95 protein-coding genes, 2 pseudogenes and 2 riboswitches (1 of these 99 only partly in view) are annotated in these 115343 nt (G+C 64.9%); of the genes and pseudogenes, 59 read left to right on the top strand and 38 right to left on the bottom strand.

The window, feature by feature from the left end:
• Nucleotides 1-395: 395 nt before the first annotated feature.
• The 4 genes from ACTOXK_RS01745 to ACTOXK_RS01730 all read left to right on the top strand — a co-directional run bounded on the left by ACTOXK_RS01745 (nt 396) and on the right by ACTOXK_RS01730 (nt 4219).
• Nucleotides 396-1841, top strand: coding sequence for an FAD-binding protein (locus ACTOXK_RS01745; protein WP_482277252.1), 1446 nt, complete (start codon nt 396-398; stop codon nt 1839-1841).
• A 64-nt stretch (nt 1842-1905) separates the two neighbouring features.
• Nucleotides 1906-2271, top strand: coding sequence for a hypothetical protein (locus tag ACTOXK_RS01740; protein WP_482277251.1), 366 nt, complete (start codon nt 1906-1908; stop codon nt 2269-2271).
• Nucleotides 2272-2300: 29 nt separating this feature from the next.
• Nucleotides 2301-2828, top strand: coding sequence for a hypothetical protein (locus ACTOXK_RS01735; protein ID WP_482277250.1), 528 nt, complete (start codon nt 2301-2303; stop codon nt 2826-2828).
• A gap of 191 nt (nt 2829-3019) precedes the next feature.
• A complete protein-coding gene (locus ACTOXK_RS01730) occupies nt 3020-4219 on the top strand; it encodes a HipA domain-containing protein (protein ID WP_482277249.1) in 1200 nt (399 codons plus the stop codon).
• A 26-nt stretch (nt 4220-4245) separates the two neighbouring features.
• Here ACTOXK_RS01730 and ACTOXK_RS01725 read toward each other — a convergent pair whose 3' ends face one another.
• From ACTOXK_RS01725 to ACTOXK_RS01715, 3 genes are all read right to left on the bottom strand, one after another.
• Nucleotides 4246-5787 carry an APC family permease gene (locus tag ACTOXK_RS01725; protein WP_482277248.1) on the bottom strand — a complete coding sequence of 514 codons (1542 nt, stop codon included), beginning with the start codon at nt 5785-5787 and terminating at the stop codon, nt 4246-4248.
• Nucleotides 5788-5964: 177 nt separating this feature from the next.
• Complete coding sequence (locus ACTOXK_RS01720) at nt 5965-6540, bottom strand: hypothetical protein (RefSeq protein WP_482277247.1); 576 nt, start codon at nt 6538-6540, stop codon at nt 5965-5967.
• Between the two features lie 315 nt (nt 6541-6855).
• On the bottom strand, nt 6856-8814 hold the full coding sequence (locus tag ACTOXK_RS01715; protein ID WP_482277246.1) for a fructose-1,6-bisphosphatase: 1959 nt from the start codon (nt 8812-8814) through the stop codon (nt 6856-6858).
• Between the two features lie 527 nt (nt 8815-9341).
• Here ACTOXK_RS01715 and ACTOXK_RS01710 point away from each other — a divergent pair.
• Nucleotides 9342-10415 (top strand): hypothetical protein, encoded by a 1074-nt coding sequence (locus tag ACTOXK_RS01710; RefSeq protein WP_482277245.1) that lies wholly within the window; start codon nt 9342-9344, stop codon nt 10413-10415.
• Between the two features lie 410 nt (nt 10416-10825).
• Here the strand turns inward: ACTOXK_RS01710 and ACTOXK_RS01705 are convergent, their stop codons facing one another.
• The 3 genes from ACTOXK_RS01705 to ACTOXK_RS01695 all read right to left on the bottom strand — a co-directional run bounded on the left by ACTOXK_RS01705 (nt 10826) and on the right by ACTOXK_RS01695 (nt 13289).
• Complete coding sequence (locus ACTOXK_RS01705; protein WP_482277243.1) at nt 10826-11791, bottom strand: helix-turn-helix domain-containing protein; 966 nt, start codon at nt 11789-11791, stop codon at nt 10826-10828.
• Between the two features lie 143 nt (nt 11792-11934).
• Nucleotides 11935-12435, bottom strand: coding sequence for a hypothetical protein (locus ACTOXK_RS01700; RefSeq protein ID WP_482277242.1), 501 nt, complete (start codon nt 12433-12435; stop codon nt 11935-11937).
• Nucleotides 12436-12638: 203 nt separating this feature from the next.
• On the bottom strand, nt 12639-13289 hold the full coding sequence (locus ACTOXK_RS01695; RefSeq protein ID WP_482277241.1) for a putative ABC transporter permease: 651 nt from the start codon (nt 13287-13289) through the stop codon (nt 12639-12641).
• 541 nt (nt 13290-13830) lie between these two features.
• A riboswitch (ZMP/ZTP riboswitch) is annotated at nt 13831-13914 on the top strand.
• Between the two features lie 117 nt (nt 13915-14031).
• Here ACTOXK_RS01695 and ACTOXK_RS01690 point away from each other — a divergent pair.
• The 3 genes from ACTOXK_RS01690 to ACTOXK_RS01680 all read left to right on the top strand — a co-directional run bounded on the left by ACTOXK_RS01690 (nt 14032) and on the right by ACTOXK_RS01680 (nt 17320).
• A complete protein-coding gene (locus ACTOXK_RS01690; protein ID WP_482277240.1) occupies nt 14032-14667 on the top strand; it encodes an IMP cyclohydrolase in 636 nt (211 codons plus the stop codon).
• A gap of 189 nt (nt 14668-14856) precedes the next feature.
• Entirely contained in the window at nt 14857-16035 is a 1179-nt protein-coding gene (locus tag ACTOXK_RS01685; protein ID WP_482277239.1) for a phosphoribosylaminoimidazolecarboxamide formyltransferase, read from the top strand.
• Between the two features lie 241 nt (nt 16036-16276).
• Entirely contained in the window at nt 16277-17320 is a 1044-nt protein-coding gene (locus ACTOXK_RS01680) for a deoxyguanosinetriphosphate triphosphohydrolase (protein ID WP_482277238.1), read from the top strand.
• A 51-nt stretch (nt 17321-17371) separates the two neighbouring features.
• On the opposite strand, the gene ACTOXK_RS01675 is transcribed toward ACTOXK_RS01680, so the two are convergent.
• A complete protein-coding gene (locus tag ACTOXK_RS01675; protein WP_482277237.1) occupies nt 17372-17953 on the bottom strand; it encodes a phosphatase PAP2 family protein in 582 nt (193 codons plus the stop codon).
• A gap of 309 nt (nt 17954-18262) precedes the next feature.
• On the opposite strand from ACTOXK_RS01675, the gene ACTOXK_RS01670 reads away from it, so the two are divergent.
• A complete protein-coding gene (locus ACTOXK_RS01670; RefSeq protein ID WP_482277236.1) occupies nt 18263-19057 on the top strand; it encodes a ZIP family metal transporter in 795 nt (264 codons plus the stop codon).
• Between the two features lie 6 nt (nt 19058-19063).
• Here the strand turns inward: ACTOXK_RS01670 and ACTOXK_RS01665 are convergent, their stop codons facing one another.
• Nucleotides 19064-20578 (bottom strand): APC family permease, encoded by a 1515-nt coding sequence (locus ACTOXK_RS01665; protein ID WP_482277235.1) that lies wholly within the window; start codon nt 20576-20578, stop codon nt 19064-19066.
• Nucleotides 20579-20902: 324 nt separating this feature from the next.
• On the opposite strand from ACTOXK_RS01665, the gene ACTOXK_RS01660 reads away from it, so the two are divergent.
• Nucleotides 20903-22387: a S10 family peptidase gene (locus ACTOXK_RS01660; RefSeq protein WP_482277234.1), complete on the top strand. Its 1485-nt coding sequence runs from the start codon at nt 20903-20905 to the stop codon at nt 22385-22387.
• A gap of 230 nt (nt 22388-22617) precedes the next feature.
• Here ACTOXK_RS01660 and ACTOXK_RS01655 read toward each other — a convergent pair whose 3' ends face one another.
• Nucleotides 22618-23073: a hypothetical protein gene (locus ACTOXK_RS01655; protein WP_482277233.1), complete on the bottom strand. Its 456-nt coding sequence runs from the start codon at nt 23071-23073 to the stop codon at nt 22618-22620.
• 329 nt (nt 23074-23402) lie between these two features.
• Nucleotides 23403-25100: an FAD-binding protein gene (locus ACTOXK_RS01650; RefSeq protein WP_482277232.1), complete on the bottom strand. Its 1698-nt coding sequence runs from the start codon at nt 25098-25100 to the stop codon at nt 23403-23405.
• Between the two features lie 260 nt (nt 25101-25360).
• On the opposite strand from ACTOXK_RS01650, the gene ACTOXK_RS01645 reads away from it, so the two are divergent.
• Entirely contained in the window at nt 25361-26866 is a 1506-nt protein-coding gene (locus ACTOXK_RS01645; protein ID WP_482277231.1) for a response regulator transcription factor, read from the top strand.
• Nucleotides 26867-27039: 173 nt separating this feature from the next.
• Here ACTOXK_RS01645 and ACTOXK_RS01640 read toward each other — a convergent pair whose 3' ends face one another.
• The 5 genes from ACTOXK_RS01640 to crcB all read right to left on the bottom strand — a co-directional run bounded on the left by ACTOXK_RS01640 (nt 27040) and on the right by crcB (nt 32324).
• Complete coding sequence (locus tag ACTOXK_RS01640; RefSeq protein ID WP_482277230.1) at nt 27040-28371, bottom strand: helix-turn-helix domain-containing protein; 1332 nt, start codon at nt 28369-28371, stop codon at nt 27040-27042.
• Nucleotides 28372-28626: 255 nt separating this feature from the next.
• Nucleotides 28627-29058, bottom strand: a complete 432-nt coding sequence (locus ACTOXK_RS01635; RefSeq protein ID WP_482277229.1) for an MOSC domain-containing protein — start codon at nt 29056-29058, stop codon at nt 28627-28629.
• Nucleotides 29059-29315: 257 nt separating this feature from the next.
• Nucleotides 29316-30494, bottom strand: a complete 1179-nt coding sequence (locus tag ACTOXK_RS01630; RefSeq protein WP_482277228.1) for an SLC13 family permease — start codon at nt 30492-30494, stop codon at nt 29316-29318.
• Between the two features lie 539 nt (nt 30495-31033).
• Nucleotides 31034-31480, bottom strand: coding sequence for a flavodoxin (locus tag ACTOXK_RS01625; RefSeq protein ID WP_482277227.1), 447 nt, complete (start codon nt 31478-31480; stop codon nt 31034-31036).
• A 463-nt stretch (nt 31481-31943) separates the two neighbouring features.
• A complete protein-coding gene (gene crcB, locus ACTOXK_RS01620; protein WP_482277226.1) occupies nt 31944-32324 on the bottom strand; it encodes a fluoride efflux transporter CrcB in 381 nt (126 codons plus the stop codon).
• 163 nt (nt 32325-32487) lie between these two features.
• Between crcB and ACTOXK_RS01615 the strand changes: the two genes are divergently transcribed.
• From ACTOXK_RS01615 to ACTOXK_RS01600, 4 genes are all read left to right on the top strand, one after another.
• Nucleotides 32488-33156, top strand: a complete 669-nt coding sequence (locus ACTOXK_RS01615; RefSeq protein WP_482277225.1) for a helix-turn-helix domain-containing protein — start codon at nt 32488-32490, stop codon at nt 33154-33156.
• Between the two features lie 540 nt (nt 33157-33696).
• On the top strand, nt 33697-33984 hold the full coding sequence (locus ACTOXK_RS01610) for a type II toxin-antitoxin system prevent-host-death family antitoxin (protein ID WP_482277224.1): 288 nt from the start codon (nt 33697-33699) through the stop codon (nt 33982-33984).
• Nucleotides 33984-34313 (top strand): type II toxin-antitoxin system RelE/ParE family toxin, encoded by a 330-nt coding sequence (locus ACTOXK_RS01605; RefSeq protein WP_482277223.1) that lies wholly within the window; start codon nt 33984-33986, stop codon nt 34311-34313. The genes ACTOXK_RS01610 and ACTOXK_RS01605 overlap by 1 nt, the downstream gene beginning before the upstream one ends.
• Nucleotides 34314-34394: 81 nt before the next feature.
• Complete coding sequence (locus ACTOXK_RS01600; protein ID WP_482277222.1) at nt 34395-35909, top strand: DNA-deoxyinosine glycosylase; 1515 nt, start codon at nt 34395-34397, stop codon at nt 35907-35909.
• A 73-nt stretch (nt 35910-35982) separates the two neighbouring features.
• Here ACTOXK_RS01600 and ACTOXK_RS01595 read toward each other — a convergent pair whose 3' ends face one another.
• The gene (locus ACTOXK_RS01595) at nt 35983-36975 is read right to left on the bottom strand and encodes a CPBP family intramembrane glutamic endopeptidase (protein ID WP_482277221.1); all 993 of its coding nucleotides are present in this window, start codon (nt 36973-36975) and stop codon (nt 35983-35985) included.
• A 157-nt stretch (nt 36976-37132) separates the two neighbouring features.
• On the opposite strand from ACTOXK_RS01595, the gene ACTOXK_RS01590 reads away from it, so the two are divergent.
• Both ACTOXK_RS01590 and ACTOXK_RS01585 read left to right on the top strand, forming a co-directional pair.
• Nucleotides 37133-37606: a GntR family transcriptional regulator gene (locus tag ACTOXK_RS01590; RefSeq protein WP_482277220.1), complete on the top strand. Its 474-nt coding sequence runs from the start codon at nt 37133-37135 to the stop codon at nt 37604-37606.
• On the top strand, nt 37603-38721 hold the full coding sequence (locus ACTOXK_RS01585; protein ID WP_482277219.1) for a DUF1648 domain-containing protein: 1119 nt from the start codon (nt 37603-37605) through the stop codon (nt 38719-38721). Before ACTOXK_RS01590 ends, ACTOXK_RS01585 begins: the two co-directional genes overlap by 4 nt.
• On the opposite strand, the gene ACTOXK_RS01580 is transcribed toward ACTOXK_RS01585, so the two are convergent.
• A complete protein-coding gene (locus ACTOXK_RS01580; RefSeq protein ID WP_482277218.1) occupies nt 38722-39123 on the bottom strand; it encodes an MGMT family protein in 402 nt (133 codons plus the stop codon).
• A 136-nt stretch (nt 39124-39259) separates the two neighbouring features.
• Between ACTOXK_RS01580 and ACTOXK_RS01575 the strand changes: the two genes are divergently transcribed.
• Nucleotides 39260-39715, top strand: coding sequence for a hypothetical protein (locus ACTOXK_RS01575; RefSeq protein ID WP_482277217.1), 456 nt, complete (start codon nt 39260-39262; stop codon nt 39713-39715).
• A gap of 65 nt (nt 39716-39780) precedes the next feature.
• Here the strand turns inward: ACTOXK_RS01575 and ACTOXK_RS01570 are convergent, their stop codons facing one another.
• Nucleotides 39781-41460 (bottom strand): FAD-dependent oxidoreductase, encoded by a 1680-nt coding sequence (locus ACTOXK_RS01570; RefSeq protein ID WP_482277216.1) that lies wholly within the window; start codon nt 41458-41460, stop codon nt 39781-39783.
• Nucleotides 41461-41726: 266 nt separating this feature from the next.
• On the opposite strand from ACTOXK_RS01570, the gene ACTOXK_RS01565 reads away from it, so the two are divergent.
• The 3 genes from ACTOXK_RS01565 (at nt 41727) to ACTOXK_RS01555 (ending at nt 46320) form a co-directional block, all read left to right on the top strand.
• Nucleotides 41727-43217, top strand: coding sequence for a helix-turn-helix transcriptional regulator (locus ACTOXK_RS01565; protein ID WP_482279830.1), 1491 nt, complete (start codon nt 41727-41729; stop codon nt 43215-43217).
• Nucleotides 43218-43326: 109 nt separating this feature from the next.
• A complete protein-coding gene (locus ACTOXK_RS01560) occupies nt 43327-43785 on the top strand; it encodes a hypothetical protein (RefSeq protein ID WP_482277214.1) in 459 nt (152 codons plus the stop codon).
• A gap of 192 nt (nt 43786-43977) precedes the next feature.
• A complete protein-coding gene (locus ACTOXK_RS01555; RefSeq protein WP_482277213.1) occupies nt 43978-46320 on the top strand; it encodes an ATP-binding response regulator in 2343 nt (780 codons plus the stop codon).
• Nucleotides 46321-46453: 133 nt separating this feature from the next.
• Here the strand turns inward: ACTOXK_RS01555 and ACTOXK_RS01550 are convergent, their stop codons facing one another.
• The gene (locus ACTOXK_RS01550) at nt 46454-47716 is read right to left on the bottom strand and encodes a Rid family hydrolase (protein ID WP_482277212.1); all 1263 of its coding nucleotides are present in this window, start codon (nt 47714-47716) and stop codon (nt 46454-46456) included.
• A gap of 460 nt (nt 47717-48176) precedes the next feature.
• Between ACTOXK_RS01550 and ACTOXK_RS01545 the strand changes: the two genes are divergently transcribed.
• The 5 genes from ACTOXK_RS01545 (at nt 48177) to ACTOXK_RS01525 (ending at nt 54856) form a co-directional block, all read left to right on the top strand.
• Nucleotides 48177-49034 (top strand): MBL fold metallo-hydrolase, encoded by an 858-nt coding sequence (locus ACTOXK_RS01545; RefSeq protein ID WP_482277211.1) that lies wholly within the window; start codon nt 48177-48179, stop codon nt 49032-49034.
• A gap of 101 nt (nt 49035-49135) precedes the next feature.
• Nucleotides 49136-50158, top strand: a complete 1023-nt coding sequence (locus tag ACTOXK_RS01540; protein ID WP_482277210.1) for a hypothetical protein — start codon at nt 49136-49138, stop codon at nt 50156-50158.
• 224 nt (nt 50159-50382) lie between these two features.
• Nucleotides 50383-50802 carry a peptide deformylase gene (locus ACTOXK_RS01535; RefSeq protein WP_482277209.1) on the top strand — a complete coding sequence of 140 codons (420 nt, stop codon included), beginning with the start codon at nt 50383-50385 and terminating at the stop codon, nt 50800-50802.
• A gap of 122 nt (nt 50803-50924) precedes the next feature.
• Nucleotides 50925-53069, top strand: a complete 2145-nt coding sequence (locus ACTOXK_RS01530) for a HelD family protein (protein ID WP_482277208.1) — start codon at nt 50925-50927, stop codon at nt 53067-53069.
• 2 nt (nt 53070-53071) lie between these two features.
• The gene (locus tag ACTOXK_RS01525; protein WP_482277207.1) at nt 53072-54856 is read left to right on the top strand and encodes an ABC transporter ATP-binding protein; all 1785 of its coding nucleotides are present in this window, start codon (nt 53072-53074) and stop codon (nt 54854-54856) included.
• Nucleotides 54857-55057: 201 nt separating this feature from the next.
• On the opposite strand, the gene ACTOXK_RS01520 is transcribed toward ACTOXK_RS01525, so the two are convergent.
• Nucleotides 55058-55477, bottom strand: coding sequence for a YgdI/YgdR family lipoprotein (locus ACTOXK_RS01520; RefSeq protein ID WP_482277206.1), 420 nt, complete (start codon nt 55475-55477; stop codon nt 55058-55060).
• A gap of 268 nt (nt 55478-55745) precedes the next feature.
• On the opposite strand from ACTOXK_RS01520, the gene ACTOXK_RS01515 reads away from it, so the two are divergent.
• From ACTOXK_RS01515 to ACTOXK_RS01505, 3 genes are all read left to right on the top strand, one after another.
• Nucleotides 55746-59165 carry an SNF2-related protein gene (locus ACTOXK_RS01515; RefSeq protein WP_482277205.1) on the top strand — a complete coding sequence of 1140 codons (3420 nt, stop codon included), beginning with the start codon at nt 55746-55748 and terminating at the stop codon, nt 59163-59165.
• A gap of 296 nt (nt 59166-59461) precedes the next feature.
• Entirely contained in the window at nt 59462-59803 is a 342-nt protein-coding gene (locus ACTOXK_RS01510; protein WP_482277204.1) for a hypothetical protein, read from the top strand.
• Entirely contained in the window at nt 59800-60327 is a 528-nt protein-coding gene (locus ACTOXK_RS01505) for a type II TA system antitoxin MqsA family protein (RefSeq protein WP_482277203.1), read from the top strand. Before ACTOXK_RS01510 ends, ACTOXK_RS01505 begins: the two co-directional genes overlap by 4 nt.
• 238 nt (nt 60328-60565) lie before the next feature.
• Here the strand turns inward: ACTOXK_RS01505 and ACTOXK_RS01500 are convergent, their stop codons facing one another.
• Nucleotides 60566-62023 carry an alanine/glycine:cation symporter family protein gene (locus ACTOXK_RS01500; RefSeq protein WP_482277202.1) on the bottom strand — a complete coding sequence of 486 codons (1458 nt, stop codon included), beginning with the start codon at nt 62021-62023 and terminating at the stop codon, nt 60566-60568.
• 63 nt (nt 62024-62086) lie between these two features.
• A riboswitch (glycine riboswitch) is annotated at nt 62087-62204 on the bottom strand.
• Between the two features lie 173 nt (nt 62205-62377).
• Nucleotides 62378-65050, bottom strand: a complete 2673-nt coding sequence (locus ACTOXK_RS01495; protein WP_482277201.1) for a DEAD/DEAH box helicase — start codon at nt 65048-65050, stop codon at nt 62378-62380.
• A gap of 141 nt (nt 65051-65191) precedes the next feature.
• On the opposite strand from ACTOXK_RS01495, the gene ACTOXK_RS01490 reads away from it, so the two are divergent.
• Nucleotides 65192-66559 (top strand): Na+/H+ antiporter NhaC family protein, encoded by a 1368-nt coding sequence (locus ACTOXK_RS01490; RefSeq protein WP_482277200.1) that lies wholly within the window; start codon nt 65192-65194, stop codon nt 66557-66559.
• Nucleotides 66560-66742: 183 nt separating this feature from the next.
• Here the strand turns inward: ACTOXK_RS01490 and ACTOXK_RS01485 are convergent, their stop codons facing one another.
• Together ACTOXK_RS01485 and ACTOXK_RS01480 are read right to left on the bottom strand one after the other, a co-directional pair.
• Entirely contained in the window at nt 66743-67504 is a 762-nt protein-coding gene (locus tag ACTOXK_RS01485) for a DNA/RNA nuclease SfsA (RefSeq protein WP_482277199.1), read from the bottom strand.
• A 91-nt stretch (nt 67505-67595) separates the two neighbouring features.
• Entirely contained in the window at nt 67596-68537 is a 942-nt protein-coding gene (locus ACTOXK_RS01480; protein WP_482277198.1) for a gamma-glutamyl-gamma-aminobutyrate hydrolase family protein, read from the bottom strand.
• A 208-nt stretch (nt 68538-68745) separates the two neighbouring features.
• On the opposite strand from ACTOXK_RS01480, the gene dtd reads away from it, so the two are divergent.
• Complete coding sequence (gene dtd / locus ACTOXK_RS01475; RefSeq protein WP_482277197.1) at nt 68746-69192, top strand: D-aminoacyl-tRNA deacylase; 447 nt, start codon at nt 68746-68748, stop codon at nt 69190-69192.
• Between the two features lie 54 nt (nt 69193-69246).
• Here the strand turns inward: dtd and ade are convergent, their stop codons facing one another.
• Nucleotides 69247-71064, bottom strand: coding sequence for an adenine deaminase (ade, locus tag ACTOXK_RS01470; protein WP_482277196.1), 1818 nt, complete (start codon nt 71062-71064; stop codon nt 69247-69249).
• A 210-nt stretch (nt 71065-71274) separates the two neighbouring features.
• Here ade and ACTOXK_RS01465 point away from each other — a divergent pair, with 210 nt between their 5' ends.
• The 5 genes from ACTOXK_RS01465 (at nt 71275) to ACTOXK_RS01445 (ending at nt 75559) form a co-directional block, all read left to right on the top strand.
• On the top strand, nt 71275-72435 hold the full coding sequence (locus ACTOXK_RS01465) for an aldo/keto reductase (protein WP_482277195.1): 1161 nt from the start codon (nt 71275-71277) through the stop codon (nt 72433-72435).
• Nucleotides 72436-72465: 30 nt separating this feature from the next.
• Complete coding sequence (locus ACTOXK_RS01460) at nt 72466-72591, top strand: hypothetical protein (protein ID WP_482277194.1); 126 nt, start codon at nt 72466-72468, stop codon at nt 72589-72591.
• A gap of 225 nt (nt 72592-72816) precedes the next feature.
• The gene (locus tag ACTOXK_RS01455) at nt 72817-73239 is read left to right on the top strand and encodes a type II toxin-antitoxin system RelE/ParE family toxin (RefSeq protein WP_482277193.1); all 423 of its coding nucleotides are present in this window, start codon (nt 72817-72819) and stop codon (nt 73237-73239) included.
• The gene (locus ACTOXK_RS01450; protein ID WP_482277192.1) at nt 73239-73568 is read left to right on the top strand and encodes a helix-turn-helix domain-containing protein; all 330 of its coding nucleotides are present in this window, start codon (nt 73239-73241) and stop codon (nt 73566-73568) included. Before ACTOXK_RS01455 ends, ACTOXK_RS01450 begins: the two co-directional genes overlap by 1 nt.
• Before the next feature lie 281 nt (nt 73569-73849).
• Nucleotides 73850-75559 carry an FAD-dependent oxidoreductase gene (locus ACTOXK_RS01445; protein WP_482277191.1) on the top strand — a complete coding sequence of 570 codons (1710 nt, stop codon included), beginning with the start codon at nt 73850-73852 and terminating at the stop codon, nt 75557-75559.
• 374 nt (nt 75560-75933) lie between these two features.
• Here the strand turns inward: ACTOXK_RS01445 and ACTOXK_RS01440 are convergent, their stop codons facing one another.
• A complete protein-coding gene (locus tag ACTOXK_RS01440; RefSeq protein ID WP_482277190.1) occupies nt 75934-77478 on the bottom strand; it encodes a response regulator transcription factor in 1545 nt (514 codons plus the stop codon).
• A 299-nt stretch (nt 77479-77777) separates the two neighbouring features.
• Here ACTOXK_RS01440 and ACTOXK_RS01435 point away from each other — a divergent pair, with 299 nt between their 5' ends.
• Nucleotides 77778-78215 (top strand): hypothetical protein, encoded by a 438-nt coding sequence (locus tag ACTOXK_RS01435; protein WP_482277189.1) that lies wholly within the window; start codon nt 77778-77780, stop codon nt 78213-78215.
• A gap of 41 nt (nt 78216-78256) precedes the next feature.
• Nucleotides 78257-78886: a DapH/DapD/GlmU-related protein gene (locus ACTOXK_RS01430; protein ID WP_482277188.1), complete on the top strand. Its 630-nt coding sequence runs from the start codon at nt 78257-78259 to the stop codon at nt 78884-78886.
• 22 nt (nt 78887-78908) lie between these two features.
• On the opposite strand, the gene ACTOXK_RS01425 is transcribed toward ACTOXK_RS01430, so the two are convergent.
• From ACTOXK_RS01425 to ACTOXK_RS01415, 3 genes are all read right to left on the bottom strand, one after another.
• Nucleotides 78909-80210, bottom strand: coding sequence for an ATP-binding protein (locus ACTOXK_RS01425; protein ID WP_482277187.1), 1302 nt, complete (start codon nt 80208-80210; stop codon nt 78909-78911).
• Between the two features lie 180 nt (nt 80211-80390).
• On the bottom strand, nt 80391-80630 hold the full coding sequence (locus ACTOXK_RS01420) for a hypothetical protein (RefSeq protein ID WP_482277186.1): 240 nt from the start codon (nt 80628-80630) through the stop codon (nt 80391-80393).
• Nucleotides 80631-80675: 45 nt separating this feature from the next.
• Nucleotides 80676-80933 (bottom strand): DUF3791 domain-containing protein, encoded by a 258-nt coding sequence (locus ACTOXK_RS01415; protein WP_482277185.1) that lies wholly within the window; start codon nt 80931-80933, stop codon nt 80676-80678.
• Nucleotides 80934-81075: 142 nt separating this feature from the next.
• On the opposite strand from ACTOXK_RS01415, the gene ACTOXK_RS01410 reads away from it, so the two are divergent.
• Complete coding sequence (locus ACTOXK_RS01410; RefSeq protein ID WP_482277184.1) at nt 81076-81630, top strand: DJ-1 family glyoxalase III; 555 nt, start codon at nt 81076-81078, stop codon at nt 81628-81630.
• 124 nt (nt 81631-81754) lie between these two features.
• Here ACTOXK_RS01410 and ACTOXK_RS01405 read toward each other — a convergent pair whose 3' ends face one another.
• On the bottom strand, nt 81755-82867 hold the full coding sequence (locus tag ACTOXK_RS01405) for an endonuclease/exonuclease/phosphatase family protein (RefSeq protein WP_482277183.1): 1113 nt from the start codon (nt 82865-82867) through the stop codon (nt 81755-81757).
• 368 nt (nt 82868-83235) lie between these two features.
• Here ACTOXK_RS01405 and ACTOXK_RS01400 point away from each other — a divergent pair, with 368 nt between their 5' ends.
• From ACTOXK_RS01400 to ACTOXK_RS01385, 4 genes are all read left to right on the top strand, one after another.
• On the top strand, nt 83236-83856 hold the full coding sequence (locus ACTOXK_RS01400; RefSeq protein WP_482279829.1) for a TetR/AcrR family transcriptional regulator: 621 nt from the start codon (nt 83236-83238) through the stop codon (nt 83854-83856).
• A gap of 153 nt (nt 83857-84009) precedes the next feature.
• A complete protein-coding gene (locus tag ACTOXK_RS01395) occupies nt 84010-85941 on the top strand; it encodes a glycoside hydrolase family 2 protein (RefSeq protein WP_482277181.1) in 1932 nt (643 codons plus the stop codon).
• Nucleotides 85922-87301, top strand: coding sequence for a galactokinase (locus ACTOXK_RS01390; protein ID WP_482277180.1), 1380 nt, complete (start codon nt 85922-85924; stop codon nt 87299-87301). The genes ACTOXK_RS01395 and ACTOXK_RS01390 overlap by 20 nt, the downstream gene beginning before the upstream one ends.
• On the top strand, nt 87298-88506 hold the full coding sequence (locus ACTOXK_RS01385; protein WP_482277179.1) for a UDP-glucose--hexose-1-phosphate uridylyltransferase: 1209 nt from the start codon (nt 87298-87300) through the stop codon (nt 88504-88506). Before ACTOXK_RS01390 ends, ACTOXK_RS01385 begins: the two co-directional genes overlap by 4 nt.
• 32 nt (nt 88507-88538) lie before the next feature.
• Here the strand turns inward: ACTOXK_RS01385 and amrA are convergent, their stop codons facing one another.
• A complete protein-coding gene (amrA, locus tag ACTOXK_RS01380) occupies nt 88539-90257 on the bottom strand; it encodes an AmmeMemoRadiSam system protein A (RefSeq protein ID WP_482277178.1) in 1719 nt (572 codons plus the stop codon).
• 360 nt (nt 90258-90617) lie between these two features.
• On the opposite strand from amrA, the gene ACTOXK_RS01375 reads away from it, so the two are divergent.
• A complete protein-coding gene (locus tag ACTOXK_RS01375) occupies nt 90618-91745 on the top strand; it encodes an aldo/keto reductase (protein WP_482277177.1) in 1128 nt (375 codons plus the stop codon).
• A gap of 92 nt (nt 91746-91837) precedes the next feature.
• On the opposite strand, the gene ACTOXK_RS01370 is transcribed toward ACTOXK_RS01375, so the two are convergent.
• Together ACTOXK_RS01370 and ACTOXK_RS01365 are read right to left on the bottom strand one after the other, a co-directional pair.
• Nucleotides 91838-92512: a DUF3800 domain-containing protein gene (locus ACTOXK_RS01370; RefSeq protein ID WP_482277176.1), complete on the bottom strand. Its 675-nt coding sequence runs from the start codon at nt 92510-92512 to the stop codon at nt 91838-91840.
• A 158-nt stretch (nt 92513-92670) separates the two neighbouring features.
• On the bottom strand, nt 92671-93615 hold the full coding sequence (locus ACTOXK_RS01365; RefSeq protein WP_482277175.1) for an AEC family transporter: 945 nt from the start codon (nt 93613-93615) through the stop codon (nt 92671-92673).
• A gap of 109 nt (nt 93616-93724) precedes the next feature.
• Here ACTOXK_RS01365 and ACTOXK_RS01360 point away from each other — a divergent pair, with 109 nt between their 5' ends.
• Nucleotides 93725-94561, top strand: coding sequence for a deoxyribonuclease IV (locus ACTOXK_RS01360; RefSeq protein ID WP_482277174.1), 837 nt, complete (start codon nt 93725-93727; stop codon nt 94559-94561).
• A gap of 109 nt (nt 94562-94670) precedes the next feature.
• On the opposite strand, the gene trhA is transcribed toward ACTOXK_RS01360, so the two are convergent.
• The 3 genes from trhA to ACTOXK_RS01345 all read right to left on the bottom strand — a co-directional run bounded on the left by trhA (nt 94671) and on the right by ACTOXK_RS01345 (nt 97270).
• The gene (gene trhA / locus ACTOXK_RS01355) at nt 94671-95411 is read right to left on the bottom strand and encodes a PAQR family membrane homeostasis protein TrhA (protein WP_482277173.1); all 741 of its coding nucleotides are present in this window, start codon (nt 95409-95411) and stop codon (nt 94671-94673) included.
• 282 nt (nt 95412-95693) lie between these two features.
• A complete protein-coding gene (locus ACTOXK_RS01350; protein WP_482277172.1) occupies nt 95694-96668 on the bottom strand; it encodes an epoxyqueuosine reductase QueH in 975 nt (324 codons plus the stop codon).
• Between the two features lie 86 nt (nt 96669-96754).
• Nucleotides 96755-97270 (bottom strand): ferritin, encoded by a 516-nt coding sequence (locus tag ACTOXK_RS01345; protein WP_482277171.1) that lies wholly within the window; start codon nt 97268-97270, stop codon nt 96755-96757.
• 180 nt (nt 97271-97450) lie between these two features.
• Here ACTOXK_RS01345 and ACTOXK_RS01340 point away from each other — a divergent pair, with 180 nt between their 5' ends.
• On the top strand, nt 97451-100687 hold the full coding sequence (locus ACTOXK_RS01340; protein WP_482277170.1) for an ABC transporter ATP-binding protein/permease: 3237 nt from the start codon (nt 97451-97453) through the stop codon (nt 100685-100687).
• A 596-nt stretch (nt 100688-101283) separates the two neighbouring features.
• Here the strand turns inward: ACTOXK_RS01340 and ACTOXK_RS01335 are convergent.
• Complete coding sequence (locus tag ACTOXK_RS01335) at nt 101284-101655, bottom strand: phage holin family protein (protein WP_482277169.1); 372 nt, start codon at nt 101653-101655, stop codon at nt 101284-101286.
• A gap of 263 nt (nt 101656-101918) precedes the next feature.
• Here ACTOXK_RS01335 and rlmD point away from each other — a divergent pair, with 263 nt between their 5' ends.
• The 8 genes from rlmD to ACTOXK_RS01295 all read left to right on the top strand — a co-directional run bounded on the left by rlmD (nt 101919) and on the right by ACTOXK_RS01295 (nt 110334).
• On the top strand, nt 101919-103340 hold the full coding sequence (gene rlmD, locus ACTOXK_RS01330; RefSeq protein ID WP_482277168.1) for a 23S rRNA (uracil(1939)-C(5))-methyltransferase RlmD: 1422 nt from the start codon (nt 101919-101921) through the stop codon (nt 103338-103340).
• Entirely contained in the window at nt 103337-104464 is a 1128-nt protein-coding gene (gene tilS, locus ACTOXK_RS01325) for a tRNA lysidine(34) synthetase TilS (protein ID WP_482277167.1), read from the top strand. Before rlmD ends, tilS begins: the two co-directional genes overlap by 4 nt.
• A complete protein-coding gene (locus ACTOXK_RS01320; protein WP_482277166.1) occupies nt 104454-105101 on the top strand; it encodes a Maf family protein in 648 nt (215 codons plus the stop codon). Before tilS ends, ACTOXK_RS01320 begins: the two co-directional genes overlap by 11 nt.
• Before the next feature lie 216 nt (nt 105102-105317).
• On the top strand, nt 105318-105866 hold the full coding sequence (hpt, locus tag ACTOXK_RS01315; protein WP_482277165.1) for a hypoxanthine phosphoribosyltransferase: 549 nt from the start codon (nt 105318-105320) through the stop codon (nt 105864-105866).
• A 15-nt stretch (nt 105867-105881) separates the two neighbouring features.
• Nucleotides 105882-108203 (top strand): ATP-dependent zinc metalloprotease FtsH, encoded by a 2322-nt coding sequence (ftsH, locus tag ACTOXK_RS01310; RefSeq protein WP_482277164.1) that lies wholly within the window; start codon nt 105882-105884, stop codon nt 108201-108203.
• A gap of 267 nt (nt 108204-108470) precedes the next feature.
• The gene (locus ACTOXK_RS01305; RefSeq protein WP_482277163.1) at nt 108471-108812 is read left to right on the top strand and encodes a hypothetical protein; all 342 of its coding nucleotides are present in this window, start codon (nt 108471-108473) and stop codon (nt 108810-108812) included.
• 313 nt (nt 108813-109125) lie between these two features.
• On the top strand, nt 109126-109662 hold the full coding sequence (locus ACTOXK_RS01300) for a GntR family transcriptional regulator (RefSeq protein WP_482277162.1): 537 nt from the start codon (nt 109126-109128) through the stop codon (nt 109660-109662).
• 96 nt (nt 109663-109758) lie between these two features.
• The gene (locus tag ACTOXK_RS01295) at nt 109759-110334 is read left to right on the top strand and encodes an SPFH domain-containing protein (protein WP_482277161.1); all 576 of its coding nucleotides are present in this window, start codon (nt 109759-109761) and stop codon (nt 110332-110334) included.
• 443 nt (nt 110335-110777) lie between these two features.
• Here ACTOXK_RS01295 and ACTOXK_RS01290 read toward each other — a convergent pair whose 3' ends face one another.
• Complete coding sequence (locus ACTOXK_RS01290; RefSeq protein WP_482277160.1) at nt 110778-111323, bottom strand: hypothetical protein; 546 nt, start codon at nt 111321-111323, stop codon at nt 110778-110780.
• A 200-nt stretch (nt 111324-111523) separates the two neighbouring features.
• Between ACTOXK_RS01290 and ACTOXK_RS01285 the strand changes: the two are divergent.
• The 5 genes and pseudogenes from ACTOXK_RS01285 to nrfD all read left to right on the top strand — a co-directional run.
• Nucleotides 111524-112006 (top strand): annotated as a pseudogene (locus ACTOXK_RS01285) (twin-arginine translocation signal domain-containing protein); the annotation flags it as partial.
• Between the two features lie 71 nt (nt 112007-112077).
• Nucleotides 112078-113568: pseudogene (locus tag ACTOXK_RS01280) on the top strand (molybdopterin-dependent oxidoreductase); the annotation flags it as partial.
• A gap of 27 nt (nt 113569-113595) precedes the next feature.
• Nucleotides 113596-114219, top strand: a complete 624-nt coding sequence (locus ACTOXK_RS01275) for a molybdopterin dinucleotide binding domain-containing protein (RefSeq protein WP_482277159.1) — start codon at nt 113596-113598, stop codon at nt 114217-114219.
• Nucleotides 114220-114222: 3 nt separating this feature from the next.
• Complete coding sequence (locus ACTOXK_RS01270; protein WP_482277158.1) at nt 114223-114843, top strand: 4Fe-4S dicluster domain-containing protein; 621 nt, start codon at nt 114223-114225, stop codon at nt 114841-114843.
• A 113-nt stretch (nt 114844-114956) separates the two neighbouring features.
• Nucleotides 114957-115343 carry the 5' portion of an NrfD/PsrC family molybdoenzyme membrane anchor subunit gene (gene nrfD / locus ACTOXK_RS01265; protein WP_482277157.1) on the top strand. It continues 207 nt past the right edge of the window, so the window shows 387 of its 594 coding nt (coding positions 1-387); its start codon is at nt 114957-114959; the stop codon falls past the right edge of the window.

Raw genomic sequence — 115343 nt, 5'->3', positions numbered from 1 at the left:
GCACAAGATGTCCATGCATCTCCCTCCCTGAAGATGTTCGCTCGAGCCCATCTTACTGCAAAGGAGAGGGTTTCGGTGCGGCCCCGCCGAAAGAAGCTGCTCCTCCTTGTCATTTCTGATCAGGCAAAATGGTGAAATCACCAATTTCAGTGATACGTAGTGTCCCCATTGAGGACAAAACTCACCGCTCTCAGCGATACCGCCTTGGGGCCGGTTGCCCTAGGGTGATCCTGCGGCATGGCAGATCGGCGATGCCGCTCAGGGTTTGCCCCGGCAAAGACCTTCGGGACAACGGCTCGGCCGCCTGGCTCGCGACTCCCTCCCACGTGCGTCGCCGGCCGAACCGTGTTCGCGAGGGCGAGCGGGGGAGGGAATGCAATCGAAAGGAAGAAGCAATGACTGAAGATATGTCCCGTCGTAACTTTCTGAAGGGGGCCGCCGCCGGCACCATGGGCGTGGCCGCGCTCGGTGCACTGGCCGCTTGCTCGCCGGCAGCTCCTGCTGCCGATGCCGCTGCAGCTGGCGCAGCCCCTATGGCTGAGACCGGCGAAAGTTACGATGTGATGGCGCAGATGAGCGCGCTCAATCGCAATATGACCGAGGGGGCGGTGGCCGCCACCTCGCCGGAGGACTTCATCGTGAAGGCCGGCGACGGCGCACTGAAGTTCGCCCCCGGTGGCGACCCGCTGGGCATCACCCCGGCCGATTTCATGACCAACGTGCCCGCGTGGCTCGGCGAGGCGCCTGTCTTCGAGAACGTGACCGCCGCCGACAGCTGCGACGTGCTTGTCATTGGTGCGGGCAACGCCGGCTCCGTGGCCGCCCTGCGCGCCCAGGAGATGGGGGCGAGCGTCATCCTCGCCGAGTCCCAGACCTACGATGAGTACGAGGAATATGCCTGCGACATGGCCTGCTACAACTCGAAGCTGTTCCTGGAGAACGGGTCGGATCCAGTGGATCCCATCGAGGTCATGAACGAGTACATCCGCCTGGCGCTGGGCCACTGCAACAACAAGATTGTGCGCGATTACGCCTTCCGTTCCGGCGAGATGCTCGACTGGATGGTGGACAACTACATTCCCGCCGACATTACCGCGAAGCACGCTAAGAACCACAACGTGAAGGGCAATGCCAACTTCTCCGGCGAATGCGCGGGCAAAAAGTCGTTCCGTGGTATGACCCAGTGGCGTGATGAGGCCTCCAATGTGAACATGTGGCCCTATGTCATTCGCGAGTTGCACAAGGGTCTTGAAGGCAAGGGCGGCAAGATGGCGTGGGGCTACCAGGCGGTCTCGCTCGTGCAGGGCGCTGATGGCACCGTGACCGGCGCCATCTTCAAGGATATCGACGGCAACTACCAGCAGATCGACGCGAGGGCTGTCATCGTGTGCGCCGGTGGTTACGGCGGCAATCCCGACATGCGCCTCGATCTGAGCGACAGTATGCGGAACCTAGCGTGGGCCTATGGGGCCGACCGCACCGATGCCACGGCCATCGGCGGCATGGGCCGCGACGGATCAGGCATTCGCATGATCATGTGGGCCGGGGGCACTATGGAGGCGGGTCCGCGCGCCGGCATGTCCATCGGCAAGAACGGCGCCCCCGGCTTCGCCTTCGGCGGCGTGTGGCCGCTGTTCGGGCCCGAGGGCAAGCGCCTGTGCAACGAGTCCATGTACAAGTTCGGCACCAACGGGCACTTGGATACGCTGCCCGACGATCAGCTGCTGGTGAACGTCACCGATGCCAACTGGGAGGAATACCTGTCCTACCAGGGCTACGGCCATGAGACCATGGACCGCTCCGCAGGCGAACAGGGATGTGCTGCGCGTCCTGCCCAATAGGGAGCGGTGTCGTCTTGCGATGGCCCGCTCCCCTCGATGCTGACAACCCCGAGGGAGGATTATCATGCAAGATGTGGTGATGCAGCTGAATGTGCCGCTGTGCCTGCGTCGCGAGAAATGGGATGGCCGACCACTCGTAGAGGGCTGGAACAGCGCGCGGGCCCACGAGTACCTGGTTGCCCTTCAGCGGGAGCTGACGGCTAATGCCGAGGAATTCTCCGACTGCCGCATCGTCGCTGTGCGCTGGGGTGGCGGTTTGGCTTCCATGGCGAATGCGCAGGATGTTTCCGATACCATGCATCTTGTGCGCGAGCGATATACGACGGCCGATGATGTACCAGTTACCTTGGAGGCATCCACCAGCAATATCTCCGGAGCTTCGATGCCTTTTTCAAGCGGGCCGGCATCACTCGGTTCGACTTCGAGATGATGCAGCCGACTCCCATGGCGTTTTCCCGCGTGAACCGCACCGATCATTTGGGTGATCTGAACTTGGTGGCGGATTACTTCCTCAAGGCCTACGCCACCGACTTGCTCGGTATGGTGCTGCTCTATGGGTATGGGGCTGCCGATAGGCGCGCCTTCCGCCAGTCGATCACGGCTTTTCTTTGTGGCAATGCTTCCCATCTGCGCTTGGTTCGGGCCGCAGGCCCCGACGCCCTGGGTGAGAGAGGGGCGGCTACTCAGCTTGCTGCAGCGGTGGAGCGGTTGGAAGATGCGGGTTTTCACCAGTATGTGCCGCTTCACTTTGCTCGCTTAGACAAGGAGGATCGCTTCGCTCTTCTCACGGGAGGACGTTATAGCGACGGTGGCTTGATCGGGGCCGGGGAAGGAGGCTCCAAACTTCCAGTGCCCGTACTTGCCTTCGGACTGCGCGCCGAGACCGTCATAGATGGCGTAGTGGCACGCAATACAGGCGACTTTGGCCGCTACTGCGCCTGTGCGGGTGATTTCGCCGCCATCACCGAATCGGTAACGCAGATCTAGCGGCACCATACAGCCGCTTTCCGCGCCGCCTGCGGGCGGTGCCAGCCTACCGGTAACGCAAGTGAGAACCGGGTTGCCGCAACTCGCAACCTGCCCGAGCGGGGTCTCCGAGGTCGCGTCATCGTAAGGGGATATCCGAAGCCCGAGGCGGGAACCGCCGGCTGAAGGGCGGCTGTGGTAGAATCGCTTCCATGAGAGAACGGCGGACATACCACATCAAGCTGTACGATCGGCCTTTGGCTCAGTTCCAGTTCGCCCCCACGCTCACGGGCTTTCGCGCCGAATGCCTGGAAGTTGATTCCAGCGCTCTGTCTCTGCTTCCGCTCAATCTGGCTCAAGTTCAGAATGATATAGAGCTGGTCCGATTCCTGGAGAGCCGTCGCATTCCCAAGGGGCGAGCGTATTTGGAAGAGGTGCTGCGCCCCTACGGCCTGGCCCCCTCGGACACGAAGGGCATCATCGACCTATCCCGGGGCGTGTCGGTCAACGATGCCTATTCTGTGGTGCCTGCCGACGATGATATTCCCTACAGTCAGTATAACTTGTTCGACAATGCATTCGACGAGGTGTTGCAGGTCATTGCTTATACGGGCGTCATCCCGCGGGGTGTGGTGGGGGCGGGGCGTCCCTCTGACCTCACGCCATCGGGGGCCTTTCCCAAAACCTGGCGGCAAATCGACGGCTCGCTGGTGCTCTACAAGGCCGGCGCGGCCTCCGCCGCGCCTAACTACGGGCGCGAACCCTATGCCGAGCAGCTGGCCTGGCAGGTGGCGCGAGCGGGCGGTTTCAATGCCGTGGCCTATGAGCTTGCGGAATGGCAGGGCAAGGTTTGCTCTACCTGTGCATTGTTCAACAGTCCAGATGTGGCCTATGTTCCCTTCGAGCTGTGCCTGCCCTCCGACCTCATTCAGCTTTGCGATTTCGAGATGGCCCTGGCCTACTTTGCCGATCTAGGGGAGACGGCCGCGGAGAGCTTCCGATCCATGGCGGTGTTCGATTCGCTTGTGGCCAACACCGATCGCCATAGCGGCAATTTCGGCGTGCTGCGCGACAACCATACTGGAGAAGTGCTGGCCATGGCGCCCCTGTTCGACCACAATGTGTCGCTGTTCTCCCGTGACTTCGACGAGCAGCTCGTTGTGGCCGATCTGCTGGCGCGACTGGAGGAAAGCCCCGGCATCATGGACGCAACGCTGGCCTGGCAGGGGGCGGCCATGATGGGGGACGCTCAGCGCGCCCAGGTGGAGCGACTGGTCGATTTCGCCTTCGACGGCACCGACTTCATTGAGGCCTACCGTGCTAACCATCCCGAGGGAAAGACGGTCAGCGAGCGGCGGTTGGCCGCTTTGGGCGGCTTTGTGCGCGCTCGCGCCCTTCAGCTGCTGGGATAGGCGCGGCCCGTCTTCCCCGGCCTCCCTTAGCCCAAGAACAGCAGGTTCAGAGCCACGTTCAGGATGAACAGGCCGACGATGATGAGGGCGAACAGCCCGATGCGCCGGGTGTCTCCCACAGCCAGGCCCGTGCGCCGGTCAGTGGGGTAGCGCTCGGGGTTCTCCTTCGCCAGGCCGCCGTAGATCTTCTTGAAGACGATGTAGGCCGCCACGCCCGAGGCGAGGAACGCCACGGTGGCGAAGAAGTTCGCCACGGGGTTCAGGCACAGGGTGAAGGTGGCGATGCCGAAGGCCAAAGCCGAGTACAGGCGCACGCCCACCTTCCCGCCGCCGATGACGTACATGTCGGCCGGGCGCTTCTCCACCGGGTACATCTTGCGCAGGCGCAGCACGATGAAACCGAGGAACATGTAGCGGGCCAGGATGAAGATGATGTTCATCTCGATGATGGTGGTGAAGTCGAACTGCGAGAAGACGAGCGACGAGGCGGCGATGGTGAGCACGCCCACGTAGGGGCTGCGGCCGGCCTTGTCCACCTTGCGGATGAATTTGGGGAACAGGTTGTCCTCCGACAGCACCCAGAAGCTGCGTGAGCCGCTGGCCAGGTAGGTGTTGTAGATGGTGCACTGGCTCATGATGGCGATGACGAGGAACAGCACCACGCCCGAGTGGCCGAGCACCGTGGAGAAGATGGTGCCGTAGCCGAGCACGTCGGCCGAGAAGCCGCCGTCGATGCCCCATTCGGTCCAGGAGCCGGCCGGGTAGGCGGCCAGGCAGGCCAGGGTGGGCAGGATATAGGACAGGGCGATGAGCGGCAGGGCGATGCGGAACCCCTTGGCCACGTTGCGGGAGTCCTCGTATTCCCCGGACATAGCGGCGATGCACTCGTAGCCGCAGTACATCCAGATGCCGATGCTGAGGGATTCCACCAAACACCCCATGGGGGCCTCGGGGGTGGCGAAGATGGGGTCGAAGGGGTTGGTCTGCCAGTTGATGAGGCCGAAGACCACGGCCATGCCGAACACGATGAGGATGAGCACCGAGAAGAAGGCGCTGATGCGCTCCACCTCGATGAGGCCCACGAGGTTGACCACGGTGAAGCAGCCCACCACGAGCAGCTTCACCACGAAGGTGCCCTCGTCGTTGAGGGAGAGCAACTGGGAGGTGTAGCCGCCTACCATGGCGATGTAGGCACCCGAGGAGATGTAGGTGTCCATGGAGGTCCACCAGCCGGCCTGGAAGCCCCAGAACTCCCCGAAGGTCTCCTTAGCCCAGGCGTAGATGCCGCCCTCCCGGGGCAGGATGGCGTTGGCCTCGGCCACCAGCCGGCTGATGGGCCGTGCCCACACGAAGGGCAGCACCATGAGGATGATGAGGGTGAGGCCCGGGCCGGCGGCGGGGATGATCTCCTCGATGCCGAAGGCGCCGGCCGACACGAGGCAGAACAGCATGAAGGCGATGCCGATGGCGCTGATATTGGTCTTACGCAGATTGCCGATGGACCCGGCAGGCGGGGTCGGCGGGAAGAGATCCTGTTCTCCGGCAGGAAGCGAGTTGTTGGCGGCCAAGCGCGAACCACCCCCTTGAAGGCTCGGCAATAGATGCGGATTGCAGTGTAGTTCATTCCCCGCGGGCCCGTGGGCGCAGGGCCGCGGGGGCGGCAAGCGGATAAAGGGGGGCGGCATGCGCCGCCGTGGGGCGGTTCCCGTTGGGTGGTGATGACGGGAACGAGGACGGATTCTTCCCTAGGGAATGGTGACGAACATGGTGTCGTTGATGATGCAGGCGTCGCCGTCGGCGAGCTTCTCACGCTTGAGGGGCAGCCCGTCGTTGCCGAGGAAGCCCTCGTAGAAGAGCTCTTCGCCGGCGAAGAGATAGTCCACATCGATGTCCTCGATGCGGCGGCCGAGCAGGATGCTGCGGAAGTCCAGGGCGAGGAAGGCCCCGATGAGACCCTCGGCCTCGGCCAGCGCTTCGGGGGCAAAAGCGCCGAAGGGGAAGGGATCGCCGCCGGGTTGGCCGGCCCGCAGCAGGTACAGATCGTCGGCGGTGCAGGCGTAGTCGAGGCGCAGGGTGCTGTCGGTGGGGAAGCCGAGGGCCCGGCGCACGGCCACTTCGGCGGCGGAGGGGCTGTCCGGGTGCATGACGAGGGTGCCGAAGTAGACGGCGAGGCTGAAGCTGAGCTCGCCGGTGGCGGGGTCCTCGCCGGTCCATGCGGCCGCGGACACGCGATTGCCCACGCGGTCGAACAGGAGCTGCACCTGGGCGCACTCCGGCGGTACGACGAAGTAGGGGCGATTGAAGATATCGTTGTAGCTCATGGTGTCCTCCCGGGGGCGAGGGCTCGCGACCGCAGGGCGACGGCGCCCGACGGACGGGCGGGGTGCTCGGCGTGTTTCTCTGATGCTTCTACCATAGCGCAGCGCGGCGACGAAAGAAATAGTCGCAATAGTCCCATTTTCGGAATTTCGGACTGATTCAGGAAAAAGAGCGGCCCCGTCGGCATCGACGGGGCCGCAAGGGGCCGGGGATGGTGCGGGGCCGCGACACCGGATCGCCGGGGCCGAGCGACGCTGCGGGCGGCCTTGGCGCGGGCCCGCGATCGGGCGTCGCCGGGCTGCGCCGCTGGCTCCCGCCTACTCGTCCTCGGGGATGAGGCCGGCCTCGTAGGCTGCCTGGAGGCGGCGCAAATCGCCGATGCGCTGGCGGATAGCGGCGCCCTCGTCGGTGTCGGCCACGGTGCGCGGGGCGTCGTAGCGCTCGAGCACGCGGCGCGCGCCCACGATGTCGGCGTTCTCCTCGATGGCCGCGTTCCGCGAGGCCAGCGGCTCGTTCGCATCCAGGAACAGGCCCTCGGCGTTCGACACCAGGGTGTAGCCGGCCAGGCCCGTGGTCTTCTGATAGGCGCTCGAGAAGCCGCCGTCGATGGTGAGCACACGGCCCGCGGCCTTCACCGGGTCCTCGCCGTCCTTCGCCTTCACCGGCACGTGGCCGCAGATGATGCGCGAGGTGGTCGGGTCCATGCCGAAGTCGCGGAAGATGCCGTCCACCACGGCAGGGTCGTCCAACAGTGTGTAGAAGGGGTTCTTCACTTCCTTGCGGGCGGCCTTGTCGGCGATGAGGTACAGCTCGAAGGTGGCCATCTTGCTCTTGGCGAACAGGGGCGAGCCGGGGCCGAGCCACAGGTACCACAGCATGGCCAGGCCGCGCTCGCGCTCCTCCTCGTCGGTGGCGCGGAAGGCCGCGCGCACCGACGCGTCCACCATGTCGTAAAGGGCGCGACCGCGGTAGGTCTCGCCGAACAGGGTGACTTCCAGCAGCGACCCGTCGGGAGCCAGGGGCACGCAGGCGTGCAGCAGCAAGTTGCCGTTCTCGATCTTGTACAGGCTGCCGTGGTCGAGGAAGAAGGTCATATGGCGCTGGAGACGCTCGCAACGGGTGAAGGCGGCGCAGAGCTGCTCGATGACCGCTGCCTCGCCCTCGGTCAGGCGGTAGGGGTCGTCCCAGTCCACCGTGGGAAAGGCGGTGTCCAGCAGCTCGTATTCCACGCCGTCCACCACCACGGTGCCGCGCTCGCGGTCAATGCGGTGCAGCAGGTTGCGGTCGCCCAGGCCGAAGGAGGGGTTCGCGGCGATGAGGGCCGCCTCCACCTTAAACTGGATGACGGCCATGGCCTTCTGGATCTTCTCGGTCAGGGCGGTCTCGGCGGCCGAGAGGCCCGGGTTGCCCTTGGGGGCGAAGGCGGTGCAGGGGTCGTCGGCGTAGGCCTCGGCGGCGAAGCTGGCCAGGGGGCGCAGGTTGATGCCGTAGGCGTCCTCCAGGATGGACAGGTTGCCGTAGCGGGCGCAGATGCGCACCACGTTGGCCACGCTGCCGGGGCTGCCGGCGGCCGCGCCCATCCACAGGATGTCGTGGTTGCCCCATTGTACGTCCACGGCGGGGTAATTCAGCAGCTCGTCCATGATGAGGTGGGGGGCCGGGCCGCGGTCGTACACGTCGCCGATGAGGTGCAGCTGGTCAACCACGAGGTGCTGGGTCAGCTCGGCCAGGGTGATGGCCAGGTTGATGCCGTAGCCGCCCTCGATGGCGGCCTCGATGAGGGCCGTGGCGGCGCCGGCCTTGGCGGGTACGCCCTGGGCGGCCAGGAGCGCGGCGGCCGCGGCGCCGAAGTCGGCGGGAATGAGGGCGTCCACCTCGGCCAGGCCGTGGCGCCCGGCGGCGGCGTGGGCCAGGGCCGCCAGGCGGCTCAGGGTGGTGGCGAGCCAGGCGTCGGCGGCCTCGTCGCTGGCGGCGCGATCGAGGGCCCAGAGGGCCTTCTCTTCCGGATAGGCCACTACGGCGGCCACCTCGGCGGTCTCCCCGGCGGTCAGCGTGTCGCCGAAGGTGTCGGCGATGAGGGCGCGCACGGCGCCCGAGCCGTTGCGCAGCAGGTGGGAGAAGGCGTTGTGCTCGCCGTGAATGTCCGAGGCGAAGAGCTCCGTGCCCCGGGGCAGGGCCAGCACCCCTTCCAGCATCGCCGCCGCCTCGGCTGCCTCGCTGGCCGTGGGGTACAGCTCCGAGAGGGCTTCCAGATAGGTCGTTTCAAGCGCGTCCATAGATCATCCTCCTTGTTGGACCGCAGAGATTCTATGGCCCCATTGTATCCGACCCCGCCCGACCGCCGCCCCTCCCCGCAGAAACTGCGGAGAGGACGCAGGGCGTTCCGCTTGAGCGAATCTGTCCCTCGCCTCACCGCCTGCGCGGTCTTGTCCCTCTGCGAAGCCGGCCGCTGCCCCGCGAAGCCGGCCGCCCGGAGGCGCGAGGGCCGCAACGGGTTTTTCCAAGGCGCGGAGCCTCCAAACGACAAAAAGCACGTTTGAGCGAGGGTGCCCGTCTTCTGGAGCGACAAAAATAACGTTCGAGCGAGGTTTTTGCGCGAAGAAGCACCCTCTCGTCTCCGTCGCCCTCGCTCAAACGTCATTTTTGTCGTGCGCAGGGCGTTTCGATGTTCCGTGAAGGGCTCACGATCCAGAAGTGTTCCCGTCCCATTGTTTTTGCTGCGCTTGATAATCATGAATGGAAGTTCAGTCGAACTGGCCCGCGCGGAGTGTCGGCGGCTCGCCGCGCGGTATGGTGATGCGCCATGAATTTGTATCTCAGTCACATATCAGCCCTCCAGTTCTGGCGCAGGTGGTCTGCGATCCATGCCATCTCCCTACGCACTTTCCATGATTTACGCAAGGTCGATTGTTCGCTGTATCCCAGCCGCCAATACGGTACGACGAATGGGCTGAAATCGTGCATCAGCAGTGTCGATGAGGTACGAGATGTGCTAGGCGGCTGTAATTCCAACTCCGAGGTTCGCAGCTGGATACGGTCATGTGCGGAAGGTGGCGGCTTCCCCATTCACCTTTTGGTTGGGCGGCGTCAGGGAACGAGGAATTCGCAGAAGATTATCCGCCACCGTTCGGGGCTCAGCTACCCTCGCGATTCCTTCGTCAGAGTGGAATCCCACGTCTTCATTTGCTCGCCCGAGGTTGTGTTTGTCCAGATGGCGACGGAACTTTCTTTCGGCGAATTGCTTGCGCTGGGGTACGAACTCTGTGGCTGCTACCCTCTCAATCGCCCGGATAGCGCGGGGTGCGTGCGTCGGCCGCTGACTTCGCCTGCACGGCTCGTTGCCTTCTGCGCGCAGATGGAGAAAGCCCGGTGCGCAAAGATGGCGCGCACTGCCGCGCGGCAAGTGCTTGCCCAATCTGGATCGCCCATGGAAACGGAATTGGCCATAGCGGCATTCACCTCGGTGCGTCGTGGGGGCATGGGGGTTGCTCCGGGTCGTCTCAACGCGCCCATTGCGCTTTCCCAAACGGCGCATCGTGCCACAGGGCTTAATCGTGTGGTCGCCGATTGCTATTGGCGTGAGGCGCGTTTTGCCCTGGAATACGATGGCCGCGAGGCGCACTCCTCGGAGCATCAGAGGATTCACGATTCGCGGAAGCGCGATGCTCTCACGCTGGATGGCATCGAGGTGATGACGATCACTGCACCGCAGTTCCATAATGTGACCCAGAGTATCTCGCTGCTCGATACCGTGGCCCGGCGCATCGGGAAACCGAAGCGGAAGAGAAGTCGTGGGCATGGGCAGAGGCATCTGGCCTTGCGAGCGCAGGCTCGGAAATTCCATCGGGAACAACTCTCGGGGTGCTTCGGGATGTAATGCGCGAGAACGCAGCGGAGCGACGGAACGTGGCCGGTTTGGTGGCGCTTCTGGTGGAGCTGTGGTGCGGCTCCTGTGCGGGATGGGGTGGTGCCGAACTCTTGTGCGCGAAGGAGCAGTGGCAGGGCCTTTTCGGGCTGTAGAGCTCTCGAGCGACAAAAATCACGTTTGAGCGAGGGTGTTCGTCTTCTGGGGCGACAAAAATGACGTTCGAGCGAGGTTTTTGTGCGAAAAACCGCCCTCCCGCCTTCGCCGCCCTCGCTCAAACGTGATTTTTGTCGTTTTGGAATTGAATGAGAGCGGAATCGGTGGCGGAAGGGATGGGAAAGAAACATTGTGTGCCGGAGAGCGCAACGTCTTGGACTTCGATTCGCGATCGAGCAGGAGTGCTCCCTTATCTGAACTGGGGCTCAGGAAAGATACCACGCGGGAACCCAGGGAAGACCCCATGGGCCGCAGCCGGCGGTCCAGCCGATCATGAATATGAAAGCGCTGGCACAGAGAGCGATGGTGGCTAGGGCGACGAGGGCGATGCGTGTCTGGGTTTCCACGCCGACGGTAGAAGCCGCGTCGACCTTAGCGGCAGGGGAGTGGGCACCCATGCTGGTGCTACCGGGATAGTCGTTCGTGCCGGTAGGGGAGGCCGCCTCGGCGGCGAAGGAGCGGGCGCCCGCTTCGGTATTGTTGGGGCAGCCGCTTGCATTGGCGTGGGAAACAGCATTGGCGTGGGCGGCGTCTTTCTCCAAGGTGATGATTATCCAGCAGTACAGCGGAATGATGGGCAGCCACGTATAGGCCGCGTAGCCCATGGACATGACTGTGGCGGCGATCATCACGATGGCGAGCCATGCTGTCGAGAAGACGATCGGTTGCGGTAGCCGCGCCGACAGCGGGCGAGATGCGGAGGCCGCCGAGGGCGCTGCATGCCCTCGGATTTCGATTCGTCTGCCGGCTTCGGAGGATTCCCCATCACCAGCCTCCTCTTTCGGCAAGGAATCCACGGGCGTCGCCTGGAGAACCTCCAGCGCGTCTGCCGCATCCGCCATCGCTGGCAGTTCGGCAGATGCCGAGAGGAGCGCCGGGTCTTCTGCGCTTGCGGCTCCGCTGGCCGCCTCTTTGTTGTCCGTAACCTCGCGGCCGAGCAACTCGTCCACGCTAGTGCCATAAAGGCGCGCCAGGGCTAACAAGTTCACTGTATCGGGAAGGCAGTCGCCGCACTCCCACTTCGACACCGACTGGCGCGATAGGCCCAACCGCGCGGCCAGCTCTTCCTGATTCCAACCAGCGGCCTTGCGCCGTTGCATGAGCCGCTCCGCCACAACGGCACACAGCTCTTCATTAGTGGAGATGGAAAGATGATGTCCGTTCCGGTCCATGGGAAGCTCCTCTCGCTCGGGGGTGCCACCTTCACTCTAGGCTCTCGTCTTCTGTCATGCAACCAACCTCAGTTGGAATCTCGTATCAACCGCGCAACGGGAGGTTGCGGGAGCGCACCTGCGCAGGTGTTCTCGTGGGAGGGTTACCGGCCCGTGTTCTCCGATGTTGGGGGATGGTCGCTTATGGTGATGTGGGGGCGGTGGCGGCGCACGGTTTCGAGAAAAGCGGCCTCGTCTTCGATGGAGAGGGCCTCATCGCCGTAGCGCGTGTGAAGGAAGAGGTAGCGGCTGGCCGTCGGCTTCCACTGGATGGCCGTAAGGGAAGGAGCGCGGCGGGCAATCCAGAGAATGTCGCCGTAGCCTATGCGAGTGCGGTGGAGCCCGAGGCGAACGGTGATTCCGTCTTCGTCGGTGCTCACCTCGTGGATGAGGAGAAGGGGCACGGCGAGGACGTCCGCAACAAGAAGAACCAGCGCGAGCACCCCGATGCCGAGCCACTCGAGGCCCGGCGGCTTGGCTTCCACGAACCCGGCACCCAGCAAGATGATGAAAGGAATGACCACGGCATTCAGGGCAATGATCAGTCCGCGCGTTGCCCAGCTCACGGCAATGGGATGGCGAGACGGGCTCGGCGTGGTGGGCATCACGGCCTCCTTCGGCACGGCAAGGGATGCAGACCATGGTAGCGCAGAAAGGCGGCTTGCGGAATGGCAGAAAGGGTGGGGGTGGCGGCGCACGGTTTCGAGAAAAGCGGCCTCGTCTTCGATGGAGAGGGCCTCATCGCCGTAGCGCGTGTGAAGGAAGAGGTAGCGGCTGGTCGTCGGCGGGGGGGGGCGCCGCCGAAACTCTAGTACTTCTCCCAGAGGCGCAGCTCCAGGTAGGAGGCGGTGACGCAGGCGATGAAGCCGATGATGATGAGGGCGAAGACGACGTTGGCGGCCTTGGGGCTCAAGAGTGAGAAGCCCTCGCAGACCAAGGGGAAGATGACCCAGACGTAGATCATGGCGGCCAGGCCGATGAAGAAATCGTTCACGAGCCAGGCCTGGCCGAACACGTTGCCCGGCAGTTGGGAGTTGTCCCAGAAGGGGTACTCGCCGGTGACGGGGTCGGGCTGGTTGATGAGCCAGCCCATGACCAGCTCCAGCACCATGGCGATGATGATGGCCAGAACGAGGGATTCCAGAAACGCGCCCCAGAGCGTCTTGCGACGGAGGATCAGCCGCTCCTTCAGAGGCTCGATGAGCAGCGTCATGAATACGGCGCCGAAGCCGTAGACCCAGTAGGGATGGTACCACGGGTCGGTCCACACGGCGTAATCGTCGGCCACGATGCCGAAGTATTGGTCCATAAACCAGCAGTAAGGCATCTCCAGCCAATGGCCCACCAGGCAGCACAGGCAGAAGCACACGAGCAGCGCGCGCCAGAACTCCCAGGTGCGGGGAGCAAAGTAGCCGATCTCGTCGTGCTCGGTCAGCTTATGGAACGTGAGGATGGCCATAGGGGCTTCTTCTCTCGGGTGGTCGATGGGTTCAGGGTACTCCGTCGCCGGCCGTTTCGCGGCGCCATAGCCGAGCCTTTAACTCACCGTTGCCGCCATGTTGCCGAATGCGGCGAGGGGGCATGCGATGCCGCGTGCCGGCAGCCGGCACGAGATCAAGTGCGGGATCGGACGCGGAATCGGGCGCAACGCCCCGAACGAGACCAGGCGCGACACTGGGGGCGAGACCGGGTGCGAGGCCGCGGGCGAAACCGGACGCGGAATCGGGCGCGAGCGGTGCTGTGTTTCCGAAATTGCACTTTCCGTGCAGTAAACTCCGCGAAGTAGACACGCAGAGGGGACAAGAGGCCCGGGGCATGGGTTTCCGCTTAATGCGAAAGACGCTGAACAGGCGTTTTTCCCACGTCGCTTCGCGATTTCTCGTAGCAGCGAAACGAGGCATCTATTTCGCGGCGTTTGCTGCACAAAACCCGCTGGTTTGGGCGCACGGAATGTTTCCGCTCGCGGGATCCGTCAAATCGTGGTACGCTGCTCGGCGAAGCAAGCGTGCTGTGACTGACGGGTAATCGCGGGCAACCGCGGGGGAGCAGCGCGTTCATTTCCGCCGACCGTCTGGGCAAGCTCACCTGCAAGGGTGGCTTGCCCTTTTTCATGGGCGGAATGCGGAAGAGGGCGGAGGCCGCAAGCGCCGACCGCGCAATATGCAAGCGCCGACCGCGCAACGTGAGAGAAAGGGAAGCCTATGCAGAACCTCGTCGAGTTGCTGGAGAACAACCCCTACCCGGGCCGCGGCATCGTGGTGGGCAAGGACGCCGTGTACTACTTCATCATGGGGCGCAGCCAGAACAGCCGCAACCGCATCTTCGCCGTGGAGCCCGACGGCATCCGCACCGAGGCCCACGACCCGGCCCTGCTGGAGGATCCGAGCCTTATCATCTACCATCCCGTGCGCACCATGGGCGACGCGCTCGTGGTCACCAACGGCGATCAGACAGACACCATCGTGGAGGCGGGCGACTTCCGCGCCGGCTGCATGGCCCGCGCCTACGAGCCCGATGCGCCGAACTTCACCCCGCGCATCTCGGCCATCGTGAAGCCGGACGGCTCCTTCGAGATGTCCATCCTGAAGCACGGTGCCGACGACCGCTGCATCCGCGAGTTCTTTGCCTACGAGGGCGTCGACGAGGGGTGCGGCTACTTCATCAGCACCTACCAGGGCGACGGCAATCCGCTGCCCACCTTCGCCGGCGAGCCCATCCCCGTCGCGCTGCCGACCGCCGACGCGCTGTGGGCGGCCCTGAACGACGAGAACAAGGTGAGCCTCTACGCCAACGTGAACGGTAGCGTCACCCTCTACAACAAGAACCTCGGGGACTAAGCGGCGAATCCCGTTCGCCGCGTTTCAGCCAAGGTTGAGCGCAGAGGGGCGCGGGGTGGTGCTCACCAAGCGAGTTCCGCAGCGAACGAAACAGTCCAGTGGACTGTTTCGCCGAGCGAGGACTGTTTGAGCGACTGAGCATTACCCCGCGGCCCGACCCCGACGACTTACGACAACGAAGGAGAGATCATGAACGAACTGGAACTGAAGTACGGCTGCAATCCTAACCAGAAGCCGTCGCGCATCTTCATGAAGGATGGTAGCGACCTGCCCATTGAGGTGCTGAACGGCAAGCCCGGCTTCATCAACTTCCTCGACGCCTTCAACTCCTGGCAGCTCGTGAAGGAGCTGAAGGAGGCCACGGGGCTGCCCGCCGCCGCCTCGTTCAAGCACGTGTCTCCGGCCGGCGCTGCCGTGGGGCACCCGCTGTCCGACACCGACCGTGCCATGTACTTCGTGGAAGAGGAGGGCGAGCTGTCGCCCATCGCCTGCGCCTACATTCGCGCCCGCGGTGCTGACCGTCTGTGCTCCTATGGCGACTGGGCCGCGCTGTCCGATGTGTGCGACGCCGATGTGGCCCGCTACCTGGCCGGCGAGGTGTCCGACGGCATCATCGCCCCGGGCTACACCGATGAGGCTCTGGAGATTCTGAAGACCAAGCGCAAGGGCTCCTTCAACGTGGTGCAGATCGACCCGGACTACGTGCCGGCCGAGACCGAGCTGAAGGACGTGTTCGGCATCACTTTCGAGCAGGGCCACAACAACTTTGAGATCAACGAGGCGCTGCTGGAAAACGTGGTAACTGAGAACAAGGAGATTCCGGAGTCCGCGAAGATCGACATGATCGTGGCCCTCATCACGCTGAAGTACACCCAGTCCAATTCCGTGTGCTACGTGAAGGACGGCCAGGCCATCGGCGTGGGCGCGGGCCAGCAGAGCCGCATCCACTGCACCCGTCTGGCCGGCAACAAGGCCGACAACTGGTGGCTGCGCCAGCATCCGCGCGTGCTGGGACTGCCCTTCGTGGAGGGCATCCGCCGTCCCGACCGCGACAACGCCATCGACGTGTACATCTCCGACGAGTGGGAGGACGTGCTGGCCGACGGCGAGTGGCAGCGCGTGTTCACTGAGCGCCCCGAGCCGCTGACTCGCGAGGAGAAGAAGGCCTGGATCGCCGAGATGAGCGGCGTGACCGTGGGCTCGGACGCATTCTTCCCCTTTGGCGACAACGTGGAGCGCGCCCGCAAGTCCGGCGTGGCCTACATCGCCGAGCCCGGCGGCTCCATCCGCGACGACAACGTGATCGAGGTGGCGAACAAGTACGGCATCGCCATGGCCTTCACGGGCATGCGTCTGTTCCATCACTAGGATGTTCCGTCGTTGCGTCAGCAACGACGGGAGCGCCGATGCTGCGGCTCCGACCGGCACCCGGCCTTGCCATTCAGCGCTTTCCCTCGCAGCCGTAAGGCTGCTCGGTCGCGTTTCAGGGCAATGCCGGGCACTGGTCGGAGCCTCGCTGTCTTTTTGGGCGAACCTACGGGTCGGTAATCTCTCCCGATAAAGACATTTCTTCTGCTACACTGGGGAAACCTTGTGGAAGGGAGGCTCCATGCGCATTATCAGCCGCGAGGACCAGGAGCAGCGGGAGCGCGCCGTGCTGGCGGATGACGCCGCCTGCGCCGCCGACAGCGAGGGTCGGGCCCGGTCAAGCAGCCCCGATGCCCTGCGCACCGACTACCAGCGCGACCGTGACAAGATCCTGCACGCGAAGTCGTTCCGCCGCCTGTCCCATAAAACCCAGGTATTTCTCGCCTCCGAGGGCGATCATTTCCGCACGCGGCTCACTCACACGCTGGAAGTGGCCCAGATCGCCCGCACTATCACCCGCGCCCTCGGGCTGAACGAGGACCTGACCGAGGCCATCTCCCTCGGCCACGACTTGGGCCACACCCCCTTCGGCCACACCGGCGAAGCGGCGCTCTCAGCGGCCCTGGCGCGCCATAAGGGCATCGATCCGGAAAGCCCGGCGGCGGGGCGGCTCTATCGCCACAACGAGCAGTCGGTGCGCGTGGTGGAGCGCATCGAGAACGGTGGCGCGGGCCTGAACCTCACTTTCGAGGTGCGCGACGGCATCCTGAACCACACGGGGAACCTGCGAGCCGAAACCTTGGAAGGGCGCATCGTGGGCACGGCCGACCGCATCGCCTACGTGAACCACGACATCGACGACGCCATCCGCGCGGGCGTCCTGTGCGAGGCCGATCTGCCCGCCACCACCCACGCGGTGCTCGGGGCCGATCATTCCGCCCGCATCGAGACCCTGGTGCGCGACATGGTGGAGACCTCGGCGGCCACCGGCGACATCGCCATGAGCGAGCCGGTGTGGGACGCCATGATGGAGCTGCGGGCGTTTTTGTTCGCCCGTGTGTACACCGCCGAGCCCGTGATGGCCGAGGTGGAGAAGGCGACGCACCTGATCGGGAACTTATTCGACTACTACGCGGCCCATATCGAGGAAGTGCCCGAGGACTACCGCGCCATTTCCGAGGGCGACGATTTGCGGGCCGTGACCGACTACATCGCCGGCATGACCGACCGCTACGCTACGGCCACCTACCAGCGCCTGTTCATTCCCCACGCCCTGTCCTACTAGCCGGTGGAAAGGGCCGCGGGGTTCGCCAGCGGTCGCCGCAACGGCAGCGTCCTAGGAGCCGGATCCGGAATGACCCGGTCCGCGGGGAATATCGGGGGCTGGACGTCGCCGTCGGGCCAGGGCCCCCACGATGCGGGCGGCGGCCAGTCCGGCGAGAATGCCCACCGCCATGCCGGCCAGTACGTCGGTGGGGTAGTGCACGTAGCAGTACATGCGCGAGAGCCCCATGAGCACGGCGGCCGCGGTCACCCCGGCCACCAGGCCTGCGGGGGCCTTGGGATCGCGGGCGAACCAGAGGGCGGCCGCGGCGGCGAAGGCGGCCGTGGTGTGCCCCGAGGGGAACGACGAGCCGTGGGGCCGGGGGATGATGAGCTGCACGGCCGGGTTCACGTCGCAGGGCCGGGGGCGCATGAGCAGGGGCTTTATGGTGAGGTTCGTTATCACCGCTCCCAGGGCCACGGCCACGAGCACACCTGCGCCCGCCTTGCGGGTGCGGCGGAAGCACAGCAGCACGATGCCGAGCAGTATCCAGAGCTCCCCGGTATTGCTCGTGCTGGTGAAGGCCGCCACGATGGGGTCGAGCCAGGGGGTGTGCCAGGTCTGCATGGCATCTAAGATGGCGAGTTCGTTCACAAATCTCCCTTCGTTGTCGTTGAAATCCTAGCGGAAGCAGCGTTTGGGGGCAACCATCGGCGTTTCCGCGCTGTCCTCTGGCCCGCGCCAGACAATGGCCCGATGAAGGGCGGTAGGTCCATCGCCGGCAAGAATGCCGCCGGCTACGCGAAGTAGGCTCCCGCGGTAAAATATCGGTAACCAAGTTGGCGGGGCGTCCCCCTTGGGGCGCCCCGCTTTCGCGAATGCGCTATAGTGGGACAGCCTGCGGGGCGCGGTTTCTTTCCCTTGCGCCGTTTCCCCGGGCCTGGTCGTTTGGAAGGAGATGCCGTGGGCGATCCCGTTATCGCAGGCGTGCTCATCGCGCTTGCTGTGCCGTTTCTGGGGAATACTCTGGGAGCGGCCCTCGTGTTCCTCATGCGCCACGGTATGTCCGAGCGCTTCACTAAGGCACTTCTGGGCTTTGCGGCCGGCGTCATGATCGCTGCCAGCGTATGGAGCCTCATCACCCCGGCCCTGGAGGCGGCCGAGGGAGGGCCGGTGCCCGCCTGGGTGCCCGTGGCCGTGGGCTTTCTCGGTGGCATGGTGCTGCTGCTGGCCATCGACGAGGTCACGCCCCATCTGCACATTGGCGCCGAGGAGCCGGAGGGCCCGGCCTCCACGCTGAAGAAGCCCACCATGATGCTGGCGGCCCTGGCCATTCATAACCTGCCCGAGGGCATGGCCGTGGGCGTGGTGCTCGCGGGCTTTCTGGCGGGGGATCCCACCATCACCCTGGCCTCGGTGGCGGCCCTGTCCCTGGGCATCGCCATCCAGAACGTGCCCGAGGGGGCCATCGTGTCCCTGCCGCTCACAAGCAACGGCCTGTCGCGGCCCCGGGCGTTTCTGGCCGGTACCCTGTGCGGGGCCGTGGAGCCGCTGGGCGCCGTGCTCATGGTGGCCATCACGGGGCTCGTGACTCCGCTTCTGCCCTACGTGCTGGCCTTCGCCGCCGGGGCCATGATGTACGTGGTCACCGAGGAGCTGATCCCCCAGACCCAGCAGGGCCGCCACACCAACATCGGCACCATCGGCGTGGCCTTGGGCTTCGTGCTCATGATGGTGCTCGACGTGGCCCTCGGGTAGAGGCCCTTAACCCAGCAGCATCGGCACGAGGTACAGAAGGGCCACGATGGCGCAGGCGGCGGCCACGACGATCTTCCAGAGGCGGTACTCGCGGTCCATCTTCGCGGCTTCCTCGGCTCCGGGCACCTCATCGGCGCCGGGCAGGGCCTCGGCCACCGACACGGGGGCGGGCTTGCCGTAGCGGGCCTGGCAGATGAAGAACACGACGAGGCCGAGCACACACCAGGCAGCGCCCACCACGAGAGGCTCGGTACCCAGCTGGCTCATCATGATCGCGTAGATGACGATGGACACCGGCACGCCCACGGCCAGTCCCGGCACGCGGAAGGGACGGGCGAGGTCGGGCATGCGGCGGCGCAGTCCCCAGGCGGCGGCGATGCCGATGATGTAGTAGAACAAGTCGGCGAACAGCGACAGCGACGCGATGAAGTCCAGGGTGGAGGTGGCCACGAGCAGGATCGAGAGGGCGCCCAGGGCGATGATGGCCACGTAGGGGGTGCGGAAGCGCGGGTGCACCTTCGCGAACACGCGGGGCATGGCGCCGTCGCGGGCCATGGTGAACAGATAGCGCGGCGGCACGGCGATGGAGGCGTTCAGGGTGGAGAAGTCGCCGCCGAAGGCCACGCCGAGGGCTAGAAGCAGCAGCGGCAGCCCCAGAATGCCCGCCGAGATCATGGCTTCGGCATAGGGGGCGGCGGCCTCGGCCAGGCCGGGGATGGCGTCGAGGGGCGTGATGCCCACGAGGAACCACTGGAAGGCCCCGTTCACCGCGAAGATGATGAAGGGGGCGAGCTTCAAGGCCCGGGGGATGTTGATGGAGGGGTAGCGAATCTCCTCGCCCATGCCGCAGCAGGTCTCGAAGCCGGCGAAGCACCACCAGATCATGGCCACGGCGGCGATGAACCCGAAGGCGTCCATGGAGCCGAGGAACTCCGGCGTGGTCACGAACACCGGCAGGTTCACGGCGGGGATCATGGTGAAAAACCAGATGACGGCCACGCCCCAGAAGAAGAACATGAAGCCGTTCTGCAAGCGGCCGGTAATCTGCACGCCGCGCACGTTGGTGACGATGAACAGCGCGAGCGCGATGCAGGCCAGCACGACGTCGGGCACGGGCAGCTCGATGCCGATGGCGAGGAAGATGGTTTTGAAATAGTAGGCGAAGGCCAGCGACTCGCCGCCGGTCACCGCCACGAGCGAGATGATGAAGTTCCAGCCGGCGAGCATGCCGAGGGGCCGGCCGAGTCCCAAGCCCGCGTACTGGTAAGTGCCGCCGGCGTAGGGGAGGGCGGCGCCCATTTCCGCGTACAGCAGGGCCGGGTACACCGACACGAGCATAGCTACCAAAGTGGCGATGATGACCGCCGGGCCCATGAGGCCCACGATGTTGCCGCCGGTGGTGAACAGGCCCACGCCGATGACGGTGCCCACGGTGATGGTGATGGCCTCGCGCAGGCCGAATTGGCGGCGCAGGGTAGGGGGCGTGGCAGAGGGGTTATTGTCGTCGTAGGGTGCGCTCATGGCGGGCTCCTCTCGCGAGCGGGCGAAGCGCGTTGCCGGGGCGTGCGACGGGCGCTCCGGCAACGCGGCACCGACGGTTCGTCAATGCGTCCGATACTATAGTACTCTACTGTAATAAAGTAAAGGAAGGAGCTGAGGTTTAATCGGGGGGAAACAAAGCAAGGTTGCCTCGCCGCCCAGTTCACGGTCAGGCTACGGCTTTCCCCATGTTCCGTGACAAGGGGGCGCTGCACCGCGCGGGGTCGTGCGCCAGCGCGTAGGCTCCTTCTTGTGCCTCGTGCGCGTCCGTGCGCGGGGAAATTCCACGCGACTAAGGAGCCCACCATGGCAGAGACAACTCCGTCCTTTACCGTAACCATGAACGACGGCGCGAAGCCCGCGGCCGCCCAGCCGGTGCCCGAGCCGGCCAGCAAGGCGATGACCTGGACCAACGGCAAGCAGACCGTCAAGTACACCACCACCGCCGAGCTGCTGCCGCTGCATACCGACGACGGCACCCTCATCGGGCACATGTTCGCCCTGTCCTACGTCAGCGATGCGAAGGACAAGACCGACCGTCCCGTCACCTTCTGCTGGAATGGCGGCCCGGGCGGCTCGTCGGCCATGGTGAACATCGGCGGCCTCGGCCCGCGCCGCGTGCCCATCAACACCTTGAAGCAGCTGCCGTGCCCCACCGTGCCCGAGGATAACCCCTATTCGCTGCTGCCCACCACCGACCTGGTGTACCTGGACGCCATGGGCACCGGCTACTCCCAGGTGGCCAAGGACTACGACCCGAAGAAGGTCTGGGGCGTCGACGGTGACGCGGACGCCTTCATGCGCGGCATCGCCCAGTGGCTCACCACCCACGAGCGCTGGAACACCCCCCTGTACCTGTATGGCGAGTCCTACGGCACCATGCGCAACTCGGTGCTCATGCGCGTGCTCGGCGAGCGCGGCATCGCGCTGACCGGCGTCATCGAGCAGTCCTCCATCCTGGACTACGCGCCCACCCTGGCCGGTAACGACCTGTACTACATGGGCATGCTGCCGGTGTACGCCGCCACGGCCAACTACTTCGGGAAGGCCGGCGCCGGCGTGGACCAGTTCGAGTGGTTTAACAAGGCGTGGAAGTTCGTGGACGAGAAGTACGGCCGCGCCCTCATCGCGAGCGACTCCATCACCCCGGCCGAGGAGCATGAGCTGGCTGTGGAGATGAGCGAGCTCATCGGCCTGCCCGTGGAGTTCATCGAGAAGCGCCATCTGCGCATCGAGCTGGACACCTTCCGCAAGAACATCATGGCCGACGAGGGCCTGTTCACGGGTCGCTACGACACCCGCTTCACCGAGCCGGCCTACATGGACGTGCAGGGCGACAACGAGTTCTTCGCCGGCGAGGATCCCTCGGGCGACGCCATCATGACTCCCGATCAGTCCGCGTGGATGAAGCTCGTGCAGGAAACCGGCTTTAAGGGCTCGTCCATTAACATGCTGCTGTCCATGAAGGTGAACGAGGAGTGGAACTGGACCCATCAGGCCCCTGGCACCATGGGCAGCCCCGTGTGTCCGAACACCGCCTACGACATGGGCACGGCCCTGCGCCGCAACCCGTTCTGCCGCGTGCTGTTCTTCGGCGGCATCCACGATGCGGCCACGCCGTTCTGGAACGTGAAGCACTCCATCTCGAAGATGTTCATGCCCGCCTCCATCACCGACCGCATCGAGTACAAGGTGCACGAGAACGGGCACATGGCCTACGAGGACCTGCCCACCCTGGAGAAGATGATCCCCGAGCTGGAGGCCTTCTACGAGAAGCGCCACGAGGCCTAAAGTATCCGCATCGCCTCGTGCGCCGCGCATCGTCGCAGGCGTGAGGCGGCGCCTGAGCATAGCTGCATGAGAAGGGCCGCCGACCGGTGAAAAGGTCGGCGGCCCTTGTGCGTGCGGGTGGAGGCATGGGGGATGCGAGTGCGCGGGTTCCGCCGCGGGGCCGCTGGGCTGCCTCGCGCCGCCTCGTGCGTGCCCTTAGCTCCCCAGTCTTGCCGTGCCCGTGGCCGGCCCTAGCGCTCGCGGGCCCAGCGCTCACTCTCGTCGTACCACATGAACAGCTCGTAGACGCGCAGGCTCGGGGCCATGATGTAGGTTTCGGGGGAGAAGCCGAAGGCGGGGCTCGTGCCTTTCATCACGCTGGTGCCGAGGAGCATCTCGGCCGTGGCCTGGCTGCGGCGGCAATCGGCGGCGATGCGAGCCGCCTCGTCGGGATGTTCCTCGAGCCACATCTCAGCCTGGGCCTCCACGAAGGGCATTTCCCCGAGCAGGGCCTCGCGGCGCAGTTCACGCAGCTCGTCGATGCGGTCGTAGTAGTCGATGCGTACGCGTGGGGTGCGCACCCCCTCGGTTACGTAGAGGCGCACCAGCTCCATGGGCATGCGCTGGGCCAGATCGTGCAGGGCCGTGTTGAATTCGCGGGATTTCCGCCAGGTGGAACGGGCGAAGGCAACTTCCGTCGTCGTCATGAGGGCTCCTCGGGGTCGTTTGAGCTGCGTCTGAAGCCAACGTGCCCACTATAGCACGCTCGAAACGCGTATTCTGGCTTGAAAAACACGACTTTGGGACGGAAAGCGGCACAAAAGAGGTGTCTCCGTATTACAGCGGCGGCATTTTCCCAGGTAGCGTATGACAAGGAAGCGTAAAGGGCGCTCGTGTGGTACCAAGGTCGTGCTTTCCAAGCCAAAAAACCGAAATCCAGCACGCGATGGCTGGATTTCGGCAGGGAGGGCTGGGAAGTTAATCGCAGGGGGCGCGTTTTCGAGAGCGCCCTTTGCGGCGAGGCGGCCAGTCTGTCTTAGGCGGCACCAGCCAGCAGCTTGGCCACGTGACGGCCCTCAACGGAGCTGCGACCGCAGGCCACGCCCACGATGTACTCGGGGTAGTTGCCCGAGAAGAAGCTGCCGGACACGTCGCCGGCCGCATAGAGGCCCTCGATGACGTTCAGTCCTTCGTCGAGCACCTGGCAGTTCTCGTTGATGCGCAGGCCGTCGATGGTGGTGAGCAGGCTTCCGCCGAACCAGCAGCCGTAGAACGGCGCCTGGCGAATGGCGGACAGACGGTAGGCCTCTTTGCCGAAGTCCTCGTCTTCTTGCTTATCGAAGAAGCCGTTGTAGCGCTCCACCTCGGCGAGGAAGTTGTCCTTGTCCTGATCGGCGAAACCGAGCATGTCGGCCAGTTCCTCCAAGGTGTCGGCCTTCATGAGGATGCCGGACTCCTGGGAGGCGGCGGTGTACTCGTCGAAGGTCATGCCCATCTCGATGTAGGGCACCACGCGCGAGCAACCCACGGTTTCAAAGCGCACCATGTCGTCCATCATGTTGCTGTCGTACACCTGGCACCACACGCCGCCGGGCTGGTAGGTGGCGGCGAAGCAGACGAAGTCGTAGGGGGTGGACTCGTTGGCGAAGCGCTGGCCGTGGCGGTTCACCTTCATGAAGGGCTGGCTGCCGATGTTCTCCTGGAAGATGTTGCCACGGAACACCGCCGACTCGTCGGTGCCCTCGTAACCGGCATCTACGCCGGGGGCCACGGCACCGCGGTCGAAGACCATGGGGGCGGCGTCCTTGTCCTTGGAGGCACCGGCCCACAGCCCCGCCTTAATGCCGTCTCCGGTGCAGGTGGGGTTGAAGCTGGAAGCGGTGCAGCAGGCCACGGCGGAGGGTTGGAGCGCCTGCATCATTACCGGATTGGCCGCATAGCCGCCGGTGGCGAGCAGAGTGTTCTTGGCGTTGACCTGCTTCATGCCCTCGGCGGTCTCGAAGATGGCACCGGTCACCTTGCCATCGCCATGGAGCAGCTTCACCATCTTGTGCTCAAAGAGGATCTCGTGCCCTTGGCCGGCCAGGCGCTCGGCAATGACGTCGTTGCGGGTCGGCGGCACGTAGGAGGGCTCCCACAGGTGCTGCACGTAGGGTACGTAGTAATCGGTGCCGCCGGTGGCGTGGGCGGGCGGCATATCCAGCATGACCTCCTTGCCGGCGTCCTTCATGACCTCGGTCACCCAGTCCACGTACTCGGCGGAATCGTCGATCCAGCGCTTGATGAGCTTCTGGTTGCACTTGCCCGAGGCGTAACGGGTCAGCTCGTTCAAGAGCTTCGGGCGGTCGATGGTCACGTTGTTGGCCTTGGCGTAGGCGGTGTCCACGCCGCCCAGGTACTCGCGGGTCTCGGGAACTTGATTGCTCTTATCGCAGACGATGAAATTGAGCCCCAGGTCGGCCGCAGCGCCGGCCGCGGCCAGCCCCGCCGTGCCCGCGCCGATGATAAGAAAGTCGGTGTCCAGGGTCTCCACGATATCGCCCTCGGCAACCTCCGGCTCAACGCCGAGCCAGTCGGCGGCGGTGGGGGCATCGGTTGCGGCGCCCGTCTCGCCGAGGTTCTTCTCGGGAGCGGTTTGGGGCGCGCAGCCCGCCAGGCCCATGGCGCCGACGGCCGCTACGGCACCCAGGCCGAGGAAGTCGCGGCGGTTCAGTTGCATAGATGTGTTGCTCATTGATCCCTCCTGTGATCGGATATGCTTAGGGCCTTGCTGCGGTGCGACAGCGCCCATGGAGGGCATGCTAGGTGCTTGCTCGGATTCGCGCCCATCGCCTCGGGGCGGCGATTTGCAAAATCACCTCTCTGAGGTGATGCCGCTACCAGGGCCTTTCCCGAGATGACATTGCTCGAGTTGCTATACTTTTCCCATCGAGGGAGCCCTTCTTTTCGCTGGCTTGTACGGCGGAGGGCGGGGCGAGAACTATGGGAGGAATTGTGGGTAAGGGCATAATGAGGGATGGTTTGCTGGCGGCTCTGGGACGGGTCGAAGCTGCTTTCAAGCTGCGCTATATGGGTATCGGCTTGGTGTGGGCATGGCTCTACGGCACCTATACGACATCGGCGGTCTTTCCCGATCGCCAAGGGCAGTCCATCAATGCTGACGAGTCCTGGCTTGCTTCCGCCGTGGCAGTCGTGCTCACCTTCTTCGTGGGCGGTCTGCTGCTGAGCCGAACGACGGCGGCGGAGGGGCGGCTGGATCGTTTGAGTGCGGTCGCGGCGTTGCTGCTGTCGGTGGGCACCGTAGCCTCGGCCTTCGGGGGCAACGCTGTGGTCCTCTTCTGGGGCGGCGGGACGCTGACGGGCATCGGCTACGCGTTGCTCAGCATGCTGTGGGCCCAAGCGCTCGTGGCCCTTGATGTGGAGGAACTGGAAGTGGCGGTTCCCCTCGCATCGCTTCTGATAGTTCCCTGCGTGGTGCTGTTCCCCTTTCTCGAGGGCGCCGTCGGGGTAGCGGCCGCTGCGGCTCTGCCCCTTCTGTCGGGCGGCCTGCTGTTGCTGTGCCGCCACGACGGCAACATTCGAGAGGGTGCAACAAGAAGTGGGGAAAGGAGCGCCCGGGGATGCGAGAGTCGCTGGACGAATGCCGCTGATGATGGGCGCGGGTCCGCGGTCGTGGCCCGCGGATGGGGCACGTACCTGGGCCGCGTCGCAGGGGTGTTGGCAGTGCTGTACGTCGCTATCGGATGGCAGGCGGCCTTGGCCGGCATGAGCGATGGCGTCCACGCCCTCGTCGGTGTCGATGTCGCCATGCTCATGGCCAGTCTTGCCAGCGTGGCTCTGGGCGTAGCCATCGTTTTCTTCTCGAAGAAGGTGAGCTTCTCAGGGCTGTTCCGTTGGGCCGTTCCGTTCACGGTGGTGACGCTCGTGCTGCGGGGAGTGTCGGGCCTGTGGGCCGGGTTCGTCGGCAACGCCGTGGGCGATACGCTCGACTCCTTGGTGCAGGTGCTCGTGTACCTGCTCGTCATCACCCTTGCCAAGCAGGGCAAGGTTTCGGCGCCGCTGGGCGTCGGGCTTCTGAATGGGGCCGTGCAGCTCGGTGTTCTGCTGGGCAATCTCGGCGGTGCGCTCTGCCTTGAGCCGATGGTCGGTCTGAGCCCTTCGCTGGCCGCCGCCGCGCTCATCTGCCTGGTGGCGCTTTCCGGCATCGTGATGCCCCAGCGCGAACCAGTCGATGGGGAGCCGGCGCTCGTGGGAGCCGATGCCCTCGAACGTTCGCTGTTAGAGGGCTGTCGGCGCCTGCAAGAACGCAGCGGTCTGTCCGATCGCGAGACCGAGATCGCCTTCCTCATCGCCCGCGGGTACAGCCGCCCCTATATTCGTGAGAAGCTGTTCATTTCCAAGAACACCGTGGCCACCCACATCCGCCACATCTACGGCAAGCTCGCGATCCATTCCAAAGAGGAGCTTATCGACCTCGTCTCCGAAGCGGCGAAGGAATAATGCCGCGCGGTCTTTATCCAGGTGCGAGCACCGGGCAATCGAGTGCGATGACCCCGCCCGATTCATTTTCCCCATAGCGTCGTCCCCTATGCGCAACGTGCATAGGGAGGCAGCAACCTAGAGGCTGGCGAGAAGATTCGGGTGGGGGATGGACGATCGATCGAACCCTGGAGCTATCCGAATACTGCGCGCAAATGATCGATGCGCGACTGGATGCCCTCGAAAATGAAATCGGTGCGACCGTAGAGCGCGGGGTTCTCGTCAAGGAAATCAGCGGCCCATTCGGGGAAGCCGGCGAGTTTATCCAGATCGAGCCACGAAGCGTCATCTACGAGACGCAGCTGTCGGTCGGCATCCTCGAAAAAGGGCTTGGTGTCGAAGGCGAAGGGAGCCCAGGCCAGTTCACGGGTGGGGATGCGGCACCACAGGCTCGATCCCGTGTCAAAAAGAGGCGCGACGCGGTATTCGAGGGTTTCCACATCGCGTATAAGACCGAAGTTGCGCCAATGGCGATCGGTGTTCGCCATGACGTCATCGCAGACGATCATCTTGCCCAAAGCCTTTTCGATATCGGGGACGCCCAGTTCAAGGCAGCACTCCACATAGTGCCGATAGTCGTTGCGCCGATCGGAGCGCGGCAGAATGTCGTTGACGTAGTAGGCGGGGATGAGCTCTTCGGTGGGGCCCACGAAATTGGGACAGGAGCTCACCCAGCCGCCGCCCCACTCCTCCAGCCGGTAGGGGACGAAGTCACTCTTGCTGAGCAGGCGAGAAAACAGTTCGGTGGCGATGACCTCGTTATAAGGCTCCTGTTCCAGCAGGGTGCCTCCCTTGAGCAGGATCCGCTGGCCATCGCGGCATACCCAGCGTTTGGAAAGGACGCCATCGGATGTGTTGTCCGGGGAATCGAGGCCCACATCGGCCATCCAGTCAGCCACTTCAGTCTCATCGAAGTCATTCTCGAAGAAGTTGATGTCCTCCCAGCGGATATCGGCATCGTAGGGTCTCACCCAGTATTGGTCGGACAGGGAAAGCCCCATGCTGCGGAACGGAAGATCGTAGGTCTCGCTCACGCCAAGTTCGGCCAGCTTTGCCTCGATGCCGTGGCGCGCTCGCGGAATGGCGCGGTGCGACCACCAATAGGACAGGGCCACCTGCGATGCGCTTTTTCCTCGAGGGGACATGATGGAGAGCGGCGCGCGGCGTGCGTCGATGATCTCGTCGGCATCGAAGAACTCGCCGGTAGCGGAATCGAAGCGGAACGAGAGCACCTCGTGGCCGCGATTCATGAGCATAAAGCGCGATGCGCTCTTGCGATGGAGGCTCATGGGGGGCCTGCCCGCCTTGGGCGGGTTCTTGAGGCGGGCTTCGATGCTTCCACCGTCGATGAGCCAGATGCCCGCGACCTGCTCAGCTGCCAGGGTGCCGCTTTGGATAAGCTGGTGGATGCGGGGCACGCTCACGCCGAGTCGCTTGCTTGCTTCGGAGACAGTCGTGTTGAACATGGGGCCTCCTTAATACTTGAAATGTTTCTAGTATTAAGAATACTTTCATTTTTGAAGAAATACTAGAAGCATTTCAAGTATTTAGAGGAATTGAGAAGCGCAACGCAGGGTTGGGTATTGTTGTATCTGCCGAAAGCACGGCAGATCGGTAAAAAATTACTGCGTACGCCGAAAAACTTCATGGAATGGAGACAATTCGTGCGTACGCAGTAATGAGGGGTGGCGTATTTTCACCAGGGGAAATAGCTCAGGCGGCTACGAGATGACCTCGATAGGGTCGCCGGGGGCGATGGTGCCGCCGGCGATGACCTTGCAGAAGATGCCTTCGCGGGGCATGATGCAGTCACCCATCTGATGGTAGATGGCGCAGCGGCTGTGGCACCCCTTGCCGATCTGGGTCAGTTCCAGCACCACATCGCCGCAGGCGAAGCGGGTGCCAATCGGGAGGCTCTTCAGATCGAAACCCTCCACGACGAGGTTCTCGCCAAAGGCACCGTGGCCCACCTCGGCGCCGCGCTTGCGGAACTCCTCCACCGATTCGAAGGACAGCAGGCTCACCTGGCGGTGCCACGGCCCGCCATGGGCATCGCCTTCAACGCCCCAGTCGGTCTTAAGCTCCACGGCATGCTGCTCGGATTTCTGGATGCCCTTGACAGTGCTCGTGCATACGGCCTTGATCACGCCCATGATGCACCTTTCTCGCTGGCGATGGGCCGTGCGCCACCTTCGACCCACCCGGTGCATTGGACACATCCCCGGCCCGCTGCACGACGAGAGGGGGAAACTTCGGCGCGGGAAAATTCTAGCGAATTCCTAGACTATCCGCAAGAGAGGATAATTGGAAGGGTCGGGAGCGCCGGAGAAGGCCGGCTGGGCGTGTTGGGAGAGGGCGGCGATCCGCAGAGGTGCCCGTGTGCGGAAAGGGCGGCGACGCCAGGGGAGTGTCACCAAGGGAAGGTGATCGTGCAGATGAGGAGCAATCCCGCGAGGAAGATCATGTTCACGGCGCTGAACAAGCCGATGAAGCGGCCGGTGGACAAGGCGGGCAGGTCGCGCGTTGCGGGAAACACCTTGCGCACACTGGTGAAGTGCTGAAGGGTGATGAGGCTGGCGAGCGAGCCCACAAGCGTGCCCGCGCCGCCGATGTTCACGCCGACGAGCAGCGGTTGCCAGGCGCCGGTGAAATGCGACAGCAGCACGGCAGCGGGCACGTTGCTGATGATCTGGCTCGCCCCGGCGCTCACGAGCAGGCCATGGTCGTCCATGAGCGGGCCGAGGATGGCGGCCAGCTCGGGAATGCGGGCCAGGTTCCCTGCGAACACGAAGAAGCAGGCGAAGGTGGCGAGCAGCGACCAATCCACGGCGGCAAGGGCCCGGCGGTCGAGCACGGCGAGGGTCGCCGCCACCGCCGCGACGGCGAGGGCGATGGGCAGTACGCGGAACACGGCCAGCAGGGTGAGGGCCAGCAGCACGCTGTAAGCGCCGAGACGACGGCGGCTGAGCGGCATGACGGGAGCGGTTGCGGCCGGCGCTGAAGCGTCCGCGTTCTTCCTGCTCGTAAGCCCTGCGAGCCACCAAGTGGCGACAATGATCCCGATGGCGGATACGGTAAAGGGAAGCGTCATGGCGCGCAGAAAGTCGCCAAGGCGAAGCCCGTAGTACGAGTACAGGTACAGGTTCTGCGGATTGCCGAAGGGCACGATCATGCCGCAGAGGTTCGCCGCCAGGCTCTGCAGCACGAAGACGGCCGGTATCAGTCGCGCCTGCCCCGCGCCCACGAAGGTGGCGGCCGACAGCGGCAGCATCATGATGAGGGCCATGTCGTTGGTGGCCACGCACGAGAGTGCCGCTGTGGTGAGTACGAGCGCAAGCGCAAGGGATCGCGGGCTCCCGAATCGCGCGATGACGGTTCGGGCCGCGCGGTCGAAGGCGCCCATGAGCCGCAGGGCGCTCGCTACGGCCAGCACGCAGAACAGGCAGCCGAGCGTCTTCCAGTCGAAGTATCCCAGATAGGCTCCGTCGGGCGGCACCGCCACCATGGAGGCCACCGCCGCCACGACCGACACCGCAAGCACGGCGTGCTCGCGCAGAAAGGCGATGGGGGCGAAGGCGGTGGCGTGCACTGGGGGTCTTTCTCGAAATCGGCAGTGCCCGTAGTGTACCCCAACGTTCCATGAATGCCGGGCGTCACTGCTGGGAGGACCCGGCGTTCGCGAGCGGAACCCCGGAAGGGGGCTGAAAACAAAAGTTTCCGGTCCCCCTTCCGGGGTTCAGTTCATTGAGTAGGCCTCTTCTGCATGAGATTTCGAGTTATGAGCGTCTGACTCTTGCGTCGCGTTCGATGTTCAGAAAGAGCTTTCGAAAAACACCTGGTCGGAGTTTTGTTGACAGTTGGACTTCTTCGATTTTCCGAAGAGGCTACCGCTGGAGACGCTCATAACTCGAAATCTCATGCATGTTCGGGGCGGTTCGATAACCGAGAGGCGGCAAGACGCTCGTAACTCGAAATCTCCTGCATGCGCCGCTCCTTCGCGGGGGCGATCTCATGCTGCCCGCGCGCCATTGGCTGCACCTGCACGTGCCCCTCTGCACGGGCAGCGCTGGAGCATCGGCTAGGACCGCGGACAGCGCTAGATCGTCGGTTGGAACGGTGGGCGCGATATTATGAAAGTGCGGCGTACTCCTCGCACACGACCGGCTCGCACCACTCGTTCGCGCAGCCGACGCCCGGGGCCTCGAAGGCCACGTGGCTCATCCAGCTATCGGCCGCCGCGCCGTGCCAGTGCTTCACGTTGGCGGGGAGGGTCACCACGTCGCCGGGCAGAAGCTTGCAGACCGGCTGGCCCCACTCCTGGTACCAGCCCTCGCCATCGGTGACGAGCAGGATCTGGCCGCCGCCCTCGTCGGCGCGGTGGGCCAGTGCCGGGCGAACGGAGGGGTCGTCCTGCTGCTCGCGGTTGGCGCGGCAGTCGCTGTTGTAGTCGATGTCGGCGGAAGTGTAGGGCTCGGCCGGAGTAATGGCCTGGGCCGCGATCCCGAGAAGCGATGCGAGGCGTTCGGCGACGCCTTCGGTATTGCCGGTTTGGGAGAAGGAGATGATGGCTTCCATAGGGGTCTCCCTTTCTCGGTTGGACGGAGCTTCGGGCTCGTTGTCGGCGGCTGTCTCGGGGGCGGGCGTTTCGGATGCGGTGTCGGTCGGCGGCGTTTGGGGCGGCTGCTGCCTGCTGGTACCGGGCGCTTCGGGCGCGGAGCTGTTGCCCTCGGTGCTGCAACCGACTAGTGCCGGAGCGATCATGCCGGCTGCGGTGATGCCGAGAAGCCCTGTGAAGGCTCGGCGGGTCAGGGGGATTCCCGGGGTGTCGGACGTAGCGATCCTTTCCAAGTATGAGGTTCTAAATCACCCTAAACCTTAAAGCTAACTCGAAGTCAAGAATGTGTTGCGACCATGCGGCTCTAGGATCCCGTATGCGGAATATGGTTTCAACAATGCCCTGATGGCACCATGTGTATGAGATTCTGGAGGACGGCGCCGAGGTGGGCCTTGGCGCCGAAGGAGAGGGGGGCTGGCGCTCTCACGCAGTCGGCACAAGCGCACGGGCGATCAGCTTGCCGGCCAGGGCGCCGGCTACGCAGAGGACGACGCTGGCCAGGGCGTAGGTGCCGCCGACAAGCCATTGGCCGCCCTCAATGAGCTCGAGCGTTTCCAGGGAGAAGGTGGAGAAGGTGGTGAAGCCGCCGCAGAGGCCCACCTTCAGGAAGAGCACCGCCTCGCGGGGCAGGGCGTTCGGGGCGAGGGACGCCGCTTCCACGACCGCGCCGATGATGACGGAACCGACGAAGTTGATGAGCAGGGTCATGAGCGGCAGCTCGGACCCCAGGGGAATGAGACCGAGGCCATAGCGGCTCACTGCGCCCACGAAACCGCCCGCCCCCACGCACAGCACGCTCATCATGATGTCGCCTTTCCCCGTTCGTTTCCATTTCCGCCAGTATAGGCGATGGACGGCCGCGAGGACGCCTGCGGGCGGTTGGCGGGGTCTACGGAGCGTAGGTTGCCAGGGCGGTCGCGAGCGCCCATAATCGGCGACGTTCAACATTCAGAAGGAGGAGCACCCCATGACCTCATATATCAGCGGCGCGTCCATCCGCGCCCTGCGCGAGCGGGCCGGAATGACCCAGCGCCAACTGGCCGATCAGCTCGGCATTACCGACAAGGCGGTGTCGAAGTGGGAGACGGATCGCGGCCTGCCCGACATCACCCTGGTGGAGCCTTTGGCCTGCGCCCTCGGCGTGTCGGTGGCCGAGCTTCTGTCCGGCGAGCAGATCGTGAACGCCAACCGCGCGGGCAACCTGCTGCGGGCGAAGTTCTACGTGTGCCCGCTGTGCGGCAATGTCATCCACGCCACGGGGGAGGCCTCCATCAGCTGCTGCGGCATCGCGCTGCCAGTGCTGGAAGTGGAGAACGCCGTCGACGGGAAGATCCCTGCGGCTCCCGAGAGCACGGAGGCAGCCGACCTGTCCGTCCATCTGCCCCAGGTGGACGTGGCCGATGGCGAGGTGTATCTCGCGATGGATCATCCCATGGACAAGGATCATTTCATCAGCTTCGTGGCCTATGTGACCACCGACCAGGTGTTCTTCCGCAAGCTGTATCCCGAGCAGACGGCCGACGCGCGCTTCCCCTACCGCGGTCCCGGCACCATGTTCGCCTACTGCAACCGCCACGGCCTGTTCGCCTGCCGCACCCCGCGCGTCCAGCGCAAGAGCGCCGTGCGCCTGATGTAGAAAGGGGCGCCGCCGATCGAGCACGCGGCCCGATACATGATATGAAATGCGACCGTCTCGTCTGGCGGCGCCCTTCACCGATCATACGCGCTCGCTCAAGGAAAGAAAACTCTTGAATATACGGCCCCCTTCAGCCGCACGGTCGAAGGGGGCCGTATATTGCCGTTACGGGAGAAGGATCGCGGCCCTAGGCGCCGATGGCGTAGCGGTTCCGGCGGATGAATGCTCTCATGGCTGCCCCCTTTCTCTCCGATATGACGCCGGGGCGTCCTTTAATGGGGATAGCGTAGCGCGGCCGTGCCCGGCCCGGCGCGGCGACGACCCAAGATTAAGGTTCCGCTCAGCAAAACTTAAAGCTCGTTAAGCAATGGCCGCGATCTCTTTGGCGGCTTTCTGGGTCGGGGGCGTTTGCAGTAGCCGTCCGAAAATCTGAGATGTTGCCAACGCCGCACCATCAGCGCGAGAGAACGATTTGCTTGCGACCCTTTTTTGTGATATAAACCTCTATAAATAAGTTACTTATTTATAGAGGTGGTTCCCATGTCTGCTGCTCTTCCGCTCATTCGACCCATCAGCGACCTGCGCACCGATCTCAACGATGTGTGCGTTCAGGCCCAGGAAACCCGGCAGCCTATCTTTATGACGAAGAACGGGAAGGCGAGCCTCGTCGTCATCGACTGCGCCGCCTATGAGGAACAGCGCCAACACGAGCGCTACGTCCACAAGTTGCGTGAAGCGGAGATCGAGGCCAAGTACCGCAGCGAGACGGTCAGCCAAGCTGCCCTCGACGAGACCATGGAGCGTGTCTTCGCGGTCTGGGGCGTCTGATGCGCGAGGCAGTCTATCGTCCGCGAGCGGCCTTCGATCTGGAGTCCATCGTCATCTATATGGGGGAAGTTTGTCGCAATCCGGTGGCAGCTCGGCAGACCTATGAGAGCATCAAGGCGGCCGTGGCCGATCTTTGCGGGATGCCGACGCTAGGCCGCCCCTTTGTTGATGAAACGTTGGGGCGGCGACCCTTCCGGTCGTGGCTGGTTGGGAATTACCGGGTGTTCTACACCTTCGACGACGAAGCGGTCACGGTGTGGCGCGTCATTCACACCCGGCGGGATATCGATGATTTCGCGCTCATCGATTGGGAAGAAGACAGCGAATAGCCAAGTTTCCCGCCGTCGCACTGGCTGAACGGTCGAGCGATTGCGGTGCGGCGCAGGGATCAACTAGCGAGGGAGGATGCCATGGCGAAGGCTTCGACGGAAACGGCCGAAGCAAAAGGCGACGGTCACAGGCGATCCAGCGCAAAGTCTGCGGCTTCGCAACCGCAGCCGGTGGAGCATGGGATCGAGCCGGTGTTCGATGGGCGGTCGGAGGTGCTCGTGCTGGGTACGATGCCCTCGCCGAAATCGCGGGAGGCGGGGTTCTTCTACGGCCATCCTCAGAATCGGTTCTGGCGCGTGCTGGCGGCGCTGTTCGACGAGCCGGTGCCCGAGGACAACGCCGAGCGCGCCGATCTGCTGCTTCGGCACCACATCGCCCTGTGGGACGTGCTGGCCTCCTGCGATATCGTGGGCGCCTCCGATGCCTCCATCGCCAACGGCCGGCCCAACGATCTGTCCCGCATTCTGAACGGAGCCCCGGTGCGGTCGGTGTTCTGCACGGGGGCCACGGCGACGCGCCTCTACGGGAAGCTGTGCGAGGCTGCCTGCGGGCTGCCGGCGGCGCCGCTGCCCTCGCCGAGCCCCGCCAACGCCAGCTGGTCGCTGCCGCGGCTCGTGGAGGCCTACCGTCCTCTGGCCGCGGCCGTCACGCCCTTCGATCCGCCGGTGCTGGATGTAGCCGCCGTGGTGGCCCTCGAACGAGCCATCGCGACTGTGGGCACTCCCTTGGACGCACTGATGCGCCGTGCCGGTCGCTTTCTCGCCTTCGAGGTGCGGAAACTGCTGGAGGAACCGGGGAGGGGAGCGGTCGCTGGGATGGTGCCGTGCGATGGCGGGACAATGGCGCCGTGCCAGAGCGGCGCGGTGGCCGTGCCGGGCAGCGGCGAGACCGATCCGCGTCCCGTGGTCATCCTCTGCGGGAACGGCAACAACGGGGGTGACGGTTGGGTGGCCGGGGAATACCTGGACCGTTGGGGCATTCCCGTGCGCCTTGTGACGGCGGTGCCTCCCGAGGCCCTGACCGCCGAGCCGGCCCGCACGGCGGCGGTGCGCGCCGCAGCCGCATTGGGGCCGGCGAGCCAGGTGATCGTCGCTCCGACCGATGAGGAGGTGGCCCGTCGGCTCGCTGGGGCATCGGTGGCCATCGACGCACTACTCGGGACGGGCTTTTCCCACGAACGGGTGCGGCCGCCCTTCGACGGATGGATCCGGGCCCTGAACGAGGCCCATGCCCGGGGTGCCGTAGTGGTCGCAGCCGACGTGCCGAGCGGGCTTTCGGCCCAAACGGGCGCGACCGCCGTCGATACGGTGGTGGCCGATCTCACGGTTACCATGATCGTTCCCAAACCGGGCCTGTACATTTCCCGTGATCGAGGCACCGACGGGCAGGGTGCTACCGAAGGCGAGCCGTCCGCTGCGGGGACGGTCGAGGGGGGAGTGGCCGCGGCCGGCGCGGCAGACGCAACAGGCGCGGCCGTCGCGGCAGGCACCGCGGGCGCGACGGGCGCCCCGCTCGTTCCCGCGTCCTGCTGCGGTCGCATTCGCGTGGCGCCTCTTGCCTATATCGAGCCGCTTCTCGACGGCCCCGCAGACTGACTGTGGGGTGCCCTGGCACGGTGCCGGCCGATTCGCTCTGGGCCGGCCTGTTCGCTCTGGTCCGTTGCGGCTCCTACCGGCGCTCTTTCCGCACCCCGTCGGGAAGGCCTGCCTCGGGCACGGCCAGGGTGCCGGCCTTCTCGCGGCGGCGCAGATCCCACAGCATGAGCGCCGCCACCGCCAGCAGGGGCAAACCGGCCACGATGCCGGTGCAGGTGGGCCCTATGAAGGGGTTGCCGCCGGTGAGCGAGAAGAGGATGGCGCCGTTGGCGGCCCCGTTCAGCGCGCCGTGGCCGAAGGCGGCTGCCAGGGTGGAGCCGGTGCGGATAGTCACATAGCTGAGGAACACGGCCAGCAGGATGCACCACAGGCACATAGCGACGATGCCGCCGAAGGGCGCCGTGGGGTAGCCCGTGCCGTAGTTGTGGCCGAGGGCGACGAGGGGCGCGTGCCACAACCCCCAGACTACACCCGTGATCAGCAGGGTGGGCACGATGGGCAGGCGGCGGGCCATCTTCGGTAGCAGATAGCCGCGCCAGCCCCATTCCTCGCCGAAGGTGGCCACGATATTGAGCGCCGGCGCGATGGCGCAGGCTCCCAGCAGGGGGAGCACCAGCAGGAGGGGGTTGGCGACGATCCCATCGAGGGCGGCCAAAGACGCGCCGTCGATGCCAGCCTGCTCGGCCGCTGCGCGCTGAGCCTCCACGAACGCCGAGGCTGTGGGGTCGAAGTCGCCCGGAAACAGGAGGAAGTACACGACGGCACCGGCGATCACGAGCAGCGTGGGCCCGAACCAGGCCACGGCGAACCAGGGCAGCGACTGACGCACCGGCTTGGGCTTCATCACGCAGTTCGCGAAGCCCTCGCCAGTGACGAGGCGCGTGATGACCACACCGAGGGCGGGGAAGAGCATGGTGACGGCCACAGCCGCCGTATAGGTCAACTCAGCGGAGACGAAGGCGCTGGCGTAGGGCGCCTCTCCCAGGGCAATGGGATACACTACGAGGAAATCGTAGAGGTACGTGATGGCGAAGGTGACGGCGAGGAAGATGAGCGCGCGTTTCATAGTCACTCCTTTCGGTTGATTTGTTCTATTGCAACTATAACACAATTTGTTATAATGTGACTAGAACAAAATGTCAACGCGGGATGGTGCACGCCGTGCTGGCTTCGCCCGGCGGCCGCGCTGCATCCCGCGCAACCAGTTCGGAAAGGAGGCATCCATGCTCATGACTATCGACGGGTCGTCACCCGAGCCGTTGTACGTGCAGATTCGCAATCAGATTGTCGCCGGCATCGCCACTGGCGCCCTGGAACCGGGCCAGTCGCTTCCCTCGGTGCGGGCTCTGGCGAGTGACCTGGGCATCAACCTGCACACGGTGAACAAGGCCTATGCCGTGCTGCGTGATGAGGGCTATGTGACCATGCGCGGCCGCGCCGGCGCCGTCATAGCCGACCCTGCGGCCGAGGGAACTCTCGGCACCGAGGCTGCCCAGGCGAAGATGGGCGACGACTTGTTCCGCCTGGCCCTGGCCTTCCGTGCCCGCGGGGGCACGCGTGCGGCCTTCCTGGAGGCGGCTGCCGCCCAAGCGGACCGCGCCTACGGGGCTGCCGACCGTCCCGCAGCCACCGCCGACGCCACGGCCGACCATTCCGCAACTGCTTCTGATTCCCCTGAAAGGAAGGCCTGCTCATGACTGCTGCGCCCACTGCTTCGCTCCTGCTGGGAATGCTCGGGCTCGTGCTGCCCGTTACCGGCATTCTCATGGCGCTGACGCCCTATCTCATGCCGAAGCGCGAATGCTTCGCCGTTACGGTGCCCGACGCTGCCGTTAACGATCCTCATCTGCGGAAACTCAAGCGAATCTACCTGGCGGCGATGTTGGCGCTCACGGCGCTGGCCACCACGGCCACGGTGGCGGCGTGCCTGATCGATCCGCAGCACGCCGCCTTGCCGGTGTTCATCGTGGGCATCTTCGCCCTGTGCGTTATCGGCTACGGCCTCATGCTGTATTTTCGCCGTCGCGTGCAAGCTTACAAGCGCGTCCAAGGCTGGCAGGCCGAAGGCGCCCGGGCGGTGGGCTTCGTCGGCAATGAGCCGTTTCCGCGGCCGCTCTCGCTGAAGTGGGGCCTGCTGTACCTGCCCGTCATCGCCGTGACCATCGCCATCGGCGTGGCCGGTTACGCTACCATGCCCGATCAGATTCCCATGCAGATCAATCTCTCCGGCGGGGTATCCCGCTGGGCTGAAAAATCACCGGGTGTCGTGGCCTTTCCCGTGCTGTTCACGGTGTTCATGGCCGTCTGCTTCTTGTTGTCCCAATGGATGATTCTGCGTTCGAAGAAGGGCAGCGACCCGGCCGCGCCGGCGGCAAGTGCGTGGGCCTACGCCATGTTCGCCCGGGCTCAGAGCATCATGCTCGTTGCCATGGGGCTCATGATCAGCTTTATCGGCCCGCTCATGGAGCTCGTCTTCGTCGGCGTGCTCACGTTGGAGCAGATGATCGTACCCATCGTCCTCATCGTGATCATCGTGGTGGTGGCCAGCTTGGCTGTGAGCCTCATCTACGGCCAGAACGGCAGCCGGCTCATCGCGCGGGTGGGCCAAAGCGCCACGATGCCCCGCGACGACGACCGCTTCTGGAAGCTCGGCATCTTCTATGTGAACCGCGATGACGCGAGTCTCTTTCTGCCCGAGCGCTTCGGCATCGGCTGGACCATCAACTGGGGCCGCCCCGCCGCCTGGGCGCTCGTCGCCGGCTTCGTGCTCGTGGTCGCAGGCTTCGTGGCCGCGGCGATCTTGTTCACCTAGTTATTGGAAGTCGCCCAACTCGGCTTCCCAATCGAAATCGGGCGGCGGTCCTGCGGGGCCGTCGCCCTCTTCGTTGCCGCTGTGGCCGTCCCATTGGTAGACGTCCATGAGCACGCGGCCCTCCTCGTCGAAGGCCACCCCTTCCGCGGCCAGCATCTTGCGCTGCTCGTCGGGGCCGCCGAAGGCGAAGCCCGTGGCCATGCGCCCGTCCTTGAACACCACGCGGTGACAGGGGATGCAACCGGGATCGGTGCCCGGCTCGGGGTTGCCGTGCAGGGCATAGCCCACGTAGCGGGCCGCCCGCGGCGCCCCGATCATGCGCCCCACCTGGCCGTAGGTGGCCACCTTCCCCGCGGGGATGCGTCGCACCACCGCAAATACCCGATTGGCGAAATCTCCCATGACCGACCTTCCGTGGACGCCCGTTGAAGTTTTGCTGTCAGCATAGCGCAGTTTCTGGCTCCCGAGGGCGCGCGGTGGTATCGTGCGCTGAGAAAACCACGCGGTGCTCGGTGCCGCTTTCCCCGAAAGGTCCGTTATGTTCAAAGTTCGTTCCAAGTACCTGCTGCTCATCGCGGCGGCGGTGTGGCTCATCGCCGGAAGCCAGGTGGCCCGCATGGGCATCGAGGCCATCGCCGCCGGCCAGGGCAATCTGTGGCTGCTGCTCATCGGCATTCCCGCCACGTTCCTCGTCTTCCATAGAATGTTCTCGAAGCTGGTGGGCAAGCATGCGGCCCGCATTCGCGGCTATGGGGAGGAGAAGATGCACGTGCTGCGGTTCTTCGATGTGAAGGGCTACATCATCATGGCCGTCATGATGGGCGGCGGCATCGCCCTGCGCTCCTTCCACCTGGTGCCCGGCTGGTTCATCGCGTTCTTCTACACGGGACTCGGCATCGCCCTGGCCCTGGCCGGCATCGGGTTCATCGTGCACTACGTACACCGGGACGGCCTCATCACCTGCCCGGTCACGGGGAAGGTGCGCGAGGGGTAGGGGCGAACGAAAAAGGCCAGGCGGGTCGCCTGGCCTTTGAGGGGAGGGTATAGTGCGGGGAGGGGCTACTTGCCCTTCTTCTCCCAGTAATGCTTGCAATCCTCGTATTTCATGGGACTCTTCGGCTCCATGGCACCGGTGAGGGCGTGAATGGCGGCGTAGCGGCCCATGGTCATGTAGATGCCGCAGCACAGACCGCCCTGGGCGAGGTTCCACTCGAGGCCGCCGCATACGCTGCCCGCGCCCGAGCCCACGGAGTACAGGCCCGGAATCGGCTCCCTGTTCTCGTCGACCACCTGGCAGTTCCCGTTGACCTCGATGCCGGAATTGATGGCCGAGCAGCGAATCCACTGGCGCGTGCCCCAGTACGGCGGCGTGTCGATGGGCTTCATGAGCTCGGAGCTCAGGCCGAACTCCAGATCCTCGCCAGTCTCGCACATCGCGTTCCAGTCCTCGACGCTCTTTTTCAGGGCGTCGGCGGGAATGCCGAGCTGCTCGGCCAACTCGTCAAGGGTGTCGGCGCGATAGGTATCGGTGAGATCGGGATACACGTTCTCGGGGTCTTCCTTGAGCCCGGGGACGTAGTTCTCCAGCGTCTTTACGCCCATCGACGGCGGCAATTCGTATTTCGCCTGGTAGTCGTTGTCGAAAATGCGCACGAAGCGGCCCGGATCCTCGACGTCCAGAGACCGTTCGCGTAGGGCCAAGTCCCAGCTCTCCATGGGAATGTCCTCGTTCATGAAGCGCTTGCCGCTCTCGTCGAGGGCCATGAAGGGCTTGCGGGTGAGGAGCATGGGCTGGGCGTCCATGTCGTGCATGGTCTTCGCATGGTTCACTGGGCAAATGCGGCCTCCCGCCAAAACGGCCATGAGGATACCGTCGCCGGTGCGGCCGGACTGCTTGCGGCCAAAGCGCACGACGTCGGGAGATAGCGTCTCGACCATGGACTCGTTGTTCTGGTAGTCGCCGGCGGCAATGATGACGGCTTTGTTCGCGATGAGCTTGACATAGCCGTCGGAATTCTTGCCGATGGCGGCGACTACGCGGCCCGACTCGTCTTTCTGAAGCTGCACACACGGAGTGCTGTAGTAGAAGACGGCCCCTTCCTTCTCGGCGCGCTGGGCGAGGGTGCGCATGAGGGTGCCGTGGTTGTCCGGCTTCGGGCCGTAGGACTTCAAGACCGCCGTGCAGGTGCCCTTGTCGCCCTCGTACTTGTTGGCGGTGGCGGAAACGTTGTAGGACGGGAATCCCTCTTCGTCCGAGCGTGTGAGGATCCACATGGCGGTTTCGCCGGAATGGTCCATGAACAGCTGAAGAAGATCGCTCTGCATGCGGTAGCCGCCCGACTTGCGCCATGCCTGGAAGTACTGCTTCATGCCCAGGGGATTCGACTCTTCGAGGATGATGCCCGACGAGCCATTGCCATTGGCCTGGGCGCTGTCCTCGCGCTGGAGGCAGGCAACGGTGGCACCCTCCTCCAAGGCGGTTAAAATGGCGGGCACGCCGGCTGTTCCCGCGCCGATGACCACGATATCGTAGGTCTCCTCCTTGGCAAATTCGGGGATCTCGTCCACTTCGATCATGGACTCTTCCACGAAGGCGTCGGTCACGCCCTCGGGCAAAGTGCTCTCAGAGCCTCCGTCCTTGCCGCCCTGGGCAGCGGGTGCGCAGCCCACGGCGGCAAGCATGGCTGCGCCGCCCATGAGCGCCCCGCCTCTCAGAAAGTTTCGACGGTCGATGTTCATTGTCTCCTCCTTGCTTTGTCCTCACACAGCGCGTATCCACGGGTTCGCAGGCCCGTTGCCCAGCATCGCCTCGCAGTGCCGATAGGGCCACGGCGTTATGGAACGGGGGATTCCGGCTGCCCTTCACACCTCGGCATTGTAGGGGGAGCCCACCCCTTCTGACTTCCCATAAACGGCGATAAATCAGCTGGTCGGGGCTCCCATAAACCATGGGATTACAAGATCGCGGCCCCGTCTCGTAGCGTTCCCTCCGAAAAACACGTATCATGGGCACCATGAAAAGACTCCTTGATAAAGAACGGCTGCTCGTCATCGTGGGGATGACGTTTTTCTGGGCATTGTTCCGCCATCAAACGGTCATGCAGCGCATGTTCCCCGTGGAGGGCACCGTTGCGCTGGGGGATATAGAGGCCTCTCAATTCGCGGTATTTCTCGCGGTGCTCTTCGGGTTCGGCGCGCTGGCGTTCCTTCTCGCCCGCAGAATCGAGCGTTTCCTCGTCGAGCATAAAGTGGGCACGCTCGCATGCTCGGCTCTGGGTACGCTCGGAATCGTCATGGGCACCACGGAGGAGTTCTCCTCGCCGGTCGCGTTTTGGGTCTGCACGCTTCTCTTCACCGTGGGGTTTCTCGCGCTGTACCTTAGCTGGGCTTCCTATTTCTCGCGCCATTATTCGCTCGAGACCATTTTCGTGCTCTCGATCTCGTATCTGCTGAGCCTGCTCCTGTTTACGGTCGCAAAAAGCCTCTTTCCCGCGCTGCTTGTGTTCTTGGTCGAGCTTTTGCCGCTCGCCTGCGGGCTCTGCCTCTACCTGCTGCCTCAGGCGGAGGGCGGCTTCGAGGAGCGATCCGCCAAGGCCATCCCGCGCTACAAGCTGCTCTACGTCGTTCTCTTCATCGCGTTTTTGCTGGTGGGAAGCGTTACGCGCGGCATCGTCGACGGCATGAACGGCTTCTCGACCGCCTCGATGCCCTACAGCATGCGTCGGGCGATTTCCCTGCTGCTGGCCGTGGCCATTTGCCTCATATGCGCCTATCGCTACTATAAGTTCACCAAGGGCATTGCCGGGGCCGGCGTTCTGAAGGGCGCGGGCCTCCAAAAGCGCGAATATGCCGAAGGCGAGCGCCTCACGCTCCTGTGCTGGATTTTCTTCGTCCTGCTCTTCTTCGTCGGCATGGCGGTCATCGTTGCGAGCCAGTCCTACGCGCTCGGCGGCCATATCGTCGTCGTTGCTCGGAGCGGGCTGGACTTCCTGCTGTGGATCCTGTTGTGCGGCATTGCCGCGAGCGAGCGCGTGCGCACCTGCCGGCTCTTTCTGGTGTGCGGCGTGCTTACCGAAATCGCCTCCTGGACCATAAGCTATCTCATCGTTCCCCTGGCGGCTACGGAAAGTCAGGAGTTCTTCTCCTCGCTCGGCGGCCGCAGCATCTTGCTGAGTCTGTTCTTCTTGCTCGCCCTGCTCACGCTCACGTTCGGCGCGTTGTCCCTCAACCGCGAGTCGGTGGCGGCAAGCGAGACGGTGCCCGATGCGAAAAGGGAGTGGCCCGATGCCATTGCCCCCGAGGTCGTCGGCCGATACGGCCTCTCGAAGCGCGAGGCGGAGGTGGCGTGGCTCTATGGGCAGGGCTACAGTCTTTCGAAGGTTGCGAGCCGTCTGTACATCTCGACGGGAACGGCGCAAACCCACATCAAGAGCATTTACCGAAAGCTCGATATCCACAGTCGCAACGAGCTCATTGAAATTGTCCTGCCCCGCTGAGCGAACCCGCGTGTCAGCTGCTTATTGCCGATCATTCCGATAAGCATTATCATGATTAAGTTGGCCGCAAAGGGGTCGACAGGATTATCAACCGATTGAAGGAGCGGGAATGAAACTGAAGGCAAAGATCTTCGCTGTGGCAGCTTGCGCGATTGCCCTGACCGTGGCTCTCACGGGCTGCGGCGGCGGTGGCAATTCCGCCGACAATGCCGCGAACTTCCAGGGCAACTGGGTGCTCACCAGCGGCAACGTGGACGGTCAGGAAGTGACCCCCGAGATCATGGACCAGGCTGCCGAGCTCGGCATGTCCATCTACATGCAGTTCAACGAGGACGGCTCCTGCGTGTTGAACGTGCTGGGCAGCGAGATGCAGGGCACCTGGGAGGCCAAGGACGCCACCACCGTGTCCTTCACCTTCGAGGGCTCGACGGAGCAGGCCAAGCTGGAGGGTGACGAGCTCGTCATGAGCTATGGCGACGACAACATGCACTTCAAGCGCGGCGACATTCCCGCCGCCGCCAGCGAGACTGAGCAGGGCGCCGAGCAGGAGGCCACCCCGGAGGCCTAAAGACCTGCGAAAACGCTTCCCTACGCGGAAATGGAGAGCCCGTCGCGCTATGCGGCGGGCTCTTTTTGTGCAACCGCATAAGAGAATGAGAGATATTGAATCTAGGCATTATACGGGTATGATAGGCGGTCAGATGACCCTTTTAATCAGAAAGTGCTACACTGTAATAGTGCACCAGCGGAGGATTTTCGGATGATCTGTCAATGGGAGCGTACCATGGATGAGATGTTGCAGGTTTGGGCGACGACGTTCGACCGGAGCCCGCTGCCCTTCGGCGTCGCCGAGGTGCTGGTGGACGGCGAGGGCCGTCCCTACGACGCGGTCTATCGCTACCTGAACCCCGCTATGGCCGCCATCACCGATCATAGGGCGGAAGACCTCGTTGGCATGGGCATGTACACCATCTGGGGCGGCGACCCCGCTTGGCTCGACCACTTCTACGAGGCTGCCTACAAGGGCAAGTCCGTGGAGTTCGAGACGCTCTCCGATATGCTGCGGCAGTTCTTTCGCGCCCAGGTGTTTCCCGTGGCGGGCGAGGGGTTGTTCGCCTTCACCCTGCAGGATGTGACGAGCTGGATCGTGCCGGCCCAGCGCTCTCTCGACAAGGCCGCCGCCGGCCTGTTCTTCTTCGATATGCGTTATCGTCAGATGCTGCTCACCGATTCGGCTCGCGAGCAGAGCGGCGTTGATACCGACTACATCAGCCTGGCGGAGTTCATCGAGCGCACGTTCGGCCCGGCCGCGGGCGATGATTTGCGCCACCAGATGGAGAATTTCCTCGGCGACCGCACGAGCCTTTACCAGGAGGGTCAGCTCGCCGACGGCCGGTGGCTGCGCATCAGCCTCGATCACACGGGCCATTCCGAGCGCTTCGCCTACGGCTTCCTGGAAGATTTCTCCCGCACCAAGCAAGCCGAGCAGCGCAGCGAGCAGTACGTGGAGATCATCGATAGCTTAGGTGCCGAGAACTTCGCTCTGTACCTGGTCGATTTGGAGACTAACGATCTGGAGGTGTATCGCCACGGCGAGGGCGACGAGATCCAATTCGCCCTGGCAAGCGAGTCGGAGGGCGATTATCCCGCTGCCATGGAGCGCTATATCGACACCTACGTAGTGGAGGAGGATCGCGCGCGCGTGCGCGCCGAGGTGGGCCCCGATGCCCTGTGGAAGCGCTTGGAGGATGGGGAGAGCGATTTCTCGGTGGGCTACCGCCGTCTGTTCGGTGACGAAGAGCAGTATGTGGAGCTGCGCATCATCCGGCTGCCGCGGCCGCGTTCCAAGGTGATTCTGGCCGCGCGCAATGTCACGGGCGAGATGCGGGAGCAGTTGGGCCAGAAGCTGGCCCTGCAGAACGCCCTGGATCTGGCCGAGCATGCCAGCCAGGCGAAGTCCACCTTCCTCACCAACATGTCCCACGACTTCCGCACGCCCATGAACTCCATCTCGGGCTTCGCCTCCATCGCGCTGGACCACCTGAACGACACCGATCGCGTGCGCGATTGCCTACGCAAGATCATGCGATCGAGCGATCATTTGCTGAGCCTGGTGAACGACATCCTGGATGTGAGCCGCATCGAGAGCGGCAAGATGTCCTTCAACGAGGATATCCTCGATTTGTCCGAGGCCCTGGCCGAGGTGGAGGCCATGTTCAGCGAGAAGGCCGCGGCCTCCGACGTGGATCTTACGGTGGACGTGGGAAGGCTCGCCCACGGTCAGGTGGTCACCGACCCCCTGCGCCTGAACCAGATACTCGTGAACACCGTGGGCAATGCGGTGAAGTTCACGCCGGCGGGCGGCCTTGTGACGGTGACGCTTTCCGAGGGCGACGACGCCCCGCGCGGCTTCGGCACCTATGCCATCACCGTGTCCGATACCGGTTGCGGCATGACGCCGGAGTTCATCGACCGCCTCTTTATGCCCTTCGAGCGCGACGGGCTCGGCTATGCCAACAAGGTGGAGGGCACCGGCCTCGGCATGACCATCACCAAGAGCCTCGTGGATCTCATGGGCGGTACCATCGAGGTACAGTCGGTCGTGGGCCGCGGCACGCGGTTCACCATCACGCTGCCGTTGCGCCTGGCCGACCCCGACGAGGTGGCCGAGGCCCGCGAGGCCGCCGAGGCGATGGAGGGATGCCGTCGCGACTTCACCGGCTGCAAGGTGCTCGTGGTGGACGATGACGATCTGTCCCGGGAGATTCTCGTGGAAATTCTGAAAGGCTACGGCTTCACGGTGGAGGAGGCCCGCGACGGCGATGCGGCGGTGCGCAAGGTGGCCTCGGTGGCGCCGTTCTACTACGATGCCGTGCTCATGGACATGCGCATGCCCCGCATGGATGGCGACGAGGCCACGCGCGAGATTCGCGCTCTCGACCGCCCCGATGCGACCACGCTGCCCATCATCGCCGAGACGGCCGATGCCTTCGAGGAAGGCCAGCGCCGCGCTCGGGAAGCCGGCATGACCGCCCTTACCACCAAGCCCCTGAACACCCAGGCGCTCGTCGCGCTGCTGGCCGAGCATATTCCCGAGAAGTAGGGATTGCCGTTTCTCGGCGCAGGCGCGAGGGGGCTGTTCCGGTCGCCGCCGCGCCTCGGCCGCATCGTTTCAGCAGAGCAAAAAGGGCTCGGGAGCAATCCCGAGCCCTTGGCGTTTCAGCGATGGGCGAAACTTAGGCGATGGGCGGGGTGCCCTCCCAGTTGCCGGCGATGGCGTCGATCATGACGCGGGCGCCGAAGGGCAGCTCGCCGCAGCCGACGACCTTGCGGGCCGGCTTGTGGTCGCCGAAGAAGGCGGCGTAGGCTTCGTTCATGGCGTCCAGGTCAGCCATGTCGGCCAAAAACACGTTCACCTTCACGATGTCGTTCACCTCGTGGTCCACCGACTCGATGATGGCCTTCACGTAGGCGAGACACTGGGCGGTCTGCTCGGCCACGCCGCCGGCGATCAGCTTACCGTCAGCACCGAAGGGCAGCTGGGCGGAGATGTTGTTGTAGTGCGAGAAGGCCACGGTCTGGGTGGCGAAGGGGCACTTCGGGGCGGCGTCGGTGTTGTTCGCCTCGATGATGAGGCCGTGACGGTCCTCGATGGCCTGGGGCGGGGTACCGTCGCCATGGGAGACCACGGCCTCCACGGCCACGTCGCAGTGGAAGGGCAGGTCCTTCACGGGCACTACGGTGCGGGCCGGCAGGTAGTTCACGGCGCGGGCGATGCCGGAATCGGGGAAGAAGGTCTTGTACACCTCGTCCACGGCCTCCATATCGGCCAGGTTCTTCACGAAGATGGTCACCTTCACGATGTCGTCCAGCGGCACGTCCACGGACTCCAGGATGGCCTTCACATTGCGCAGGCACTGGGCGGTCTGGGCGGCCACGTCGCCGAGGATCGGACGGCCCGACTTCGGGCACAGCGGCAGCTGCATGGTGATGTTGTTGTAGTGGGAGAACGCCACGGTCTGGGTGGAGGCGGCGTCATAGGGAGCGTTGTGGGTGTTGTTGGTGAGCTTTACCAGGTCGCCGGCCTGGGGCACGGACTGGGTGCCCTCGCCGTTATCCACAAGAGCCTCGATGAACACGAGGGCGTCCTGGGGCAGGCCGTCCACGGCCACCACGGTGCGGGCGGGCTGGTAGGTGGGGAAGAAGGAGGCCTGCACCTTCTCCACGGCGTTCAGATCCATGATGTCGGCCAGATAGATGGACACGCGGATGATGTCGTTCATGTCGTGGCCGATGCTCTCCACGATGGCCTGCAGGTTCTTGAAGCACTGCTCGGCCTGCTCAGCGGCGCCGCCGGCCACGATGGTGCCCGTCGCCGGGTCGATGGGCAGCTGGGCCGAGAGGTTGTTGTAGTGGGAGAACGCCACGGTCTGAGAATAGAGGTCGCTCACGGGCGCCTTCTCGGTGTTGCGGGCCACTACCACGTTCGGATCGGTCATTGGTACCCCCTTCAAGGTAGAATATGCACCGTTTTGTGCAAGTGCATTAAACTTTACGGGAAGGGTCATTGTCAATGCCGTTGGCCGATAAAGGGCCCATACGCAGGTATTTGACGGACTGTCAGGCATCAAGCGGAAAAGAAACCACAGGTCATCACCAACAAATAGTGCACTTGAACAAAAATATTCCTTTTGTGTGCGCCGTCTCTCGCGCTGCGGTGTTGACGGGATCGGCCGGTCGGGCAGCTCGCGGTTGCGTCTGGGAGCGGTGTGCGAGGGCGACTTGCGAGTGCGGCCGACTGCGGCGTGCGGTGTGGGCGGCTGCAGCCTGCGAGCGAGGTCGATGGCGGCCTGCGGTGCGGTTGGGGAGCGCGGGGGCTGTGGGGATACCTTGGAGGCGGCGCGCCTTGCGGCCCCGACGCGTTAGGATGGCCTCTCGATCGAGAGGAGCGACGGCGGAATGATGAAGTTGCACGTGCTGGCCAGCGGGAGCCGCGGCAACGCGGCCATTGTGGAGAACGGGCGCACTGGGCAGGGCGTGCTCGTGGATTGCGGTATCTGCAAGCGGGAGTTCCTCGAGCGAACCGCCGCCTGCGGCTTCGACCTGTCGGGTCTGGCCGCCGTCGTCATCACCCACGACCACGGCGATCATGTGAAGGGCCTCGGCGTGGTGCTGCGGGGCCTGGCGAAGGCCGGCGTGCGCCCGGCGGTGTACGCGAGCGAGGCGGTGCTGGCGGCCTCGGCGCCCCTGTGCGATGCCGTGGCCAGCGTGGGCGCTTCCTGCCGGGTCTTCGCCGCTGGCGACCGACTGTCCCTGGCGGGTCTGGTCGTGCGTCCCTTCGCCACCTCCCACGATGCGGCCGCCTCCTTCGGCTTCCGCTTCGACGAGCCGGCGCCGTCGGCGGGGGAGGGCGGGGCGCTTGCTCCCGAGATCGCGTCCGATGCCCTCGGCTTCGTGACCGACACGGGCTTTCTGACCGACGGGGCCGCCCGGGCCCTGGCGGGGGTGCGCCTTCTGGCCCTGGAGAGCAACCACGACGAGCGGATGCTGCGGGAGGGGCCCTATCCCTATCCGGTCAAGCAGCGGATCGCCTCGGATCGGGGCCATCTTTCCAACGAACAGGCCGCCCGGGCCCTGGCGGCGTTGGCCCACGAGGGGCTTGAGGCCGTCGTGGCCATGCACGTGTCTCAAGAGAACAACACCTATCGCCTGCCCCGCGAGACGCTGGAGCGGACTCTTGCCGAAGCGGCTCCGGCTCTGGCACCGCAGGTGCGCGTGACGGTAGCCTTCCAGGACCGTCCCATTACCGTGGCGTGACAGATCGGCCCGCACCGCCCTTCCCGAGGCGACGGTGCCCTATGCTGGGCCCATAGCGTGAGGCACGGGGTTGCGCGGCGGCCCTGGGAAAGGAGCTTCCTGTGGCTGAGAGCGCAGTGCGCCCCGCGTCGGGCATCGGACGGAACCGGGTGCTCAAGATCGTCGGCATCGTCTTGGCCTCGGTGGCCGCCCTGGCGCTGGCGGCGGTCATCGGGCTCAACTTGTACGTGCGCGTGACCTTCGGGTCCTTCTACAACCAAGCTGAGCGGGAATTCTCCATACCCGGGGTGGACAGCGGCTTCGTCTGCCAGGACCTCGATCACCTCCAGGGGAGCGATGCGTGGCTGTTCAGCGGCTACATGGCCGACCACGGTCCCTCGCCGCTCTATCGCCGGGCCGCCGATGGCGCCATCGTGCGGCTGCTCGTGCAGACGCCGGACGGCGAGCTGTACCAGGGCCACGGCTCGGCCATCACGAGCACCGACCAGTATGCCTACCTGGCCTGCGATGGGGGCTATCTCGTGCTCGATGCCGAGGAGGTGGCCACGGCCGCCGACGGTGCCACGGTACGGGCCTTAGCCCGGGCCGAGCTCGATTTCTCCCCGGCCTTCATGAATATCGAGGGCGACACGCTGCTCACGGGCGAGTTCTACTACCCCGGCGACTACGAGACACCGGAAAGCCACCACATCGCCACTCCTGACGGCACGGAGAACCCGGCGGTCATGTACGCCTATCCGCTGGATCCCAACGCCCCCTTCGGCGTGGCCGCCCTGCCCGAGCGGGTCTATTCCATTCCCGGCATGATTCAGGGAGTCTGTACGGCAGGGGAGAACCGCCTCGTGCTGTCCCAGTCCTACGGCATCGCCCCCTCGCACCTTCTGGCCTACGACATCGCGCGTCTGGCCCCCACGGGCACGTTTGCGGCCGATGGCGTCGAGGTGCCGCTCTACTGCCTGGACGGTCGCAGTTTGGGAGCCGATGTGGCGGCGCCGCCCATGGCCGAGGGCATCGAGTCTTACGATGGCCGGGTGTACGTGTCCGACGAGTCGGCGAGCAATAAGTACTTCTTCGGCAAACTCTACGGCGCCGGCGTGGTATATTCCCTGGCCATGGAGGGGTAGAAGACCATGGAAAAAGCCCCGGGATGGGGCTTGCATCTTTATTATAGTGCCTCTCGTCGCCAACGGGGTGCCCGGCGTGGCGATACCCGATAAACTGCGGGGCAATACCTTGAAAATGCCACGGTCGCGCGGGGGTGCGCGGGGCGCCGGTGGTGTATACTCGATAGTCGCATTTTTCCAGAAGACGCGGTGGCCCGAGCCGCCGCCGACGCAAAGGAGCCCCTGTGATTAAAGAGATCATCACCGACGAGGACATCCTGTCGAAGCCCTGCGAGCCGGCCACGGCCGAGGACGCTTCCATCGGCACCGACCTGGTGGAGACGCTGCTGGCCAGCGACGAGGCGGTGTGCCTGGCTGCCAATCAGATCGGCGAGACGAAGTGCATCGTCGCCTATCTGAACGAGGCGGGGCGCCCGGTGGTCATGTACAACCCGAAGGTGGCCCAGAAGCTGAAGCCCTACACGGCGGTGGAGGCCTGCCTGTCCCGCGAGGAGCCCACGGCGGTGCAGCGCTACGACTGGATTCGCGTGAGCTACGACCGCTTCCAGGACGGCAAGCTCGTGCCGGCCAAGAAGAAGCTCGAGGGCAACGCCGCCCAGGCCGTCCAGCACATGATCGACCATTGCGAGGGCATTCTCGTCTAATAGCTCCGGCCGTAAGTCTCAAGGCCCCATCGGGCCAGAGGCAACGGGCGAATTTTGCAGGCCCCGCATGGCGGGGCCTGGCATCGTGCATCTGAGGGAGCGTAATCGAGGAGGACAGCGTATTGAATAGAATCGCCGCACCGGGCACTGAGGCCGCCGACCCCGTCTTCGCCGCCGAGCAGGCGCACCTGACCGAGGTGCATGGCAAGCTTAAGGGCATTGCCCGCGATGCCGTGGCCGCCATGGAGGCGGTAGCCGCCCAGGCGGCCCAGGACAAGAAGTCCATGGCCGAGGAGCTGGCCGTGAACTTCGCCACCTGGGACGACATGCTGGAGACCCATGCCGACATCGTGGCCATGAACAACATCATCGAGGCCCACGATATGGCCAACTCGGTGCAGGCCGAGCGGCTGCGGGCGGCCGAGGTGCTGCTGCGGGAGCCCTACTTCGCGAAGATAGAGCTTCAGTTCAAGGAAGGCCAGCCGGCCAAGGAGCTCTACATCGGCTCGGCGGGCATCTCGGACGAGAACTATCGGCGGCTCGTGGTGGATTGGCGCAGCCCCGTGGCCGAGGTGTACTACAACCAGGTCATGGGCCCCACCTCCTATGTGGCCGACGGGCGCACCATCGCCGTGGACTTGAAGCGCCGTCGTCAGTTCGACATTCAGGGGGATCGCCTGCTCAGCTACTTCGACTCCGATGTGGCCATCGAGGACAAGCTGCTGCTGGCCTCGCTCTCCCGCGGCCGTTCCGCCCACATGCAGGCCATCACGGCCACTATTCAGCGGGAGCAGAACGCCGTGGTGCGCCACGAGGACGTGCCGGTGCTCCAAGTGGCCGGCGTGGCGGGCTCGGGGAAGACCTCGGTGCTCATGCAGCGCATCGCCTACCTGTTCTACCAGCATCGCGGCGCGCTGGATCCCGCGCAGGTCTTTCTCATCTCGCCGAACCCGGTGTTCGGCCGCTACATCGACCGGGTGCTGCCCGACTTGGGCGAGCGCAACCCCGAGATCCTCACCTGGGCGCAGTTTTTGGCCCCGCTGCTGCCGGCCGGCCGCGGCGCAGGGGAGGGCGAGGTGTCCTACGAGCGCCTTGCGGCCATCGACGCGGCCCTCGCGGGCTTCGAGTTCGATCGCAGCGACTTTCGCGACATCGTGAGCGCGGGGGTGCGCCTGCTGGGCGGTGACGCCGTCGAGAAGGTGTCGATGAAGTTCGCCGCCGTGCCGGCCGGCCCCCATCGCGCGACGCTCATGGGCGAGGAGCTGGAGGTGCGCCTGGGGGCGCGGCTGAAGTCCCTCGCCGCTTTGGAATCCACCCACGACGAGGTGGCCGACCTGTCCATCGAAGAGCAGCTGCGCCTGTTCGGCGAGACCTTCGATCCTCAGACCGAGGAGGAGGCTCGCCGGCTTTCCCTCGTGTATCTGGAGGACAAGCACGCCGATGCCATCGAGGCCGTGAGCACCATGGGCTGGCTCGATGTGGACCGGGTGGGGCGGCGCCTTCTGGGCAGCGACGGGCTCACCTCGGTGGAGTGGGTGTACCTGAAGATGGCGCTCACGGGCATGGGCAACCCCGATGCGAAGTACGTGATGATCGACGAGGTGCAGGACTACTCCGAAGGGCAGCTGGCCGTGATGGCCCGCTACTTCCGCCGGGCGAACTTCCTGCTGCTGGGCGACCCGAACCAGGCCATCGCCGAGGGCACCGCCGCCTGGGACGGCATTCGTGCGGTGTTCGAGGCTGAGCGCGGGCCGGTAAGCGCGTGCCGTCTCATGACGAGCTACCGCTCCACCCCGGCTATCACCGATCTGTTCGCGCGGCTCTTGCCCGCCGGCGAGGCCATGGAGGTGTCCTCGGTGCAGAGGGAGGCGCCCGCGCCGGAGATCGTTGCGTGTCCGGACGAGGCAGCCTGGCGCACGGCTCTGACCGATGCCGTGGCGGCTGCGGGGGAGGCAGGCGGCCTGACGGCTGTGGTGGTGCCGTGGAAGAGCGAGGCGCGCCGCCTGGCGAAGCTGCTGACGGCCGAGGACGCCTCGTCGGCCGCCGTGCTCGGCGAGGGTGACAGCCTGCCGGCCGAGGGCGTGGTGATCGTGCCGCTCAAGCTGGCGAAGGGACTGGAATTCGACCGCGTCATCGTCCCCGACGCAAGCGCTCGCGTCTTTCCGGCCAGCGACATCGCCCGACGGCGCCTGTACACCACCATCAGCCGCGCCACCCGCCACCTGACCATTCTCAGCTGCGGTCCTCTGACGGAATTGTTGAGGTAATTATGGTAAAGAAGCAATCGCTTACGATGCGGAGCTTGCACTACTATTGGCTGGCGACGCGCAACCATCTGGGGCTGTTCGTGGCGCTTATCGTCTCGACCATCGGCTTCTGCGGGTTTCTCACCTACGGCAACCCCTACGTGATGAGCCTCATCGTGGACCGCATCAGCGCGGCGCCTGTGGCCGCCGACGAGGTGTTCACGGTGTTCGGGCCCTATATCGCCGCGCTCATCGGTATCAACTTCGCTGGCCAGGCCTGTTCCAAATTGCAGGACTACACCCTGTGGAAGCTGCAGATCGCCGTGAACTACGACCTGGCCACCATGGCCTTTGATTGCCTGTGCAACCAGTCGCTGTCGTTCCACTCCAACCGCTTCGGTGGCACGCTCGTGAGCCAGACAACGAAGTTCATGGCCGGCTATTCCCAACTGCTTCAGATCATGAACTTCCCGTTTCTGCCGATTCTCTGTTCCATCACCTTCACGTGCCTCATCCTGTTTCCTGTGGTGCCGGCCTACGGGGCGGTGCTCATGGCGATGCTCGCGGTGTACGCGGTGGTGTCCTACCTCATGTACAAGCGCATTCTGCACCTGAACGAGAAGGCTGCCAGCGCCCAAAACCAGCTGTCGGGCGAGTTGTCCGATGCGGTTACGAACATCCTGGCCGTGAAGACCTATGGGCGCGAGGACTACGAGCGCGGGCTGTTCGACACGGCGAACCGCGAGGTGGTGGCCCGCGATTCCAAGCGCATGCGGGCCTCTCTAGCCCGCGGCATCACCACGGCGGCCATCACCGTGGTCATCATGAGTGTGGTGACTGTGTTCATATCCGGCGGCAACGCCTGGTTCGGCATCACGCCGGGCACGGTCATCCTCATGTTCACCTATACGAACACGGTGACGAACCAGTTCAACTTCATCAACACGGGGCTCCAGCGCATCAACCAGGCCTTTGGCGACGCGAGCGGCATGACGGCGGTGCTCGACGAGCCGCGGCTCGTGGCCGATAAGCCCGGGGCGCGTCCGCTTTCCGTGGAATTGGGCGACATCGATTTTACGGACATCAACTTCTGGTACACCGACGGCGATGTGAAGACGCAGGTGTTTAGCGACTTCAACCTGCGCATTCCCGCCGGTCAGCGAGTGGGTCTCGTGGGCGTGAGCGGTTCGGGGAAGACCACGCTCACGAAGCTTCTGCTGCGCTTGGCCGACATTCAGGAGGGCGAGATTTTGGTGGACGGCCAGAACGTGGCCGACATCACCCAGCAGTCGCTGCGCCGCCAGATCGCCTATGTGCCCCAGGAGGCGCTGCTGTTCCATCGCTCCATCGCCGAGAACATCGCCTATGGGCGGCCCGATGCCACCCTGGAGGAGATTCGGGCGGCGGCTGCGGCGGCCAACGCCCTGGAATTCATCGAGAAGCTGCCCCAGGGCTTTGACACCATCACCGGCGAGCGGGGCATCAAGCTGTCGGGCGGCCAGCGCCAGCGCATCGCCATTGCCCGGGCCATGCTGGCCGACTGTCCCATCCTGGTGCTCGACGAGGCCACGAGTGCGCTCGATTCCGAGAGCGAGGCCGCGGTGCAGGAGGCCCTCGCGCGCCTCATGGAGGGCCGCACGGCCATCGTCGTGGCCCACCGGCTTTCCACCGTGGCGAGCCTCGATCGCATCGTGGTGCTGTCCGAGGGGCGCATCGTGGAGGACGGCCCCCACGCCGAGCTGGTGGCCAAGGGCGGTGACTACGCCCGCCTCTGGAACCGCCAAACCGGCGCCTACGGGGAAGAGTAGGGTTGGTGGCGGCCCTGCCTTCTTCGCACCACGCTGGGTTTGCCGATCTTGTTGCTTTTTGGCTCCGAACTTTCCCACTTTGTGGGTGAAGTTCGGAGCCATGTCGTTTTGCCAACTTGGAATTTCAGGGCGCATGGGGGAGGGGCACGGGGCGTGACGCCCCGCGCCGCAAGGTGCCTGTCGATATAACGACTTTCTTCCCTACAGCTTCACGACGGCGTCAGCGGGGCCGGATTCGGTGGCGTTGACGAGGGTGATCGAGGCGGGGCTGGAGATCTCGCCGGTGCAGAGGGCGTAGGCGCCCGGCTCGCTCACGGTAACAGCACCGAGCTCATCGGCGGAAAGCGCGCGCATCTGGGCGGGCACGATGGTGCCGCCATCGGCGATGGCTGCCGTGCACAGGTACACCTTGTCGGCACCGCTTTCCACGGCGAAGGTAAGGCCCGTCTCCGTCGCGTTGCCGAGTGCCGCGTCGGCGGCTTGCCCCTGTACCGCCTCGCGCCCGTCGCTGTGACAGGAGGCGCAGGCCTCGCCGGCCTTGGTGATGGGATGGTTCGATGAGCAGCCAGCCAGGGCGGCCAGGCTGACGGCAAGGCAGAGGGCAAGAAGCATACGGCGCATGGGTGTCTCCTCGATTCTCGGGGCGCGATGGGATTGCGGGAGAATTCTAGCATGATGGGCACCGTAACCATCATCCGCGCGACCGTATTTTCGCACACGGTGCCGCCGGGCGCGGCGTTTCGGGCGGCCGCGGGGTTCGCGCGCGGTGAAGTGGCCCGGCGGTGTCAGTCTCCCTTCCTCCTCTGCGGGAAGCCGGATGTGCCTGTTGCGAGGCGCGCGGTTGTGGTAACCTCAAGTGTTCGCAATTCGCTGTGGGAAGGAGGATGCTGTGGGCGTCGGAGGCATCAAGCTGGCCGATTATGCCGATTCGCGCGCCGTGTCGCGGGGCGTGGGCATTGCGGCTAGCGCGAAGTCCATCGCGGGGCGCATTGTGCGCCGCGATGGGGACGTGACGGTGATCTCCGCCCGCGTGGCCTCGGCCTCGGGCATCGCCGACTACTTCGATGTCTCGGTGATGTTCGGCGACTACGAGTCGCGCATCGTCGACTACGAGTGCACCTGCCCGGCCATCGCCCGCTTCGACGGGCTGTGCAAGCACTGCGTGGCCCTGGTGACCGCCTACTTCGCCCAGCCCCGCAGCTTCGAGGAAGGTGCCGCGCGCGTTGCGGTTCCGGTAGCGCGGCGCACGAGCGAGGCCCTGGGCCGGTTGCTGGCCGAGGGGAAGGGGAGTGCGGCGGGGTTGCCCGCCCTCGGCTCGCGCAGTGCGGAAGGGGCGGCCCTGGGCGTGGCGCCCGGCAGCGTGCGCCTGGACGTGGAGCTCATCTACGACGGGCGCCTCTGGTCGCTGCATCTGGCAGTAGCTGGCGTGCGCGGCACCTACCAGGTGCGCGACATCGAGGCCTTCGCGCACCACGTGCAGCACGGCGCGTTGCACGCCTACGGCAAGAAGCTCGCCTTCGCCCATCGCCTCGAGGCGTTTGACGAGCGCTCCCGTGCAGTAGTGCGGGTGGTGTCCGAGCTGTTTCCCGACGAGCGAATCTTCGGCGGCTCCACGTTCCGCACCGCCGGCGCGGGCAAGCGCGAGGTGCGGGTGCGCGAGGCGGAGGTGGTGGCCCTGCTGGACGCCCTCGGCGAGGGAGCCTTCACGCTTGTGCGCCGTAGGGGGAATGCCGGCGCGGTCGAAGGGGCGGTGGCCGAGTCGTGGCGCGTGGGCGCCGACGCGCCGCTTGAGGCTTTGCTGTTCGACGCCGTCGATGGCGGCTACGATGTGCGCCTGACGGAGCCGGTGCTGGTAGTGCGCGGCTTGGAGCGGGCCTACGTGCTCGCCGACGGCGTAGCGGTGCGGGTGGAGGGCGCCGAGGCGGCGGCCTTTGCGTTTCTGCGGGAAGCGGGCCTTGCCGATGGAGGCGCGGCCTTCGTAGCCGAGAGCGACGGGGCGGCGTTCTGCCGGCGGGCGCTCCCGGTGCTGGAGGCCGCGGTGGACGTGCGCCTGCCCGAGCCGTGGGAGGCCCTGCGGCCGGTGGCCGGCACGCTCGCCTTCTACTTCGATAAGACCGGGAGGAAGGAGGCGGCCCTCATTCGCCTGACGGTGAAGGCGTTCTATGGCGAGCGCGAGGTGGTGCTGGCGAGCCCCGCCGACTCGGGCGAGAAGCCCGAACTGCGCCCCGCCTCGCAGCAGCCTTTCCGCGATCAGGCGCTGGAGGACGCCGGCATCATGCTGGCCGCCCAGTTCTTCGACGGCTCCATGACGCTGCCGCTGCGTCAGGCCGATCTGGCCGGCGAGCTGCTCTACGGGGGCCTCGCGCAGTTCCGCGCCGCGGGTGAGGTGTTCACCACCCCGGCCTTCGACCGGCTCGTGGTGGAGCGGCCGCCGCGGGTGCAGATTGGCCTGTCTTTGCGTGCGAACCTCATTCAGATGGACGTGCGCGAGAGCGACGTGTCCCGCGACGAGCTGGCGGCGATGTTCTCCTCGCTGCGCCGCCGCAAGCGCTTCCACCGCATGAGCGACGGGCGCATCGTGGCGCTTGCCGAGGGCGATGTGGCGCACCTCGGCGAGATGGTGCGCGATCTGGGGGTGTCGGCCGACGAGCTTTTGGACGGCACGGCGCAGATTCCCACCTACCAGGCGTTCTACCTCGATCGGGAATACGCCGACGCGGTGCGCGATGCGTCCTTCGAGGACTATCTGCGCCGGGTGGGGGAGCCGGCGCGTCCCGTGGCGCCCCCGGCGGATCTGACCGCCACGCTGCGCCCCTACCAGCTGGAGGGCTTCCGCTGGCTTGCGCGGCTCGCCTCCCTCGGCTTCGGCGGCATCCTCGCCGACGAGATGGGCCTCGGCAAGACGCTCCAGACCATTGCGCTCGTGCAGAGCCTGCGGAATGCGGGGCAGCTGGACGGTCCGGTGCTCATCGCGTGTCCGGCCTCCCTCGTGTTCAACTGGGCCGACGAGTTCGCCCGCTTCGCACCCGATATGCCCGTGGCGGCATTGGAGGGCACGCGCGTCCAGCGCGAGATGCTTGTGGCCCGGGCGGCTGGGGAAGGGGAGGGGCGCGTGATCGGGCGCGGCGCGGAGGCGGCCGGCGACGGCGCCCCTGCGGGCGAGGTTCCCGCTGTCATCGTGGCCTCCTACGACCGCGTGCGCATCGACGGTCCCTTTCTGCAGCCGGTCGGCTGGGGCATGGTGGTGCTCGACGAGGCCCAGCGCATCAAGAACCACGCCACCAAGACGACCCGTGCGGTGAAGCGCCTGCGCGCTCCGCTGCGCTTCGCGCTGACGGGCACGCCCATCGAGAACCGCCTCTCGGAGCTGTGGAGCATCTTCGACTTCCTCATGCCCGGGCTCCTCGGCAGCTACGAGCGCTTCCGCGAGCGCTATGAACTGGGTATCTTGGGGGAAGACGAGGAAGCGGCCGCCCGCCTGCGGGCGCTCGTGGAGCCGTTTTTGCTGCGCCGCCGCAAGGCCGACGTGCTCACCGATCTGCCGCCGAAGACCGAACTGGTGCGCTATGTGCCTCTAAGCGCCGAGCAGCGACGGCTCTACGACGGGGCCGAGCAGCGGCTGCGCGAGGACCTGAACGCCCAGAAGCGCCAAAACGCCTCGCGGGCGAACCGGCGCGGGCATATGGCTGAGGCCGAGAAGAGCTCGGTTGAGGTGCTTGCCGAGCTCACGCGTCTGCGGCAGATCGCGCTGGACCCGGCTCTCGTGTTCGAGAACTACCGGGGCGGTGCCGAGAAGCTCGGCGCCATCATGGAGCTGGTGGCCGAGGCTCAGGAGGCCGACCGCAAGGTATTGGTGTTCTCCCAGTTCACCGGCTATCTTTCCCTGTTGGCCGACGAACTTGACCGACGGGGGCTCGCGCACTTCACCATCACCGGCGCCACGCCCAAGCGCGAGCGGGTGGAACTGGTGAAGCGCTTCAACGTCGACGATACGCCGGTGTTCCTCGTGTCGCTGAAGGCCGGCGGCACGGGGCTTAACCTCACGGGTGCCTCGGTGGTGGTGCACGCCGACCCGTGGTGGAACGCCGCGGCCACCGACCAGGCCACCGACCGCGCCCACCGCATCGGCCAGGAGCGGGAGGTGGACGTGTACAAGGTGGTGGCCAAGGGCACCATCGAGGAGCGCATCGTGGCGCTGCAAGAGGCCAAGCGCGACCTGGCCGACTCCGTGGTGGCCGCCACCGGCGCCGACGCCCTGGCCGGCCTGACGCGCGAGCGGTTGGCGGCATTGCTGGGCCTGGACGACTAAAGGTACCAATACCCTGGCCGGCCTCACCCGTGATCGCTCGGCCGAGCTTTTGGGATGAGGGCTAATGGGTTTCGTGCTGGATTTTTCGGCAGGGAGAGTCTGCTCGTCCGTCTTGCTCCCCGGCCAACGCGTGCTTTCCTAACTGGCTGCATGGCTTTCTGCATTTCGAATGGTCGCTAGCTTAAGTCCCCTCAAAAGAAAACAAATGTTTGTGATATTAAGCGTACAAATGTTTGCTATAATAGTAGAGAGATCTTGACTTTTGTAATTATGTGATTACAATTGGGGGCGATGGAATGAAATCGAAGGCGCAGGTCAAACTTTTTCTCCAAGAGGCTAAGCGTATTATTCGGAAGAACGGGTTCATTCTCGTGCCGCGTGCTGCTACGGAGCGCTTCATGGCAGAGCGGGGTGTCGATGTTGAGACTGTCGAGGAGATTATCTTGGCGCTGTCACCCGAAGACTGCTTCGACGGCCCCGAACCCGATCGCGATGCGCGCTACGCGCAGCAATGGACGGTTGCCGAGTTCTCGCCCGAGCATCCTCAGGGAAAGCTCTACCTTAAGATTTCAATTTCCATGAGAGTTGACAGGTGCAAGTGCCTGTCGGTGAAGCTGTACAGTGAGGAGCCGAAATGAACTGCATCGACACGTTCTGCCCTATCTGCGATGAACCTGTGACGGCCCAAATTGTGGCAAGGAGGGAGACGCTTCCCGTGCGGGGGGCGCCGACGACGTTCGATGCTCAGGTTGCCGTCTGCCCTCTTTGCGGCGAGGACATCGGGGACTCGCGAGTCGAGAAGGGGAATTTCGAAGCCGCCTTTGCCGCTTACCGCGCCCAGCAGGGGATTATCACGCCTGAGGAAATCAAGGCAATCCGGAAGACCTTGGGCCTCTCTTTGCGCGAGTTCAGCCTCTTCTTGGGTTTCGGGGAGCAGACGGTTACGAAGTACGAAGCAGGTACTTTGCCTGACGAGCTGCACAGCAATACGATGCGCATGGCCTCCACGAAGGAAGGCGCCGAGATTCTGTTCAGCCTCAATGGCGACAGGCTCTCGAAGGCATCGCGAGCGAAGGTGCGAAAGTGCCTCGACTTGAAGGATGATCGCCCTGCGCGGCTCGCGTTCCACCCGATCGCTGCGTCCGTTCCGCTGCTTCTCTGAGGCATTCTCCGGGCTAGCGACTCATCTCCTGAGAAGCAACGCCCCACCGTAAAAAGAGAGGGGCGGGAATGCCTCGCCCCAACGGCGATCTCATCTGCGTGCTGAGGACGCTCTCGTCGGTTTATTGCTGGGAGAGGGTGAATCCCTCGGATCGCGGAGTGCGTCTTGGGTCCTTCCAAAAAGAAGCGGGCCACCCGAAGGCAGCCCGCTTGCAAAAACCGATGAGGCGATCGCGTGCTTACTTGTTGCGGTTGGCGGCAGCGCGTTCCTGGTCTTCCAAGCGCTCCTCGGCCACGTCGGTGGCGAACTTGTCGTGCTTGGCGTTGGCGATGGCCAGCACCGCCCCGGAAAGGGCAAACAGTGCGATGGCATTGGGGATGACCATGAGCTGGTTGAACATGTCAGCGAGCTCCCACACCAGGTCGTTGGACAGCAGCGAGCCCAGGAAGATGAACACCAGCGCGATGACGGTGAAGGGCAGCACGGCGCGCTTTCCGAAGAGCCATTCCACGTTCAGCTTCGCGAACAGGTTCCACGAGAGGATGGTGGAGAAGGCGAAGAACAGCAGGCAGATGGCCACGAACCAGGCGCCTGCGCCCTCGCCGAAGAACTGCCCGAAGGCCATCTGGGCGATGTTGGTCTTGGTGATGGTCTCGGCGGTCAGCGCGGCGTAGTCGCCCGTGGCCAGTATGCCGTCGCCCACGTACAGGGTGGACAGCACCACAAGGGCGGTCATGGTGACCACCACGATGGTGTCAACGAACACACCGATCATGGCCACAACGCCCTGCTCGTGGGGGTTCTTCACCTCGGCCAGGGCGTGAGCGTGGGGGGTGGAGCCCATGCCGGCCTCGTTGGAGAACAGGCCGCGCTTGGCACCCTGGCTGATGGCGGCGATGATGCCAAAGGTGGCGCCGCCCACGGTGGCGGCGGGGTTGAAGGCGCACTCGAAGATGAGGGCGAAGGTGGCCGGGATGTTCGCCGCGTTCATGATGAGCACCACGAGCGAGCCCAGGATGTAGAGCAGGGCCATGATGGGCACGATCTTCTCGGTGACCGCGGCCAGGCGGGACACGCCGCCGATGAACACGATGCCCGCGAGGATGACCACGGCCAGGCCGATGACCCAGGTGGGAATGCCGAAGGCGGTGTTCATGGTCTCGGCGATGGAGTTGGACTGCACCATGCAGCCCATGAAGCCCAGGGCCAAGATGATGGCCACCGCGAAGAACCCGGCAAGGAACTTGCCCAGACCGCCCTTGAAGGCTGTGGTGATGTAGTACACCGGGCCGCCGTGCACGGTGCCGTCGGCATCGACCACGCGGGTCTTCTGGGCCATGACGGCCTCAGCGTAGTTGGTGGCCATACCCAACAGGGCGATGATCCACATCCAGAAGATGGCGCCCGGGCCGCCCACGATGATGGCACCGCACGCGCCCACGATGTTGCCGGTGCCCACTTGGGCCGCGATGGCGGTGGACAAGGCCTGGAACGAGGTCATGCCGCCGCCCTGGTTGCCGCCGCGCAGGCTGAAGTCGCCGAACACGCGGCGCCAGCCCTCGCCGAAGCAGCGGAACTGGATGGCGCGCGTGCGCACAGTAAACCAGATACCCATGCCGAGCAGCAAAATGATGAGGATGTAGTTGGAAAGATAGTTGTTGATGGTGGTAACGATACCAAGTAGTGCCTCTTCCACGGCGTTCCCTCCTCTCAGCGAGAAAACTCGGGGGAACTTATGCGTGGCCGGCCGAAAAGGTCGCGTCATCGCTCTGTCCGTTTGCCTGAGAGATTCGGCCCGCTTCCCGGGGGAAGCCGTCCCCGCAGGGTGGGGCCTTGCACCTTCGGCACTCACTTAAGAGTTCTCCAGAGTTTTCTCCGCCTCCGGTTTGCCGGCTGCGCCCGCGTCGCGCCTCTCGGCTTGCGGTCGCTCGGGCATCCCGAAGACATCACAGAAATATTGACGCAGGCCACTATACGCTTCGACGGCCCGTCAATCAACAACTATTTTGCTCAACGTTGCGCCCCGCCCCGCATTGTCCGCGAAAGGTCGCTATTCCGCCAAGTCCTCCACGAAGCCGACGCGGTAGTTCTTGAAGATGACCTCGCCTTGCTCCTGGGTGGCGTCCAGGTCCACGTCGGCCTCGATACGGAAGTCGCCGGCGTCGTCCTCGTCCAGGAAGATCTGACGGACGTGCCACAGGTGCGCCTCGGCCTCCGGGCTCTCGTCGATGACCAGGTAGGCGGCGCTTCGGGCATCGCCGTCGATGCGAATCTCGTTGTGCTCGGCGAAGTAGTCGTCCAGGGCCGCGTCCCAGGCCCGCTCTCCGTGGCCCCATTCCTCGTCCAGGTTGCCCAGCTCGCGGGTGCGATCCAGCGAGGCCAGGCGCACGCGGGCGAAGAGCGCATTGCGCACCATGACCTCAAGCCCATGACGGTCGGCCACCACGGCGTCGGCGGCCTGCGGGGGCGCTCCGGCCTCGGGCAGCGCACCGGCGCTCTCCCAGGCGTCCACGAGCGACGAGTCGGTGGTGCGCACCATGAAGCCGAGCCAGGCGATGATGTCGCGCAAACGGTCGTCCAGCACGTCGGGCGGCAGAGTGCGCACGAGCACGCGGAAGGCGTCGGACAGGTAGCGCAGCAGCGTCCCTTCTGACTTCGCGATGCCGTAGCGGCCGATGTAGGTCTTGAAGTCGCTCGCCGTCTCCACCATGTCGCGCAGCACGCTCTTGGGCAAAAGCTCGTAATCGCGGGCCCAGGGCACGCTCTGGCAGTACAGCTCGAAGGCGTGGGCGAGCAGCTCTTCCAAGGGCTTCGGATAGGTGATCTCCGCGAGGCGCTCCAGGCGCTCCTCGTATTCCACGCCGTCGGCCTTCATGGCGGCCATGGCGGCGTCCCGCGCCTTGCGCTCCTGGGCCCGCAGCACCTTGGCGGGGTTTTCCAGGGTGGCCTCCACGAGCGAGATCACGTCCAGGGCGTAGTCGGGGCTTTCCGGGTCAAGCAGGTCAAGCGCCGCCAGCAGGAAGGGCGACAGGGGCTGGTCCAGGGCGAAGTCCTCGGGCAGCTCCACGGTCAGCTCGTAGGCGGGGCTGCCGTCCTCGGCGGTGCCGCGCACCACCACGCCCGCCTCCAGCAGGGTGGCGAAGATCTCGTCGGCCCGGGCGTTCAGCTTGATCTTCTCCTCGGCGCTCTGGGCCGAGTCGGCGATGAGCCCGTGGACGTTGGCCCAGGCGTCGCCCCCGCGGCTCACCACCGAGAGCACCATGGAATGGGTGATGCGCATGCGGGGCGTGAGCTTCTCAGGCGGCTTCTCGATGAGGTGCTCGAAGGTCTGCTTGTTCCAGCTGACGAAGCCCTCGGGCGGCTGCTTCTTCTTCACGCGGCGCTGTTTCTTCGGGTCGTCGCCGGCCTTGATCATGGCTTTGTGGTTCTCGATCTCGTGCTCGGGGGCCAGGGCCGCCACCATGCCCTCGGTGTCGAACCCGGCTCGGCCCGCCCGGCCCACGATCTGGTGGAACTCGCGCGAGCGCAGGCGCCGCATCTTCTGCCCGTCGAATTTCGTGAGCTGGGTGAGCACTACGGTGTGGATGGGTACGTTGATCCCGACACCGAGCGTGTCGGTGCCGCAGATGACCGGCAGCAGCCCCTGCTGGGCCAACCGCTCCACGAGCAGGCGGTAGCGCGGCAGCATGCCCGCGTGGTGCACGCCCACGCCGGCGGCCAGGAGGCGCTGGAGGATCTTGCCGAAGGGGGTGGTGAACTTCGTGCCCCTCATGGCCTGCTTGATCTCCTCGCGCTGGGCCTTGTCCGACACGCCGTAGCTGGCGAGCGACCGGGCGTTCTTCAGCGCCTCGTCCTGGGAGAAGTGCACGATGTACATGGGTGCCTCACCGGCCCGCAGGCCCAGCTCCACCGTGGCCTCCAAGGTCTCGAAGGTGTAGTCATAGGACAGGGGCACGGGCCTCGGCGCGTCCGTGACGAGATCCACGGGCCGTCCCGTGCGCTCTTCCAGCATGGCGGCGATGTCGCTCACGTCGCCCAGGGTGGCGCTCATGAGCAGGAACTGGGCGTTCGTCAGCGTGAGCAGGGGCACCTGCCAGGCCCAGCCGCGGTCGGGGTCGGCGTAGAAGTGGAACTCGTCCATCACCACGCAGGCCACCTTCGACGCCGCGCCCTCGCGCAGGGCCTGGTTCGCGAGGATCTCCGCGGTGCAGCAGATGACCGGGGCCTCGGTGTTGATGGTGCTGTCGCCGGTGATCATGCCCACGTTGTCGCGGCCGAGCACGTCCACCATGTCGAAGAACTTCTCGGACACGAGCGCCTTGATGGGGGCCGTGTAGTAGGCGGTGCGCCCCGTGGCGATGGCCATGAAGCACAGCCCCAGGGCCACCATGGACTTGCCCGAGCCGGTGGGCGTGCCCAGGATGACCGAATCGCCCACGGCCAGGTCCATGAGCGCGTCCTCCTGGTGCGGCCACAGCTCAAGCCCGCGAGATTCCACCCATTCCAAGAACACTTCCAGGGCCTCATCGGGGGAAAGCACGTCGCCCTCGCCCGTTTCAGCCCAGGGCAACAGCCAGCCGAGCGAGCCCGGCTCGAAGGGGTCGACGGGCGCGATGGGGTTGTCGGCGTCCGTGCGGGCGTCGGCTTCGGCAGCCGCGGCGGCTCTGTCGTCGGGGGTCTCGTAGACGCCTTCCTCGGCGCGGTTCTCGGCGGGGTTGTCCATGGGATGTCCGTTCTGATGGGGCGATGTTTCGCCATCTATTATAAGTAAGGGCCGCGTGAAGAAGATGACGCATCGGCAGCGGTTTTTGTGGTGTACTATAGGCGGGCTGTTTTTTCAGAGACGAAGAAGGTGAAGTTCGACGTGAAAAAGGGAAATGTGGCGGCGCTGCTGCCAATCGGGGTCTTCCTCGTGCTGTATCTGGGGCTCGGCATTCTGTTCGAGTACGGCATGGGCATTTCCATGGGATTCTACAACATCCCCATCGTGGTGATCTTCCTCATCGCGCTGCTGGTGGCCTGCTTCCAGAACCGCAAGCTGCCCTTCGATGACAAACTGGTGATTATGGGCCGCGGCATCGGCGACAAGACCATCGTGACCATGATCCTCATCTTCATGGCCGCCGGCGTGTTCGTGGGCACCGTGGGCCGCGATTCGGCCGAGTCGGTGGCCTACCTCATGCTGTCCATCATTCCGGCGGAGTTCTCCGTGGCCGTGCTGTTCGTGGTCAGCTGCTTCGTGTCCATCTCCATGGGCACCTCGGTGGGCACCATCACGCTCATCACCCCCATCGCCGTGGCCGTGTCGGCCGCTTCCGGCTTCAGCCTGCCGCTGTGCGTGGGCTCGGTCATGGGCGGTGCCATGTTCGGCGATAACCTGTCGTTCATCTCCGACACCACCATCGCCGCCTGCCAGGGCCAGGGCTGCCAGATGAAGGACAAGTTCCGCGAGAACTTCAAGATCGCCCTGCCCGCGGCCATCGTGACCCTTGTGCTCATCCTGGCGCTGTCGCTGGGTTCCGACATCTCGGGCACGGTGCACAACGACTACAACCTCATCGAGCTTATCCCGTACCTCATCGTGCTGGTGGGCGGCATTCTGGGCATCAACGTGTTCGTGGTGCTGCTGCTCGGCATTCTGTCCGGCTCCATCATCGTGGTGGCCGAGGGTGCGGTGGCGGCCACCGATCTTTTGGGGAATATGGGCACCGGGGCCGCCGGCATGTTCGAGACCACCATGGTGGCCGTGCTCGTGAGCGCCATCTGCGCGCTTATTCGCGAGAACGGCGGCTTCGTGGCCCTGCTCAACGGTATCAAGCGCGTGTTCAAGGGCCGCAAGGGAGGCCAGCTGGGCATGGGCCTGCTCGTGGGCGCCATGGACATCGCCACGGCCAACAACACCGTGGCCATCGTGATGGCGAATCCCATCGCCCACGAGATGTCCGAGACCTACGACATCTCCCGGCGCAAGACCGCGTCCATCCTGGATACGTTCTCCTGCGTGTTCCAGGGCGTGATTCCCTACGGCGCCCAGATGCTCGTGGCCATCTCAGCCTGCGCCGAGCTGGGCTTCTCGGTATCGGCCTTCCAGGTCATGCCCTATCTGTTTTACCCGTTCTTCCTGCTGTTGAGCTCGCTCGTGTTCATCTTCCTCGTGCCGGACAACCGCGGCTACGAGCCCGATCACACGGCCTTCGAGGAAGAGGTCCTGGAAGTAGCCGAAGAGGCTTAGGACCTCTGGGCACACTGGGGAACCCGATGATGCAGGGGCGGTCGCGAGGCCGCCTCTTTTCTTGTGCGTACAGGGGTGGCCGTTGGGGCTGGCTATCTGCCGGGGGCCATTGGCCGGCGCGCTCGGCTGCCTGCCAGGGGGCGGCTATCGGTCGGGGAGCATTCGTGCGATGCTCGGCGTTCGCTACCACTCTTCCAGCGGGTGGTAGCTGGCGAGGGCCACGGCCTCGGGCGTGATGGTGAAGTCGGCTTGCCAGAGTTCCACGCCGGCGGTGCGCACCGCATCCACGCAGGCGAGCATCTCTTCGTAGGTGGTGCCGTGGTAATAGCGGAAGCCGTCGTTGGCGTAGTAGAGGCAGTACAGGATGACGGCCCGCTCGTTGTGCTGGAGGGAGGCGGCCAGCTCGCGCAGATGGCGCTGGACGCGCTCGGTGGAGTTGAAGGGGGCCGGCGGCACCGTGGGCACCCAAGGCGGAATGGCGGTCTGGATCTGCACGAGGGGCGTCTTCACTTCCAGGTACTGGTTTTCGTTCACGAGGAAGTCGAGGCGCGAGGAGTCCAGGGGCACCTCGCGGCGCAGCTGATGCACGGGCCCGGTGATGGCCTTGAAGGCGCCCTCGCGCAGGAAGTGCTCCACGTAGCGGTTCGAGGCGTTCTGGTTGATGCCGATCCAGCGTTTGGCTGGGTCTTCCGGTCGCTGCAGCGAGAAGGCCTCCACGGTTAAGGGCAGCTTGCGCCGGGGGTTGTGGGAATCGGACACCAGGCAGGGGCGCCCCGTCAGATCCAGGTCGCCGATGCGCGAGACGGCCGGGCAGTGGCAGCGCACGGGAATGCCGTCGTCGAAGTCCACATCCATGATGAAGCGGTTCGGTCGCGCGAGGACGACCCCTTCCCGCAGGGGCTCGGGGAAGCGAAGGGGCGCCGCCGTTGATTCATAGAGGGCCACGGAGAATCCTTCCGTCGCGGTTGCTTTCCGGAATCAGGGTAGCGCACCGCCGGCGCGGGAGGAGGCGGGGCAGCGGTCGGCCGCTGAGCCGTTACGCAACGGCGAGCCTCGAGCGGGCCGCGTCGACCAGGGCGGCGAACAGGCCGCGGTGACGGTCGAGGTACTCGGGGTGCCACTGCACGCCCAGGTAGAAGCGACGGCGGGGGTCTTCCACGGCCTCCACCACGCCATCGCCCGAGCGGGCCGCCACCGTGAGGCCCTCGGCCACGTGATCGATGCCCTGGTGGTGCATGGAGTTCACGGCGAAGGGGCCCTCGGCTTCGAGGGAGGCCGCCAGCAGGGTGTTCGGGGCGATGGTCACCGTATCAGTGGTGCGGTCGTAAGGCGGTTCCTGGCGATGGCCCCGCTCGGTGACGCCGCAGTTGTACAGGTCGCGGTAGAGGCTACCGCCCAGGGCCACGTTCATCACCTGCATGCCGCGGCAGATGCCGAGGCAGGGAAGCTGCCGCTCATGGGCCAGCCGGGCCAGTTCCAGCTCGAAGCCGTCCCGATCCTCGCTGACGGCGAGCAGGTCGGACAGGCAGGGCACAGCCGGGCGCTCCGGGTCGGTGAGCACGTTGCGTCCGTCGAGGGCGCATACCTCATCGGGACCCGGAGGGCCGCCCATGGCCTGGCGGAAGGCCTCCTCCGAGGCGTTGTGGCCGCAGAAGGGCACTCGGGCTCCCGTCGAGCGGCAATGGGATGCCGATCCGCAGCCGAGGGCCGCCACATCGTCCATGTTCAGGGCATCGCGGCTCTTGGCCGGGTCGGGCACGTAGTAGCGGGGGTGCACGTCGCCGCCGCCGGTGATGACCAGGGCGTCCACCGCATCGATGACCCGTCGCGCCAGGGCGCGGTTCGCCTCGGCCCCGCCGCGCACGGGCGTGAGCAGCAGCGGCGCGGCCCCGGTGGCGGCCACGCGGTTGATGTACTCCACGTTGACACGCTGGAAGCCGTCGGCCTCGTTGAGCGTGGTGGTGATGCCGATAATCACAGGGTCCCCCTCGGTCGCATTGGTCGGACAAGAACATACCACCGACGGGCCCCGGCGGCAACGGCCCCGCCCCGTCTCGTGCCATTGGCGCAGGTAAAGGGCTACAATGGGGAAGACGAGAGGGCCTCGGCGCCCAGCGGCCGGCCCGGGGCTTCCCGGAAGCGGGCCTGCGGAGCGCGAATGGGGGCCATAGACGAAGGAGGTGCCCATGCGGGCGGTGGTGCAGTGCGTGAGCGAGGCGAGCGTGACGGTGGAGGGGCGAGAGGTGGGCGCCATCGGCAAGGGGTTTCTGATCCTGCTCGGTGTGGGACACGGGGACACCGAGGCCGAGGCCGATCGGCTCTGGCGCAAGATCGCCAAGATGCGCGTGTTCGACGATGCGGCGGGTAAGACGAACCTGAGCCTGGCTGACGTGGACGGGGAAGTACTCGTGGTGAGCCAGTTCACGCTGTACGCCAACTGCAAGAAGGGCAACCGTCCCTCGTTCACCGAGGCGGGCGACCCGGCCATTGCCCGACGGCTCTACGAGTACTTCGCCGATTTGGCCCGCGCCGACGGCTTTACCGTGGCCACGGGCGAGTTCGGCGCCATGATGGACGTGGCCCTGGTGAACCGGGGCCCCTTCACCCTGGTGCTCGATACCGACACGTTGTAGGGCAGGGAAGCGGGCCCCGGCTTCGGTCGGGGCCCGCTCGGCATTCGGAAGGGGCTATTCCCCGTCCACCGCCAGATCGGTGAACTGGAAGGTGGTGCAGTCCACGAGTCCCCGGTTGGTGAGGCGCAGTTCGGGCAGGCAGGCGAGCGGAATGAGGGCCATGGTCATGAAGGGGGAGGGCATGGTGCAGCCGATCTCGGCCCAAGTGTCCTCCAGGTGATGCACCTTCGCGCTCATTTCCTCGGCGCTCAGCGCGCCCATAAGCCCGGCGATGGGCAGCTCCACGAGCCCCAGCACCTCGCCGTCGGCCACGACGACCAGGCCGCCGCCCACTTCGGCGAGGGTGTTGGCAGCCAGGGCCATGTCCTCGTCGTTGGTGCCCACCACGAGCAGGTTGTGGGCGTCGTGGGCCACGGTGGAGGCCATGGCGCCGCGCTTGATGCCGAAGCCCTTGGTGAAGCCCGCGCCGTGGGTGCCCGTCTCGTGGTGGCGCTCGAAGACGAAGGTCTTCAGCACGTCCTGGTCAAGGTCGCTTTCCAGGGCACCGTTGCGCACGGTGAGGGCTACGTGGGCCTCGCGGTCGGGCACCGATCCGGGCAGAAGCTCGATGGCCCGCACGGTGACGGCCTCGCCGTCGGATGCACCCGCTGGCGCTTCCACGCGGAAGGTGTCGGGGGTGATGGTGCGCCCCAGGTGCATGGAATGGGTGACCCAATCCGGATAGTCGAAGGGCGCCAGATCGAAGGTGCAGGCGCCGTTCTCGGCCACCACATCGCCGTCGATGAGCACGCGGGTGACGTTCAGATCCTCCAGGTTGTCCAGAAACACGATGTCGGCGCACTTGCCCGGCGCGATGGAGCCCAGCTCGTGTTCCATGCGGAAGCAGGTGGCGGTGTTGATGGTCATCATCTGGATGGCGGTGATCACATCGATGCCGCAGGCCACGGCCATGCGCAGGATGTAGTCGAGGTGCCCGTGGGCCACCAGGGTGTGCGGGTGGGTGTCGTCGGAGATGAGGTTCGCGAAGCGGGTGTCGATGCCGGTCTCGGTGACGGCGGCGGCCAGCTGGGGCAGGTCGAGCCAGGCCGAGCCGTAGCGCAGCTGGGCGTATTGCCCCAGGCGCATCTTGGCCAGGGCGTCCTCGGCGCGGGTGGACTCGTGGCAGCAGCGCACGCCGCAGGCGATGTAGGCGTTCAGCCCCTGGTCGGTCTCGGGGATGGAATAGTGGCCCGTGATGACCTTGTCGGCCTTCAGCGTCTCGGCCAGCTCGCCGTGGGCATGATCGGTGCCGGCCAGCACGCCGGGGAAGTTCATCATCTCGCCAAGGCCCACCACGCCGTCCCAGGTCATGGACTCGGCGATTTCCTCAGGCCCCACGAAGGAACCCGTGTCCTCGAAACCGGGCACGGCCGGCACGCAGGAGGGGGTGGTGACCATGGCCTTCAAAGGGGTGCGGGCGGCGTCGTCCATCATCACCTTCACGCCCTCAAGTCCCAGCACGTTGCACACCTCGTGGGGGTCCCAGTAGATGCCCACGGTGCCGTGGGGCACCACCGCGCGGGCGTACTCGCCGGCGCCGAGCATGGAAGATTCCACGTGGATGTGTCCGTCGAGGAAGCCCGGGGCGATAAAGGTGCCCGCAGCATCGATCACGAGGGTGTCCGCGCCGATGCAGTGCTCGGCACTCGGCCCCACGTAGGCGATGCGCCCGCAGGCGATGGCCACGGCGATGTCGTCCTGAATCTCGGCGGTGCACACGTTCACGAGCCGCGCGTTGGTGATGACGGTGTCGGCCGGCACCTGGCCTTGGGCCACGGCGGCCAGGGTGCGGGTGCACTCCCAGAGCGGTTGCTTGCAGAAATGGTTCAGCATGGCGCCTCCTTAGCGCTCGCGGGCCGGCGGATGAGGGGCCGCATCGGTGGCAGCCCGCGCTTGTCCGATGGTGCCAGTGTACGCTCGCCCGTAGGCGACGGGACGTCAATGATGGATAATGCAGAAGGGCTTCACGCTATAATCGTTGACCTGGAGTTAACTCTACATGGTTGAATGGGAAAGACGGGGAATTCGTTCGAGAGGAGCACCATGGAATACCGCAAGCTGGGCCGCACGGGCCTTGAGGCGAGCGTCATCGGGTTCGGCGCCGAGTGGATCGGCCAGATGGAACAGGCTGAGGTGAATGCCATGGCCGCCCGGGGCGCGGCGGCGGGTGTGAACATCGTGGACTGCTGGATGAGCGACCCGGTTGTGCGCTCGGCCCTGGGCGAGGCGCTCGCGCCCACGCGCGACGGGTGGATCATCCAGGGGCACATCGGCAGCACCTGGCAGGACGACCAGTACGTGCGCACCCGCGACATGGCCCAGGTGCGCCCCGCCTTCGAGGACCTGCTTGCGCGTCTGCGCACCGATCATGTGGAAATCGGCATGATCCACTACGTGGATGCCTGCGATGAGTTCCGCGCCATCATGGACGGTCCCTTCATCGAATACGTGCGCGAGCTTTTGGCCGCCGGGCGCATTCGCCACATCGGCCTTTCCACTCACAACCCCGAAGTGGCGCTTCTGGCCTGCGACGATCCGGAGATCGAGGTCGTCATGTTCTCACTGAATCCGGCCTTCGACATGATGCCGGCCTCGGAGAATCTGGAAGATTTGTTTGGCGATTACGAGAACGTGGGCGGCGACGGTATCGAGCCGGTGCGCGCTGCCCTGTACGCTCGGGCCGAGGCGACCGAGACCGCCCTCACGGTGATGAAGGGCTACGCGGGCGGACGGCTGCTTTCCGCCGATGCGTCGCCCTTCGGCGTGGCCCTCACGCCGGTGCAGTGCATCCACTACGCGCTCACGCGCCCGGCCGTGGCCAGCATCATGGTGGGCGTGGAAACCGTGGAGCAGCTTGACGAGGCCTTGGGCTACGAGACGGCCACAGCCGCCGAGCGCGACTACGCCAGCGTGCTGGCCGGCGCCCCCAAGCACGCCTATATGGGCCAGTGCACCTACTGCGGCCACTGCGCCCCTTGTACCGTGGGCATCAACATCGCGCTCGCGAACAAGTTCTACGACCTGGCCGAGATGGCCGTCGGGGACGGCGCGGCTTCGGCGCCCGCCTCGGTGCGGGCCCACTACGAGGCCATGGCCGTGACCGCCGAGGCCTGCACGGCCTGCGGCCAGTGCGAGCCCCGCTGCCCCTTCGGCGTGTCCATCCCCGAGCGCATGGAGAAGGCCGCCGCGCTGTTCGGCTGCTAGGGGGCGCCCGAGGCGCGCGAGGAGAAGCGCGTGTTTCGCGAGATCATCGAGCCCTCTGCGAACTATTTCGTACCGCGCCGCGGCTACCGGGAGACCTTCGCGAATTGGGAGACCAAGGAGCGCGGCGCCGATGCGCGTGGGGATGCGGCCGGCTGAGGCACCTCCCATCCGAAAGAGCCGATTCCTGCCCAAAGTGGGAATGACTTCCATCGGGAATAAGGTGTTTCCGCAAAGCGGTGCGGAGACCCTCGCTGGCGATTGCGCCACAGGGCTCTTCCAGAATGAAAGTATGCATGCTATAATAGAACAAATGTTTCTATATGGCTGGGCATTGCCCTAACTTCTTCTCGGAAGGACAGCCTTCGTCCGGGAGGGGGTACTATGGGCAACGTAAAGTCTCAGACAAATAATATACCTGTTGACTTCTATACTGAAAACCGTATAATCAAGTGGAACGTGGATGCAAGCCGTATCCGAAAATGGTACGGAACGCTTGACCGGCCAACTCGGGAATCGGTGGCTGCGGCTATTGAGCTTCTCTCAGAGCGAGGTCCGAACTTGAAACGGCCTTTTGTGGGCGAGGTGCAAAGTTCCCGATTTCCTAACATGAAGGAATTGCGCCCGGCGTCTCCGAGAGGTACGGAATTGCGTATTCTGTTTGCATTCGATCCGCTGCGTCATGCCATCCTGCTGCTGGCTGGCGACAAGCAGGGGCGGTGGCGCAAATGGTATCAACGGGCGGTGCCTCAGGCGGATCGCTTATACCAAGAGCATTTGGACTCGCTGAACAAGGAGGTGCGCTGATGTATACCCTTGACGATCTTATTGAAGAGTACAACGTTGATCGTGCTGGCATTGAGCGCGAGAAGCAGAAGCTGCTGGCGCAGATAGAGGCCTACGAGTTGGCGGAGATACGCAAGCAGGCGGGTCTTACGCAGGTGCAGCTGGCCGAGAGCATGGGGGTGAGTCAGAAGCGCATCTCCGAGATAGAGCATGGGCGGGCCGGGGCCATCAAGCTCAGCACGCTCGAGCGCTATGCGGCGGCCCTCGGCGGAAGGCTCAAGGTGGAGATCGAATGTCCCACGGCCGACGGCACGGTGAAGTCGCTGCCCGTTCCGCTGGTGGCTTGTTAGAGGCCGCGCGTCCCGCCGCTTCGAGCGCGCTCATCCGCGCTCGCGCGCGTCGGCTGCTGGGCCAGATCGCGTTTCAATCGGGTTGAATTTATCTCACCCGTTCTCGGGTATATTTGGCGTTTTCCCAGGTGGCGTCTGGGTGAATACCCGAATGCGGGCGATGTGCGCCCTCGGGTTCCTTCGCTAAGATGCGTGTCGTTCGGTTCGCTTGTGGGAGGGCCGGATGCGCACCGTTCCCCGTGGGAGGGGCGGGCGCGAACCGATTCTTAGAGGAGGACACCATGGAGACCAATCTTTCCCGTCGTGGATTTCTGACCGGCGCGGCTGCGGCCGGTGCTCTGGCGGCCATGGGCCTGGCGGGCTGCGCGCCCCAGGTCTCGGCCGAGGGCAACGCGAAGACGGCTGACACCGGCAAGGCGACCAGCTGGCGCGATAAGCCGGAGATGCCCACCGAGTTCATCGAGACCGTGGATGCCGACATCGTCGTGGTGGGCGCGGGCAACGGCGGTCTGGTGGCGGCCACCACGGCGGCCCAGAACGGCGCGAAGGTGGTCGTGCTGGAGAAGATCGGCACCATCGCCATGGCCCGCGAGGCCATCGGCGCACTGAATTCCAAGCTGGCGCCCGACCACAAGGTGGATGTGCCCACGCTGCTGAACCACGCCAACATGACCCAGTCCGGCGATGCGAATATGCTCATGTACAAGACCTGGGCCGAGAAGTCCGGCGAGATGATCGAGTGGATGGCCGACACCCTGGGTCCCAAGGGCATGCTGTTCCCCTTCGAGTGGCACGCGCCCGACGACCCGCATGCCTACTATCCGGCCATGTGCTACAACCCCTGCATCGGCGAGTACAACCCCGACGGCCCGAACTACAACGCCTATGCGCACCTGGAGGTCATGGCCGACGTGTTCACCAACGATCTCGGCGGCGAGATTCGCTTCGAGTGCCCGGCCCAGCAGCTCGTCGTGGACGAGGCGGGCAAGGTCACCGGCGTTGTCGCTGAGACTGAGGAGGGCTTCATCCAGGTGAACGCCGCCAAGGGCGTCATCGTGTGCACCGGCGGCTACGGCGCCAACAACGAGATGCTGGCCGACCTGGCCCCGGGCAATTCCGCCTGGTGCGCCCTGCGCGACTCCGTGACCGAGACCGGCGACGGCATCCGCATGGCTCTCTGGGCCGGGGCCGAGCTGGAGGCCGGCGGCGCCTGCATGATCTGGAACCGCGCCATCCTGCCCGACGGCTTCGAGTTCAACGAGGACCGCATGGGCGGCGACATCTTCCTGCCCGGCAGCCAGCCCTTCCTGCACGTGAACGTGAACGGCGAGCGCTTCATGAACGAGGACCAGTGCTATCCCATGAGCTACGCCGCCGGCGCCAACCAGCCGCGTCACTACAGCTGGATCGTGTGGGACGGCAACTACTGGGAGGACATCGCCCAGTTCGACACCTGCGGCTGCTCGCGTCTGTACCCGGCGCCCTCCGGTACTGCCTTCAACGCCGACGTGTACGACTGCGAGGCCATGAGCAAGGAGCATCTGGACGAGTTCTGGCTGAACCCGCGTCTGGAGGCCGGCACGCTGAAGAAGGCCGACACCTTGGAGGAGTTGGCCGACCTAATGGAGTTCGACGCCGATCAGAAGACCACGTTCCTGGCCACGGTGGAGCGCTACAACGGCCTGGTGGCCGCCGGCGAGGACACCGATTTCGGCAAGCCGGCCTACCGCCTGTCCGATGTGGAGACCGCGCCCTTCTATGCGGCCCGTATCGGCGGCGAGCTCCTGGTGACCATCCACGGCGTCATCACCGATGTGAACTCCCAGCCGCTGAAGGGCGACGGCACGGTCATCGAGGGTCTGTACGTGTGCGGCAACGACCAGGGCGGCTTCTACCCGCACAACTATCCGAGTAACTTCACGGGAATCAACGCCGGCCGTGTGGCCACCTTCGCCCGCATCGCCGCCAAGCACGCTCTCGGCGTGGCATAGGGCGAACCGCTGCGACGAGCGCCGGGCAAAGGCGGCACGGGGTCATCTTCGCGCCCTTCCGCCCGGCGGTGTTGCGGCGCAATCAGTCGATCGTGCGCCTGCTCTCCCTCCCCGCAGGCGATCGTTCTGGGGCTTCCCTTCGGGGAAGCCCCTTTGTGTTCGAGGCTGTCGGTCAAACGTCCTCCGCTTCCGTTACGGGGAGGACTTTCGGAAAGTGAGGGCGCTGAACTGCAAAGAAAACGACGGTTCTCGTAGTCGCCGGATGTCGAGGAGTCTGTTTGAAAACACGCGACCTGGGAAAACGAGCACGCCTATCGCAATGAGCCCTTGGGAGACGGCTTCGAAACTACGAGAACCGTCATTTTCGTTGCAGTTCAGCGTTGGGTGAGATCGATGAGCTCCTGGCGGGAGTGCACGCCGAGCTTCGCGTAGATGTGCTTGGCGTGGGTGGCCGCCGTCTCGCGGCTGATGATGAGCTCGTCGCGGATGTAGGGGATGGAGCGGCCCTGGGCGAGCAGGGCGAGCACCTCGGTCTCGCGCGGTGTGAGGCCGCCGGCGCGGGCGAGCTCGGCGACGCGCTCGGCGCCTCCGGTCTCGGGGGCGGTACGGGCCGAATTGTCGGAAGGGAGCGGGGCGGAAGCTGCATCGTCGCTCGAGTCGGGCGTCGGGGCCTTGTCGAGGTCGTCTTTCTGTTCTTCCGGAACCCGGAGGAAAGTGGCGGTGTCGCCCATGACGAGCATGGTGACGGTGACGAGGGCGACGATGCACCCCACGGCCGTAGCCGCTATGCCCCCCGGCAGCAGAGTGACCACGGGTTCGAGGGCGACCCACAGCATGGCGCCCAGCAGGTCGCCGCCGTGAACGAACAGCCAGCCGAGGCTCGAGGACTGGGCCGGGGTGGCGCGCCCCGCGGCGGCGTAGTTCGCGAAATAGACCTGGGCGATGAGGCAGAACGTGAAGCGGCCGCCCAGGGAGGCGGCCACCGCCGCAATGGCCCCCGCCTCGCCCCAGAGGATGACGGCCGAAAGCCCGATGACAAGGGTGGGGCACATCCAGCGGTAGAGGAAGAACAGGGACATGCGGCGCGGGCCCGATACGGCTATGAGCGCCACCACGGCCATCATGGCCGCGCAGAACAACAAAATGATTTGCAGCGGCAGGCTCGTTATGCGCTCGGGATGCAGCATGCCCGCGATACTGATGACGGCGAACACTCCGAGAATGCCCGCTCCCGTGCGGCCGAGCCCGGCCAGGGGCGCGGGGTTTGGACTGGTGGCAGCGCCCCGCGCCCGGGCGAGCCGACGTTCGGCGCGTTCGGCCTCGGGGGTCCAGACGAGGTAGAAGCAAAGCCCCGACAGGAGGGGCAGCGCTGCCGCCACGGCGATGGAGACCCAGCCGTCCATGGCCGATACGAGCAGCACGATGAGGGCCGCCGACACGGCCGACGTCGGGGCCAGCAGCTCCGATTTTTCCCGCGGCAGCACGGCGTAGTACGCGCCCCACATGACCCACAGCAGGGCGCTTCCGATGCCCGTGGCCACCGATCCCGCGCCGAAGAGCAGAGCGTTGGCCAGCGGGTCGGGGGCGGCCACGAACATGAGCGGCGTGCTGACCGCCGTGAGCAGGGGCGCGGCGACGATGAGGCGCCGATGGTCGGTGGGCGAGCCGAAGCGGGGCTCGGCGATGACGATGGCGATGAGGGTGGCCACCGAGGCGGCCAGGGGCATGGTGACGTAGAACAGCGTTCCGGCGACCGAGCTTGCGACGGCGCTATCGTTGCCCTGCACCGCCGCGCCGCCGGTCCCATCGCACAACACTCCTGCGGCATTGGTGTAGAACACGCAGAACACCCAGGCGAGCAGGAACGCCCATCCCAGCTGCCGCAGCGGCACCCATTCCCGGGGCTCGTCCTTGACCATCCCATCACCCTTCCTCGTAAAAGTCCCCCTATTGTACCTGAAGCGGCGCGGAGTGCTCGATCTGGGGGTCCGTGGCAACCGGGAAGGAGCGCTTCCCGTGGCATTCTCACTCATTCTCGGTGCACGCTTCGCGTAGGGCCTCGAGGAAGGCTTGGGCCTGACGGGCGACCATCGTCTTGCGCTAGACGAGGCCCCGGGCCGATTCCAGAGTGGGGGGCAGGGCGTGCGAGTCTACGGGGCTGCGTACCTCGCTTAAATCGTAGAAGCCGCGCACGAAGATGTCCATGGGACCGGCTGAGGTGTTCGCCGCCCTGGCGACCCTTGTTCGTCTGCGCCCCTTCGGCTTCGACAACGCGGGCGGCGAGCCGGGCATCATGGGCACCAACGACCGTCTGAGCATGCTGGAGAGCGATCTCATCGTTCTGCACGGCAACAACCCCGTGCACGCGGCCGCCGGCTCGCTTGCGCTGCTCGATTGCCTGAATGCGGGCCAGCTCGATTTCGTACTCGAAGTCGAGCATAGTGCGCGCCCCAGCTACGAGGGCTTGGTCTTCCCCGGTGCGGATGTTTGGGGCGTCTATCCTCTGCCTGACACGCCGCTTGGGGAAAAGAGCTCCGAAGGATCGTGGGCGGCGAGTGAGGGGTATGCCCTGCAGGTATGGAAAAGTATGAGAAGAGGGTATTGGCGCTTGTGCGACAGGATGCAGCATAATGGGGGTGACCCTTCCTCCCCTTGAGCCGGCCTTCGGATCGCCCTGTTTCGTTGAAGGGATGCCTTATGGATATGCAAGGTTATCTCGACCACCTCAATGGGGGTCTCGTCGTGGTCGGCGGCTCCGGGGAACACCAGATCATGCACCAGGTGAGCCAGGAGGTCATTCGCATCTGCATGGAGATCAGCAATCGCTACCATACGCCCGAAGAGCTGCGTGGGCTCATGGCCGAGCTGACCGGCCGGCCCGTGCCCGAGGGCTTTGCGCTCTTCCCGCCATTCAACAGCGACTGCGGCAAGAACATCCACCTGGGCCGGGACGTGTTCATCAACGTCGGTTGCAAGTTTCAGGACCAGGGCGGCATCTACCTGGGAGATCGGATGCTCGTGGGCCAGAACGTGGTGCTGGCCACGTTGAACCACGGCATGGATCCGGCCCATCGCGCCGACTTACACCCCGCGCCGATCCGCATCGGCGATGACGTGTGGATCGGCGCGAACGCCACGGTGCTGCCGGGCGTGGCCATCGGTCATGGCGCCGTGGTGGCCGCCGGCGCCGTCGTCACCCGGGACGTGCCGGCCATGACCGTCGTGGGTGGTGTGCCGGCCCGCGTCATCAAACGGATTGAGGTGGAAAACCCGAAGGATTTAGCCGCAACGGTGGGATCTGGTTTCGTCGACATCCGATTCGAATAGATCGGCTTCGGAAAGCTCTTCGCTACAACCAGAGGGCTGTGTTCCCCATGAGGTAGAGGGGCACATTAGTGAGCCAATCCTGCGCGCGATAGTCGGAAAGCGAGAAGCGCCGGGCTTGAATATCGGGGTACTTCTCCTTGAAGCTGCGAAGGCTCTTAGCGCGCAGGTTCTCCTCGGCCTTCACCTCGATGCCGTAGACGGTACCTGCTGATTGCACGAGGAAGTCCAGCTCCCCTCGGGAGTTCTCGGCAGACCAGTAATAGGGGGCAAGCCCGCAGTTCGCTATGAGCTCTTGGCACGCGTACTGCTCGGTGAGGGCTCCCTTGAATTCCTCGAACAGCGTATTGCCTTCGATGATGCTCGCGCTGTCGAGGTCGCTCATGGCACCGAGCAGGCCCACGTCCAGCAGGAACACCTTGAATGCGCCCGGATCGCGATAAGCCTTGAGGGGTATGCCCGGCTTGGCCACACGCGGAACCCGGTAGATAAGACCGGCTTGCCGAAGCCACGTGAGGGCGCTTTCGAATTCCTTCGCCCGCGCGCCTTTCGCGAGGCGTCCGAAGATGAACTTCTTGTTTTCCTGGGACAGATGGGTGACGACCGAGTCCCAGACAGCGAAAACCCGCTCGGCTTCGCGAGGGGGGATATGCTTGGAGAAATCGCGCTCGTAGTCCGCGATGATTCGCTTTTGGACAGCGCGCGCGGCATCGTAGTCTCGACGATCGAGAAATACGCTGACCGCCTCGGGCATTCCCCCGACGAAATAGTATGTTTTCAAAAGGGCAATCGCTCGCGATTTGAACGCCTGGATGAGGGCCGGGTTTGGGCTCTGCAGTGAAGCGAGGAATTCCCTTCCCTCGACAGCCAAGGCGAATTCCTTGAAGCTGAGGGGGAAGAGGTCGAGCGTCTCCACCTTTCCCACGGGGAAACCCGTTCCGCTTTGGAGGAGGATCCCCAGCAGAGAACCTGCGGCTACGACTGAGAAACCGCGCGGATCCTCGTCGAAGTACTTGAGGGCTGTAAGCGCCTTAGGGTTTTCCTGAACCTCGTCGAACACGATGAGGGTCGAGTCGGGGTCGATGGCGACGCCGGTTTGCAATTGGAGCCCGGCGATGAGGGTATCGACGTCGTACCCCGCCTCGAACAGATCACGCATGGCCGAGTTGTTGTCCATGTTCACGTAGGCGACGCTTCTGTAATGGCGTTTTCCGAACTCCTTGATGAGCCACGTTTTTCCCACTTGGCGCGCCCCGTTGATGATAAGGGGCTTCCTGCGGGGGTTCTCGCGCCATGCTTCGAGGTCACGCATGAGAAAACGTTCCATCGACATCCTCCTCATCCAGTTTTTTGGTAAGTATACAAAAACAAGGACGTAAAAATGAATAAATTCACAATAACAAGGACGTAAAAGTGTTAAAACTCACACAAATCAGGGCGTAATGGGAGATAGTGCTGTGGTGATCCGTCGGCCTCGGCGAGAGGGCTCCGGGCGAGGCCAAGCGGATCAGCTAGCTGTTTTCCGCTCCCGCTCCCATACAAAGCGGAGGTTGTCGGGGCCTTCGGCCCATTGACGGGAGGAGAAATCGAACAACAGCTCGTAGGTGCGCGACGAGGCGAAAGCATCAAGGGCCTCGTCGAAGGACGCGCCCGTGTCGTCGCACCAGTCTTCCAGCATGGTGCGCATGACCTCCACCGCGCAGGCTTCGCGCTGTGCGTCAGTTACCAGCTCCTCGTCAAATCCCATAGGGTTCGCTCCCTTTGAATTCCAGACATGCTATGGCCGCCGGCGTCAGAAAACAGTACTGGTCTTCAAGTCGGTCCGGCGGCATGGTGAGCATCCTTTTGCGGCGAGGTAGTTTTCGACGTCATCAAGCGCTCGATCATAGCTGCTCAGATGCAACAGGTCATAAAGCTCGGAGATGTAGGCGTACACGCCGGCGTGACGGAAGATTCGTGCGATCTCGGCGGCTGGCAGGTTCCAGCGCTTCTGGGCCAGGCGCAAGAGCCAGCACTTCATATCGGCAATGTCGGGCTGTCGTGGCGACATGGGGTCTCCCCTTGAGAATTGCAGTTGGACTAGCATCTATTGTAACGGCTGCCTCGACAGTCGGCTTTTGCGATCGGACGGAAAGTTTCCTTGCCCTACAATAGGAGCCGTGCAATGTTCGGTTCTCGAAAGGGAGGTTCCCATGGATGCGAGCGTGGTGGTGTTTCTGGCCGATGGTTGCGAGCCGTTGGAAGTGGTGGCTCCCACCGACGTGCTCCGGCGCGGCGGTGTGGAGGTGGTGCTCGCGAGCATCGAGGACGATCTGACGATTCGCGCGGCCCACGGGGTGACGCTTGTGGCCGATGCGCCGCTTTCCGCCCTTGACCTGACGGACTTTGCCATGGCCGTGGTGCCCGGCGGCTTGGTGGGTGTGGACAATCTGGGAAAGAACGCCCGGGTCATGGCCGAGCTGACGCGCCGTATGGAAGCGGCCGAGCTCGTGGCCGCCATCTGCGCCGGCCCCATGCTGCTGGCCCGCGCCGGGTTGCTGAACGGCCGCAAGGCCACCTGCTACCCGAGCTGCGAGGAGGGCTGGCCGGCCGGCGTGTACCAGGCTGATGCGGCCGTGTGCGTCGACGGCAATCTCATCACCGCTACGGGCCCCGGCACCGCGCTGCCCTTCGGCATTCAGCTGCTGCGCACCCTCGCTGGCGATGAGGCCGCCGACACTGTAGCCGCCGGGATGCTGGTGCGGTAGGAAACGCAGCCCAAACCATTGCGGCGCTCCGCTGGGCGGATCCAGCGGAGCGCCGGTATTCTTTGCGGACCGACCTTGAGCCGCGGAGGCTCTGCGCGGTTCTCCGCCGCCCCGCTTCGCGTTCTTAGGCACCCAGTTTGAAGCGCATCATCACGGGGTTGTGGTCGGAGTAAGCGAAGTCCAAGTCCACGGTGGCGTACTCCAGGCATTCCACGTTGTCGGAGTAGATGAAAGTGTCCATGACCCAGCGGTCGTTGGTGCCGTCGTAGGGGCGCCCGGCGTCGCGGCAGGTGGCGGCATCGGGGAAGGCCTCGGTGCCGTACTCGTCCAACTTCGCCTTGGCGGCCACGGTGAAGCCGGCGGGAACGCCCTCGAAGTCGTAGGGCTTCGCCCAGCTCTCCACCGCATCCACGGCGTTGCCGTACACCTCGCCCGACGCGCCGATCATGTCGTGGTTGAAGTCGCCCCCGGCGATGACGTAGTTGCCCGCTTCCCGCTCGCGCACCATAACGTCGTACAGGCGTTCCTGCTGGGCCGCCATGATGGCGGCATCGGTCCCGTAGGCCGACAGGTGCACGTTGAGCAGCACCAGGTCGCGCCCGTCGCTTGCCGGCACGCGGGTCGCCGAGAAGCAGCGGTCCAGATCGAGGAACTTGCCGAATCCTTCCGAGATGGGCAGCTGGTAGCGTACGGCATCAGTTGCGGGAAAGGCCGAGAAGGTGGCGAGTCCCGCCCGGTTTGCCCCGTGGGGTGCGTAGAGGGGCCAGGCCAGGAAGGCCGAATCGTAGTTCTGGCAGAACACGGCTGTATCGGTGGGGAACTGCTCGCGCAGGAGGGCGTACTCGTCCACATGGTGGCTGCGGGTGCCGTCCACGTCAACTTCCTGGAACAGCACGAAGTCGGTGCCGAGATCCCGGACGGCCTCGGCCGTGCCGATGACGTCCTCGCGCACCACCTCGGCGCTGGCGGCCACCGAGCCGGTGCCGCCGTCCATGAAGAAGTCGAAGTCGCGGTTGTAGGCCCCGAAACCGATGTTCGCCGCCACAACGGCGAGCTCGGCGCCAGTCTCCACGGCGCCGGGGGCGGCGTCTTCGGCGGCCAGCGGCGCCTCGACCGCAAGGGACAGCTCGTCGCCGAGGCGCTCGTAGCTCAGCACGACGTAGGCGATGTAGGCGGCCACGACCAGCAGCAGGGCGCCCAGGGCGATGGCCACGGCCTTGAGAATCTTTTGAGCCACGGGATGCTCCCTTCTTGAGCAGTTGCACAACGACGCGCTCGGTGAGCAATCGTTATGGTAGGGAATCCCATTCTAACCCCTGGGAGCCATTGCGGCGCTGAAAAGGAGTCAAGTACAGGGGGTGATTCAGCCCGATGTGACGGCATGGCCCCTGAACGCGGATTCTTGAACCTTGATCTAAGGTGATCGGGGAAAAGTTCTTGCCTTTTATGGATGTTTCTGCACAGTCTGTCAACAGTTAATGACAGTGCGGTAACAGAGAACTTACGAAGCGGTGGCATAAATTTGTGCAGACGTATAGTCGTTTCACAGCTAAGACTCAATGAGCCCGGTCGGTTTCGGCGGGGCATGCGGGCGGAGGAGGATCCATGCAATCGGTACGGAAGAACAGGCGCGCCGGCGCCACCCGCGAGGTCCTCCGCAGCAACGACACCGCCAAGCGCTCGGCCGAGATCGTCGTGGCCGCCCGCGAGCTCTATGAGGAGAAGGGCCTGGCCCACACCTCCATCCAGGACATCACCAACCATGTGGGAGTGACGCGTTCGCTGTTCTACCACTACTTCCAGAACAAGGAGGAAGTGACCTCGGCGGTGCTCGATCAGTACATCACCGACTTCATCGAGGCCATGCAGCACTGGAGCGAGAGCCGTGCGGTGCAGGAGACCGACGAATCGCTGCACACGATGGTGAAGATCATGCGCATGGTGCTCTTCGAGAAGAATACGTTCCGCATGGCCCTTTCGACCCAGGAGAACGCGGCGCTCTACCTGGACTTCCTCAATCGTTTTGCCGCCCAGGGCGCAGAGTTCATGGTGTCGCACCCCCTGGCCGGCCAGGAGAAGTACGGCGACGGATCCGACCACCTCTACGAGACTTTCTACGTGCTCATCGTGGGGCTCGTGAGTTATCTGCGCTCCCATCCCGACGCCGATGACGAGGTGCTCATCGCCATCGTCTCCCAGATGCTGCACTTGGAGCAGCCGGCTTAGGGACTTGTCGGCAGCGGTGTGGCGAATCGGTTACGTTTGCCGCCCGGCCGCTCAAGTTAGCTATTATCGGGCTGTAAGGAAAATGCGGCGCCCGGGCGCCCCTCCCGGCCCGTGGCGCGCCGGGCGACAGACCTGCGAGAGGACCGGCCTCCCATGGATATCAGGCGCGTGCTGGCAAGCGCTCCCCGTAAACACGACCTGGGCCCCGAACGGCCCCTGCTCACCCCCTGGGGCGAGGTCCTCGATCCGGCTTCGGTGCGCTCGGAGCATCCCCGCCCTCAGTTCGCGCGGGAGGCGTTCACCTCGCTGAACGGCTGGTGGAACTACGCCATCGTGCCCGTGGGCGCCGGCCCGACCCTGCGCCAGCCGGAGCACTTCGACGGGCGCATCCTCGTGCCCTTCTCGCCCGAGGCACTGCTGTCGGGGGTAGGTCGCCAGTTGGCTCCCGACGAGCTGCTCTGGTACGTGCGCCGGGTGAGGCGACCGGTGCTGCGCGAGGGGGACCGCTGCCTGCTGCACTTCGAGGCCGTGGACTTCGCCTGTGCCTGCTGCGTGAACGGCCGGGTCGTGGGCACCCACGAGGGCGCCTACCTGCCCTTCACCTTCGACATCACCGAGGCGCTCACCGCCACCGACGGCGATGCGGCCCTGGCCTGGCAGCAGGGCGGCGACTTCGTGGTGGCCCTGGCCGTGCGCGACCCGAGTGATACGGGGGTGCAGCTGCGGGGCAAGCAGCGACTCGAGCGCGGCGGCATCTGGTACACGGCCCAGAGCGGCATCTGGCAGCCGGTGTGGATGGAAGTGGTGCCCGAGCGCTCCATCGAGGCCGTTGCCCTGCGGCCCGATTGCGACCAGGAGCTTCTCATCGCCGACGTGGACGTGCGGGGCGCCTCGGGATTGCTGCGCCTCTACGTCTCCGATGGGGATGGCGTGCAGGTGGGCTCGGTGGCCGTGGCCGTGGAAGAGGGGGCGGTGCCCGAGGGCGCGAGCCCCGACGGGTCGCCGCGTCGCCGGGTGCGCCTGACCGTTCCCGTGCCCCGGCCGCGCCGGTGGAGTCCAGATGACCCCCATCTCTACGACCTCACCTTGCGCTACGGCTCCGATGCCGTCCACAGCTACACAGCCTTCCGCACCGTGGAGGTGGCCCGCGACGAGCAGGGCGCCTTCCGTTTTCGGCTGAACGGCGAGCCGCTGCTGCTACGGGGCGTGCTCGACCAGGGTTACTGGTCCGACGGCCTCATGACGGCCCCCTCCGACGAGGCTCTGGCTTTCGACATCCAGGCCATGCGCGAGGCTGGCTTCAACATGCTGCGGAAGCACCTGAAGGTGGAGGCTGACCGCTGGTACTACCACTGCGACCGGCTCGGCATGCTCGTGTGGCAGGACATGGTGAACGGGGGCGGCGCCTACGGGTCCTGGGAGACGAGCTTCAGGCCGACGCTGTGGCGCGGCAGCTGGGGCGATTACGACGACTGCGACCCCGAGCACCAGGCGAAGCTCGGCGCCGGGGACGAGCGCTACCGCGACCAGTGGCGCCGCGCCTGCCGGGCCACGGTGGAGCATCTGCGCAACCATCCCTCGGTGGTCTGCTGGGTGCTGTTCAACGAGGGCTGGGGGCAGTTCGACGCGGCCCTGGCCACCGAGGCGGTGCGCCGGGCCGACCCCACGCGGGTCATCGACGCCGTGAGCGGCTGGTACGACCAGGGCTGCGGAGACTTCCTCTCGGTGCACAACTACTTCCGCAAACTCAAGGTGTACCCCGACGATGCCGCGCTGCGGGGCCGGGCGGCCGAGCGGGGAGGGCGCGCCTTCGCCATCTCGGAGTTCGGCGGCGCCACCTTCCGCGTGGAAGACCACAGCGCCTTCGCCGAGAGTTACGGCTACGACCGTTTCGACGACCGGGGCGCCTGGCGGGCGGCAGTGCGCCGCACCCTGGCCGAGGCCGAGGCCCTGGAGGGCGACGGGCTGGCGGCCTACGTGTACACGCAGCTGTCGGACGTGGAGGAGGAAGTGAACGGCATCCTCACCTACGACCGGCGGGTGAACAAGCTGAAGGAGGAGGCCCATGGAACCTGCGACGGCTAACGGCGAGGGGGCGGGCGCGGCGAAGGTGGCCGCATTGCGCGCCCTCTTCGAGGAGGTGTTCGGAAGCGGCCCTGCTGCGGGCGCGGCGGCTGCGGTCGCTGGGTCGACGGGCGGGGTTCCCGTCGGCGCGGGAGCGGCCGGGGCCAGGCGCTCCTTCGTGCTGGCCTCGGCCCCGGGGCGCATGGAGGTGGCCGGCAACCACGTCGATCACCAGGGCGGCCGCGTCATCTCGGCGGCCATTGGCGAGCGCACCTGGGGGCTCGCGGCCGAGAACGGCCTCGGGCGCATCCGCGCGGTCATGGAGGGCTTCGGCACCGTGGAGGTGGACCTCGCCGATCCCCAGTGGGCGCAGCCCCATCCGGTGGAGGCCCTCACCTCTGCGGCCATCGTGCGTGGCATGGCCGCCGCCTTCGCCGCTGGTGGCGGCACGGTGCGCGGCTTCGATCTCGTCACCGGCTCCGAGGTGCCCCCGGGATGCGGCCTGTCCTCCTCGGCCGCCTTCGAGGTCATGATCGGCGCGTGCCTGGAGGGCCTGTTCGGCCCCGGCCCCTTCGCGAGCGCGGCGGCCGAGGATGCCGGGGGAACCCGCGCGGAAGAAGCGGAGGCGGTGCCCTTGGATGCCGCGGCCGTGGCCCTGGCGGCCGTCGGGTGCGAGCAGCGCTTCTTCGGGAAGCCCTGCGGCGCCCAGGACCAGCTGGCGAGCGCCTGCGGCGGCGTGGTCACCATCGATTTCGGGCCGACGGTGCCCGTGGTGGAGCCTGTGGCCCTCGACGCTGCGGCGGAGGGCTTCCGCATCGTGCTCGTGGACAGCCGCCAGGATCATTCCCTGCATCAGGACGAGTTCGCCGCCATTCCCGCTGACATGCGCATGGTGGCCAACCTGCTGGGGGTGGCCCGTCTCGGGGATGCGCCGGTGGGGGCGCTCTTGTCCCAACTGGGGGCGGTGCGCACCGAGCTGGGGGATCGCCGGGCCATGCGGGCGCTGCACTACTACGACGAAGTGGCCCGGGTGAACGCCCAGCGCGCGGCCCTCGACGGGGGAGACTTCGCCACCTTTCTGCGCTTCGTGCGACTTTCGGGCGCCTCGTCGGCCCAGTTCCTTCAGAACGTGTCCCTGCGCGAGCCCGGCAGCGAGGCGCGCCAGCCGGCCATGATCATCCAGAGCTTGGCGGCCCATCTGCTCGGCGAGGAGGGGGCTTGGCGCATTCACGGCGGCGGCTTCGGCGGCTCGGTACTGGTCTTCGTGCCCGCTGATCGGGCCGACGACTTCATGGCGACCATGGACGGGCTGCTCGGCTACGGGGCCTGTCGCGAAGTGGTTGTCGGCGCACCCGGCGTGCGGGCGGAGCGCCTGCGATGATCGTCCGCGAGCCTGGGCCGCCGCCGGTGGCGAACCAGGAGTGGCGGGCGTTGTCGCCGGCGGGGCCCCTCGATATCACCATCAACGGCACCAAGCCGGAGAAGGACCCGCGGGCCATCGCGCGGGCCGCGAGCGGGGGCGCAGTGTGCGCGATGGCCGTCGCCGAGAAGACGGGGCGCCCCTCCGATGCTCGCGGCAACGATACAGCCTCGGATGCCGCCGCGGGCCCTCTCTGTGCGAATGGCCGCAGATCGGCACCGCTGGCCGCCGCTGACGGTGACTGTGTCCTCTGCTGGCATCGCCAGGCCGATGAGGGCCTTGTCTGCCGAGGCGCTGGAAGCGGGGAAGTGCGTTCGGTGGAGCTTGCCGGCGAGGAGTGGGCGTGGTGGTTCTCCCCCTATGGCTACTTCCCCGAGCATATCATTGCGGCGTCGCCCGAGCACCGGCCCATGGCCATCGACCACCTGACCATTGCTCGGTTGCTCGACTTCGCCGACGCCTACCCCCGGTGGTTCATCGGTTCCAACGCCGATCTGCCCATCGTGGGCGGCTCCATCCTCGCCCACGATCACTTCCAGGGCGGCGGCTACCGATTTCCCCTCATGGAGCGGCCCATCAAGCAGCGTTTCGCCCTGCCGGGCCTGGGCGGGGTGGAAGCCGGTATCGTGGACTGGCCCGCATCGGTGGCGCGTCTGCGCACGACGGATCGCACGGCCCTCGGCGAGGCCGCCTGCCGCCTCATGGACGCCTGGCGCTCCTTCTCCTTCGAGCCCTGCGCCATACGGGCCTTCTCACCCGGCAGCGTACAGGGGAGTGGCGCTGGCGAACTGGCCGCCGCGATCGATTGCCGTTCGGTCGCGTCCTCGATCGGAGCCGTCGTTCCCCACAACACGGTGAACCCCATCCTGTGGCGGGAGGGCGACGAGTATGTGATGGATATCGTGCTGCGCAACAACCGCACCACGCCGGAGCGTCCTTACGGCCTCTTCCACGTACCAGAGCGGCTCTTTCCCATCAAGAAGGAGAACATCGGCCTCATCGAGATCATGGGCCGGGCCATCCTGCCCGGGCGCCTGGCCGCCAAGCTGCCCGGCATCAAGCCCGAATGCGACTGCGCCTTCTACGAGATCTTGCAGGCCACCGGCGTGTTCAAAGGCGACGAGGCCGGACGCGCCGGCTGGGACGCGCTGATCGCTGCCCTGTAGGGGCGAGGCTTTCCGTCGGTGACGGCGGTCGGTCAGGCGCAGCGGGCGCCCCCGCCGAGGGTATGGCGCACTACCTCGAAGCGCTCCAGCTTCGCGTCCTCGTCGGGACGGATGCCGGCCTTCTTCTTGGCGATGGCGATCTGGTCCATGACCGTATCCACGCCGTCCAAGTCGGGGAGCAGCAGCCCCCGCCTGAAGCCGCGGGTGACGATGACGCCGTAGCGGGCCGGGTCAAGCTCCTCGAGCGAGTGCACGGGCTCCGGCTCGCCGAGCACGTCCACCGAGTAGGACAGGGCGTCCAGCTCATCGGGCCGCACCTGCGGAAAGCGCGGATCCTCGGTGGCGGCGGCCACGCCGTTCATGATGATCTCCTCGGCCAGGCACGACTGGGCCGGCGCGATGGTGCCAATGCACCCGCGCAGTTTTCCCTCCTTGTGCAAGCTCACGAAGGTGCCGGCCCGTCGTCTGGTCATGACATCGGGGAGCCCCTGAGGGGTGGGGAGCACCTCGCCGCTCCCCACGATGGATTCCACACTCAGTCGTGCAAGGGCCACGAGCGGGTCCACCTGGGGATCCAACACGAGCGAGAGGATCGCGCTGTTTTCCTCCCGCTCGCCCTCGTCGAGGGCCGTCTCGGCATCCCGATCCCACGCAAGGGGGTGGCGCCCCGTGCTCGGATCGGCAATTGCATGGGCCGCCTCGGGTGTCGCGCCGGCAATGCCGGCCGATGGGCCGGGTGCGCCTGCGGTCCTGGTGTCGGCAACCGTCGCACCAGCGTCTTCGCGCGCCCCGCTCTCGCACCGGTTGTGCCGCCCGCTGCCGTGCCCGGCATCGGGCGGTAGGCCGTCAGCGGGTTTCTCGGCCGTCTCTCCCCGTTCGCGGGCCGTCTTGGCATGGGCGCCGCGAATCTCGGCCTCCACTTCCTCCTCGGTAGTGGAAGGGCCGGCCTCTACCTCGAAGGCGGCGATGGCGTAGCCTACGCCGAAGGGGCCCTCGTAACTGAGCAGCTGGGGTGTGAAAGGCAGTCCCTCCAGCGCACCGGCCATGATCTCGAAAGCTCGCAGGCCGCACTCGGCGGCGCTCTCGCACATCACCGGATCCAGGGCGAAGAGCTCTTGCAGGGCCCCGCGGGCGAAGATCCCTTCCACGGCGCGGTCGAACCGGCGCCCGGCCGGATCGAAGCCGTAGGGGCCATCCTCGGTCAGCTTGTGGGAGAGGTCGCCGCTCGCGATGAGCACACAGCGCATGTCCAGACGCTCGGCGGCCCGAGTGATGGACTGCCCCAGGAAGTGGTGATCCGACGGCGAGAGCGCCGAGAGGCCCACGCGCAGCACGGGCACCTCCTCCAAGTCCACTGTTTGAGCGAGGAAGTGCAGCGGCACGAAGGCGCCGTGGTCGATCTCGGTCTGGGCCGCGGGTGCGCCGGCTGCGGGGATGGACCGTCGGGCGAGGCGGTCGGCCACCGCTTGGGTGAACTCGCCATCGCCGCGGGTGGTTACCGTGGCCTGGGGCTGTCCGAACGGGGCCATTGAGCCGGTTTCCTCGTCGGCATTGGAGATGAAGAAGCCGTCGCGGTAGAACGGCGCGTGGGGCGAGGCAATGACGATGACGTCGGGGTCGTGGCTTGCCACGCGCCGGGCGATCTCCTCGTAAGCGGCGACCGTATCGGCGACGGTTTCCTCCTGGCCCTGACCCACGGCGGGCACGATGAGCGGCGGATGGGGCACGGCATAGGCGGCAAGAAGGCCCATGGGACACCTTCCCTTTCTGCTGGGGAGCGAATAGGCTGCGTTTCAGCGAGAACCATGGTGAGGGAAGCTCCTGCGATGAGTCTCCCCATCAGCGAATTGTCACGGGATCGTTAGCCCATCTGCGCAGGAGGGCGGGGCCTGCGCGGCTCCTGCGCCGGTCGAGAGATCCGTCAGCCCTCCTGCACGATCCCTTTCGGTTCGATCTGGGTCGCGGGGAATCGTCCCGGCGCCCCGTCCGCTGCTGGCATTTGAATTTCGCACCGCTCACCCCGGATCGCCGGGTTTTCGCACGACCTCCTTGACTTGAAGTCGACTCCAAGGTTTACCCTCCTCGGCGAGAGCAATCAGAGAGGAGCATTCATGACCGCATCTTACGAGGGCGTGGCCAAGCTAGGCTTCGGCGCCATGCGCCTGCCCCTGACCGATCCCGACGACGTTACCGCCATCGACATCGAGCAGGTGAAGACCATGGTGGACGAGTTCATGGCGAAGGGCGGCACCTACGTGGACACCGCCTTTGTCTACCACGACGGCGCATCGGAGACGGCCCTGCGCGAGGCCTTGGTGGAGCGCTATCCCCGCGAGGCGTTCACCCTGGCCACGAAGTGCCTGGCCTGGGCCTGTGCCAGCAAGGAGGAAGCCCAGGCCTGCCTGCCCACATCCCTGGAGCGGTTGGGGGTCGATTATGTCGACTACTACCTGCTGCACAATCTGGGCGGCGCGCGCACGGCCAAGTTCGATGAGTACGATATGTGGAACTACGTGGCCAAGGCGAAGGCCGATGGCCTCATCCGCCACGTCGGCTTCTCCATGCACGACGGCCCCGAGACCTTGGAAGGGATTCTGACGGCCCACCCGGAGGTCGATTTCGTGCAGCTGCAGGCGAACTACCTGGATTGGGACGACCCGGTCACCCAATCGGCCCGCTGCCTGGAAGTGGCCGCGGCCCACGGGGTGCCGGTCATCGTCATGGAGCCGGTGCGCGGCGGCCGTTTGGCGAATCTGCCCGAGCGCGGCGCGGAGGTGCTGGCGGCGGCCGACCCGGACGCGAGCCAGGCTCGTTGGGCCTACCGCTTCTGCCTCGATCTGCCCGGGGTGCTCACGGTGCTGGCCGGCGCCTCTACGTTGGAGCAGATGCAGGACAATATGGACACCTTCCAAGCCCACAAGCCCCTGACCGAGGCCGAGCGCAGCGCCATTGCCGAGGTGGTGGCCGCCCTGCGCAGCGTGGATCTCATTCCCTGCACCAACTGCGGCTACTGCGTGAAGGACTGCCCCGAGGGCGTGAAGATTCCCATCGCCCTGAACCTGCTGAACCTGGAGAAGCAGACCGAGGACAACGCCTTCGTGAAGGGTCTCTACTCCTGGCAGGCCGCCGAGGGCCCTGCATCGAAGTGCATCCAGTGCGGTTCCTGCGAGGCCATGTGCCCCCAGTCCATTCCCATCATCGACCGCCTCGCCGAGGCCGTCGAGCACTTCGAGGGGTAGGCGGCAGGAGATACGCCCATTGCGATCAGGGGGGCTGCTATGGCGGTCCTCCTGATCGCTTACACTCTATCGAGCTCTATGCCAGCAGTTTGCTAGCCCAGCCATTTTCTCCGGGCTTGCTTGAGCCAGTTCTTCTTGAACGAGCCGATGCCGCCGAAGAACTTGTCGTAGGTCGCTCCGTTTTCCTTGGCCGCGTATTTCGCTGCGGCAAGCTCAATGGTGCAGAGATAGTCTGCCACCTGGGCAAGACGATATTCAGTCATGGTCGTGCGCTTCTTGACTACGGCTTCTTTGGAAAGCGTCGAGCAGATCGCTTCATCCAAGGCCTTCTTTACCAAGGCTTGCCCGTTGTCGTAGTAGAGTTTTACCTGATCGAAGCTCTGGAAGAACGTCAGATGGTCAATGAGCATGCACGACACGTCGCGCTTCATGCGCAGGGCAAGTTTGCTGATATCGGAGAACTCTCGTCGCTTGTAGACAAAGGCTCTATATTGGATGGGAAGATATCTGACGAGCGCGCTGAATGACGACAGCAATTTCTTGCGTTGTCGTGGTTCGAGATCCTCATACTCGTCATGGCCATTGAGGAGAGGCTCGGAATGAAATGGGATATTCGGCAGATCGGCTGAAGCGAGGGAGCGTTCGTAGGCACTTATCTCGTTGGCAATGCCCTGGCTCTGATCGTGGATAACCAGAGTTAGGATGAAATAGCGCGCCCTGCTCGTTTTGTCGCCGCTCTCGTCGACGAATATTGAAAGATCTCGCATTCAAACTCCCTGGCTCCAATATAAAAATTGCCGGGGGACAGCCCCCGGCGCTTGGAGGCAGCATCGAGTGCCGCCACGAGTTTTATACCACGGATCTCTTCAACGATCAAGGAGAAATTAGTCGGATATGGAAAATTATCTATCACAATTCAATAGCTCTAACTCATCCAGCCCACGAACTGCACCAGCAAGGGGATGCTCGCCAAAGCCAGTACGGTGGTGACGAAGGTGCCCTGGGCCATGACGCGGCTGTTGCCGCCGTACTGGTAGCAGAGCATGGTGCCGTTGGTGGCCACGGGCATGCCCGAGATGACGATGCATATGGACAGCAGCAGCCCCGCCGGCACGAATGGCTGAAACACCAGTCCGATGATGACCGGGGTGATGAGCAGGCGGAAGACGGCGCAGGCCCACAGGCGCGGACCGCCCACCAGGTCGCGCACGGGCATGTTCGCCAGCGACGATCCGATGATGAGCAGGGCCGCCGGGGTGGTGATGGAACCGAGGTTGTTCAGGGCATCGCCCAGGATGGGAGCATGGTGAATACCCGCCAGGGTGAGCACCATGGCCGCCACGCAGGACAGCATGACGGGCGTGACGAAGGTGCGCCAGGTGGTCTGCACCTTCACGTCGCCGTCGGTGTCCTGGGTGAGGAACCATGCCCCGATGGTGAACACAAAGAGGTTGAAGGGTAGGTTGAACACGGCGGCGTAGATGAGCGCCTCAGGGCCGAAGATGGCCGACAGCACCGGGTAGCCGATGAAGCCCACGTTGCCGAAGCAGAGCATGAACCGGTACACGCCCCGGTGCCCGTCGGGAATGCGCAGGATCGCCGTGAAGCCGTAGGCCACGGCCAGCAGCACGCCGTAACTGGCGCAGGACAGGGCCAGGGTGACGAGAATCTCCTCGCGGGGCGGCAGGGCGTCGGCGGTGAGCACCGATCCCAGGATCATGCCCGGCAGGGCCAGGTTGATGACGAGCCGCGAGAGCAGGCGATCGAACTGGTCGTTCATGAAGCCGGTCTTCTTCGCCCCATAACCGACGCCCACGATGATGAACAGCGTCACCATCTCCTTGAATATGCTAACGAGCCCCGCCTCCATGCTGCCCTTCTCCTCTGTTGTTTCGAAGGTGCCCTAGTGTACGCCTTGGAAGGTCCGTCGTTGGCGTATACTGGCCAGCGCTCTACTTGTCCCGTTGAAAGGAAGCCCCATGTTCACCATCGGTTGCCATCTGTCGTCTGCCAAGGGGTATTTGAAGATGGCTCAAGATGCCGCATCCATCGGCGGGAACACCTTCCAGTTCTTCACGCGCAACCCGCGGGGCGGCCGCGCTAAGGCCATCGATCCGGCCGATGTGGCGGCCTTCCACGACTTCGCGGCCAACCACGGCATCGCGACGTTTCTCGCCCATGCCCCCTACACCATGAACCCGGCGGCAGCCAAGCCCGAGACGCGGCAGTTCGCCATCGAGCTTTTGACCGACGACCTCATGCGCATGGAGAACACTCCGGGCCAGCTGTACAACATGCACCCGGGATGCCACGTGGGCCAGGGCATGGAAGCGGGCATCGCCCTTATCGCCGATGCCCTGAACCAGGTGCTGACGGCCGATCAGTCCACTACGCTGCTGCTGGAGACCATGGCGGGCAAGGGCACCGAGGTGGGCAGCCGCTTCGAGGATCTGGCGGCCATCATCGACGCTGTGGAGCTGAATGAGAAGGTGGGCGTGTGCCTGGACACCTGCCATGTTTGGGATGGCGGCTACGACATTGCCGGCAACCTGGACGGCGTGCTCGAGGAGTTCGACCGCGTCATCGGTCTCGACCGCCTGCGCGCCATTCACCTGAACGATTCCAAGAACCCGCTCGGCGCCCACAAGGATCGCCATGCTCCCATCGGCGAGGGACATATCGGGTTCGATGCCCTGGCCGCCGTGACGAACCATCCGGTCCTGCGCGACCTGCCCTTCTTCCTGGAAACGCCCCAGGATGATCTGGCCGGCTGGGGCGCCGAGATCGCTGCCCTGCGCGCCGCCCATACCGCGTAACCGTTGCGGGCGGAGCCGTGCTCCCTTTCGCCTCATCGGCAAAGCGGGCCGCCCCTTCCCAGGAGCGGCCCGCTTGTGTTTCGGCTTTCGGGGGCACCTGCCCTGATGACTAGATTACGAAGAAGTACACGCTGAAGAACTGTAGGATGCTGGCTGCCAGCACGAACAGGTGGAAGATGGAGTGCATGTAGCGGATCTTCTTGAAGATGTAGAAGACGGCGCCCACGGTGTAGCTGATGCCGCCCGCGGCCAGAAGCCAGAAGCCCACGGGGTGCAGCTGGGCGTACAGGGTGGGTAGAAAGAATACGATGGACCAGCCCAGGGCCACGTAGAGCACCGAGGAGATCCAGCGGGGGCGATAGGTCCAGAAGGCCTCGCAGGCGATGCCGATGAGGGACACCGTCCACACGAACACGGCGAGCCACAGGCCGCCCACATGGCCCAGGGTAATGAGACAGTAGGGCGTGTAAGTGCCGGCGATGAGCAGGTAGATGCCCGAATGATCGAGCACCTTGAACACGCGCTTGGCCTTCTCGGCGGCCAGGGCGTGGTACAGGGTGGACATGAGGTACTCCACTAGCTGGGCGATGCCGTAGACCAGGGCCGCGGCTAGCAGAATGCCGCCACCGTCGGCCACCGATTTCACGATGAGCACCACGAGCGCCGCCACGGCCAGGCCCGCGCCGATGCCGTGGGTGACGGCGTTGAAGATCTCCTCGCCGAGGGTGTACTCGCGCACCGACTTCTTGCCAGAGCGGCGGATGAGCTCTCTGATCTCGGGGGACACCTTGGCCGCGGCAGCGGCGGCATCGGGGGAGAGCTCGGGGTGTTGGAAGGCGATGGCGGGCATAGGGGCTCCTTCGGCTGGGGGTATCCCTGCATCATAGACTACCGGGTCGGTTTTGGCGGTAACGGCGGGGAAACCCTAGGGGAAAGGCAACCTCGCCGCTCGTCCACGGGATCGATGGCTGAATTGCGCAGAAAATGCCGTTTCTCGTAGTTGTTTGAATGCGGAAAACTTGATCGAAAGCGATTGACCAGGGGAAATGCAGAGGAAGAAACGCGTGGGGCGGCGTTAGCACGAGGAAAAACTACGAGAAACGGCATTTTCTGCGCAGTTGAAGGCCTCGGGCTAGCCCTGCTCGCCCTTTCGCTGCTCGCGCAGGGCCTTCAGGGTGGCGCGCTTTCTCGCCTGCTTGTCGGCATAGGCCTGCTTCTCAGCGCGCTTGCGGGCGCGCTCGGCCTCTTCGGCGGCGCGCTCATCGGCCCGGGCTGCCTTCTCGGCCTCGCGGGCGGCGTGGCGGGCGGCGGCGCGCTCTTCCCGCTCGGCGGCGGCCTCAGCCTCGGAGAAGCGGCAGCCGCAGTAGTTCTGGCGGTACATGCCGCCCTCGCGCGAGCGCCGGGTGGCCTCGTCGTAGTAGGGGCGGTAGTCCTCGAAGCGGGCCTCGATGCCCTCATTCGCGCAGGCCCGTTCCAGCTCCTCGCGGATAATGGATGTGTACTGGTAGGGGCTCACGGAAAGCGTGGTGCCCAAGGCGGCGAAACCGTGCTCGGCGGCGTAGCGGGCCGCTTCCGTGAAGCGCAGCCGGTAGCAGGCCCGGCAGCGGGCCTCCCGGGCCGCCCGCGCCTCGGAGGGCTCCCCCGTGAGGGCCGTTCCGAGGCCTAAAGTGCCGCCGCATTCCGCGGCGTTGCCTTCTGGGGTTCTGCCGTGCTCTTCCGCGGCCTCGCCTGTCGGCCCAGGGCCTCTTTTCACCGCTCCGTCCGCTGGCCCGGGGCTGCCGCCCCCGTCGCCCTCTTCCCCGCAGATCACGCCGAACGTGGCCGCAGCCGCGTCGCCGATACGGCCGACCGTGGCCTCCCAGGCCGCCACGTCATAGGCCCCCTCCACGACGGCCAGATCCTCCTCCGTGGCCCACTCGTGCAGCGTGGCCAGGCGCCGGGCGTACTCCTCGGCGGGATGGATGTTCCCGTTCGCGTAGAAGATGACGGGCTCGACGCCGCTCTCGCGCAGGACGCGCACGGGCTCCAACGAGCAAGGACCGCAGCATGCGTGAAGCAGGATGCGGTCCTTGGGAGCGGGCGCGGTATGGGTATTGGTGGCAGTCATGGCACCCATGCTATCACAGAAGGGGCGGCCGTGCGCCGACGTTGGGGCGCGGCCGTCTCCTTGCCCGTAGGCAGATGCGCCGGGCGCTACTCGGCGGCCAGGGGGCTCGGCACGGAGTACACGCGGGCGGCGCACTCGCGATCCAGGTCGTAGAGGCCCTTCGGATCGCCGCCGAACAGCTTCATGTTGGTGATCATGGTGTCGGCGTTGTCCTCTTCCTCCATCTGCTCGTCGATGAACCAGCCGAGGAACTTCTGGGCGCGGTAGTCGTGGGCCTCCAGCGCCGCGGCATAGATGTCGTGGATGAGCGAGGTCACGTACTGCTCGTGCTCCATAGCGGCCTCCAGCGGCTCCAGGAAGTTCGCGAAGGTGGGGGTGGGCTGGTCGATGGCCAAAAGGCGCACCTTCTCGCCGTTCTCGTGCAGGTACTTGCGGAAGATCAGCGCGTGATCGCGCTCCTCGGCGGCCTGGATCTCGAAGTAGTTGGCGTAGCCCGAGAGGCCCTCCTCCTCGTAGTAGTCGGCGAAGGCGAGGTACAGGTAGGCGCTGTAGAGCTCCTTGTTGATCTGGTCGTTGATGAGTTCGTACACCTTGGCGTCCATGGAACGTCCTTTCTGAGCCCGCAGGCTGGTCGGTCTGATAACGAAAATCAGGATACCCCAAACCCCTTCAACCATGTGAAGATAAGCCGTAATTCGATGAGAAAATCCGTCCTATTTGGAGCCGTGCCCGGCTGCTGTGTCACCATGGGTGAAATTTTGAGAAGAGGGAGCGTGCGACCTATGCTGCAGCTGAGGAATATCTGCAAATCCTACCGGACCGGCGACTTCACCCAAGTGGCCCTCGACGATGTGTCCATCTCGTTCCGCGACAACGAGTTCGTGGCCATCCTCGGGCCCTCGGGCTCGGGCAAGACCACGTTGCTGAACGTCATGGGCGGCCTGGACCACTACGATTCCGGCGACATGATCGTGGATGGCATCTCCACCCACAAGTACAAGGACCGCGACTGGGACACCTTCCGCAACAATCGCATCGGCTTCGTGTTCCAGAGCTACAACCTCATTCCCCACCAGACCATCCTGCAGAATGTGGAACTGGCCCTCACCCTGTCGGGCGTGGGGAAGGCCGAGCGCACCCGCCGGGCGAAGGAGGCCCTGGCCTCGGTGGGGCTCGCCGACCACGTGAACAAGCGGCCGAGCCAGCTGTCGGGCGGCCAGATGCAGCGCGTGGCCATCGCCCGCGCCCTCATCAACGACCCGGAGATCGTACTGGCCGACGAACCCACCGGCGCCCTGGATTCCAAGACCTCGGTGCAGATCATGGAACTGCTCACCCAGATCGCCCAGGACCGCCTCGTCATCATGGTCACCCACAACCCGGAGCTCGCGGCCATGTACGCCACGCGCACGGTGAACTTGGCCGACGGCGTCATCCGCAGCGATTCGGACCCCTACCTCCCCACGGAAGAGGAGATGCACCTGTCCCAGAAGCCCATCCGCAAGACTTCCATGGGCTTCCTTACGGCGCTCGCCCTGTCTTTCAACAACCTCATGACCAAGAAGGGCCGCACCATCATGACGGCCTTCGCCGGCTCCATCGGCATCATGGGCATTGCCGCCATTCTGGCTCTGGCCAACGGCGTGGACAACTATATCGAGAAGACCGAGGAGGAGACGCTGTCGGTGTACCCGCTCCAGATCATGTCCACGGGCTTCGACATGAGCGCGCTCATGACCATGTCCACGGGTGGCGACAGCGGCGATGGGGAAGAGGCCGACGGAGGCGCCGCGGGCGAGGGGGACGGGGCCGCCGATGCCGCCGATGCTCTGGCGGCCGCCGGCGTGAAGGGGGGCACCTACGGCGACGAGAACGACCCGGCCGCCCGCACCACGGTGCCCGAGACCCGCATGGTCACCGACATGTTCGCCAGCCTGGAGAACAACGACCTGGCCGCGCTCAAGCAGTTCTTCGACGAGGGCGGCGACGGCATCGGCGACTACGTGAACTCCATCGAGTATCGCTACAACGTGACGCCCCAGGTATTCTCCGGCGACACGGAAGAAGAGGTGCGCCAGATCAACCCCGACACCACCTTCGAGGCCTTCGGCATGGGCGGCGGCTCGTCGTCCAACTCGCTCATGTCCACCATGTACAGCACCAACGTCTTCAACGAGATGATGGGCAACTCCGCCATCGTGGAGGGCCAGTACGACGTGAAGGCCGGCCGCTGGCCCGAGGCCTACAACGAGTGCATCATCGTGCTCACTTCCCGCGGCACCCTGCCCGACCTGGTCACCTACGCCCTCGGCCTGCGGGATCATGCCGTGCTGGAGGACATGATCGACCAGTTCATGAACGAGGAGGAGGTGACCTCCCCCGACGACAGGCTGGAGTTCACCTACGAGGAGCTCATGGCCGTGCCGCTCAAGATGGTGGCCGCCGCCGACTGCTACACCTACGATGAGGAGAACGGGGTGTGGGTGGACAAGACCGACGACGAGGACTACATGCGCGCCCTCGTGGACGCCGGCGAGGACCTGAAGATCGTGGGCGTCGTGCAGCCCAAGCCCGACGCGAAGGCCACGGCGCTGTCCATCGGCATCTACTACACCCCCGAGTTGACCCGCCACCTTATCGACCAGGCCCGCGAGACCGCCATTGTGCAGGCCCAGCTGGCCGATCCGGCCGTCGACGTGTTCAACGGCCGCGACTTCGATGCCGAGGATGAGGAAGACGCCTCGGGCTTCAACATGGATTCCCTGTTCACGGTCGACGAGGACGCCCTGCAGGACGCCTTCCAGTTCGACGAGTCGAAGATCGCCGTGGACACGAGCTCCATCAGCGGGGGGCTGTCTGCCAGCGACTTGCCGGCGCCGCCCTCCCTGGATCCGAGCGATTTGGACGTGGATATGAGCGCGGCCTTCAGCCAGGAGGCCATGGGCGAGATGATGGCCGCCGCCATGGCCGGTTACGCCCAGGCCCTCGGCGCGGCCTACCAGGAGGCTATGGCCGGCGTGGTCGAGGGCGGAACGCCGCCGGACTTCCCGTCGTTGGCCCAGGACACTCTGCAAAGCTACATGGGCAGCGCCGAGTTCCAGGCCCTCGCGGGCCAGTACGCCGGCCAGATCGTGGACGCCAACGCCCTGCAGCAGGAGCTGGCGGGGAAGATCTCGGCGGCCTTGCAGCAGTCCATGGGCTCCTATATGGAAGAGGCCATGGGTATCATCGGCTCCAAGACCGAGAGGGCGGTGCAGGGGGTCATCGGGCAGTTGCAGGCGAACATTCCCCTGGCCATGTCCGTGGACGCCGATGCCTTCCAGAACGCCTTCCAGATGGCCATGACCGAGGACGAGCTGCGCGAGCTCATCCTGTCGCTCATGACCGACGGCACGCGCTCCTTCGACGGCAACCTGGCGAAGCTCGGCTACGCCGACCTGGCCAAGCCCTCCGAGATCGCCATCTACCCGGACAACTTCGAGGACAAGCAGCAGGTTATCGCCATTCTGGACGGCTACAACGACCGCATGGTCGAAGGGGGCCAGGAGGACCGGAAGATCTCCTACACCGACTTCGTGGGCACGCTCATGAAGTCGGTCACCACCATCGTGGACATGATCAGCTACGTGCTCATCGCCTTCGTGGCCATCTCACTCGTGGTGTCCTCCATCATGATCGGCATCATCACCTACATCTCGGTGCTCGAGCGCAAGAAGGAGATCGGCATCCTGCGGGCCATCGGTGCCAGCAAGGGCGACATCTCCCGGGTGTTCAACGCCGAGACCATTATCGAGGGTTTGGTGGCGGGCCTCATCGGCGTCGGGTTCGTGGCGCTCGTGTGCATTCCGGTGAACGCGCTCGTGTACTCGCTGCTCGATGTGCCCGATGTGGCGCTGCTGCCCTGGGCCGCCGCGGCCATCCTCGTGGGCATCAGCGTGTTCCTGTCCTTTGTGGCGGGCCTGTTCCCCGCCATGGCCGCCGCCCGCAAGGACCCGGTGGAGGCCCTGCGCAGCGAGTAGGCAGTTCTGTGACAGTCACGAGGGCACGCATGTCCGCTCGCCCTCGCAGCGACGGCTCCCCTTAGGCGGCCTGTGAGATGGTTGCGAGGCGCTAATTGTCGTTGCCCACGAGGCCCGGGGACGCTGGCGACGAGGCCCGGGGGGGCGCCGGCAGCGGGGCCTGGGGATGTCGGCAGCGGGGTCCGGGGGGGCGCCGGCGGCGGGGCCTGGGGGATGTCGGCAGCGGGCTAACTGGCGGAATAGCCGGCGCTGCGGCATCGGCAAGCTGCGAGCCTCCCTGGGAGGGACGCTCGATACGCAGGGAGGAGGCCAAGGCACCCTGGCCGTCCTCGAGAGGCTTCTTCTCGTTGCAAAAAAGTACCCAACCCGCTGTTTCTGCCGGAGCTATTCCGAAAGATGGCAAAAACAGCGGGTTGGGTATCGAAAAGAGGCAGCTCGAGAAATTCTGACCTGGGGTTTTGCAATGATCGCGTACCAAACCCAGGGTTTCTGGCATACCAAACCCGGGATTTTTGCCGGGTTTGGTATGGACGGACTCCGATTCGGCTGTGCACCGCGATTCGACTGCGTGCGTCTCGATTCTCGCGAGCGTCCCTCTATGCGTCGTTGCCCACGAGGCCGTTCACGAGGGCGGATACGATGGAGATGACGATGGAGGCCACAAAAGCGCTGCCGAAGCTGGCGATATAGAAACCGGCGCCGAACAGGCCGTTGGCGAGCCACGCGGCAATGTAGAGCAGCAGCGTGTTCACGATGAGGTAGAAGATGCCCAGCGTGAGCACGGTCACCGGCAGCGAGAGCACCTGCAGGATCGGCTTGATGGACATGTTGACGAGGGACAGGATGAGTGCGAACAGCGCAATGCCCACCCACGAGGCGTCGGCGCTGATGATGTCGATGCCGGGTACGATCCATACGGCGGCGGCCACGGCGATGGCGGTTACAATCCAGCGAATGATGAAGTTCATGATTACCTCCTTTTCCAGTGGCCCCATTATGTCAAAATGAGACTATGACGAGAAAACATGACAACAAGCCGAAACGCGCCAGTAACCGCCCTGCCAAGCAGGAGGCGGGGAAGGGCTCGCACGACCGGGCGGAGGGCGGCTCTGCAAGGGCGGACGGCGGGAAGCGGCCCGCGCAGGACAGGAGGCGGCCCGCGCAGGGCGGGAAGCGGCCCGCAGAGAGCGGAAGGCGTCCCGCGGGCGACGCGCGGCCGGCCGGCTGCGCCTTGTGCCCGGTCTTCGGCCGTTGCGGCGGCTGTAGCGCCCTGGACGCGCCCTACGAGCAGCAGCTTGCTCGCAAGCAGCAGGCGGTGGCCGAGCTCTTCGCCGATCTGGCCCCGACCGAGGTGCTGCTGCCCATTCAAGGCATGGCGGAGCCCTTCCACTACCGCAACAAGGTGATTTCCCCCTATGCCTCGGCGAAGGGGAAGGGCCGCAAAGGGAAAGAGCGGCCGGGGAGGGGCTGCGCGGGGAAGAAGCACCAGGGGAAGGGCCGCGCGGGGAACGATGCCGGGGCTCGCGAGGCCATTCTCACGGGCATGTACGAGGCGGGTACCCATCGCCTTATCCCCACCGACACCTGCGCCATCGAGAGCGCGGTGGCAAAACGGGTGATCCTCGCCATCCGCGACATCATGGCCCGCTGGTCCATGGAGCCCTACGACGAGGACGCCGGCACTGGTTTCGTGCGCCACGCCGTGGTGCGGGTGGGCCACGAATCGGGCGAGGTGCTGGTCACGGTGGTTACCAACGGCGACGAGTTCCCCGCATCGAAGGCCTTCTGCCGCGAACTTGTGCGCCGCGTGCCCGCCGTTACCGCCATCGTGCAGAACGTGAACACGCGTCAAACCAACGTGATCTTGGGCGAGAAGGAGCGGGTGCTCTACGGGCCGGGCTTTATCCTTGATACCCTCTGCGGCCTCAGCTTCCGCATCTCATCGCAGTCGTTCTACCAGGTGAATGCCACCCAGACCGAAGTGCTCTACGACGAGGCCATCCGCCTGGCTGGGCTCACCGGGGCGGAGACGGTCATCGACGCCTACTGCGGCACGGGCACCATCGGGTTGGTGGCCGCCAGCCGCGGGGCCGCCCGGGTCATCGGGGTCGATTCCGTGCCCTCGGCCATCCGCGATGCCGCGAGCAACGCCCGCCACAACGGCATTCAGAATGCTGAGTTTGTCGCCCAAGACGCCACACAGTTCATGAAGGAACTTGCTGCGTCCCATGAGCGCCCCGAGCCGCTGGTGCTGCTGATGGATCCGCCCCGGGCCGGCTCCACGCCCGCGTTTTTGGAAGCCGCCGCGGCCCTGGCGCCGGAGCGCATCGTCTACATCTCGTGCAATCCCGCCACCCAGGCCCGCGATGTGAAGCAGCTGGTCGAAAGCGGCTATACGGTGCGCACCATCCGCCCCGTGGATATGTTCCCCCACACCGACCATGTGGAATCGATCGTTATGCTGGAACGAGAAGCCAAGCGTTCCGCCACAGTGGAAGCCGTGCGCGGAGGAGACGGCGGGTGTTCCGACCGAGCGAGTTCTGCAGCGACGGGAAGTGCCCGGTGGGCACTTCCCCAAAGCGAGGACTGTCTGAGCGAATCGGAATACCCGGCGGCTCCGACCGAGGAGCCGCTGCGAGAGGAAGAGAAATGACCGACTGTTTGGAAAAGACGCTTGAGAAGGCCCGCGCCACCATCGCGGCTCACGACTTGGCCGCAACGGACGCGGCGGTGCTGCTCATGGTGTCGGGCGGTTCCGACTCCACGGCCCTGGCCTACCTGGGCGCGGCCCTGCGCGACGCGGGCGATATCGGTCCCGCGGCCATGCTGCACGTGAACCACCAGCTACGCGGCGAGGAAGCCGACGGCGACGAGCGTTTCGTGGCCGGTCTTGCCGAGTTGCTGGGCATTCCGCTGTTCATCTGCTCCATCGACATTGCCGCCGAGGCCGCCCGCGCCCACGAGAACGTGGAGGCCACGGCCCGGCGCGAGCGCTATCTGGCCGCCAACGAGGCGCTGCGGTCCATGTGCCAGCACGAGGGCTGCCCGCTATCCGAGGCCCGCATCTTCACGGCCCACACGGCCGATGACCGCATCGAGAACTTCTACATGCGCTCCATCGTGGGCACCGGCCCGGGCGGTTTCCGCAGCATGCGCTACGAGAACGGCCCGGTGGTGCGCCCGCTTCTGGATATGACCCGCGACGAGCTGCGGGCCTACCTGGCCGCCCGCGAGGCCGCCGGGGCGCCCTGCGCGTGCGACGAGAGCGGCAGCCTTTGGCGCGAGGACGCCACCAACGCCCACACCGACCGCTTCCGCGCCTATGTGCGCCACAAGGTGGTGCCCCCAGCGAAGGAGTGGAACGAGGCGCTGCCCGAGGTGCTTGTGCGGTCTATGAACCTCATCGCCGACGAGGACGACATGCTGGAGGCCATGGCCGCCGAGCTGGCCGATCGGGATGCGGAATGGGTGGCCGAGGACGACACCTTCGGCCTCGATCGCTCCGAGGGTTTCCGCCTGCGTCCCGCCTTCGGGGCTGCAGCGCGGCCTCTGCAGCGCCGGGCCGTGCTCCAACTGCTCCAGGCCATGCTCGGCCCCGATGCCCGGGTGGAGACAGCCAGCGTGGAGGCGGTGCTCGACGGCTTTGCCGCGGGCAAGCCCCGCAGCGGCTATGTGACCAATATCCAGCACGACCTGGCTGTCAGTGCCAACAAGCAGGGCGTTCTCGTAGAGCCCATGGCCTATTTCCGAGCAAGGAGGAAGAAACATGACCGATAACGCCCCCGCCTTCGAGGTGGTGCTCGCCAGCGGAAGTCCGCGCCGCCGCGAGCTGCTGGAGCAGGCCGGCGTGAAGTTCATCGTGCACACGCCTGAAACACCGGTGGACGAGACCCTGGAGCCCGACCTGGCCGCCAACCCCGAGGAGGCGGCCAAGAAGCTCGCCGAGCGCAAGGCCGGGGCCGTGGTCCAGGAGGTGCTGGCCCAGAACTACACGGGCATGCTCATCGTCATCGGCGCCGACACCATGGTGGTGCTCGACGGGAAGATCTTCGGCAAGCCTCGCAGCCTCTCCGATGCCAAGCACATGCTGCGCCAGCTGTCGGGCCGTACCCATGAGGTCATTACGGCCGTGTCCGTCTGGATGATCGCCGCCCCGGCCGCCGAGGACATCTCGCTCGGCTTCCGCACCTTCGCCGACATCAGTCGCGTGACCTTCCGCGAGCTGACCGACGAGGAAATCGCCGACTATCTGGCCTGCGGCGAGTCCTTCGATAAGGCCGGCGCCTACGCCATCCAGGGGGAGGGCGCCGCGCTCGTGGACCACTACGACGGCGCCTGGGACACCATCGTCGGCCTGCCCGCCGCCCGCCTCATCCAGGAGTTCCCTGATCTTCTGAACGCCGAAGTGAAGTAGGGAAGCGCGCCTCGCGGGCTCTGGCGGTCGGGCCTGCGGGGCGCGGGCTTTTTACATGCTGTGCTACCTGCCTTGCTCTCCGTTCCCCTTCTCGAATGAAACAACTGTGTTGCGTTCGCGTATCGCGGGCGTGCGTTTTCGGGGCAATGGTACACTGAACTGCGATCAAGGATTATCCGTGGGAAACATTCCGGATATGGGAAGAAAGTGGTTCACGTGCATAACGATATTTCTGAGATTCTCTTCTCCGAACAGGATCTTGCCAACCGCGTGCGTGAGATGGGCGAGAACATCACGGCCGATTACGCCGATCTTGCCGGCGGCGACGGCTTGGTGGTCATCTCCATCCTGCGCGGCGGCGCCATCTTCACCTGCGATCTCGTGAGGGCCATCGACATGCCTCTCGAGATGGACTTCATGGCCGTGTCCTCCTACGGCAACGGCGTGAAGAGTTCCGGGGTGGTGCGCATCCTGAAGGACCTGAATACCGATATCCGCGGCCGCCATGTCGTCATCGCCGAGGATATCATCGATTCCGGCCTCACCCTGAAGTACCTCATGCAGAACTTGCAGTCCCGGGGGCCGGCGTCTATGACCGTGGCCGCGCTCATGAAGAAGAACACGGAGAACCAGGCCGACATCGAGTGCCGCTACGTCGGCTTCGAATGCCCCGACGAGTTCATCGTCGGCTACGGCCTCGACTACGCCGAGCATTACCGCAACCTTCCCTACATCGGCGTGCTGAAGCCCGAGATCTACCAGTAAAGACAGAGAGACACTATGGCAGACAACAATTCGAAACTACCCACTCCACCCGCATCGTCTCGCACCACCATGGTCATGGTCATCATTCTTTTGGCCGTGGCGTTTTTCGTGGGCAGCCAGTTCATGCGCACCGGGGCCATGGGCACCCAGGTAACCGACCAGCTCATCACCTCGGAGTTCACCCAGGCCGTGGAGCAGAACCGCGTGAAGTCGGTCACCTATTCCGCCGGCGACTACACGGTGTCGGGCACCTACTTCCCCGCTGTGACGGCCGGAGCCACGGCGGCCGAGGCCTTCAACAGCGCCTTCGATTCCATGAACGCCCTCATGGCCACCGAGAAGAACCCCGACGGCAAGGCGCTGTCCGGGGTGGGCACCACGACGCTGACGCCCTCTACCTTGGGTAAGGAGCACAATTACACCTCTACCTACGTGGGCAGCGATTCCCTCGGCGAGCTGTTGGCGGCGCACCCCGATATCTCCTATCAGGTCACGCTGCCGAGCCCCTTCCTGGAGATCATCGCCACGCTGCTGCCCATCCTCATCATCGGCGGCCTTTTGTTCTTCTTCTTTTTCAAGATGCAGCAGGCCAATAACTCCCAGATGAACTTCGGTAAGGCCAAGACGAAGAAGGCCGCCGAGGAGCGCCCCGATGTGAAGTTCTCCGATGTGGCCGGCGTGGACGAGGCCGTGGAGGAGATGCAGGAGATCAAGGACTTCCTGGCGAATCCCGCGAAGTACCAGTCCATGGGCGCGAAAATCCCCCGTGGCTGCCTGCTCGTGGGCCCTCCCGGTACCGGTAAGACGCTTCTAGCCCGCGCCGTGGCCGGCGAGGCCGGCGTGCCCTTCTTCAGCATTTCCGGCTCCGACTTCGTGGAAATGTTCGTGGGCGTGGGCGCTTCCCGCGTGCGCGACCTGTTCCAGCAGGCCAAAGACGCCGCTCCCGCTATCATCTTCATCGACGAGATCGACGCGGTGGGCCGCCAGCGCGGCACGGGCCTCGGCGGCGGCCATGACGAGCGCGAGCAGACCTTGAACCAGCTGCTCGTGGAGATGGACGGCTTCGAGTCCAACGACTCGGTGGTGCTCATCGCCGCCACGAACCGCGCCGACGTGCTGGACCCGGCGCTTCTGCGCCCCGGCCGCTTCGACCGCCAGATCGTCGTGGACACCCCTGATGTGAAGGGCCGCGAGAAGATCCTCACGGTGCACGCCAAGGACAAGCCCATCGGCAGCGATGTGGACCTGAACAAGATCGCGAAGATCACCCCGGGCTTCACCGGCGCCGATCTGGCCAACCTCATGAACGAGTCGGCCCTGCTCACGGCCCGTCGCGGCAAGAAGATCATCACCATGCGCGAGGTGAGCGAGTCCATGGAGCGCGTCATCGCCGGCCCGGAGCGCAAGGGCCGCGTCATGAACGAGAAGACCAAGCACACCATCGCCTACCACGAGAGCGGCCACGCCCTGGTGGGGCACTTGCTCGATCACGCCGATCCGGTGCACAAGATCTCGATCATCTCCCGCGGCCGCGCCCTGGGCTACACGCTGTCCATTCCCGATGAGGACAAGGTGCTGAATTCCCTGTCCGAGATGAAGGACGAGCTGGCGGTGTTCATGGGCGGCCGCGTGGCCGAGGAGATTTTCTGCGACGACGTGACCACGGGTGCCTCCAACGACCTGGAGCGCGCGAGCAAAATGGCCCGGGCCATCGTCACCCAGTACGGCATGAGCCCTCTGGGCACCCAGGTGTTCGGCCAGCCCAACCACGAGGTGTTCCTCGGTCGCGACTACGGCAACACCCAGGACTACTCCGAGGAGACGGCTCGCCGTATCGACGAGGAAGTGGCCAAGATCATGAAGGAGGCCCACGACCGGGCCCACAAGATACTCGCCGAGCATGCCGATCAGATGGATCTCATGGCCAGCGTGCTTCTGGAGCGCGAGACCGTGGAGGGCGAGGCCTGCGAGGCCCTGCTCGAGAACAAGTGGGACGAGTACCTGGCCCGCGAGGACCAGATTATCGCGGCCAAGGAGGCCGAGGAAGCTGCGGCCCGTGCCAAGGACGCTGAGCGTCTGGCGGCCCGCGCCGAGGGCGCCCCGGTCGACGGCGATGGTTCGGGCGAGGGCGGCGAGACCCTGGCCGACCCGAACTGGCGCCACGAATCGGTGGAACCGGGCGACCAGGATCCGAACGCGCCCTACCGCAGGCCGGCCGCCGGCGCCGATCGCGCGGATATGCCCACTCAGGCCGAGGTAGACGCCGAGATCGACCGCGAGGACGATGCTGACGCCACGGCCGATGCCCCCGACCCGAACAAGCGCGGCGACCGGTAAGCGGTGACGCTGCGGCGGCTCGCCGCCCTGGCTGTATCTCGTGCCTGAGAGCGCCCCACCGGGGCGCTCTTTTTCTGTCCCATGCTGTCATATACATTTGCAAGCGGATATGTCATACTTGCTTCTCGAGAAACCTGCGGGAAAGTTCTGCCCTCGCGCCACGCGGGGAGGCGCGATGACCTCGTAGGGAAAGGGCCGTGCCCTTTCCGCTCGGCGAAGACAGACAGGCTGGCGGCCATGGTCGGCCGGCAACGGGAGGAGGGCGCGATGTTCGGCGAGCTCGTAGCGGCCTATCTCTTCCTGGCTGGTACCGGGGCCGGGGGCATCGGCGCGGCCGCCCTGGCCGATCTCGTGGCCGTGCGCACCCCCTTCGGCGGGGCGGCCGTGGGCGCGGTGGCCGATGGCCGACCGGCCGACCGCCTCGTGGCCTTCGCCCTGGCGGCATCGGTGGCGGCCCTCGCTCTGGGACCGCCGCGGTGTTTCTGGCGGGAGCCTTCGGCAGCGAGCATCCGGGGGTGGCGGCGTCGGTGGAAAGCCTGCTGCACGGCGCGGCGGCGCTGCCCTGGTGGTGCGGGTTTATGCTCTGCGGGGTGGTGCTGCCCCTGGTAATCGAGGCTGTGCTATGGTGGCGTGGCCGTGCTGACCGGGTGTCTTCCGCATTCACGGCGGCCTCGTTGGCCCCGCCGATCGCGCCGACGGCCCTCGCCGTTCTGGCGGCCTGCGTGCTCGTCGGAGGCGCGGGCCTGCGCTGGGCCATGATGGAAGCCGGGGAGTCGCGGCCTTTGGAGCTGCAGGATCCCGCCGCGTTCGCGGTCCCGGTGACCATCGGGCCATCGGATACCGTTGCCCGGCGACCCGATGTCGCGGTCGCCGACGCTTCCGCGCCAATGTGTTCCACCGCTGAAAGAGAGGAGTTAGTTCCATGGTCGAGTTAGGCCGAACCATTCCGGCTGGGGACTTGTTCGAGCTGGATAGCACCAGCTCCATCCCCGTCTGGCTGCAACTGAAGAACCGCTTCATCTACCTCATCACCGCGGGCTTCTATCTGCCCGGCGATCAGCTGCCCACGGTGCGGGGGCTCGCTGCCGAAGTGGAAGTGAACTACAACACCGTGAGCAAGGTGTACCAGAGCCTGGAGGAGGACGGCTACATCGTCTCGAAGCGTCGCCAAGGGGCGTTCGTGGCCGATGTGTCCGGCAAACCGGGAGTGGAGGCCGCGGTCACGGCCGAGATCATCACCGCTGAGTACCTCCAGCGGTGCGCCGAGCTGGGTATGACGTTGGAAGATATCGATGCGCAGTTCACTGCGAGCCTGGTGGCTGCGAAGGCGAAACGCGATAGGAGTGCGAGAAGTGAAGGAGCGGGCCATCGCACGCAAGGGGCAAAGCGCGGACGGGTCGTCGTATTCCCCGTCACTGCGGACGGTTCAGACGAACGTGCGACTGGAAACGGGGCGTAGCCGCACCTCGCGCAACGGGGCTGTGGCGTTCACGCTCATCGTGTTCGCCCTGGCCTGCGGCACGGTGCTCGCCGCCTGGTTGCCGGTGCCGTCGGCTTGGCGGCCCTGGTAAGCGCGGCCGTAGTGGGCGCCCTGGCGGCCTCGTCGGTGCATATCGTCATGGAATGGGAGAAGGCCGTGGTCATGCGCTTCGGCAAGTTCAACCGGGTGGTAGGGCCGGGGCTCGTGTTCACGTGGCCCATCATCGAGTTCTACACCGTGCGCATCGACCAGCGCGTGGCGGCCACCTACTTCGGCGCCGAGGAGACGCTCGCAGCCGATCTGGTGCCCGTGAACGTGGACGCCGTGGTGTTCTGGATGGTGTTCTCGGCGAAGAAGGCGGTGCTGGAGGTGGAGGGCTACGGAAGCGTCGTATCGTGGATGGCCCAGGCCACGCTGCGCAAGGCCATCGGCCGCGCTACCCTGGCCGAGGCCGATATCTCCGCCATGCTGAAAGACGCGAGCGCCAACTACGCTGACGACCCGGAGGCCATGCGCCTGCGCACCATGCACCTGGCCTACGAATCCGTGAAGCAGTCCGGCGGCACCCTTGTCATCCCCAGTGCCTTTTCCGAGGGCTTCACCGATTCCGAGGCGGCCGAGAGGCTGGTGAAGGCCGCGAGGCAGGGCTAAGGTTGTCAAGTTTCAATTCGACCGCAGATCCTCTTGCGGAAATGCCTCGCAAAGAGGATCGCCGCCGTATGGTGCAGGTGCCTCTAGGAAAGATGTGTTACAATGGCCGTGCCTAGAAGACTTGGCCCCGAAGGGCCGGGACGCCGCAAGGACGTCCCGGTTGGCGAGGGTGCCTAGTCCTCGCCTTTTTGGTTGGAAGATCCGTCGTTCTGCGGCGGATCTCCGCTTTTCAGGGTCAATAGCGCAACCCCCAGAGTGGCAGCTCCAACAAGAGTCTGAACCAAGGCCAGGAAAACGCTCATCTGCATCACCTCCCCTTAGTTATCTAGAATCCTTGGGAGGGGTGGTGTATGCAGAGAGCCCTGCTCCCCGCTTAATGTCTATAATACAATCAAATGTTCGTTAATATAAGTCTTGACATTCGAGGACTAGAATTTTTATAATCAACCCAACAACCCGGCGGTCCTGCTAATAGGAACGTCGGGTTTTTCGCTTAGCGGGATGTCTATCACGCGACCTTCTTTCGAGACAAAAAGCGCATCGGTGAATCCATGTTGCTCAAGTCTTTTTCTCAGCTCAGTTATGAGGTCGCTGTCATCAAGGGCGTGGTATCTTGCATTGAAGATGAGGCGCGGGTGGTAGGGCGAACCAAGGATCTTCTTGAATTGTTTCTGCGCTTTTCGAACGGCAGTTTCTACGCCTCGCAGTGTATCACCGTTGGGACTTTTTATTTCCCAAAGCTGCCCATCCATGCAAAGGTCGATGTTTGCCTGTCCTGTTGGTGCATTTTCGGGAAGAACCTCGAATGAATAATTCGCAAGCACGAGTGCGGCATGCACGAAAAGATCGCGTGTGCTATCGCTTTTGAGAAAAGAATCGATGGGCTTGGAGTAGACGATTGTGCCTTCCTTGGTCGACTTTGCCAAGAAGTTGAGGAGTTGGTGCGTATCCCAGCATGAGATGCCCGGGTTAGAATTGAGAAACACCATGGCACCTCCTCAAGTACTGGAATTGTATTATCTTATAATACAATCAAATGTTCGTTAATATAAGTCTTGACATTGCAAGATAGTGCAATTCTTGCTGTCGTGCTTGCTTGCTCAATACAACTTATGAACAGGCATTTCGTAGCTATATCATTTTTGTCATAGTTTGTCCTACATTTTATCTTGACAACCTATGACAGAGTATGACAAACTGTGACAAGAAGAATCCGGCCGATTCTGTTCACGCTAGAGGAGCCTCGCAAACCGGGTGTCGAAAGCATTGGGCGAGGGGAGGGGAAGGCCAGCGACTCCGCCTGCGGTGCGCACCGCAGCAAGGGTCGCGAGGACGCCCCGCTATCAGAGGGGGAGAGATGTCGGAAACCAAGAGCCCGCATTCCGGACTCACCCGCAGGAATTTCCTGAAAGCCACGGCTGCGGTAACGGGTATGAGCGTCCTTGCGGGGTCGGCTGCTACGCTGGCCGGCTGTTCCACGGCGACCGAAGGGCATTCGCTGAGCTCTACCGGAGAAGAGCAAATTTTCTCGACCATCTGCCGATCCAACTGCTTCCAAGCCTGCTTGCTGAATGCCCACGTTCGCGATGGCAAGGTTGTGAAGATGTCCCGGGGCGACTATCCCGAGGAGATATATTCTGGTTGCTGCCTGCGAGGACTGAGCATTCCCGAGCGAACCTATAGCGACAACCGGATCAAGTACCCGCTCAAGCGCGCCGAGGGCACCACACCGAGGGGTCGGGCGAATGGGAGCGTATCTCGTGGGATCAAGCGCTCGAGGAGATTGCCGCGAAGATCAAGGGCATTCAGGAGGAATACGGTTCGGACGCGGTGTCCTTTGGGACGGCATCGGGCAACTACGGCAGAATTCAAGGCAGTGCCCTTGCCCGGTTTATCAACGTAGTGGGTGGCACGGTGCCCCAGCTCATGTCGGATTTCACCATGGGGTGGGGCACCAATCGCGTAATGGGTGGCGGGACGTTCGGCTACAGCAATGAGCCGAAGAGCATGATCGATGCCCGCCATATCATCATCTGGGGCACCAATCCAGTGTGGTCGACGCCCCAGACGTGGCGCATCATCCTTGCAGCGAAGGATCGCGGTGCGAGGCTGCACTGCATCGATCCCATCCGCTCGGCCACGTCTCGCTACTGCGATGAGTATATCCAAACGAACGCCGGTACTGATCTGTATGTTGTTCTCGCCCTGCTCAATGAAGTGGTGAACAACGACCGCATTGATGCGGACTATGCCGCTCGGTGCACAACGGCGCCGTTTCTTATTCGCGAAGATACGGGGCTCTTCCTGCGCCGCTCCAACCGAGAGGGCGGCGAGATGGCCGCGGTTCGCGATGCGGTTACGTTGAACACGCCGGAAAGCGGCAAGGCCGATCCCGCCTATGTGATAGATGCGGCTTCGGGGCAGGCCGCTTTGTACACTGAATGCGACGCGCCGGTGCTCGAAGGAGAGTTCGAGATCGACGGCGTAAAGGTGAAGACGGCCTATCGCGCACTTAAAGAGCACATCGCGCAGTACACTATTGCGGAAGCGTCCAAGCTTTCGGGCATTCCCGAAGATACACTGCGGGAGCTTGCGGCCATCTATTCCTGCGGCGAGGCGGTTACCACCTACACGCAGTTCGGCATCGACCATTACCGCGAGGGCCATTTGTGGGGCCAGGCGCTGGCTATTTTGAGCGCCCTCACCAATAATCTCTCGCGGCCTGGAACTGGCATCGGTGGTCCGGGGGCGCCCAACGGGTCGCTCATTCCCATCGGGTGCAACCCGGCCGTGCTCACTGGGCTGAATCCGGTGAAGTTGGATGCGGTGAACAAGCAGCTGTGCCTCAGCGCGTGGATCGAAACGGTTAAAACCGGCACGTTCAAGGGGGAGCCCTATACGATCAAGGCGTTCATTAGCAGTATCGGCAACCCCTTCAGCAATAATGCGCAGCAGCGCATGTGGATCGAGGATGCGGTCGAGAACCTTGATTTGATCGTTTCGCTTGAATTGGAGATGACCGACACTGCCCGGTATTCCGATTACGTACTGCCCGTGTTCTACTGGCTCGAGCATACCGATGTGCGCGGCAATTTCTCGAACCCCTACATTGCCTACCAGGAGAAGGCCATCGACCCTCTGTGGGAGAGCAAGACCGATAACGAAATTCTCTCGCTGCTGGCGGAGAAGATGGGGCTAGGCGAAGTGTTTCCTCATCTTACCGAAGAAGAATAGGTCGATGTTCTCTTCGATTCCGACGCCATGCGCGAGAAGGGCATCACCAAGCAGCGCGTTCTGGAGGAGAAGGCCGTGCGCAGCTTCGGCACTGAGGAAGAGCCGTGGATTATCGGGGGATACGGGCAAGAGTTCCCCACTCCTTCGGGTCGTGCGGAGATCTATTGCGAGATTCCCCTTGCCCGATACGATTTCGGGCAGGACTGGCAAAGCGAGGCGAAGGAGCAACAGTTCCCCGTGTGGCTGCCTCCCTATGAGAATTGGCCGGGTTCCGAAGCGAAGAAGAAGTACCCGCTGAGTTATTTGCAGCTGCACGAGCGGTGGAGAACCCATTCCCAGTGGTTCGGCTGCGCGACGTTCCGGGAGATCGATAGGGAGCCGTTGTGCCACATCTCTCGCGAGGACGCCCTTGAGCGCGGCATCACCGATGGCGACATCGTCGAAGTGTTTAACGATCGGGACCATTGTGTGGTAAAGGGCATCATTGATGAGTCCCTGCCGTCGGGGGTCTGCTGTATCCCGAAGGGGTGGCAGCGCTATCAATTCATCGAGGGTGGCTTCCAAGAGCTTACCTCGAATGCCGTGGACGCCTGCTCGGGAGGATACGCATTCTACGATGCGACAGTTGATGTCAAGAAGTGGGAGGACTAGACCATGCGATACGGATTTGTCATTGATACAAAGCGGTGCATCGGCTGTCATAGCTGTTTGGTTGCCTGTCGCTTCGAGAACAACGTGCCGAGCAACGTGTGGTGGAACCGCATCCTCACCGACGGGGGAGATCGCATCGATATTCCCGAAGGGAGTTTCCCCAACGTTTCCCTTGCCTACACTCCTGTGGCCTGCCAGCACTGCGAGGACCCGGCCTGCGTGAAGGTGTGCCCGGTGGGCGCCACCTACAAGGATCCCGAGACCGGCGTGGTGCGCCAGGACTACGAGAAGTGCATCGGCTGCCGCATGTGCATGTCGGCCTGCCCCTACAATGGCGTGCGCTCCTTCAACTGGGAGGAGCCGGCATACCACGTCGATGTGGCCTTCGGCGATGCGGCGGTGCCGAAGCATCAGAAGCATACGGTGGAAAAATGCACCATGCGCTGGCATCGCATTACGAAGGGCGAGGAGCCGGCCTGTATAAAGACGTGTCCTGAACGAGCACGTCATTGGGGCGATCTTGACGACCCTGATTCGGAAGTGGCGAAGCTCATTGCGTCGCGGGAATACAAGCAGCTGTTACCCGAGGAGGGGACAAGGCCCTCGGTGTACTACCTGGTGTAGCGGCTCAATTCTAACCGAACGTACCTTGCGGGCGGGGCGCGCTCGTTCCGCCCGCCTACCTGATCCTGTCCTGCGCCTACCTCTGGGCCCAGGTGCGGGCCGAGCGCGGCGCCATGTCGCCCACGGCCCTGCGCGTCATCTCGGTGGTGGCGCTCGTGTGCGCGGTGCTCGTGCACTCCGTGACCGCCTGGATCTTCGGCCTGCAGGCCGGCCGCGAGATGTGGCACACGGCCCTTCTGGCCCCCTGGTTCGTGTCCTCAGCGCTCGTGATGGCCGCGGTCATCGGGCTGCGCAAGGCGGGGTACCTCAAGCTCGACCAGGTCTATCTGGTGAAGCTCGCCAAGCTGCTCGGCGCCTTCGTGCTCGTGGACCTGTACTTCTTTGGCTGCGACCTCCTGACCGAGGGCTTCCCCGCAGGCTCGGGCCTCGAGGTGGTGCAGATGCTCGTCTCCGGCCCGCTCGCGCCGCACTTCTGGGTGGAGATCGTCGGCTGCGCGGCG

The organism is Adlercreutzia sp. (assembly GCF_056795635.1).
Note: the sequence above shows the minus strand (reverse complement) of the source record. Positions and strands in the feature narration are given on the sequence as shown.

Coding starts and splice junctions, on each gene's coding strand:
- ACTOXK_RS01270 (WP_482277158.1), top strand. CDS start 114,223: ATGCGATACGGATTTGTCATTGATACAAAGCGGTGCATCGGCTGTCAT.
- ACTOXK_RS01640 (WP_482277230.1), bottom strand. CDS start 28,371: ATGTTCAACACGACTGTCTCCGAAGCAAGCAAGCGACTCGGCGTGAGC.
- ACTOXK_RS01565 (WP_482279830.1), top strand. CDS start 41,727: ATGGGCACCATGAAAAGACTCCTTGATAAAGAACGGCTGCTCGTCATC.
- ACTOXK_RS01720 (WP_482277247.1), bottom strand. CDS start 6,540: ATGAGCTACAACGATATCTTCAATCGCCCCTACTTCGTCGTACCGCCG.
- ACTOXK_RS01385 (WP_482277179.1), top strand. CDS start 87,298: ATGATCGTCCGCGAGCCTGGGCCGCCGCCGGTGGCGAACCAGGAGTGG.
- dtd (WP_482277197.1), top strand. CDS start 68,746: ATGCGGGCGGTGGTGCAGTGCGTGAGCGAGGCGAGCGTGACGGTGGAG.
- ACTOXK_RS01655 (WP_482277233.1), bottom strand. CDS start 23,073: ATGACGACGACGGAAGTTGCCTTCGCCCGTTCCACCTGGCGGAAATCC.
- ACTOXK_RS01305 (WP_482277163.1), top strand. CDS start 108,471: ATGTTCGGCGAGCTCGTAGCGGCCTATCTCTTCCTGGCTGGTACCGGG.
- ACTOXK_RS01335 (WP_482277169.1), bottom strand. CDS start 101,655: ATGAACTTCATCATTCGCTGGATTGTAACCGCCATCGCCGTGGCCGCC.
- ACTOXK_RS01420 (WP_482277186.1), bottom strand. CDS start 80,630: ATGGGATTTGACGAGGAGCTGGTAACTGACGCACAGCGCGAAGCCTGC.
- ACTOXK_RS01455 (WP_482277193.1), top strand. CDS start 72,817: ATGGGCAACGTAAAGTCTCAGACAAATAATATACCTGTTGACTTCTAT.
- ACTOXK_RS01450 (WP_482277192.1), top strand. CDS start 73,239: ATGTATACCCTTGACGATCTTATTGAAGAGTACAACGTTGATCGTGCT.
- ACTOXK_RS01685 (WP_482277239.1), top strand. CDS start 14,857: ATGAACGAACTGGAACTGAAGTACGGCTGCAATCCTAACCAGAAGCCG.
- ACTOXK_RS01545 (WP_482277211.1), top strand. CDS start 48,177: ATGATGAAGTTGCACGTGCTGGCCAGCGGGAGCCGCGGCAACGCGGCC.
- ACTOXK_RS01680 (WP_482277238.1), top strand. CDS start 16,277: ATGCGCATTATCAGCCGCGAGGACCAGGAGCAGCGGGAGCGCGCCGTG.
- ACTOXK_RS01340 (WP_482277170.1), top strand. CDS start 97,451: ATGCTGCAGCTGAGGAATATCTGCAAATCCTACCGGACCGGCGACTTC.
- ACTOXK_RS01550 (WP_482277212.1), bottom strand. CDS start 47,716: ATGACCGATCCGAACGTGGTAGTGGCCCGCAACACCGAGAAGGCGCCC.
- ACTOXK_RS01710 (WP_482277245.1), top strand. CDS start 9,342: ATGAATTTGTATCTCAGTCACATATCAGCCCTCCAGTTCTGGCGCAGG.
- ACTOXK_RS01510 (WP_482277204.1), top strand. CDS start 59,462: ATGAAATCGAAGGCGCAGGTCAAACTTTTTCTCCAAGAGGCTAAGCGT.
- tilS (WP_482277167.1), top strand. CDS start 103,337: ATGACCGACTGTTTGGAAAAGACGCTTGAGAAGGCCCGCGCCACCATC.
- ACTOXK_RS01555 (WP_482277213.1), top strand. CDS start 43,978: ATGATCTGTCAATGGGAGCGTACCATGGATGAGATGTTGCAGGTTTGG.
- ACTOXK_RS01400 (WP_482279829.1), top strand. CDS start 83,236: ATGCAATCGGTACGGAAGAACAGGCGCGCCGGCGCCACCCGCGAGGTC.
- ACTOXK_RS01730 (WP_482277249.1), top strand. CDS start 3,020: ATGAGAGAACGGCGGACATACCACATCAAGCTGTACGATCGGCCTTTG.
- ACTOXK_RS01360 (WP_482277174.1), top strand. CDS start 93,725: ATGTTCACCATCGGTTGCCATCTGTCGTCTGCCAAGGGGTATTTGAAG.
- ACTOXK_RS01520 (WP_482277206.1), bottom strand. CDS start 55,477: ATGCGCCGTATGCTTCTTGCCCTCTGCCTTGCCGTCAGCCTGGCCGCC.
- ACTOXK_RS01465 (WP_482277195.1), top strand. CDS start 71,275: ATGGAATACCGCAAGCTGGGCCGCACGGGCCTTGAGGCGAGCGTCATC.
- ACTOXK_RS01505 (WP_482277203.1), top strand. CDS start 59,800: ATGAACTGCATCGACACGTTCTGCCCTATCTGCGATGAACCTGTGACG.
- ACTOXK_RS01595 (WP_482277221.1), bottom strand. CDS start 36,975: ATGAAACGCGCGCTCATCTTCCTCGCCGTCACCTTCGCCATCACGTAC.
- ACTOXK_RS01580 (WP_482277218.1), bottom strand. CDS start 39,123: ATGGGAGATTTCGCCAATCGGGTATTTGCGGTGGTGCGACGCATCCCC.
- crcB (WP_482277226.1), bottom strand. CDS start 32,324: ATGATGAGCGTGCTGTGCGTGGGGGCGGGCGGTTTCGTGGGCGCAGTG.
- ACTOXK_RS01430 (WP_482277188.1), top strand. CDS start 78,257: ATGGATATGCAAGGTTATCTCGACCACCTCAATGGGGGTCTCGTCGTG.
- ACTOXK_RS01410 (WP_482277184.1), top strand. CDS start 81,076: ATGGATGCGAGCGTGGTGGTGTTTCTGGCCGATGGTTGCGAGCCGTTG.
- ACTOXK_RS01570 (WP_482277216.1), bottom strand. CDS start 41,460: ATGAACATCGACCGTCGAAACTTTCTGAGAGGCGGGGCGCTCATGGGC.
- ACTOXK_RS01440 (WP_482277190.1), bottom strand. CDS start 77,478: ATGGTCAAGGACGAGCCCCGGGAATGGGTGCCGCTGCGGCAGCTGGGA.
- ACTOXK_RS01525 (WP_482277207.1), top strand. CDS start 53,072: ATGGTAAAGAAGCAATCGCTTACGATGCGGAGCTTGCACTACTATTGG.
- ACTOXK_RS01345 (WP_482277171.1), bottom strand. CDS start 97,270: ATGGACGCCAAGGTGTACGAACTCATCAACGACCAGATCAACAAGGAG.
- ACTOXK_RS01365 (WP_482277175.1), bottom strand. CDS start 93,615: ATGGAGGCGGGGCTCGTTAGCATATTCAAGGAGATGGTGACGCTGTTC.
- ACTOXK_RS01610 (WP_482277224.1), top strand. CDS start 33,697: ATGTCTGCTGCTCTTCCGCTCATTCGACCCATCAGCGACCTGCGCACC.
- ACTOXK_RS01585 (WP_482277219.1), top strand. CDS start 37,603: ATGACTGCTGCGCCCACTGCTTCGCTCCTGCTGGGAATGCTCGGGCTC.
- ACTOXK_RS01415 (WP_482277185.1), bottom strand. CDS start 80,933: ATGTCGCCACGACAGCCCGACATTGCCGATATGAAGTGCTGGCTCTTG.
- ACTOXK_RS01300 (WP_482277162.1), top strand. CDS start 109,126: ATGGTCGAGTTAGGCCGAACCATTCCGGCTGGGGACTTGTTCGAGCTG.
- ACTOXK_RS01495 (WP_482277201.1), bottom strand. CDS start 65,050: ATGGACAACCCCGCCGAGAACCGCGCCGAGGAAGGCGTCTACGAGACC.
- ACTOXK_RS01695 (WP_482277241.1), bottom strand. CDS start 13,289: ATGGCCATCCTCACGTTCCATAAGCTGACCGAGCACGACGAGATCGGC.
- ACTOXK_RS01290 (WP_482277160.1), bottom strand. CDS start 111,323: ATGGTGTTTCTCAATTCTAACCCGGGCATCTCATGCTGGGATACGCAC.
- ACTOXK_RS01715 (WP_482277246.1), bottom strand. CDS start 8,814: ATGGACGCGCTTGAAACGACCTATCTGGAAGCCCTCTCGGAGCTGTAC.
- ACTOXK_RS01705 (WP_482277243.1), bottom strand. CDS start 11,791: ATGGACCGGAACGGACATCATCTTTCCATCTCCACTAATGAAGAGCTG.
- ACTOXK_RS01560 (WP_482277214.1), top strand. CDS start 43,327: ATGAAACTGAAGGCAAAGATCTTCGCTGTGGCAGCTTGCGCGATTGCC.
- ACTOXK_RS01615 (WP_482277225.1), top strand. CDS start 32,488: ATGACCTCATATATCAGCGGCGCGTCCATCCGCGCCCTGCGCGAGCGG.
- ACTOXK_RS01590 (WP_482277220.1), top strand. CDS start 37,133: ATGCTCATGACTATCGACGGGTCGTCACCCGAGCCGTTGTACGTGCAG.
- ACTOXK_RS01740 (WP_482277251.1), top strand. CDS start 1,906: ATGCAAGATGTGGTGATGCAGCTGAATGTGCCGCTGTGCCTGCGTCGC.
- ACTOXK_RS01660 (WP_482277234.1), top strand. CDS start 20,903: ATGGCAGAGACAACTCCGTCCTTTACCGTAACCATGAACGACGGCGCG.
- ACTOXK_RS01650 (WP_482277232.1), bottom strand. CDS start 25,100: ATGAGCAACACATCTATGCAACTGAACCGCCGCGACTTCCTCGGCCTG.
- ACTOXK_RS01745 (WP_482277252.1), top strand. CDS start 396: ATGACTGAAGATATGTCCCGTCGTAACTTTCTGAAGGGGGCCGCCGCC.
- ACTOXK_RS01390 (WP_482277180.1), top strand. CDS start 85,922: ATGGAACCTGCGACGGCTAACGGCGAGGGGGCGGGCGCGGCGAAGGTG.
- ACTOXK_RS01320 (WP_482277166.1), top strand. CDS start 104,454: ATGACCGATAACGCCCCCGCCTTCGAGGTGGTGCTCGCCAGCGGAAGT.
- ACTOXK_RS01425 (WP_482277187.1), bottom strand. CDS start 80,210: ATGGAACGTTTTCTCATGCGTGACCTCGAAGCATGGCGCGAGAACCCC.
- ftsH (WP_482277164.1), top strand. CDS start 105,882: ATGGCAGACAACAATTCGAAACTACCCACTCCACCCGCATCGTCTCGC.
- ACTOXK_RS01375 (WP_482277177.1), top strand. CDS start 90,618: ATGACCGCATCTTACGAGGGCGTGGCCAAGCTAGGCTTCGGCGCCATG.
- ACTOXK_RS01445 (WP_482277191.1), top strand. CDS start 73,850: ATGGAGACCAATCTTTCCCGTCGTGGATTTCTGACCGGCGCGGCTGCG.
- ACTOXK_RS01635 (WP_482277229.1), bottom strand. CDS start 29,058: ATGGGCGTGATCAAGGCCGTATGCACGAGCACTGTCAAGGGCATCCAG.
- amrA (WP_482277178.1), bottom strand. CDS start 90,257: ATGGGCCTTCTTGCCGCCTATGCCGTGCCCCATCCGCCGCTCATCGTG.
- ACTOXK_RS01350 (WP_482277172.1), bottom strand. CDS start 96,668: ATGACTGCCACCAATACCCATACCGCGCCCGCTCCCAAGGACCGCATC.
- ACTOXK_RS01665 (WP_482277235.1), bottom strand. CDS start 20,578: ATGAGCGCACCCTACGACGACAATAACCCCTCTGCCACGCCCCCTACC.
- ade (WP_482277196.1), bottom strand. CDS start 71,064: ATGCTGAACCATTTCTGCAAGCAACCGCTCTGGGAGTGCACCCGCACC.
- trhA (WP_482277173.1), bottom strand. CDS start 95,411: ATGCCCGCCATCGCCTTCCAACACCCCGAGCTCTCCCCCGATGCCGCC.
- ACTOXK_RS01625 (WP_482277227.1), bottom strand. CDS start 31,480: ATGGAAGCCATCATCTCCTTCTCCCAAACCGGCAATACCGAAGGCGTC.
- ACTOXK_RS01700 (WP_482277242.1), bottom strand. CDS start 12,435: ATGCCCACCACGCCGAGCCCGTCTCGCCATCCCATTGCCGTGAGCTGG.
- ACTOXK_RS01395 (WP_482277181.1), top strand. CDS start 84,010: ATGGATATCAGGCGCGTGCTGGCAAGCGCTCCCCGTAAACACGACCTG.
- ACTOXK_RS01690 (WP_482277240.1), top strand. CDS start 14,032: ATGCAGAACCTCGTCGAGTTGCTGGAGAACAACCCCTACCCGGGCCGC.
- ACTOXK_RS01575 (WP_482277217.1), top strand. CDS start 39,260: ATGTTCAAAGTTCGTTCCAAGTACCTGCTGCTCATCGCGGCGGCGGTG.
- ACTOXK_RS01605 (WP_482277223.1), top strand. CDS start 33,984: ATGCGCGAGGCAGTCTATCGTCCGCGAGCGGCCTTCGATCTGGAGTCC.
- ACTOXK_RS01600 (WP_482277222.1), top strand. CDS start 34,395: ATGGCGAAGGCTTCGACGGAAACGGCCGAAGCAAAAGGCGACGGTCAC.
- ACTOXK_RS01370 (WP_482277176.1), bottom strand. CDS start 92,512: ATGCGAGATCTTTCAATATTCGTCGACGAGAGCGGCGACAAAACGAGC.
- ACTOXK_RS01275 (WP_482277159.1), top strand. CDS start 113,596: ATGCGCGAGAAGGGCATCACCAAGCAGCGCGTTCTGGAGGAGAAGGCC.